Annotated in this window: 98 protein-coding genes and 1 pseudogene (2 of these 99 cut by a window edge); 66 read left to right on the top strand and 33 right to left on the bottom strand. The window is 38.7% G+C overall.

The features are described 5' to 3' along the window. The 6 genes from rplD to rpsL all read right to left on the bottom strand — a co-directional run. Window positions 1-629 carry the 5' portion of a 50S ribosomal protein L4 gene (rplD, locus tag ES711_RS11755; protein WP_146893504.1) on the bottom strand. The gene continues 1 nt to the left of window position 1, outside the view, so the window shows 629 of its 630 coding nt (coding positions 1-629); its start codon is at window positions 627-629; its stop codon straddles the left edge of the window (only 2 of its three bases are visible, at window positions 1-2). Continuing rightward, on the bottom strand, window positions 629-1,246 hold the full coding sequence (rplC, locus tag ES711_RS11750; RefSeq protein ID WP_146893503.1) for a 50S ribosomal protein L3: 618 nt from the start codon (window positions 1,244-1,246) through the stop codon (window positions 629-631). The genes rplD and rplC overlap by 1 nt, the downstream gene beginning before the upstream one ends. A gap of 339 nt (window positions 1,247-1,585) precedes the next feature. Then, complete coding sequence (rpsJ, locus tag ES711_RS11745; RefSeq protein WP_066436369.1) at window positions 1,586-1,891, bottom strand: 30S ribosomal protein S10; 306 nt, start codon at window positions 1,889-1,891, stop codon at window positions 1,586-1,588. Window positions 1,892-1,902: 11 nt separating this feature from the next. Continuing rightward, entirely contained in the window at window positions 1,903-4,029 is a 2,127-nt protein-coding gene (gene fusA, locus ES711_RS11740; protein WP_146893502.1) for an elongation factor G, read from the bottom strand. Window positions 4,030-4,032: 3 nt separating this feature from the next. Further along, window positions 4,033-4,509 (bottom strand): 30S ribosomal protein S7, encoded by a 477-nt coding sequence (gene rpsG / locus ES711_RS11735; protein WP_133758911.1) that lies wholly within the window; start codon window positions 4,507-4,509, stop codon window positions 4,033-4,035. 80 nt (window positions 4,510-4,589) lie between these two features. Then, complete coding sequence (gene rpsL / locus ES711_RS11730) at window positions 4,590-4,964, bottom strand: 30S ribosomal protein S12 (RefSeq protein WP_146893501.1); 375 nt, start codon at window positions 4,962-4,964, stop codon at window positions 4,590-4,592. Window positions 4,965-5,138: 174 nt separating this feature from the next. On the opposite strand from rpsL, the gene ES711_RS11725 reads away from it, so the two are divergent. From ES711_RS11725 to rlmB, 4 genes are all read left to right on the top strand, one after another. Continuing rightward, window positions 5,139-6,824: a POTRA domain-containing protein gene (locus tag ES711_RS11725; protein WP_246139188.1), complete on the top strand. Its 1,686-nt coding sequence runs from the start codon at window positions 5,139-5,141 to the stop codon at window positions 6,822-6,824. A 334-nt stretch (window positions 6,825-7,158) separates the two neighbouring features. Next, window positions 7,159-10,398 (top strand): SusC/RagA family TonB-linked outer membrane protein, encoded by a 3,240-nt coding sequence (locus ES711_RS11720; protein WP_146893500.1) that lies wholly within the window; start codon window positions 7,159-7,161, stop codon window positions 10,396-10,398. A gap of 12 nt (window positions 10,399-10,410) precedes the next feature. Beyond that, a complete protein-coding gene (locus ES711_RS11715) occupies window positions 10,411-11,847 on the top strand; it encodes a SusD/RagB family nutrient-binding outer membrane lipoprotein (protein ID WP_146893499.1) in 1,437 nt (478 codons plus the stop codon). Between the two features lie 150 nt (window positions 11,848-11,997). Beyond that, complete coding sequence (rlmB, locus tag ES711_RS11710; protein ID WP_146893498.1) at window positions 11,998-12,732, top strand: 23S rRNA (guanosine(2251)-2'-O)-methyltransferase RlmB; 735 nt, start codon at window positions 11,998-12,000, stop codon at window positions 12,730-12,732. A 470-nt stretch (window positions 12,733-13,202) separates the two neighbouring features. Here rlmB and ES711_RS11705 read toward each other — a convergent pair whose 3' ends face one another. Beyond that, complete coding sequence (locus ES711_RS11705) at window positions 13,203-14,081, bottom strand: rhomboid family intramembrane serine protease (protein ID WP_146893497.1); 879 nt, start codon at window positions 14,079-14,081, stop codon at window positions 13,203-13,205. Between the two features lie 228 nt (window positions 14,082-14,309). Here ES711_RS11705 and ES711_RS11700 point away from each other — a divergent pair, with 228 nt between their 5' ends. Then, complete coding sequence (locus tag ES711_RS11700; RefSeq protein WP_146893496.1) at window positions 14,310-15,590, top strand: replication-associated recombination protein A; 1,281 nt, start codon at window positions 14,310-14,312, stop codon at window positions 15,588-15,590. A 1-nt stretch (window position 15,591) separates the two neighbouring features. Here ES711_RS11700 and ES711_RS11695 read toward each other — a convergent pair whose 3' ends face one another. The 4 genes from ES711_RS11695 to radC all read right to left on the bottom strand — a co-directional run bounded on the left by ES711_RS11695 (window position 15,592) and on the right by radC (window position 19,408). Continuing rightward, window positions 15,592-16,479 carry a hypothetical protein gene (locus ES711_RS11695; protein WP_146893495.1) on the bottom strand — a complete coding sequence of 296 codons (888 nt, stop codon included), beginning with the start codon at window positions 16,477-16,479 and terminating at the stop codon, window positions 15,592-15,594. A 91-nt stretch (window positions 16,480-16,570) separates the two neighbouring features. After that, window positions 16,571-17,260 (bottom strand): YjjG family noncanonical pyrimidine nucleotidase, encoded by a 690-nt coding sequence (locus ES711_RS11690; protein WP_146893494.1) that lies wholly within the window; start codon window positions 17,258-17,260, stop codon window positions 16,571-16,573. Beyond that, window positions 17,250-18,551, bottom strand: a complete 1,302-nt coding sequence (locus ES711_RS11685; RefSeq protein ID WP_146893493.1) for a polysaccharide deacetylase family protein — start codon at window positions 18,549-18,551, stop codon at window positions 17,250-17,252. Before ES711_RS11685 ends, ES711_RS11690 begins: the two co-directional genes overlap by 11 nt. A 158-nt stretch (window positions 18,552-18,709) precedes the next feature. Beyond that, window positions 18,710-19,408, bottom strand: a complete 699-nt coding sequence (gene radC, locus ES711_RS11680; RefSeq protein ID WP_146893492.1) for a RadC family protein — start codon at window positions 19,406-19,408, stop codon at window positions 18,710-18,712. A 145-nt stretch (window positions 19,409-19,553) separates the two neighbouring features. On the opposite strand from radC, the gene ES711_RS11675 reads away from it, so the two are divergent. From ES711_RS11675 to ES711_RS11665, 3 genes are all read left to right on the top strand, one after another. After that, the gene (locus ES711_RS11675) at window positions 19,554-20,006 is read left to right on the top strand and encodes a DUF1569 domain-containing protein (protein WP_146893491.1); all 453 of its coding nucleotides are present in this window, start codon (window positions 19,554-19,556) and stop codon (window positions 20,004-20,006) included. A gap of 99 nt (window positions 20,007-20,105) precedes the next feature. Continuing rightward, window positions 20,106-20,699, top strand: a complete 594-nt coding sequence (locus ES711_RS11670) for an FMN-binding negative transcriptional regulator (protein WP_146893490.1) — start codon at window positions 20,106-20,108, stop codon at window positions 20,697-20,699. A 448-nt stretch (window positions 20,700-21,147) separates the two neighbouring features. Next, on the top strand, window positions 21,148-21,822 hold the full coding sequence (locus tag ES711_RS11665; protein WP_146893489.1) for an RluA family pseudouridine synthase: 675 nt from the start codon (window positions 21,148-21,150) through the stop codon (window positions 21,820-21,822). Between the two features lie 6 nt (window positions 21,823-21,828). Here the strand turns inward: ES711_RS11665 and ES711_RS11660 are convergent, their stop codons facing one another. After that, complete coding sequence (locus ES711_RS11660) at window positions 21,829-23,706, bottom strand: B12-binding domain-containing radical SAM protein (RefSeq protein WP_146893488.1); 1,878 nt, start codon at window positions 23,704-23,706, stop codon at window positions 21,829-21,831. 240 nt (window positions 23,707-23,946) lie between these two features. Here ES711_RS11660 and ES711_RS11655 point away from each other — a divergent pair, with 240 nt between their 5' ends. From ES711_RS11655 to ES711_RS11645, 3 genes are all read left to right on the top strand, one after another. Continuing rightward, on the top strand, window positions 23,947-24,312 hold the full coding sequence (locus ES711_RS11655) for a DUF2200 domain-containing protein (RefSeq protein ID WP_146893487.1): 366 nt from the start codon (window positions 23,947-23,949) through the stop codon (window positions 24,310-24,312). A gap of 55 nt (window positions 24,313-24,367) precedes the next feature. Next, a complete protein-coding gene (locus ES711_RS11650; RefSeq protein ID WP_146893486.1) occupies window positions 24,368-25,366 on the top strand; it encodes an alpha/beta fold hydrolase in 999 nt (332 codons plus the stop codon). A 166-nt stretch (window positions 25,367-25,532) separates the two neighbouring features. Further along, window positions 25,533-25,940 (top strand): putative quinol monooxygenase, encoded by a 408-nt coding sequence (locus ES711_RS11645; protein WP_146893485.1) that lies wholly within the window; start codon window positions 25,533-25,535, stop codon window positions 25,938-25,940. A gap of 29 nt (window positions 25,941-25,969) precedes the next feature. Here the strand turns inward: ES711_RS11645 and ES711_RS11640 are convergent, their stop codons facing one another. Then, the gene (locus ES711_RS11640) at window positions 25,970-26,893 is read right to left on the bottom strand and encodes a mechanosensitive ion channel family protein (RefSeq protein WP_146893484.1); all 924 of its coding nucleotides are present in this window, start codon (window positions 26,891-26,893) and stop codon (window positions 25,970-25,972) included. A gap of 226 nt (window positions 26,894-27,119) precedes the next feature. On the opposite strand from ES711_RS11640, the gene ES711_RS11635 reads away from it, so the two are divergent. The 10 genes from ES711_RS11635 to ES711_RS11590 all read left to right on the top strand — a co-directional run bounded on the left by ES711_RS11635 (window position 27,120) and on the right by ES711_RS11590 (window position 35,845). Next, on the top strand, window positions 27,120-28,169 hold the full coding sequence (locus ES711_RS11635) for a flavin monoamine oxidase family protein (RefSeq protein ID WP_146893483.1): 1,050 nt from the start codon (window positions 27,120-27,122) through the stop codon (window positions 28,167-28,169). Between the two features lie 108 nt (window positions 28,170-28,277). After that, window positions 28,278-29,837, top strand: coding sequence for a sulfatase (locus tag ES711_RS11630; RefSeq protein WP_146893482.1), 1,560 nt, complete (start codon window positions 28,278-28,280; stop codon window positions 29,835-29,837). A gap of 19 nt (window positions 29,838-29,856) precedes the next feature. After that, window positions 29,857-30,417 carry a GNAT family N-acetyltransferase gene (locus ES711_RS11625; RefSeq protein WP_146893481.1) on the top strand — a complete coding sequence of 187 codons (561 nt, stop codon included), beginning with the start codon at window positions 29,857-29,859 and terminating at the stop codon, window positions 30,415-30,417. Between the two features lie 114 nt (window positions 30,418-30,531). Continuing rightward, the gene (locus tag ES711_RS11620; protein ID WP_146893480.1) at window positions 30,532-31,095 is read left to right on the top strand and encodes a GNAT family acetyltransferase; all 564 of its coding nucleotides are present in this window, start codon (window positions 30,532-30,534) and stop codon (window positions 31,093-31,095) included. Window positions 31,096-31,191: 96 nt separating this feature from the next. Beyond that, entirely contained in the window at window positions 31,192-31,983 is a 792-nt protein-coding gene (locus tag ES711_RS11615; RefSeq protein ID WP_146893479.1) for a YoaK family protein, read from the top strand. Between the two features lie 137 nt (window positions 31,984-32,120). Continuing rightward, on the top strand, window positions 32,121-32,453 hold the full coding sequence (locus ES711_RS11610; protein ID WP_146893478.1) for an ArsR/SmtB family transcription factor: 333 nt from the start codon (window positions 32,121-32,123) through the stop codon (window positions 32,451-32,453). Window positions 32,454-32,490: 37 nt separating this feature from the next. Further along, entirely contained in the window at window positions 32,491-33,378 is an 888-nt protein-coding gene (locus ES711_RS11605) for an arsenite methyltransferase (RefSeq protein ID WP_146893477.1), read from the top strand. A 101-nt stretch (window positions 33,379-33,479) separates the two neighbouring features. After that, window positions 33,480-34,259 carry a HipA family kinase gene (locus ES711_RS11600; RefSeq protein ID WP_146893476.1) on the top strand — a complete coding sequence of 260 codons (780 nt, stop codon included), beginning with the start codon at window positions 33,480-33,482 and terminating at the stop codon, window positions 34,257-34,259. Beyond that, on the top strand, window positions 34,249-34,632 hold the full coding sequence (locus ES711_RS11595; protein WP_146893475.1) for a DUF3037 domain-containing protein: 384 nt from the start codon (window positions 34,249-34,251) through the stop codon (window positions 34,630-34,632). Before ES711_RS11600 ends, ES711_RS11595 begins: the two co-directional genes overlap by 11 nt. 103 nt (window positions 34,633-34,735) lie before the next feature. After that, on the top strand, window positions 34,736-35,845 hold the full coding sequence (locus ES711_RS11590) for a formylglycine-generating enzyme family protein (RefSeq protein ID WP_146893474.1): 1,110 nt from the start codon (window positions 34,736-34,738) through the stop codon (window positions 35,843-35,845). Window positions 35,846-35,929: 84 nt separating this feature from the next. On the opposite strand, the gene ES711_RS11585 is transcribed toward ES711_RS11590, so the two are convergent. From ES711_RS11585 to ES711_RS11565, 5 genes are all read right to left on the bottom strand, one after another. Then, window positions 35,930-37,405 carry a glycosyltransferase gene (locus ES711_RS11585; RefSeq protein ID WP_146893473.1) on the bottom strand — a complete coding sequence of 492 codons (1,476 nt, stop codon included), beginning with the start codon at window positions 37,403-37,405 and terminating at the stop codon, window positions 35,930-35,932. Window positions 37,406-37,717: 312 nt separating this feature from the next. Beyond that, window positions 37,718-39,661 carry an OmpA family protein gene (locus ES711_RS11580; RefSeq protein ID WP_146893472.1) on the bottom strand — a complete coding sequence of 648 codons (1,944 nt, stop codon included), beginning with the start codon at window positions 39,659-39,661 and terminating at the stop codon, window positions 37,718-37,720. Window positions 39,662-39,680: 19 nt separating this feature from the next. Continuing rightward, window positions 39,681-40,625 carry a PorP/SprF family type IX secretion system membrane protein gene (locus tag ES711_RS11575; protein WP_146893471.1) on the bottom strand — a complete coding sequence of 315 codons (945 nt, stop codon included), beginning with the start codon at window positions 40,623-40,625 and terminating at the stop codon, window positions 39,681-39,683. A 1-nt stretch (window position 40,626) separates the two neighbouring features. Further along, window positions 40,627-41,871: a gliding motility-associated C-terminal domain-containing protein gene (locus ES711_RS11570; RefSeq protein ID WP_146893470.1), complete on the bottom strand. Its 1,245-nt coding sequence runs from the start codon at window positions 41,869-41,871 to the stop codon at window positions 40,627-40,629. A 194-nt stretch (window positions 41,872-42,065) separates the two neighbouring features. Continuing rightward, entirely contained in the window at window positions 42,066-44,024 is a 1,959-nt protein-coding gene (locus tag ES711_RS11565) for a hypothetical protein (RefSeq protein ID WP_146893469.1), read from the bottom strand. A gap of 465 nt (window positions 44,025-44,489) precedes the next feature. Here ES711_RS11565 and ES711_RS11560 point away from each other — a divergent pair, with 465 nt between their 5' ends. Beyond that, the gene (locus ES711_RS11560; protein WP_146893468.1) at window positions 44,490-46,346 is read left to right on the top strand and encodes a cation:proton antiporter domain-containing protein; all 1,857 of its coding nucleotides are present in this window, start codon (window positions 44,490-44,492) and stop codon (window positions 46,344-46,346) included. Window positions 46,347-46,455: 109 nt separating this feature from the next. Here the strand turns inward: ES711_RS11560 and ES711_RS11555 are convergent, their stop codons facing one another. Both ES711_RS11555 and ES711_RS11550 read right to left on the bottom strand, forming a co-directional pair. Then, the gene (locus ES711_RS11555; RefSeq protein WP_246139187.1) at window positions 46,456-47,892 is read right to left on the bottom strand and encodes a Gfo/Idh/MocA family oxidoreductase; all 1,437 of its coding nucleotides are present in this window, start codon (window positions 47,890-47,892) and stop codon (window positions 46,456-46,458) included. Between the two features lie 727 nt (window positions 47,893-48,619). Next, window positions 48,620-50,548: a M1 family metallopeptidase gene (locus ES711_RS11550; protein WP_146893467.1), complete on the bottom strand. Its 1,929-nt coding sequence runs from the start codon at window positions 50,546-50,548 to the stop codon at window positions 48,620-48,622. Between the two features lie 291 nt (window positions 50,549-50,839). On the opposite strand from ES711_RS11550, the gene ES711_RS11545 reads away from it, so the two are divergent. From ES711_RS11545 to ES711_RS11495, 11 genes are all read left to right on the top strand, one after another. Continuing rightward, complete coding sequence (locus ES711_RS11545) at window positions 50,840-51,259, top strand: HYC_CC_PP family protein (RefSeq protein WP_146893466.1); 420 nt, start codon at window positions 50,840-50,842, stop codon at window positions 51,257-51,259. A gap of 131 nt (window positions 51,260-51,390) precedes the next feature. Continuing rightward, window positions 51,391-55,185 (top strand): efflux RND transporter permease subunit, encoded by a 3,795-nt coding sequence (locus tag ES711_RS11540; RefSeq protein WP_146893465.1) that lies wholly within the window; start codon window positions 51,391-51,393, stop codon window positions 55,183-55,185. Beyond that, window positions 55,185-56,414, top strand: a complete 1,230-nt coding sequence (locus tag ES711_RS11535; RefSeq protein ID WP_146893464.1) for a TolC family protein — start codon at window positions 55,185-55,187, stop codon at window positions 56,412-56,414. The genes ES711_RS11540 and ES711_RS11535 overlap by 1 nt, the downstream gene beginning before the upstream one ends. A 2-nt stretch (window positions 56,415-56,416) precedes the next feature. Beyond that, complete coding sequence (locus ES711_RS11530; RefSeq protein WP_146893463.1) at window positions 56,417-56,983, top strand: helix-turn-helix domain-containing protein; 567 nt, start codon at window positions 56,417-56,419, stop codon at window positions 56,981-56,983. 64 nt (window positions 56,984-57,047) lie between these two features. Then, complete coding sequence (locus ES711_RS11525; protein WP_146893462.1) at window positions 57,048-59,444, top strand: multicopper oxidase domain-containing protein; 2,397 nt, start codon at window positions 57,048-57,050, stop codon at window positions 59,442-59,444. A 41-nt stretch (window positions 59,445-59,485) separates the two neighbouring features. Continuing rightward, window positions 59,486-59,872 (top strand): DUF302 domain-containing protein, encoded by a 387-nt coding sequence (locus ES711_RS11520; protein WP_146893461.1) that lies wholly within the window; start codon window positions 59,486-59,488, stop codon window positions 59,870-59,872. 54 nt (window positions 59,873-59,926) lie between these two features. Beyond that, window positions 59,927-60,514 carry a DUF3347 domain-containing protein gene (locus ES711_RS11515; protein WP_146893460.1) on the top strand — a complete coding sequence of 196 codons (588 nt, stop codon included), beginning with the start codon at window positions 59,927-59,929 and terminating at the stop codon, window positions 60,512-60,514. Next, window positions 60,515-60,970, top strand: coding sequence for a heme-binding domain-containing protein (locus ES711_RS11510; protein ID WP_146893459.1), 456 nt, complete (start codon window positions 60,515-60,517; stop codon window positions 60,968-60,970). Between the two features lie 196 nt (window positions 60,971-61,166). Further along, window positions 61,167-64,124 (top strand): heavy metal translocating P-type ATPase, encoded by a 2,958-nt coding sequence (locus ES711_RS11505; protein WP_146893458.1) that lies wholly within the window; start codon window positions 61,167-61,169, stop codon window positions 64,122-64,124. A 19-nt stretch (window positions 64,125-64,143) separates the two neighbouring features. Continuing rightward, window positions 64,144-64,635: a DUF305 domain-containing protein gene (locus tag ES711_RS11500; RefSeq protein ID WP_146893457.1), complete on the top strand. Its 492-nt coding sequence runs from the start codon at window positions 64,144-64,146 to the stop codon at window positions 64,633-64,635. A 118-nt stretch (window positions 64,636-64,753) separates the two neighbouring features. Continuing rightward, complete coding sequence (locus ES711_RS11495; RefSeq protein ID WP_146893456.1) at window positions 64,754-66,487, top strand: efflux RND transporter periplasmic adaptor subunit; 1,734 nt, start codon at window positions 64,754-64,756, stop codon at window positions 66,485-66,487. Window positions 66,488-66,621: 134 nt separating this feature from the next. Here the strand turns inward: ES711_RS11495 and ES711_RS11490 are convergent, their stop codons facing one another. Further along, a complete protein-coding gene (locus tag ES711_RS11490; protein ID WP_146893455.1) occupies window positions 66,622-68,721 on the bottom strand; it encodes an amino acid carrier protein in 2,100 nt (699 codons plus the stop codon). Window positions 68,722-69,105: 384 nt separating this feature from the next. On the opposite strand from ES711_RS11490, the gene ES711_RS11485 reads away from it, so the two are divergent. Together ES711_RS11485 and ES711_RS11480 are read left to right on the top strand one after the other, a co-directional pair. Then, window positions 69,106-69,414, top strand: a complete 309-nt coding sequence (locus ES711_RS11485; RefSeq protein ID WP_146893454.1) for a hypothetical protein — start codon at window positions 69,106-69,108, stop codon at window positions 69,412-69,414. Between the two features lie 38 nt (window positions 69,415-69,452). Beyond that, window positions 69,453-69,815: a nuclear transport factor 2 family protein gene (locus ES711_RS11480; protein WP_146893453.1), complete on the top strand. Its 363-nt coding sequence runs from the start codon at window positions 69,453-69,455 to the stop codon at window positions 69,813-69,815. Between the two features lie 126 nt (window positions 69,816-69,941). Here ES711_RS11480 and ES711_RS11475 read toward each other — a convergent pair whose 3' ends face one another. Together ES711_RS11475 and ES711_RS11470 are read right to left on the bottom strand one after the other, a co-directional pair. Next, window positions 69,942-70,796, bottom strand: coding sequence for a hypothetical protein (locus ES711_RS11475; RefSeq protein ID WP_146893452.1), 855 nt, complete (start codon window positions 70,794-70,796; stop codon window positions 69,942-69,944). Between the two features lie 288 nt (window positions 70,797-71,084). Continuing rightward, window positions 71,085-71,534: a lipocalin family protein gene (locus tag ES711_RS11470; RefSeq protein WP_146893451.1), complete on the bottom strand. Its 450-nt coding sequence runs from the start codon at window positions 71,532-71,534 to the stop codon at window positions 71,085-71,087. A 430-nt stretch (window positions 71,535-71,964) separates the two neighbouring features. Between ES711_RS11470 and ES711_RS11465 the strand changes: the two genes are divergently transcribed. From ES711_RS11465 to ES711_RS11425, 9 genes are all read left to right on the top strand, one after another. Next, on the top strand, window positions 71,965-72,789 hold the full coding sequence (locus ES711_RS11465) for an alpha/beta hydrolase (RefSeq protein WP_146893450.1): 825 nt from the start codon (window positions 71,965-71,967) through the stop codon (window positions 72,787-72,789). A 193-nt stretch (window positions 72,790-72,982) separates the two neighbouring features. Further along, the gene (locus ES711_RS11460; RefSeq protein WP_146893449.1) at window positions 72,983-73,459 is read left to right on the top strand and encodes an SGNH/GDSL hydrolase family protein; all 477 of its coding nucleotides are present in this window, start codon (window positions 72,983-72,985) and stop codon (window positions 73,457-73,459) included. Between the two features lie 314 nt (window positions 73,460-73,773). Continuing rightward, window positions 73,774-74,223, top strand: a complete 450-nt coding sequence (locus ES711_RS11455) for a hypothetical protein (protein ID WP_146893448.1) — start codon at window positions 73,774-73,776, stop codon at window positions 74,221-74,223. A gap of 308 nt (window positions 74,224-74,531) precedes the next feature. Then, window positions 74,532-74,744: a hypothetical protein gene (locus tag ES711_RS11450; protein WP_146893447.1), complete on the top strand. Its 213-nt coding sequence runs from the start codon at window positions 74,532-74,534 to the stop codon at window positions 74,742-74,744. A gap of 10 nt (window positions 74,745-74,754) precedes the next feature. Next, window positions 74,755-75,282, top strand: a complete 528-nt coding sequence (locus ES711_RS11445; RefSeq protein WP_146893446.1) for a hypothetical protein — start codon at window positions 74,755-74,757, stop codon at window positions 75,280-75,282. A 352-nt stretch (window positions 75,283-75,634) separates the two neighbouring features. Then, window positions 75,635-77,095, top strand: a complete 1,461-nt coding sequence (locus tag ES711_RS11440) for an FAD-dependent oxidoreductase (protein ID WP_146893445.1) — start codon at window positions 75,635-75,637, stop codon at window positions 77,093-77,095. Window positions 77,096-77,222: 127 nt separating this feature from the next. Then, window positions 77,223-78,974, top strand: a complete 1,752-nt coding sequence (locus ES711_RS11435; RefSeq protein WP_146893444.1) for an N-acyl-D-amino-acid deacylase family protein — start codon at window positions 77,223-77,225, stop codon at window positions 78,972-78,974. A gap of 165 nt (window positions 78,975-79,139) precedes the next feature. Continuing rightward, window positions 79,140-80,207, top strand: a complete 1,068-nt coding sequence (locus ES711_RS11430; RefSeq protein ID WP_146893443.1) for a glycosyltransferase family 9 protein — start codon at window positions 79,140-79,142, stop codon at window positions 80,205-80,207. 127 nt (window positions 80,208-80,334) lie between these two features. Then, on the top strand, window positions 80,335-81,288 hold the full coding sequence (locus ES711_RS11425) for a tRNA dihydrouridine synthase (protein ID WP_146893442.1): 954 nt from the start codon (window positions 80,335-80,337) through the stop codon (window positions 81,286-81,288). Between the two features lie 13 nt (window positions 81,289-81,301). Here the strand turns inward: ES711_RS11425 and ES711_RS11420 are convergent, their stop codons facing one another. Both ES711_RS11420 and ES711_RS11415 read right to left on the bottom strand, forming a co-directional pair. Then, entirely contained in the window at window positions 81,302-82,225 is a 924-nt protein-coding gene (locus tag ES711_RS11420) for a DUF302 domain-containing protein (RefSeq protein ID WP_146893441.1), read from the bottom strand. A gap of 281 nt (window positions 82,226-82,506) precedes the next feature. Beyond that, on the bottom strand, window positions 82,507-82,941 hold the full coding sequence (locus tag ES711_RS11415) for a DsrE family protein (RefSeq protein WP_146893440.1): 435 nt from the start codon (window positions 82,939-82,941) through the stop codon (window positions 82,507-82,509). A gap of 313 nt (window positions 82,942-83,254) precedes the next feature. Between ES711_RS11415 and ES711_RS11410 the strand changes: the two genes are divergently transcribed. The 5 genes from ES711_RS11410 to ES711_RS11390 all read left to right on the top strand — a co-directional run bounded on the left by ES711_RS11410 (window position 83,255) and on the right by ES711_RS11390 (window position 86,978). Then, entirely contained in the window at window positions 83,255-84,049 is a 795-nt protein-coding gene (locus ES711_RS11410; protein WP_146893439.1) for an endonuclease/exonuclease/phosphatase family protein, read from the top strand. Between the two features lie 185 nt (window positions 84,050-84,234). Then, window positions 84,235-84,948, top strand: a complete 714-nt coding sequence (locus ES711_RS11405; RefSeq protein ID WP_146893438.1) for an AAA family ATPase — start codon at window positions 84,235-84,237, stop codon at window positions 84,946-84,948. Between the two features lie 66 nt (window positions 84,949-85,014). Next, a complete protein-coding gene (locus tag ES711_RS11400) occupies window positions 85,015-85,452 on the top strand; it encodes a GNAT family N-acetyltransferase (RefSeq protein ID WP_146893437.1) in 438 nt (145 codons plus the stop codon). Between the two features lie 176 nt (window positions 85,453-85,628). Then, complete coding sequence (locus ES711_RS11395) at window positions 85,629-86,123, top strand: hypothetical protein (protein ID WP_146893436.1); 495 nt, start codon at window positions 85,629-85,631, stop codon at window positions 86,121-86,123. A gap of 42 nt (window positions 86,124-86,165) precedes the next feature. Further along, window positions 86,166-86,978, top strand: a complete 813-nt coding sequence (locus ES711_RS11390; protein ID WP_146893435.1) for an SDR family oxidoreductase — start codon at window positions 86,166-86,168, stop codon at window positions 86,976-86,978. A 236-nt stretch (window positions 86,979-87,214) separates the two neighbouring features. Here ES711_RS11390 and ES711_RS11385 read toward each other — a convergent pair whose 3' ends face one another. Further along, window positions 87,215-88,882 carry a formate--tetrahydrofolate ligase gene (locus ES711_RS11385; RefSeq protein WP_146893434.1) on the bottom strand — a complete coding sequence of 556 codons (1,668 nt, stop codon included), beginning with the start codon at window positions 88,880-88,882 and terminating at the stop codon, window positions 87,215-87,217. A gap of 207 nt (window positions 88,883-89,089) precedes the next feature. Between ES711_RS11385 and ES711_RS11380 the strand changes: the two genes are divergently transcribed. The 12 genes and pseudogenes from ES711_RS11380 to ES711_RS11325 all read left to right on the top strand — a co-directional run bounded on the left by ES711_RS11380 (window position 89,090) and on the right by ES711_RS11325 (window position 100,621). Further along, entirely contained in the window at window positions 89,090-89,683 is a 594-nt protein-coding gene (locus tag ES711_RS11380) for a Crp/Fnr family transcriptional regulator (protein WP_146893433.1), read from the top strand. A 214-nt stretch (window positions 89,684-89,897) separates the two neighbouring features. After that, complete coding sequence (locus ES711_RS11375; protein WP_146893432.1) at window positions 89,898-90,410, top strand: YceI family protein; 513 nt, start codon at window positions 89,898-89,900, stop codon at window positions 90,408-90,410. Window positions 90,411-90,520: 110 nt separating this feature from the next. Beyond that, window positions 90,521-91,399, top strand: a complete 879-nt coding sequence (locus tag ES711_RS11370) for a pirin family protein (protein ID WP_146893431.1) — start codon at window positions 90,521-90,523, stop codon at window positions 91,397-91,399. A 386-nt stretch (window positions 91,400-91,785) separates the two neighbouring features. Next, entirely contained in the window at window positions 91,786-92,703 is a 918-nt protein-coding gene (locus ES711_RS11365) for a DUF5996 family protein (RefSeq protein ID WP_146893430.1), read from the top strand. 53 nt (window positions 92,704-92,756) lie between these two features. After that, on the top strand, window positions 92,757-93,041 hold the full coding sequence (locus tag ES711_RS11360) for a GNAT family N-acetyltransferase (RefSeq protein ID WP_146893429.1): 285 nt from the start codon (window positions 92,757-92,759) through the stop codon (window positions 93,039-93,041). 27 nt (window positions 93,042-93,068) lie between these two features. Further along, window positions 93,069-93,962, top strand: a pseudogene (locus tag ES711_RS11355) (pirin family protein). Next, entirely contained in the window at window positions 93,959-94,534 is a 576-nt protein-coding gene (locus ES711_RS11350; protein ID WP_146893428.1) for a TMEM175 family protein, read from the top strand. Before ES711_RS11355 ends, ES711_RS11350 begins: the two are co-directional and overlap by 4 nt. Window positions 94,535-94,748: 214 nt before the next feature. After that, window positions 94,749-95,465, top strand: coding sequence for a pirin family protein (locus ES711_RS11345; protein WP_146893427.1), 717 nt, complete (start codon window positions 94,749-94,751; stop codon window positions 95,463-95,465). A 644-nt stretch (window positions 95,466-96,109) separates the two neighbouring features. Then, window positions 96,110-97,120, top strand: a complete 1,011-nt coding sequence (locus ES711_RS11340; protein WP_146893426.1) for an NAD-dependent epimerase/dehydratase family protein — start codon at window positions 96,110-96,112, stop codon at window positions 97,118-97,120. A gap of 100 nt (window positions 97,121-97,220) precedes the next feature. Then, window positions 97,221-98,030 carry an MliC family protein gene (locus tag ES711_RS11335; RefSeq protein ID WP_146893425.1) on the top strand — a complete coding sequence of 270 codons (810 nt, stop codon included), beginning with the start codon at window positions 97,221-97,223 and terminating at the stop codon, window positions 98,028-98,030. 526 nt (window positions 98,031-98,556) lie between these two features. Continuing rightward, window positions 98,557-99,039, top strand: a complete 483-nt coding sequence (locus tag ES711_RS11330) for a BLUF domain-containing protein (RefSeq protein ID WP_146893424.1) — start codon at window positions 98,557-98,559, stop codon at window positions 99,037-99,039. Between the two features lie 25 nt (window positions 99,040-99,064). Then, window positions 99,065-100,621 carry a sulfatase family protein gene (locus ES711_RS11325; RefSeq protein WP_146893423.1) on the top strand — a complete coding sequence of 519 codons (1,557 nt, stop codon included), beginning with the start codon at window positions 99,065-99,067 and terminating at the stop codon, window positions 100,619-100,621. A gap of 176 nt (window positions 100,622-100,797) precedes the next feature. On the opposite strand, the gene ES711_RS11320 is transcribed toward ES711_RS11325, so the two are convergent. From ES711_RS11320 to ES711_RS11300, 5 genes are all read right to left on the bottom strand, one after another. Further along, window positions 100,798-101,802 carry an ABC transporter ATP-binding protein gene (locus tag ES711_RS11320; RefSeq protein ID WP_146893422.1) on the bottom strand — a complete coding sequence of 335 codons (1,005 nt, stop codon included), beginning with the start codon at window positions 101,800-101,802 and terminating at the stop codon, window positions 100,798-100,800. A 2-nt stretch (window positions 101,803-101,804) separates the two neighbouring features. Then, complete coding sequence (locus ES711_RS11315) at window positions 101,805-103,352, bottom strand: ABC transporter permease (RefSeq protein WP_317129870.1); 1,548 nt, start codon at window positions 103,350-103,352, stop codon at window positions 101,805-101,807. A gap of 97 nt (window positions 103,353-103,449) precedes the next feature. Continuing rightward, entirely contained in the window at window positions 103,450-104,505 is a 1,056-nt protein-coding gene (locus ES711_RS11310; RefSeq protein ID WP_146893421.1) for a Fe(3+) ABC transporter substrate-binding protein, read from the bottom strand. A 119-nt stretch (window positions 104,506-104,624) separates the two neighbouring features. Further along, window positions 104,625-105,017, bottom strand: a complete 393-nt coding sequence (locus ES711_RS11305) for a hypothetical protein (protein ID WP_146893420.1) — start codon at window positions 105,015-105,017, stop codon at window positions 104,625-104,627. A 103-nt stretch (window positions 105,018-105,120) separates the two neighbouring features. Then, complete coding sequence (locus ES711_RS11300; protein WP_146893419.1) at window positions 105,121-105,789, bottom strand: class I SAM-dependent methyltransferase; 669 nt, start codon at window positions 105,787-105,789, stop codon at window positions 105,121-105,123. Between the two features lie 210 nt (window positions 105,790-105,999). Here ES711_RS11300 and ES711_RS11295 point away from each other — a divergent pair, with 210 nt between their 5' ends. From ES711_RS11295 to ES711_RS11280, 4 genes are all read left to right on the top strand, one after another. Beyond that, the gene (locus tag ES711_RS11295) at window positions 106,000-108,480 is read left to right on the top strand and encodes an LTA synthase family protein (protein WP_146893418.1); all 2,481 of its coding nucleotides are present in this window, start codon (window positions 106,000-106,002) and stop codon (window positions 108,478-108,480) included. A gap of 66 nt (window positions 108,481-108,546) precedes the next feature. Next, a complete protein-coding gene (locus ES711_RS11290) occupies window positions 108,547-110,256 on the top strand; it encodes a glycoside hydrolase family 26 protein (RefSeq protein ID WP_146893417.1) in 1,710 nt (569 codons plus the stop codon). Window positions 110,257-110,507: 251 nt separating this feature from the next. Then, a complete protein-coding gene (locus tag ES711_RS11285; RefSeq protein WP_170245268.1) occupies window positions 110,508-112,613 on the top strand; it encodes a beta-N-acetylhexosaminidase in 2,106 nt (701 codons plus the stop codon). A gap of 255 nt (window positions 112,614-112,868) precedes the next feature. Further along, on the top strand, window positions 112,869-113,642 hold the full coding sequence (locus tag ES711_RS11280; protein WP_146893415.1) for an SDR family oxidoreductase: 774 nt from the start codon (window positions 112,869-112,871) through the stop codon (window positions 113,640-113,642). 96 nt (window positions 113,643-113,738) lie between these two features. On the opposite strand, the gene ES711_RS16620 is transcribed toward ES711_RS11280, so the two are convergent. Then, on the bottom strand, window positions 113,739-114,002 hold the full coding sequence (locus ES711_RS16620; RefSeq protein WP_394344889.1) for an aldehyde dehydrogenase family protein: 264 nt from the start codon (window positions 114,000-114,002) through the stop codon (window positions 113,739-113,741). Further along, the gene (locus ES711_RS16375; protein ID WP_211363073.1) at window positions 113,954-114,385 is read right to left on the bottom strand and encodes an aldehyde dehydrogenase family protein; all 432 of its coding nucleotides are present in this window, start codon (window positions 114,383-114,385) and stop codon (window positions 113,954-113,956) included. The genes ES711_RS16620 and ES711_RS16375 overlap by 49 nt, the downstream gene beginning before the upstream one ends. 617 nt (window positions 114,386-115,002) lie before the next feature. On the opposite strand from ES711_RS16375, the gene ES711_RS11270 reads away from it, so the two are divergent. Continuing rightward, window positions 115,003-115,343, top strand: the beginning of a protein-coding gene (locus ES711_RS11270) for a glycosyltransferase (RefSeq protein WP_146893414.1). It continues 1,984 nt past the right edge of the window; 341 of the gene's 2,325 nt are visible here — the first part of the coding sequence; the start codon lies at window positions 115,003-115,005; the stop codon falls past the right edge of the window.

Here is a 115,343-nt window from a genome sequence, read left to right as displayed (position 1 = left end):
TATTTACTTAAATTCGTTTCAATTCCTTCTAAAGCACTCTCTAGAAGAACTAGTTTATTTGCATTTAAAATTTTGTAAGTGCTTAATTCTGAGTTCATTACAACATCAGAGCCTTTTAAATTACGTGACGACAAATATACATTATTATTTGAGGCACCCAACACAAACAAAGATTTTTTATTCTCAACACCCAACGCTTTCAATAGGTTAGTGAAGTTTTTGGTCTTTGGAGAATCAAAAGTGATATCTTCTAAAACCACAATCGCATCGTCATTAGCTTTCATTGATAAGGCTGATTTACGCGCTAAACGCTTAAGACCTTTGTTCAATTTGAAGCTATAGTTTCTTGGTCTAGGACCAAACATACGTCCACCACCTTTAAATACACCAGACTTGATAGAACCTGCACGTGCTGTACCGGTACCTTTTTGTTTCTTGATCTTACGTGTACTTCCAGAGATTTCTGCTCTTTCTTTAGCCTTATGCGTTCCTTGACGTTGGTTAGCAAGATATTGCTTAACGTCTAAGTATACTGCATGATTATTAGGCTCAATAGCAAACACATCTGCAGAAAGTTCAACCTCTCTACCTGTGCTTTTTCCGTTTATATCTACAACTGCTACTTTCATTATTTCTGAATAATTACATAAGAATTTTTATGACCAGGAACACATCCTTTTACCACCAATAAGTTCTTTTCAGGAACTATTTTGTAAATTCTTAAATTTTCAACATTAACTCTTTCGCCACCCATTCTTCCGGCCATCTTCATTCCTTTAAATACTCTTGCAGGATATGAAGCCGCACCAATAGAACCAGGAGCTCTTAAACGGTTATGCTGACCATGCGTAGCTTGACCAACTCCACCAAAACCATGACGTTTTACAACCCCTTGGAATCCTTTTCCTTTAGATGTACCAGCAATATCAACAAATTCACCTTCAATGAAATGTTCTACTGTAATAGCATCACCCAATTTGTAATCTTCTCCAAACCCTTGGAATTCAACGACTTTTCTTTTAACAGAAGTACCGGCTTTCTTAGCATGACCTGCTTCAGCTTTAGTGGCGCTTTTCTCTGTCTTGTCATCGAAACCAAGTTGAAGAGCACTATACCCGTCAACCTCTTCGGTTCTGACTTGGGTAACGATACATGGACCTGCTTCAATAACGGTACACGGAATATTTTTTCCGTTCTCGTCGTAGATACTGGTCATACCGATTTTTTTTCCAATTAACCCAGACATAAATATTAATTTGTTTGTTATGGACACTTCACGACGTTGTCCGCTTTGTTTTTTAGATAGATAATCCGTGAGTTACCTATATTTTTTAAAATATTCAGGGCCGAAAATACTTCAGCCCTGAATGTATTTTTACCGTTTTTCCCTCGCACGCAGCTCGGGACATGTTGAGACACATAATTATGTGTTTCTGATTGTTTGTACAGACGTAAAATTTTGCGTCTATGCGATTTGTGGAGACGCAAAATTTTGCATCAATGCCATTTGTGGAGACGCAAAATTTTGCATCAATGCCATTTGTGGAGACGCATGATTATGCGTCTCTACCACATATCTTTTGATCTATACCTTGATTTCTACTTCTACACCACTTGGCAACTCCAATTTCATTAGAGCATCAATTGTTTTTGATGAAGAACTATAGATGTCCAAAAGTCTTTTGTAAGAACTTAATTGGAACTGCTCTCTAGCTTTCTTGTTAACGTGTGGAGAACGTAAAACCGTAAAGATTTTCTTATTTGTTGGCAAAGGAATTGGACCAGTTACAACTGCACCCGTACTTTTTACCGTTTTAACAATCTTATCAGCAGACTTGTCCACCAACATGTGATCGTAAGATTTTAGTTTTATTCTGATTTTTTGACTCATTTTCTTAAAATTTAAGCTTCGATGCCTTTTGCTGCTTTAATCACTTCTTCAGATATGTTTGAAGGCGTTTCAGCATAATGTGAAAATTCCATTGTTGATGTCGCACGACCTGAAGATAATGTTCTTAATGTGGTTACATATCCAAACATTTCAGATAATGGTACAGTTGCTTTTACAGTTTTTGCACCAGCTCTATCACCCATATCAGTCATTTGACCTCTTCTTCGGTTCAAATCGCCAACAATATCACCCATGTTTTCTTCAGGTGTAATCACCTCAATCTTCATGATTGGTTCCATGATAACGGCTTTTGCAGCTTTCGCAGCATTTTTGAATCCAATTTTTGCAGCCAACTCAAACGATAATTGATCAGAATCCACATCGTGGTAAGATCCATCCGTTAAAGTTACTTTCATTGCATCTACTTCGTAACCTGCCAAAGGACCATTGACCATAGCCATTTTGAATCCTTTTTCAATTGAAGGGATAAATTCTTTAGGAACGTTACCACCTTTAATAGCAGAAACAAACTCTAAACCTGTTTTACCTTCTTCAGCTGGCTCCAATGTAAATTGGATATCCGCAAATTTACCACGACCACCAGATTGTTTTTTGTAAACTTCTCTGTGTTGTGCCGCTCTAGTAATTGCTTCTTTGTATTCTACTTGTGGTGCACCTTGATTCACTTCCACTTTAAATTCGCGACGTAAACGGTCTACGATAATATCTAAGTGAAGCTCACCCATTCCAGAAATAATAGTCTGTCCTGAATTTTCATCTGTACGTGCTGTAAAAGTAGGATCTTCTTCAGCTAATTTTGAAAGCGCCATACCTAATTTGTCAACATCAGCTTTCGTTTTAGGTTCTACCGCGATACCAATTACTGGATCAGGGAAGTTCATTGATTCTAAAACAATTGGATGTTTCTCATCAGACATGGTATCACCAGTCTTAATATCTTTAAATCCAACTGCCGCTCCAATATCTCCTGCTTCAATAAAATCTAAAGCAATTTGTTTGTTAGCGTGCATTTGGTAAATACGAGAAATACGCTCCTTCTTACCTGAACGGTTGTTCAAGATATAAGAACCTGCATCTAAACGACCAGAATAAGCTCTAAAAAATGCTAAACGACCAACAAAAGGATCCGTAGCAATTTTAAATGCTAAAGCAGAAAATGGTTCGTGAACACTTGGTTTACGTCTTTCTTCTTTATCAGTATCAGGATTCACCCCAATCACACTTTCTCTATCCATTGGAGAAGGTAAGTAGCGACAAACGGCATCCAATAAGAATTGAACTCCTTTATTTTTAAATGAAGAACCACATACCATAGGAATGATAGCCATATCCATTACAGCAGCTCTAAGTGCAGCGTGCACTTCTTCTTCTGTAATTGACTCTTCATCTTCCATGAATTTCTCTAGAAGATTTTCGTCATAACTAGCAACCTCTTCAATTAATGCAGCTCTGTATTCACGAACTTCGTCTTTCATGTCTTCTGGTATTGCTACAATATCATAAGTAGCACCAAAATTATCATCATGCCAAACTACGGCTCTATTTCTAACTAAATCAACAATACCTTTAAAGTCTGCCTCGTCTCCGATTGGCAATACAATTGGCACCGCATTAGAACCTAGCATTTCCTTAACTTGTTTGTTAACTTCTAAAAAGTTAGCACCTTGACGGTCCATTTTGTTAACAAAACCAATTCTAGGAACTTTATAATTATCAGCAAGTCTCCAGTTAGTTTCAGATTGTGGCTCAACACCATCAACTGCACTAAACAAGAATACTAAACCATCTAAAACACGTAATGAACGGTTTACCTCTACCGTAAAGTCAACGTGACCTGGAGTATCGATAATATTGAAATGGTAAGATTGTGCATCTTCAGTAGGCTCACCATTTTCTTTTGGAAACGTCCAATCACAAGTAGTTGCTGCAGAAGTAATAGTAATACCTCTTTCAGCTTCTTGCTCCATCCAGTCCATAGTTGATGCGCCTTCGTGAGTCTCACCAATTTTATGGTTTACACCAGTATAAAATAAGATACGTTCTGTAGTTGTTGTTTTCCCAGCATCAATATGTGCTGCAATTCCTATATTTCTTGTAAGTAATAAATCTCTTGCCATATATTAGAATCTAAAGTGTGAGAATGCTTTATTAGCTTCTGCCATTTTATGAGTATCTAAACGCTTTTTAACTGCTGCACCTTCTTCTTTGGCCGCAGCTAAAATTTCAGCAGCAAGTTTTGCTGGCATAGATTTCTCATTTCTTTTACGTGAGTAGCTAATCAACCATTTCATAGCTGTAGATACTTTACGGTCTGGACGAATTTGCATTGGGATTTGAAATGTTGCACCACCTACACGACGACTACGTACTTCTACGTGAGGCATTACGTTAGATAAAGCATCTTTCCATGTTTCCAAGGCTGTTTTTTCTTCGTCAGTTTTTTTTGCTTCTACAATGTCAATAGCATCATAAAATACTTTAAAAGCTACGGACTTCTTACCATCCCACATCATCATATTAACGAAACGAGTTACTAACTGGTCGTTAAAACGTGGATCTGGCAAAAGCGGTCTCTTTTTTGCTGCTCTTTTTCTCATGTCTTCTTTGTTAATTTTAAATCATTAAAATTAATGTCGCACTAATTTGCGTCACTAATCAGATGTAACATGTTACATCTCTACTTTTTAGGGCGTTTTGTTCCGTATTTAGATCTACGTTGCGTTCTACCTGTAACACCTGCGGTATCTAAGGCACCACGTACAATGTGATATCTAACTCCTGGCAAATCTTTTACCCTTCCACCTCTAACCAATACTATCGAGTGTTCCTGTAGATTGTGACCTTCACCTCCGATGTATGCGTTAACTTCGTTTCCGTTTGTTAAACGAACCCTTGCTACCTTACGCATTGCTGAGTTAGGTTTCTTAGGTGTCGTCGTATAAACACGAGTACACACACCACGTCTTTGTGGACACGAATCAAGGGCAACCGATTTACTCTTCTTGGCTATTTTGGTTCTTCCTTTTCGTACTAATTGTGAAATTGTTGGCATATATTTCTATATAAATTTGTTTTACTCCTCGCTTTTGAGGGCTGCAAAGGTAGAAAATAAATTCGCTTATTCAAAAGTAAAATGATTAATTTTCAAATCTTTGCTGAATTATTTAACATTGTACACGTATTCAGTTCTCATTTTCCTTTAACTTTGAATTCCTTAAAGTTCTACATGTCTTTAAAACTATTCTTCCTTTTGTTTGTTTGCGGATGGGTCTCATCTCCAATCCTATTGGCCCAAACCGTGTACTTAAAAGCGGAAGGCACCTCGACAGCAGAAACAAAAATTATTGCCAATCTTAATTATCAATCTTCTTTTAAAAATTATAAAGAGCTCCAAAATGAGTTACAAAACCTTCAAAAAACATTGCACACCATTGGGTATCTAGAAAGCGCTATTGTAGCCATCCAGAAACATCCAGAGAATAATTTTTTGGCATCTTATAATTTAGGCAGGTTATACACAACCGCCCGTATTAATTTTGATGCAGATTTTAACACGTCACATTTAAAATTAGTCAGTACTGCAATTACTAAAACGTATTTTGAGGTGGATGTTTCTACACTCGAATCAACTTTACAACGACTCAATTCTGAAATTATAGCACAAGGCGCCCCATTCTCTACGCTTCACCTTACCAATATCAAAACGGAAGATGGGATGCTTACTGCACAATTGCAAGTTGACCGAAATAAAACTAGAAAAATTGATGCTATTATAGTGAAGGGTTATGAAAAATTCCCCAAATCTTTTATCAAACAGTATTTGAAATTAAAACCAAAGCAGGTTTTTAATTTAAAGGCCATTACTTTAAAAACGGAAGCGTTAGAAAACCTAAGGTTTGCTACACAAATAAAAGCTCCTGAAGTTTTGTTTACAAAAGACTCTACCCTACTCTATATATATGTTGACAAACAAAAGAGCAACACGTTTGACGGTTTTATAGGTTTCGGAACTAACGCTGAAACAAACAAACTTGAATTTGATGGGTATTTAAATCTAAAACTGATCAATACGTTACATTATGGGGAATCTTTTAGAGTGCTCTACAAAAGCGATGAAAATGATCAGAAAACTTTCGATGTCACAGCAAAGCTCCCCTTTTTGTTTGGGTCGCCTATAGGCACGCAATTTGGATTGCATATTTTCAAAAAGGACTCTTCATATATTAGCACATCACAATTTGCGAAAATTGACTACTACATAAATCCTAGAAACGCTGTGACCGTAGGCATCAATGCTGTAAACTCTGCAACACTTTTAGAGGTTCCCATTGTAAACACCACTGATTTTAGATCTCATTTTTATAACCTCAGCTATGTCCATAGCAGGCCACGATTGCAAGACAACCTATTCCCAATACAATTTCTGTTTGAAATATCTGGTGGATTAGGTCAAAGAACCCTTGAAAATTCTGAAACCACACAAACCAAAATCGAACTTACAACTTTTAATATATTTACATTGAATGCGCGCAATAGCGTCTATGCCCATCTGAATGGAGCGCTCTTAAATTCAGAGCAATTTTTAAACAACGAATTGTTTAGGTTTGGCGGCATCAATTCCATCAGAGGTTTTGAAGAGCAAAGTTTGATGGCCAATTTATATACTGTCTTAAATACCGAATACCGGTATAATGTATCCAACACCCTATATGTACATTCCATCATTGATGTTGCTTACTACGAGAATCAAAACAATGTAACCAAAGATAATCTCTTAGGGTTAGGGTTTGGATTTGGCATGCTTACCCAAGCAGGACTTTTTAAACTAAATTACAGCAACGGAAGCTCAAGACAACAGTCCATAAAATTATCTGATTCAAAAGTGCATCTGAGTATATCAGCCTCATTTTAAATAGCACAATTAAAGATCATATTTTGATAAGAAATTCTGTAAAACTAAAAACTGATAGTTATCATGTGCAATAGATTTTAAGACGATTTAACGTTTTATTCACGGAAACTCATAAAATAACCCAACAAAACTAAAAAAGAAATATTCAGGATTTCCTTGACTGTTTTTAGAATAATCAACTGTATTACAAACATTTATATTGTACATATAAATAAATTACGTCACTGTTGCTAGTGGCATTTTGCATGACACGGACAAAATCCACATTGATTTAATTGCTTATTTAACTTATTATTAGCATTTTTACGGTAGGCTAATTCAAATTAATTTAAATATGAAAACAAAGTTTAGTGGAATTCTAACGCTATTACTAGCGTTATTTGTGCAGATATCGTTTGCACAAGAAAAATCAATTTCAGGGATGGTATCAGATAAATCTGGTCTGCCACTTCCTGGGGTTAATATCATTGTAAAAGGCACTGCCACTGGCACGCAAACGGATTTTGATGGTAATTATACCATCACCGCTAAGTCAGGAGATGTGTTATCATTTACATATGTAGGGTTGAAAGCCCAAGAAGTTACCGTGGGTGCTTCTAATACTATTAATGTAACAATGCAAGAAGACGCGTCTGTATTAGACGAAGTTGTTGTGACAGCGCTAGGTATTAAAAGAGAGAAGAAAAGTTTAGGTTATGCTACCCAAGAAGTTAAAGGGGAGGCTGTATCTAACGTGAAAAGTTCAAACTTCGTTAACTCGTTATCCGGTAAGGTTGCTGGTCTAGATATTAAAACATCTGGTACTTTAGGTGGTTCTACCAACGTGGTTATTAGAGGTAACAACTCTATTGCTGGTAACAACCAGGCTTTATTTGTTATTGATGGTGTACCTGTTGATAACAGCAACTCTAACTCTTCTGGTCAAAAATCAGGTAGAGGTGGGTATGATTACGGGAATGCTGCATCAGACATTAACCCTGATGACATTGAGTCTATCAACGTTTTGAAAGGTGCCGCTGCTACAGCGCTTTACGGTTCTCGTGCTTCTAACGGTGTGGTCATGATCACAACTAAAAAAGGTACTTCTAAAAAAGGTGTGGGTGTAACAATCAGCTCTAGTTTAACGATGGGTACTGCTGATTCTTCAACGCTACCAACTTACCAAAAGAAATACGGTGCAGGTTACGGACCATATTATTCTTCTGAGGATGGATATTTTGAATTATTTGATGTTGACGGTGATGGTGTTGATGATCTTATCACTCCATTTACGGAAGATGCATCTTACGGTGGGGCATTTGACCCAAGTTTGATGGTTTACCAATGGAACTCAATCTATCCACAATTGGAAAACACATACCAACAAGCTTCTCCATGGTTAGCAGGTAAAAATGATCCTAACTCGATCTACAAAGCATCTATTACAGCTGTAAACTCTGTATCATTGGATGGTGGAAATGAGACTAGCTCTTTTAGATTAGGTTTCACCAACTTATTACAAGAAGGTAACTTACCGAATAGTAAAATTAAGAGAAACACAATCAACTTCTCTGGATCTCACGATTTAAGTGATAAATTGACTGCGTCAACTACTTTTAACTTCATCAAAACTGATGGTAAAGGTCGTTACGGAACTGGATATAGTTCAAAAAACGTGATGCAACAGTTTAGACAATGGTTCCAAACTAACGTCGATTTCAAAGAACAAGGAGATGCCTATTTTGCGACTGGGGATAACATTACATGGAATCCAAACGGTCCAGATAACTTGAGTCCTATTTATTCAGACAACCCATACTGGACATTTTATGAAAACTATGAGACTGATACCCGTTCTAGATACTTTGGTAACTTTGCCTTAGACTATGAAATAACGGATTGGTTAAGTGTTATGACAAGATTTTCTTATGATAGCTACAGTGAGTTACAAGAAGAAAGAACTAACGTAGGTAGTGCTGATGTATCTGAATATACACGATACAACAATAACGTTGCTGAGTATAACTACGATTTAATGTTCACGTTCAACAAAGATTTATCTGATAAATTAAACTTAGAAGGTAACATAGGAGCTAACATTAGACAAAACAAACAAAATAGTATTTTTGCTGCAACCAACGGTGGTTTAAACTTGGCAGGGCTTTATGCATTGTCTAACAGTGTAAGTCCTATCAACGCTCCTGCTGAATACGATGCAACTAGCATGGTAGACGGTCAATTTGTTCGTGCAAGTTTAGGTTATGACAATTTCGCATATTTAGAAGGATCTTTTAGATCTGATCGATCTTCAACTCTTCCAAAAGACAACAACAGATATGAGTATTTCTCAGTTTCTGGAAGTTTAGTATTCTCTCAATTAATTGATGCTAGATGGTTATCGTTTGGTAAAGTAAGAGCTAATTACGCTGAAGTAGGTAATGACACTAACCCATACAGAGTATTTAATACTTTTGGTATTGGAACCCCTTTTAACGGTAATGGAATCGCTTCTAATCCAGGCGCTCAAGCTAACTTGAACTTATTACCAGAAAGACAAAACAGTTATGAGTTTGGTTTAGAAATGCAATTTGCTGATAGACGTGTTGGGTTTGATGTTTCTTACTATAATACTGAAAACATTAACCAAATTACAGCCATTCCATTATCTACGGCTACTGGTTATACCTCAGCAGTATTAAATGCAGGTACAATTGAAAATAAGGGTGTAGAGGTTCAATTGAACTTAACGCCAATTAAAAGTGAAGATTTCCAGTGGGATATCACAGCTAACTGGTCGAAAAACGAAAGTTTAGTGGTTGAATTGTTGAACGGGATCGACAACTTACAATTAGCTGCCCTACAAGGTGGTATTTCCATCAACGCAACTCCAGGTGAACCTTACGGAACTATCAGAGGAACTGACTTTGTATATACCAACGGTGAAAGAACAGTTAGAACTAACGGCTATTACCAAGCAACTGGCACTAACAATAATGTTATTGGAGATGTCAATCCTGATTGGAAAGGTGGTGTATTTAACAACTTTAAATACAAAAACTTCAACTTCAATTTCTTAATTGACATCCAAAAAGGTGGTGATGTATTCTCATTAGACACATGGTATGGGTATGCTACAGGTCTTTATGACTTTACTGCTGCTAATAACGATCTTGGAAACCCAGTAAGAAACCCAGTAGTTGGTACTCCTGGAAATTATGATGCTACAAGTGGTGGTGTTGTTTTAGCTGGTGTACAAGCTGACGGATCAACAAACAATGTGAGAGCTAGCGCAACTACTTACGGAAATCCTTGGGGTTACGTGAGAACACCAAATGCTGCACACGTTTATGATGCAGGTTATGTAAAGTTACGTGAGGCAAGTTTATCTTACAACCTTAGCCCTAAAGTATTAGAGCAAATGGCATTTACAGGAGTTTCCATCTCACTTATAGGAAGAAACTTATGGATCATTGATAAAAACACACCTTATGCTGATCCTGAAGCAGGTTTAAGTTCTGGTAACGTTCAAGGTTACCAATCAGGTTCTTACCCTTCTATTAGAGAAATAGGTGCAAGTCTTAAACTACAGTTTTAAATAAAAAAAATTATGAAAAAAATAATATTAACCGTTTTTACCTTCGTAGCACTAGTTTCTTGTCAGACAGATGAGGCTTACGAAGATTTAAATAGAGATCCTAAAAATCCTACTCAAGTAGAAGCAGCCTTTTTATTTACCGCTGCTACCAAAAGTTTGTATGATCAGATGACGAGCACCAATGTGAATACTAACGTTTTCAGAATGTTAGGGCAACACTGGACTGAAACTACGTATACCGATGAAGCGAATTTTGACTTGAACGGACGAAATATCACTCAAAACCATTGGTCAGAGTTGTACAGAGATGTTCTTTTAGATTTAACAACTGCGCGTGAAAACACCAATAACGACGCTGTATTAACTCAAGTTGAAAAGGATACAAGAAATGCGCAAATAGAAATACTTATGGTATACACTTGGGCACACTTAGTAGAGACTTACGGAGATATTCCTTATACTCAAGCCTTAAGCCCAAATGAGTTTGTATTACCCGCTTATGATGACGCTGCAACAATATACACTGACTTGCTAGCGCGTTTAACTGCAGCCATTCCTAACATTACTGATTCAGGTTTTGGTGCAGCAGATCCTATTTACGGTGGTGATTCGGCGAAATGGCAAAAATTTGGAAACTCATTACTTTTAAGAATGGGAATCAGAATTGCTGACGCTCCAGGATTTTCAACTCTATCTCAAGCAGCTGTAACTACTGCTGTAAGTGGTGGCGTATTTACTTCTAATGACGATAATGCATCTTTAGTGTATTCAGGTACAACACCAAATACAAATCCAGTGTGGGTTGATTTAGTGCAATCTGGTCGTTCTGATTTTATTGCTGCTAATACTTTAGTTGACATCATGAATGCCTTAGAAGATCCAAGAAGACCTTTTTACTTTGATCAGAATTTAGGTGCTGGTATATACAAAGGCGGACCTTATGGAGACAACAACAGTTACAGTCTTTACACTCATCTTGGTGATAGAATGTTAGACCCAACAAACCCTGCATCCATACTTGATTATTCTGAAGTATCTTTCTATCTGGCTGATGCTGCGGAACGATCCTTATCTGGAACTCCAGCAATGGCTGCAGAATTTTACAACGAAGGAATCAGAGCATCATTTAATGAATGGGGCGCTCCTGGTGTTGAAGCTTACTTAGCTAAACCGGCAGTAAAATACACTACTGCTCCTGGTACTTGGAAAGAAAAAATTGGAAAACAATTCTGGTTAGCAATGTATAACAGAGGTTATGAGGCATGGACTGCATGGAGAACTTATGATGTACCTACGCTTAATTTACCAGCAGAATCTGGACTTCCCGTTCCAACCCGCTACACATACCCTGTTAATGAGCAAAATCTTAATGAGGTTAATTGGTCAGCGGCATCAGCAGCAATTGGTGGTGACGAACAAACTACCAAGTTGTTCTGGGATGTTAACTAATTAAATAGTTTTTAAAATTCTAAAACCTCTTAAGTCTAATACTTAAGAGGTTTTTTTATGCAATCAATTCAAAAATTTCTGTACGAAATATCCACATCAATTTTTATAAACCTTCTCAAAATACGAACGTTTATTTTATACCTTTGCGGCATGGAACACGAAACTACAATTTTTGGAATCAGAGCAGTGATTGAAGCAATCAAATCTGGCGAAAACATCGATAAGATATTTTTGCAAAAAGGTCTTCGCGGGGAACTTTTTACAGAACTTGAACAATTGCTACATAAAGAGCGTTTGAATTCTTCTTACGTGCCAGTTGAAAAACTGAATCGTCTAACCAATAAGAACCATCAAGGCGTTGTGGCGCAAATTGCCCCCATTAGTTTCTACCCTATTGAAGAATTGGTAGCCAATGTCCTCGAATCTGGCAAAACACCCCTATTCCTGCTCCTAGACCAATTGAGTGATGTGCGTAATTTTGGCGCAATTATAAGAACTGCAGAATGTACTGGAGTTTCTGGAATTATTATTCAGAAAAAGGGTGGTGCCCCAGTTAATGGTGATACCATTAAAACGAGCGCCGGTGCCATTTTTAAAATTCCAATATGTAAAGTAGACCATATTAAGGATGCGGTATTTTACATGCAGGCTTCTGGAATAAAAGTTATTGCTGCTACAGAGAAAACTGACAAAAACCTTTATGATGTTTCCTTTATTGAACCTTGTGCCATCATTATGGGCTCAGAAGGAAAAGGCATCAATCCCTCCATCCTAAAAGTTGTAGATGAAAAGGCAAAACTTCCAATCTTAGGAGATATTGAATCGTTAAATGTTTCAGTAGCATGTGGTGCGTTCCTATACGAAGTAGTGCGACAACGACTTTAGATTGGAGACCCGCCCGAACGTACCTTTTCGGTACGGGCGGGTTGAAGATTGGAGATTGTGGATTGAAGATTGTTGACCCGCCCGAACGTGTCTTTTCGGTACGGGCAAGTTGAAGATTGGAGATTGCGGATTGCGGATTGCGGATTGTTGATTGTTGATTGTTGATTGTTGACCCACCCATACATCACTTCTCGATACGGGAGGATTCGAGATTCTAAAAATGAAATTGTGAATTGACGAATGTAGATTGATGACTGCAGACTGCCAGCTGAAAACTGAGGACTGAGGACTGTCAGCTGAAAACTGAAGACTGCCAACTGAAGCCTGAAAACTGAAGACTGCCAACTGAAGACTGTAGATTGCCAACATTCAGACTGCCAACTGAAGACTGCACACTGCTAACTAGAACCTAGCCCCTCACCTATTTGATTTTAAAAAGCACTTCGACTGCGCTCAGTGTGACAAAATCATCATGACTTAGGAGTTTCCTTATTAATATAGTGGATCTTCGATGGATTTAAGTTCGACCGATTTGCAATTGGGGTTTCAGTGGTATCTTTCGCCTTTATTTCATTTTCATCTACAATTTCACTTTCATCTTCAATTTCACTTTCAAATTCAATTTCACTTTCACTTTCAACTTCAACTTCATTTTCAAGTTCAAATTCAAGTTCAATTTCCGGTTCTAAATTTTCTATAAAATTCCCGTTTTCATCAAAATGTCTCAAAAACGGATCATCATCTTCGTTGTATGCTTGTTCCTGCCACACGTAACGATCAGGTTTGGCAATGGCCTTTCTAAAAATTACGGCAAAGACAAACCCAGTAATAAGTCCCCCTAAATGCCCTTCCCACGACACCCCATCCTTGATCGGGAACACATACCAAATCATACTTCCGTAAAGAAAAATAATCAATAGCGAAAGAGCTACTAACCGAAAATGTTTGGCAAATATGCCCTTAAAAAAAATAAAACTGACTAGGACATAAATAAGGCCACTAGCGCCAATATGATTGGAAGGTCTCCCGATAAACCACGTGATCATTCCGGAAAGTAATATACCATAAACCAACACTTTCCAAGCAATGGGCCTGTAGAAATAAAACAAGGCCATTGATAGGACTACTAACGGAATACTATTGTGATAAATATGCTCAATGTTGGCGTGAATGAACGGACTTAAAACCACCCCCCGTAATCCTACTAAAGTTTCTGGTACTATTCCCCAGGTTTTGATGACGGGGAAAAATCGGACCTGCAACCAGAAGACGACCCAGATTAACATCAAAAAAAAGATGGGGTAGCCCACAACGCCTGTTGAATATCTGAAATGCTGCGGATTACTCATGGTTAAATTTAAAGGTTTCTCATCAAATTACTAGCCAATTGTTGAAGATATGAACTATTGTCACGTAGGTGCATGAGTGATGGAGCGGTTTGTGTGAAATCCTTTTTGTTTTTTCAACAAAAAGATTGAGCCGCGAGAGCACGACATTTTTGTTCTTCACAAAAATGGCATGCCCAAAATTGTAGATGGAGTTTCCGCTTTGTAAAGGATTTGATGTAATTTTGCATAATGAACGCACCATTAGCAGAACGATTACGGCCAAAGTACTTGAAGGATTATTTAAGTCAATCCCACTTAATTGGAGATCAAGGGGTTTTGACGCAGCACATTAAACAAGGGGTAATTCCGTCAATGATATTTTGGGGACCTCCTGGCACAGGAAAAACAACCTTGGCCAATATCATTGCCAACGAATCTAACCGGCCGTTTTACAAGCTGAGTGCCATCAATTCTGGTGTCAAAGATATCCGAGAAGTCATTGATAAAGCCAAACATAGTGGCGGCCTGTTTACGGCTAAAAATCCGTTATTGTTTATTGATGAGATTCATCGTTTTAGCAAATCGCAACAAGATTCTTTATTGGAAGCTGTAGAAAAAGGTTGGGTAACCTTAATTGGCGCCACTACTGAAAACCCCAGTTTTGAAGTCATTCCTGCCCTACTCTCCCGTGCACAAGTATATGTTTTAAAATCATTTGATAAGAAAGATTTGGAAGCCTTATTACAACGGGCAATTACCGAAGATGACTTGTTATCTCAACGGGACATCACCCTTAAAGAGACTGAAGCCTTATTGCGACTTTCAGGAGGTGACGCCCGCAAGCTTTTAAATATTTTTGAACTGATTATTTCTTCCTACGACGAATCTGAGAAGATTGTAATTACCAATGAAGCGGTGCTGAAGAAAGTGCAAAGCAATACGGCACGCTACGACAAAACGGGCGAGCAACATTATGATATCATCTCCGCATTTATAAAATCGATTCGTGGGAGTGATCCTAATGGGGCTGTATATTGGCTAGCGCGTATGATTGAAGGTGGTGAAGATGTTAAATTTATTGCCCGACGTATGTTAATCTCAGCCAGTGAGGATATTGGCAACGCCAACCCAACAGCCTTAGTAATAGCGAATACTACTTTTCAGGCAGTCTCCGTAATTGGACATCCTGAATCTCGTATTATCTTAAGCCAATGCGCCACGTATTTAGCGACATCGGCCAAAAGTAATTCGGCATATGAAGCTATAGGGAGAGCGCAGCAATTGGTCAGGGAAACCGGCGATTTATCAGTGCCGCTATCTGTAAGAAATGCGCCCACCAAATTAATGAAGGAATTAGGCTATGGCGACAACTATCAGTACGCCCATAACTATGAAAACAACTTTGCACCTCAAGAGTTTCTGCCCGACGAAATTAAAAACACCAAACTTTATAACCCCGGCAATAACGCCAGAGAACAGTCGCAACGTGAGTTTTTAAAACAGCGCTGGAAATCGAAATACGGGTATTGATTTAATTAAATGTCACGTTAAGTGTTTTCATTGAGACACCTGCATCAGTCGCCGTGGCAATAATCCACGTAGTGTTCATTTTATAGAGAATAGCGTCCTGGCCTTTTACAATATAGACATCTTCTTTACCTGAAAACACCAAATGATACAACACTTTAGAAGAGGCATCGGTAATGGTGTATCCGTTTTCCACCGGATTGGCAAATAAACCTTGGATTTTTTCGACCGATCCCGCATCAGCAATAATCACTTTTTTAACTTGTGCCTTTACTTCTGGTTGTACGTCTTGAAGTTGTTTAGATTTTGCCGCTTCTCTCAAGTCCCGTTCCTCATTGGTCCGGCTCACTTTTAACGCCTCCACTTCTCTTTGCAAACGCAAAATTTCTTCTTGTGCTTCTGAAGTATCTGCCACCTTTGCCGGCGCCTGCAACGGAGCTGAAACTACTTTCTCACTGGGCTGATACGTGTAATTTAGCGATTGAAAACTGTTGAATGCATCACGTAAAGCAAGATGATAGACCTTATCGTAATCTTTTTCTCTTGATTCTCCTACTGCCGAAGAATAGACCACCTTATTATTGCAATCCTTTAAATGCACTTGCAATTTTGTATTAAAAAATGCGCTCAATTTTTCTACATCAGCAAAAAGACCCAAACAGCGATTGTTGGTTAGATCATTTGGGTAATCATCATCAGCCATAAGCGTTGTAAAACCATATTTTTCAAATAAAAACTTAGTTAGAGAGTTGACTTTATATTGGTCAGGCCCATTTAAAAAACCATAAGAATTTGGGACAACAACATATTTGTAAGCATTTAAATTTTCTTGAGCGAAGCCTTTACTGCTGAACAACATGATAAAGGCCAATATAGTAACGATAGATTTCATAAACTTTTTTGAATAAATTAATTTTTTAAAGATACGACAAAGTACGAAAACAGCATTAGAATCGGTCATATTGATGCCCAAATTGGCCGCATTAAATAAAAGTTTTTAGCTGTGACAAATGATTGATTTGTTTGACATGAGGTTCAGATGGGTCATTTCTATAATTGAAAAAGATGGCATCGTATCCTACATTTAAGGCCCCTAAGACATCCGCTTCGTAATTATCGCCAATCATAATGCTTTCATGAGGTTGGGCCTTGGCGAGGTTAAGGGCATATTCAAAAATGATCGGGTTCGGTTTCTTTACTCCAGCTATTTCAGCATTTGTAATGGTTTTGAAATAAGGCGTTATGGCGGACGAATTCATCTTTCGTAATTGCGCTTCCTCAAAACCGTTGGTTATAATATGCAATTGATATTTAGGTTGCAAATAATTTAAGACGTCCATTGTCCCTTCAAAAAGATGGCTGAAACTGGATAAATGTTCAATATAGGCGTGGGAGAGTTGTTCAATCAATCTGTCTTCAATGGTGAAATTGACGGCATCAAACGTGTCCCGTAATCGGCCGTAGCGCAATTCTAATTTATCAATTTCATCATCGCGATACCGTTTCCAGTACTGCAAATTGACCGGTTCATACACGTCTAAAAACGTTTCTAAACGAAGCTCAACTTGGTGCTGTTTAAAAATTTTATCGAATGTCAATGCGGAATTTTTATCAAAATCCCAAAGGGTATGATCTAAATCGAAAAAAACGTGTTTTATGTCTCTACTTTTCATCTACGGACTCTAATACTATACGGAATAAATCTCTAAACCCTTTCCAACGGTCCAAATTACTAAATGCGTAATTATGGAACACTGGAGTAAACGTGCCATTGACGCTTTTTACAGTGTCCATTAAGCGCAGTAAATCTTCTTTTTTATCTAAATAGGACTGCCGCTTTAATAACGCATAATCAACACAATGAAACGGATTGATTTGCAGTGGGGTTTGTACTTCATAATCTAAATCATAAAATTGAAAAGGTGTACAGGTACCCGCCCTAAAGCCCATATGGTTGATATAACCCATGGTAAAATCCTGTTTAATTTCTAATTCTATGAGGTTACGGTACGTTTCAGGCAGGTTCAATTTTGAAAATGAATGCCTAGACGCTTCTAAAGGATTATTGGTGGTGGACTCCATCTTTAATTTTTCCTTTTTCAACATGGCAAAATCATCCAAAGCCAAAAACGATACTTTCAAACCAATTTTGCAATAATCCCCAACATATTTTATAAGCGATACAAATCGTTTTTTATTAATGTTGATGTTCTTATCAAAGGTGGAATATTCGCCAATCAGAAAAAATACGATAAATTTGACTTTAGTCTTTTTTTGCTTGGTAACAATCCACTTAAACGTGTCGTACGGATCTCTCTTAAATCCCATTAAAGATTGGTAACGCTGGTAAAGTTGTTTGAATTTTAAGCTGGCAATATCACTTACGGTGCCCCCTAAAGTACGCAACAATCCTTTGTCTTTAAAATAGTAAGCTACCGGCACATCAATTATTGGCTGAATATTGTAAGTTCTTTCCGGAAAATCGAAGTCAGGAAATTGGGCCTGCAACATGTCTTTAAATTTATAGGCCCAAATATCGACGACGGGCTGATGCAAAAATCCCTTATTAAAAGCCAAACTCTCTGTGGCCAAAAATCGGCCATAGTCATCTTTTACGTGGGGGAGATATTCTTCATATCTGCTTAACAAATAAAAGGTCGCGGCAAAAATATCGAACGGCAGACTACTTTTATCAGAGGTTGAAAAAAAACATTTGGTATTGCCCCAATCTTGCACATTGATATCTAAATCAGAAATGCCTTGTTCAAACAATAGTTCATGACTGCGTACAAACAACTCACTGCTCAAGGGCTGCTTAGCGTAGGAGATTTTCATGCTGTCATGGGCAATAAACTCCTCCACAGTGGTGGTAAAACTCACAGGAACATTAAGAATACGCAAACTGATATGCTTAAAAGCATAGGTTAAACGCGGTGTAATTTTAGGAGTATAAACTAGTAGCATTCGATTTTGTAAAGTCCAAAGTTAAAAATTTTAAATTCCTAGGTTTGATATTCTTTGGAATATAATCGAAGAATCATGTGACCCGTAAGTTTTCATTCAGGTTTTGATCATATCGGGTCAAAGTAACTGCTATTAGGTTTAAATTTTTGAAGTTCAGATTACAGGATGCCCTCGTCTGCAAAGCTATAAAAAGCATTTTCAGTAATGATGAGATGATCTAAAATTTTTATATCCAGACTTTGTGCCGCGGTTTTCAATTTCTGGGTAATCTGTTTATCCGCTTCACTGGGCTTAAGCGTCCCCGAAGGATGATTATGCGCCAATATTATGCCTACTGCACCAACCTCAATAGCTGTTTTGAGCACCAAACGCACATCGACCAACGTGCCGGTAATACCCCCTTTGCTCAATTGTATTTTTTGAATGACCTTATTGGAATTATTCAAATAGATGATCCAAAACTCTTCGTGCGGCAATTCGCCAATTAGAGGTTGCATGAGTTCAAAAACAGATTGGCTCGATTCAATTTTATAATGCTGAAGGGCTTCTTCACCTCTACGACGTCTTCCCAGTTCTAATGCAGCCACAATCGTTAACGCCTTGGCTTCTCCAATACCTTTAAAATGCATAAGCTGTTTAAGGGATAACTTTCCTAAAGCGCTTAAATTGTTGTCAGTGCTGGCCAAAATACGTTTACTAAGTTCTACAGCGCTTTCATTTCTGCTTCCTGAGCCTAACAAAATGGCCATTAATTCGGCGTCACTTAATGCGGCCTTGCCTTTGTCTCTTAGTTTTTCTCGAGGTTGGTCGTGTTGTGACCAGTTTTTAATGGAAAAAGAAGGGTTTTTTTCTGACATAGCCACCATAGTGAAATTTAAGTACTTATAAAGTTAATGATAATTGCATATATTGGTCATTTTTCAATCAGAAAAAGATGTACTATTCACCAAATAAAAAGATAAAAATTGTAAATTTCAGAACCCATTACATACTGGAAACGCCATGCAGACTTTATTTGACCAAAAAGCACATCAGGAGATATTGAGACGTTTAGAACAACTCACAGAAGATGCTACCCCAAAATGGGGAAAAATGAACGTATCACAAATGGTCAAACATTGTCAGATGCCATTATTGGTAGCTACAGGAAAAATGGAGTTAACCGAAAATGTGGGTGTGTTAAAAAAACTGGTGCTTAAACTTTATAAACCTATTATGTACAATGATAAACCATGGCCGGAAAGCGTGACCACCTCCAAGGATTTTTTGGTAATTGGCACTTTCGATTTTGAAAATGAAAGAGCCCAACTGATCGCCACCGTAAATGATTTTCACAATAAAGCGTACAATATACATTGGCCTCATCATCCCTATTTTGGTAAATTCAGCACCGACCAATGGGGCAAGATGCAATTTAAGCACTTAGATCATCATTTAAGGCAGTTTGGAGTATAGAAGTTTAATGCCAGAACACCTCATCTGTCAACGCATTTTTTATTATTATTTTCATTTCTATATTTTATAATCCATTTCGTTTTTGCGTGCAATAAAACCATGACAGTCTACCCACCACAACACCATCAAGATAACGATCACGACCATATGATTGCGGTCATAAAAGCTTACCCTTTAGCCACAGTTATTTCTGTAGACGAAAACAAGCCTCTAATTTCACATTTGCCACTGATATATGCTGAAGGAAAGTTAATCGGGCATTTGGACAAAAACAATCCTCAGGCAGAACTGCTAAGGAACAATCAGGAAGTTACCGTGCTGTTTTCTGGGCCGCAAGGTTATATTTCTCCAAGCATTTATACGACCACACAACTACCTACATGGAATTATATTATGGTTCATACCACAGGAAATGTCAAAGAAATTACAGATCCTGAAATCATTATGCAATCCATGATTGCTATGACCTCTTTTTTGGAAGCCCCCGATCACCGGTATACCTTAGAATCTGACAACCCTCGAATGCACCAGTTTATTAATTATGTACAGGGTTTTGAAATTGACATTGCAACTTGGGAAGGGAAATTCAAACTGTCACAGGATAAAACACCAAAAGATATTGAACGGGCTAAAAATGAACTGATCCGCGCCAATCAGGAAAGTATTAAAGCACTTTTAGAGCGTGTTTTTTAATTCTTTTACTTTAATTATTAAATAAGTTCCGAGGAAATACAGTCTCTGCATAAACGCGTATCATTGCCATCTTTGAAAAATAACTTGGTTAACCTCATTACGTAAAAAGGATAAAAATTAGGCAATTTGCTCGTCTCGATTTTAATTCTTGCCATTGTGACGCGCGACGCATCGGAAATTCGTGGAATCCTATTTGCATTTGGATCGATTACAGGGATGGAACACTCAAGAGGTCAAACAGTAGCTGTCTTCATCATCACATGTCCCAAAACACTTGATACCATCTAAATTTGAAAGCAAAATCGTTTGTCTGATTATAGCTACCACTCGGATAAAAAGTAATATTTTTGCCCACTCCATTTTTCAGACTCAAACGCTAACGGAAGCAACCTTCCTGAAAAATCATGGAACAGAACTGCCAATTAAAAAGCCCTTAAAAATATATTAAATGCAAAATCTGAACATAGTACATGAAAACAATGATTATATAGTTGTGAATAAAGCCGCGGGACTCATAAGCGAAAAAAGCTCATATGAAGAATGCACTGTTGAAACTCAGGTACTTAGTCACTTATTAAAGACGAAACCAAAACCTTATATTGGGGTTATTCATCGTTTGGACCGTGTGACCAGTGGCGTTTTAATTTTCGCGAAAAAGAAAAGTATACTTGTGGCGTTTAATAATTTATTCAGTGACCGTCAAATTCAGAAAACCTATTTAGCAATTGTCAAAAATAAACCTGCACAAGCTAAGGCAACGCTAAATCATTTTCTGGTTAAGAACAGGCTTGAAAAGCGTGCTGATATCGTAGAAACAAAATCCAAGGAAGCTCAAGAGTGTAGTCTGACTTATGAAGTGATTGGCGAAAATGAATTTGGCTATTTACTGGAAGTGCAGCCAAAAACGGGCAGATTTCATCAAATTAGAGCCCAATTGGCCTATATTGGATGTCCAATTATTGGTGACGAAAAATATGGGTCAGATGAAGCATATTTACCATTATCTGTGGGTTTACACTCGTATACCATCAGCTTTCAACTTCCCGATTCGAATAATCTTCAACAAGCCTTTGAAGCTCCAATGCCAGATAATAAATTTTGGAGATTTAAAGTTTCCAACTAGAAAGCATCATTCGCTAAGTATCGGTTTAGGAACTAAAAAACTTTCAATTAAATTCCTGGGATGGGTGGGAGCTGGAACTGGAAAATCGAACCAATACTGCAACTCTTTATCATACCCTGCGTTATTTAAATAATTATGCAAAGCGGTATTTAAACCTGTCGTATATTTTGGATGATCAGCGCCTGAAGGATCGATATGGTATAAATCATTTTGAGCAAATCCTTCAAATTCTGGACCGGTAATCTCAATTCCGAAATCTTCCGGATTCTGCCCTATCGGACTGTGAATGGTGGTGGTGAATTGATGCCAATAAGCGGATTGAATGCAGTTCTTTTCAAAAAGCTGCTTCACCACTTCTAAGGAGTCAATAGTTTCTTGCTCGTTTTGAGTTGGAAATCCATACATTAAATAGGCATGCACCATAATTTTCGCTTCTGAAAAATTGTGAGTCACCCTAGTCACTTGGGCAATATCCACCCCTTTTTTCATTTTCCCTAACAAGCGATCAGAAGCCACCTCTAATCCGCCAGTTACCGCAATACATCCCGATGTTGCCATCAACTGACACAGAGCTGCATCAAATGTTTTTTCAAACCGAATGTTGGTCCACCAGGTTATAGTTAGATTTCTTGCAATTAATTCGTTAGACAAAGCTCTGAGCATTTTTGGAGGCGCGGCTTCGTCAACAAAATGAAAACCTGTAATGCCCGTATCTGCCATTATTTTCTCAATTTTATTGACCAAATCTACTGCCGTAGTGTTTTGGTAATTGCTGATATAATCGAGATTCACATCGCAAAACGAACACTGTTTCCAATAACAGCCATGAGAAATGGTCATCTTATTCCAGCGGGCATCGGTCCACATCCTATGCATGGGGTTGACCACATCCAAGAAGGACACAAATTTATCATATGGCAAACCAGAATAATTGGGCGCCGGGAGATTTCTGTGATGGTAAATGGTATTTGGCAGTTTGTTTTTATATACAACTTGATCCGCTTCCAACACATAGGTCCGTTCCAATTGATCTAGCCCTACCTTGCCTTCCAAATAGCGTACGATGTTCAACAAAGGACCTTCGCCATCATCCAAAGAAATAAAATCGACAAATTCGAAAATTCTTGGATCTTTAAGTGAACGCAATTCAGTATTGCAATAGCCACCTCCAAAGGCTACCGAAAGGTCAGGAAAGAGTTGTTTTACAAATTGCGAACAGCGCAAGGCTGCAAAAAGATTTCCCGGAAACGGAATGGTGAAACACACCAAATGAGGTTCCTGTTCTTCAATACGTTGCACTAAAATATCCAACATACGTTCTTCTATGATCGTGGGCTGGTAACTCAAAAAATCATCGAGTTGATCAAAACTACTGGCCGAAGTTGCAATTTGTTCTGCATATTTTGTGAACGCAAAAAACTCATCGACATTTGCTTGAATAAAATCGCCTATTTCTTCAACAAAAAGTGTGGCATAATGCTTGGCTTTATCAATAATTCCCAAGTCGCCCTCTGCCCAAACTATGTCTGTATTAACCTTTTTTAACCGATGACCTATTGGCAAAAACCCAGTCTCCAAAATTTGATGTGCGGCTTGAAGATTCTCTTTCTGTAGAAAACCAATGACCACATCAACTCTAGAGATGTACAAGGTTTTCATCTTACTCACCTCGGGATAATGTAAATTCTTTAATGCCTTTGCTTCTGCAAAAATGACACGCAAAAAATCGCTGGTAAAAATGGAGGTAAACAGCTCAATACTTAAATCGCACTGTGCCACTGCAATCTGATGTTCTTCCAAAAACCCTTTGAGATAAGCAGATGCCGGATAAGCAGTGTTTAACTGCGTAAATGGAGGGGTAATAAAAAGAATTTTTGAATGCATGCTGCAAAGATATGCATTGTAAGATTATGCTTTTATAAATAGCAACTCCTAATTAGAAGATTAAAGTTATTTTCCAGAACTATAACTCTAAAAAGTAAGGTTTAGACTTCGATAACAGGGCGATTTTTTACCAAAACATCCAAATAATTCTTCAAAAACGTCTAAAAAGTTATCTTTGTTTAGGTCTGATTCCTAAAAAACAGATTTACTTTTTAAGTTTGAACAGCCAACTCCAAAATTATGACCACCACACCTGAACATGACGAGCGCATAGCGAAAATGACCTTTGCTTCTGTATATTCTCAATATGTGGCAAAAGTTGAAAAGAAAGGTGGCACCAAAGAAGAGTTACACGAAGTAATTTCCTGGCTAACTGGTTTTAATGAATTGAAGCTGCAGCAGTTTATTGAGGAAAAAGCAACGTTTAAGAGCTTTTTTCAACAAGCAACCCTACATCCGAATGCGCACCTCATTAAGGGCGTCATTTGTGGATATCGGATAGAAGCTATTGAAACGCCGTTAACCCAACAAGTGCGATACTTAGATAAATTAGTGGACGAATTAGCAAAAAGACGTAAAATGGAAACTATTTTACGCATTAAATAGCTTTAAAGTTCGCATGGATGGACAAAGAAACTATAATTAATCTCGATACAACATCATGAAAAACATTTTCACTATACTAACAGTTTTATTTACCGTTTGCAACTCAATTGCTCAAGATGGTAATTTACAATGGCTTGATCTTGAATTGGCGAATTACCAATACCCCTATAAAGTGTCAACTTTAAATTTGAAGAATCAAAATCAAGAATTAATAATGGCGTATATGGACGTCAAACCAGAACATTATAATGGAAAAAATATTGTGCTTTTACACGGTAAAAACTTTAACGGTGCCTATTGGAAAACAACTATTGAAGCATTAGCTAAAGAAGGATTTCGTGTTATCGCGCCAGATCAAATAGGATTTGGTAAGTCTTCAAAACCAGACCATTTTCACTATACATTTCAGCAACTTGCTCAAAACACTAAAATGCTTTTGGATACTTTAAACATTTCTAAAACGGCCGTATTAGGACATTCAATGGGCGGTATGTTAGCAACACGGTTTGCCTTAATGTATCCTAACACCACTGAAAAACTCATCTTAGAAAACCCTATAGGATTGGAAGACTGGAAACTAAAGGTGCCGTACAAACCTGTGGAATGGTGGTATGAAAATGAACTAAAATCAAGTTATGAAGGCATTAAAAAATATCAACTCGTCAACTATTATGACAATAAATGGAAGTCTGAATATGACCAATGGGTCAATTTATTGGCCGGATGGACCTTAAATTCTGATTATAAAACCATCGCTTGGAACGCTGCGCTCACCTATGATATGATATTTACGCAACCTGTTTTTTATGAATTTAAAAACATCACAACACCAACTTTATTAATTATTGGCACGCGAGACAGAACAGCACTGGGAAAACCATTAGTAACTGATGACGTTAGTAAAACCATGGGGCTCTATGATAAATTAGGAAAAGAAACGCAAAAAAGCATATCTGGCTCTCAATTAGTGGAATTAAAAGACGTGGGACATTTACCGCATATTGAAGTGTTTGATCAATTTATAAAGCCTCTTGTGATGTTCTTGAAGGAGTAATTGAGCAACCGTTATATTATTTATAAGGAAAGTTTTCGCATTTAATAATCTAAAATTCTATCGAACGATCTAACTCATAAAATAATCAACTTTCACTTAAGATTTTAACACTTAGAGCATCAAAGAAATCACTAAATTTAATAGGTCTCTATTAAATTTGATTTTTATGAAGGCACGATTCGTATTATCCGTTAAATTAATGCTCCTAAGCTCTGTTGTTTTGCTCATGGGATGCAATGCAAACACTAAGCCGACAGATTCGGGAAACGAAGATCATATGGTCGTTTTAGTATCCTATAAATCACAGCCAAATAAGGAAGCTCAGACTTATAACGAGTTAACCAAATTAGTCGAACGTGTAAAAAACGAACCCCATTTTATCTCTATAAGACTTCATGTCAATGCAAAAGACTCTGCAAACATTCTCCTGTATGAAGAATGGGACGATGCAAACTATTACCAGACGGAACATATGCAGACAGATCATTTGCAACAATTCATTGCCGATTCTAGGAACTTCTTAAATGGTCCACCTGAAATTTCATTCTGGAAATTGGAGAAAAACTTTAAATAGTTAAATGGCTACTCTTGTACTTTGTAAAGCTAACGTCTGACACCTTCAGGAAACTGCACTTTCTCAGGGTCTGCATTGAGCATAGGCAATGCCAATCTTAAAATCCGATTGCGCCTTTCTGTAGTATCTTTTGGTTCTACAGGATATGAAATCACAGCTTCCATCCAGGCATATTGATTGTTTCTGAAATATACGGCAGGATGCCAATGCTCATAATTATGTTCTGCAATTTGAGGATAACGCTTGTTGAAGTCTTCTTTTGCGGCTTTCAACAGACAGGTTTCCAAATAATGTAAATTAGAAGTATAAGCAACCTGTATGGCGGTTTCATTCCATATAAAAGGAATTTGAGGCCCTGAATAATTAATCACTTCTTCCCTCAAAATCATACTGTTCGGAAATCGGATCACGCGGCCGCTCATCCTATCATTGCCCAAATAATCGCCACTACACTCTAAAATGGAGGTGTCTAAATAACTAATTTCAACGACATCACCCCTAAAATCCTTTATTTGAATCCGATCGCCTACCAAATACGAACGTCTCAAGATCAAATAAATCCAAGCAATAAATGAGGCAATGGGTGCCTGTAACGCGAAACCTATTACCAAAGAAATCAAACCAAAACTCACCGCTGCCGCGAGTAAGTTTTGAAACACAAATGAGGTGACTACAATTAAACTGAAGACAATAGAAAGAAACCTGATAATCCGTAGCAGGTTATAGCGGTCGCCTTCGAGATAATCATGATTACTCACAAATTTAGCAATGATGCGGCTAATTAAAAATATTAAAGCGATTAGGAACAGGCTCAAACTCAATTTTTTCACTATCGGCACATAGGCCTCCCATCGGTCAAAAAAAGCTAAATCTATGACATAATGAAGCGTTACCAACAAGGCAACGATTATTCCGTAAATGATGATCCAACGATTGTTCTTTTGGCGTTTCATATAAAACAATTACTTTAACTTGTGAAATTAATACATCTTGTGAACATAATGAAACCTTATAATCATTAAGATAATAACGTTCATATCAACTAAAAAATAAAACATGATGGAATAATTCAGACTATTTCTAACAGACAGATTACCTTTGATTCTTTATAATTTAATAGTTTATTAACCTACAGAAGTGCCATTGTTTTTACAGTGAAGCTTCCTTTTTCATAAGAAGATGATCATCATAATTGGAGCAGGACTTTCAGGACTTTTAACCGCATACCGCTTAAAATCTGCGGGAATACCGTTTAAAGTATTGGAAGCGCGAGCGCGTATTGGGGGCCGAATACACACTGTGGAAAGCGCGCAAAACACGCCGGTTGAAATGGGTGCCACTTGGTTTGGTGATTCCCACACTAACCTCATGGTCTTACTAAAGGAATTAGATCTGAACTATTACGAGCAATACATGCAAGGCACGGTTTTTTATCAACCTCTAGCCAACGCTCCTGCGCAAGAAATACAACTGCCAAGTCAGCCTCCAAGCTACAGAATTTCTGGTGGCACGTCGCACTTGATAACTATTTTATCCCAAAAATTGGATCCTGCGGACGTCTTGTGCAATCAGGAAGTAACAAACATTAGTTATCAAAACAACACCCTCAAAGTTCAAGCTGCTGAGGTTTTTACGGCCAGCCGAGTCGTATTAGCATTGCCGCCCAAATTATGGTCTAAAAAAATAATTTTTAGTCCGCCCCTACCCAAGCCACTTACCTGCATCGCTGAGGAAACCCATACTTGGATGGAAGATGCGATAAAAGTAGCACTCACCTACCCCAAACCCTTTTGGCGACACCAAGACTTTGCTGGAGCATTATTCAGTAATGCTGGGCCTATCACGGAGTTTTATGACCATTGCAATCAGGATGTATCTGAGTTTGCGCTTTGTGGATTCATCAATCCAGCCTATAAAAATTTAAGTGTTGAGGATCGGAAATCGCAAATTGTGGCGCAATTAAAAGCCGTTTTTGGAACTCAAGCAGCTCAATTTTTGGATTATAAGGAATGTATTTGGAGTAACGAAGTGCATACTTTTGAAACTTCAGACCCGCCTCTGCTTCCCCATCAACACAATGGTCATGAGATCTTTAGACCACCCTATTACGATGAGCGTCTATTCATATCCAGTGCTGAAGTAGCGTCTAAATTCCCAGGTTATATGGATGGCGCAGTACATGTAGGAAATGCCACGGCGCAAAAAATTATTAATCTTCATTACCTTTAAAGGGCGTAAGTATTTAAATGCAGTATGAACAGTCGCTTTCCTTAAATTGGCTATTTTTATAATTGTTATTTAAGTAGGTCCTAGGCTTAAAACTATATTCAATTCATTATGACATTAAAATCTTTAGATACATTATCAAAATTTAAAAATACACTTAAAATTTTAATTTCAGCATTTCTTATTATCGCTAATATAAGTAGTGTAGGTGCTCAGACAATTGACCATAAACCGCCCAACATCATTGTCTTTTTAGTGGACGATATGGGAATAATGGACTCATCCGTTCCATTTTTGACGGATTCTGATGGTTCATTAATAAAATATCCATTAAATGAGTATTACCGAACGCCGCATATGGAAAAATTGGCAGCACAGGGCATGCGCTTCACTAATTTTTATGCGCATTCCGTGTGCTCACCTTCCCGAACTTCAATACTCACGGGACAAAATTCTGCACGACATGGCGTCACTAACTGGGTACATCCAGAAAGTAATAATAAGACACCTCTAGGGCCGCCCGGCTGGAATTGGAAAGGGCTCGATAAATCATCAGTTACCTTCCCACGTTTATTACAGGCTCAAGGCTATACCACCATACATGTTGGCAAAGCACATTTTGGTCCTTTAAACAGTGATGGTGAAGATCCTTCCAACATCGGATTTGATGTTAATATTGGTGGCAGCGCCATTGGCCAACCTGGAAGTTATTTGGGCACGGAGGCTTACGGCCTTACAGGAGGAGATAAACACCGGGCAGTACCCGGTTTGGAAAACTATCACGGTAAAGATGTATTCTTAACTGAAGCTTTAACCTTAGAAGCCAATAAGGCCATTTCTCAGGCAAAAGAAGCAGGTAAACCATTTTATCTGAATATGTGGCATTATGCTGTACATGCACCATTTTATTCTGACGCCCGATTCAAAGAGCACTATAGTCACTCAGGAAAATCCGAAAACGCTCAAGCTTACGCTACCTTAGTGGAAGGTATAGACAAATCATTAGGTGATATTGTGCAACATGTTAAAAATTTAGGTTTAGGCAATAACACTTTAATTTTATTTTTGGGAGATAATGGTTCTGACGCGCCATTGCAAATCATTGACAATTATAGCAGCGCTTCTCCATTAAAAGGAAAGAAAGGCAACCATTGGGAAGGTGGTATGCGCGTACCCTTTATTGCCTCTTGGGTCTCCCCAGACCAGCATCAATTGGCACAACAATCGTTGCCTATCAACCAGAATGCAGTGCAAACGCAACTTGGTTCTATTCTAGATATCTTCCCCACCCTAATTAGACTCAGTGGCGCTAAAACTCCTGAAAATCACCCTATAGATGGCTTTCAACTTCATCAACAACTTACGGGCAGCCAAAATTTGGAACGCGATGAGATGTTTCTAAATCATTTTCCGCATGAGCATCGCAGCAGCTATTTTACAAGCTTGGTAAATTCTGATTGGAAAATCATATATCATTATCAATCGGATGGCACTCCCAAATATGAACTTTTCAATTTAAATAGTGATCCCTTTGAAACCACAAATGTTGCCAATACCCACCCCGAACAACTCAAGATGATGATGGCTTTGTTGTCAAAGGAATTAGAAGATAAAAAAGCACTCTATCCTGAAAAGAATCAACAGCCTCTAAGACCTATTTTGCCAAAATAAGGAAGAAATACTATCAGTTATGATCATCAGAAAAGCCGTAGCATCAGACGCTAGCGCCATAACCAACTATTTACAATTGGCCATGGAGGATATACTCTTTGAATTTATCGGAGAACATAATCCTAAAAGTGCTCAAGCATTTTTGTTGCATTTTGTTCAAAATATAAACAACCAATATTCTTATCAAAACTGTTTTGTAGCGGAAGAAGACCTCCAGGTGATCGCAGCGCTCAATATTTATGATGGGGCCCATCTGGAACAGCTACGAGCTCCCATTGCAAATTATATTAAAACGGAACTTAAACAACCATTTAATCCTGAAGATGAAACACAGGCTGGCGAATATTATATCGATTCCTTTGGGGTCAGTCCTGAACATCAAGGCCAAGGGATTGGAACCAAACTGCTTCAATACGTTATAGACACCTATGTGCACCAACAGAAACAAACTGTGGGACTTTTAGTAGATGCCGATAATCCCAACGCAAAACGCCTGTATTTGAAACTCGGATTCAAACCTATTGGAGAAAAGCTTTTGGTCGGAAAAAGGATGATACACCTTCAAATAAAGCCCGACTAGTCACCACCAGATTTTACATTCAGAACTGCAATCTACACTGATCAAAAAAGTATTAAATTAGGGGTGCTAAATACTTTCAATAAATTCTTTATGACTTCCTAAACGCATTCGCCAATGATCACTACCAGAAGTGGAACCGACAAGGATATTCCAGGCGTACTTGCTTTACAGGAGCGCTATTTATTCAGAAATTTGAATGAAGTGCAGCGGCAAAAAGGATTTGTCACCACCCCTTTCACTTCCAATCAAATTGAGGACATTCTCAAACAAAATGGTCTTCTTATAGCTGAGAATGAAAAGAAAGTCATTATTGGCTACGCTTTTGCTGGGAGTTGGACCTACTTTAAACAGTGGGAAATCTTTAATGTGATGATCTCTCGTTTCCCTCAACTGAACTTTAGAGCCAAAACTATTACAACCTATAATAGTTTTCAATACGGTCCCATTTGTATTGAAGAATCTTATCGGGGAACAGGTCTGTTGCAAAGACTTTTTGAGGTGATGCGCATTGAATTCTCAAAAAATTATCCCCTATCCATTACGTTTATAAATGCCGTAAATGTTGTTTCTGAACGCGCACATACTCAAAAATTAGGTTGGGAGGTTATCGATACTTTTGAGTTTAATCAAAATAACTACGTCGCTTTGGCCTTTAAAATGAAACATTCCGTTCTATAATCTGACCTCATAAAAACAAATATAAAACTGGAGATTACAACATTTAATCGAAAATAAAAACTTAAGTTATCAGCTGATTCTTAATCACATTATAACATGTTCAAACATCAAGGAAAAAGCAGGACCCTAAAACACAATTTGCGCATTGCTACCATCCTGTCCTTCGTTGCGGGCATTGTAAATGTCACAGGATTTCTGGCCTACCAAGAATTGACCACACATGTTACTGGCCACTTTGCGTTATTTATTAGAGATGTTGCCGACTTTAAATGGTGGCAGGGCACCATCTATTTTCTCTATATTTTTGCATTCCTTTTTGGATCCTTTGTTTCAAGTGTGCTGATAGAGAACTATAAAGAAAATAGGAAATTGAACGTTTTTGTACTGCCAACTCTCTTGGAATCCGCCATACTTATTGGGATTGCTGTGTTTAGCAATTTCAATCACACCGTCACCCCGCACCTCACCGTATGTTTATTGTTATTCGCAATGGGATTACAGAATTCGCTCGTTACAAAAATCTCCGATGCTGTTGTAAGAACAACGCATTTAACCGGCTTGTTCACCGATTTAGGCATCGAATTATCACAACTTTTCTTTCCCAAATCCCATCCCAACAGAAAACATTTAAAGGCTAATATTAAACTCCGCCTTTTCATCATTTGCTTCTTTTTTATGGGTGGTATTATTGGAGGATTGCTGTATACCTCGTTTAATTTGAAAATGAATACGCTTTTACTAGGGGCTTTCATACTGATCATCAGCCTATTCTTTGATGACTTTCGGCTAAAATTAATCACTATAAAAAGACGATATCGCCGACAAACCAAAACGTCCATTCTCTCCAAAAAGAAGGTCAAACCTCGGTTTTACAAGAAAGATTCTTAAGTACGCTAATAAAATCGGTTCATTTGGAATTCGAAAAGTCTTCACATATAATGCAAGCGTACAAAAAAATAATCCCAAGATAATTTTGCTGTTTTTCATATTCATCGTAATATTGCAATGAAGCAATCAAACAACTTATGGGACTTTCTAAAACCGAAATCTTTACAGACCAACAGAACGAAATTTCGGTATTCGCCAAAGTTTTTGGTCACCCCGCCAGAGTGGCGATTTTACAACATTTGTTCAAAATTGACACCTGTGTTTGTGGAGATTTGGTGAACGAAATTGGGTTAGCACAACCTACTATTAGCCAACATTTAAAGGAACTAAAGCATTTGGGATTGATTAAAGGAACTATTGAAGGCACCCGTGTGTGTTATTGTATAGATCATAACAATTGGAGTAAAATGAAACAACTATTGTTGGAGTTCTTAAATCAAGACGTTGCGATTAGCACCGAATGCTGTTAATTAAAAAGATTGCTTAATCCTTAAAAAACATATTAAAATGAATAAATCACAGGAATTAAAAGACATCGTCAAACAACGTTACGCTAAAATTGCGGAGCAAGGTAAGGCTGAAAATGCAGCATCCTGTTGTGGAGCTACAACGCCGTCCAATAAAATTTATAACATCATGATGGATGATTATTCTGAAACCCAAGGCTATAATGAAGCTGCAGACTTGGGATTGGGATGCGGACTTCCAACACAATTTGCAAAAATAAAAAAAGGAGACACCGTGATCGACTTAGGTTCAGGCGCCGGAAATGATTGCTTTGTAGCACGTCATGAAACAGGTGTAGAAGGGAAAGTGATTGGTATCGATTTTACGCCCATTATGATTGAAAAAGCGCGAAACAACGCTGAAAAACTGGGCTACAATAATGTGGAATTCAGAGAAGGTGATATTGACGCGATGCCCGTGAATGATGCGGTTGCTGACGTTATTGTTAGTAATTGCGTCTTGAACCTTGTGCCGGACAAGGAACAGGTAATTAAAGAAATATACCGCGTTCTAAAACCAGGAGGACACTTTAGTATTTCAGATATCGTTTTGGTCGGAGATCTTCCTGAGGCCTTAAAAAATGATGCTGAAATGTATGCAGGTTGTGTAGCTGGCGCGATTCAAAAATCAGAGTACCTGCAAATGATTACAGATCAGGGGTTTCAAAACGTCACCATCCAAAAGGAAAAACCTATCACCATTCCAGATGATATCTTAATTAAATATCTTTCTGAAGCAGAGGTCAACACCTTTAATACTGCAGCTACCGGTATTTTTAGCATTACGGTTTATGCGGAAAAACAAGGCTCCACAGCCGACAAACCTAAATTGAATTTTTCTGAACTTTCAACAGGCTCATCTTGCGAACCTTATACGGGCTGTTGCTAAGACCCCTATAAGATGATTGCTTTGGGCACGGAAAAACTACTGATCTTAATATTGTCCCTTTCGGTGCCTGAGCAATTTCCTTTTTTAGTACCTTCGTCCTTATGAATGCACTTGATATTCGCACCGTAGATGTTGTGCAATATGTGACGCCATTGCGTGAAGGCGGCTCCATGCCCGCCATTGTGAAAGCCAACGATGGCTTTTTATATGTCTTAAAATTTAGAGGTGCCGGACAAGGCAAAAAAGCATTAATTGCCGAATTTATCGGTGGCGAATTGGCACGTGCCATAGGCTTAAAAGTTCCGGAAGTGGTGTTTATGAATCTGGACGATTCCTTTAGCAAAACGGAACCGGATGAAGAAATTCAGGATTTATTAAAATTTAGTGTGGGTCTTAATCTGGGACTGCACTTTCTTTCAGGAGCGATAACCATCGATCCGTTGGTCACAAAAATTGACGGCCTTATTGCCTCCAAAGTGGTATTATTGGACAGTCTGATCAGCAACATCGACCGCACCCCAAAAAATCCGAACTTACTTTTTTGGAATAAGGAATTGTGGATCATTGATAATGGTGCTAGTTTTTACTTTCACCACAATTGGCCCACCTGGGAAAACCATTTGATCAGGACCTTCCCATTAATCAAAGATCATGTGTTATTAGCCCAAGCCACGCAATTACCTGCGGCGGCTAAAAGTATTGAGTTGACCTTGGACGACGCCATCATCAATTCCATTATTGAAAGCATTCCGGAAGATTGGTTGCTAAGCGACGTGGACACAATGTCTCCTGACGCTATCAGAATTGCTTACAAGCGTTTTTTAACCACTAAGCTCTCTATGATTGAAGTATTAGCAAAAGAAGCTCAAGATGCAAGATAAAGTTACTTATGAATATGCCATCATTAGGGTGGTTCCTAAAGTTGAACGGGAAGAATTCTTTAACGTCGGGGTGTTGCTATTTTCCAAACGCAAAAATTATTTAGGGGTTAAATTTAAAATTGACAAAAAAAAGTTGGAAGCTTTTTCCGACGAGATAGATCTGCAAATGCTAAAAGACCATTTAGCAGCGTGGCAAAATATATGTGAAGGTGCTGAAGATAGTGGTGCTATTGGTCAATTTGAAGTCTCGGACCGATTCAGATGGTTAGCGGCCTGTAGGAGCACCATTATTCAAAGTTCAAAAACGCACTCTGGTTTATGTATGGATCCCGAGGCAGAATTGGAACATCTCTTTAAAACATTTGTTTTATAACGACACCCAGACTTTTCTACTTCATTAGGCTAGTTATTACAAGCACGTAAAATTGATTATTATTTGAGTAAATTTAGCCTTCTAAATTTACCAAATCCCTGCTATGCGCTACGCCCTTCTAAAACACACCTTATTTTTCACCCTCACTTCGCTGATTTTTGTCAGCTGTAAAAATCCATCCCCTAAATCAGAAGACGTCGCCAAAACTACTCCTTCTCACGTATTATTAAAAGAAAAACCCTATGACATTCAAACTCCAGAGGGCATGGTTTGGGTAGAGGGCAAAACGTTTACTCAAGGTGCAAAACCAGGCGATGCTTACGTAATGCCCAGAGAGCAACCAGCACATGAAGTGACCGTAGATGGATTTTTTATAGACGTTACAGAAGTCACGAACGCACAGTTTAAAAAATTTATAGACGCCACAGGCTATGTCACCATTGCTGAACGTCCCATTGATTGGGAGGTCATGAAAAATGATCTTCCGGAAGGCACTCCAAAACCGGCGGATAGCATCTTACAACCGGGGAGTTTAATATTTAATAAAGATGTAAATGCTGTGGCTAATATGCACAACTATCAACAATGGTGGACCTGGAAAATTGGGGCCAACTGGAAACATCCAATGGGTCCGGGAAGCACAATTGAAGGCAAGGATAATTTTCCTGTGGTGCATATTGCCTATGATGACGCACTCGCGTATTGTGAATGGGCCAATAGACGATTACCTACAGAGGCTGAATGGGAATCCGCAGCACAAGGCACAAATGACAACAGTATTTATACGTGGGGTAGTGATCCGGAGCAATTAAACGCCTCAGCAAACACTTGGCAAGGAACTTTTCCTGTAGAAAACCAAAGTGTGGATGGGTTTAAATTAGTGTCACCCGTAAAATCTTTCCCGCCGAATAGTATCGGAATTTACGATATGCTCGGAAATGTTTGGGAATTGACTCAAGATTGGTATAATGAAAGCTATTACAAGCAAATTGACAGCTCTAAACCACTCATTAATCCTACAGGCGCCGAAACTGCACACTCTCCCAATAACCCTTATCAAAAGGAACACGTCATTAAAGGCGGTTCGTTTTTGTGTCACGAGTCGTATTGCGCCAGTTATAGAATATCTGCACGAATGAGTACCAGCATAGACTCTGCCTCTGACCATGTGGGCTTTAGAACTATGACAACCGTCGCAATGCTCAAAGATTAAAAGGAGGTATAAAAAAAAGGGATCACGACTTCATCTGAAGCCGCAATCCCTTAAATTTTAAATACTCATTCTTAAGAACAGACTTTATTTTTTCTCCGTTATCTCTCTGGTTAACCATCCTCTTCTACTTGCAGTTGCAATAGCGTAAGGGGTTATCCAAAACAACCCGAATGTATATAGGATACTGTATGAATACGCCCAAAAGGATTCTGATAATTTATAGTTTTTCGCGTAAAACAATACGGGAAAACTCGATAAAATCAAAATACTAAAAATGGTAGAGCTGATAAACAAGATAGGATGCATCACGATGAAAAATAACATGAACACCAAAAATGGATAACTCATAATAATTTTAGACGACTGGCTGATAAATAACAATCGCGTTCCTAATTTAGAACCTTCTCTAAAGTCTGTAAATACATATTTTGACATTTGAATATTCTCACGAACATTACTTCTGCCCCATCTGATAAACATTTTGTACAATCCTTTGTATTGCTCAGGAACATTCGTGTAACAGTATGCGTTTTTCTGGAACAATACATGTTTACCTTGCTTCAAGATCATGTTGGTCATGGCGCGATCTTCACCAATATCTGAAGGTTGCCCCATAAAGGTTTGATTGATCCAATCTTCCAAACATGCAAATACTGCTGTTCTACGGTAAGCGGCTAGAGCACCTGGCGTACACAATACAGAGTTTAAAGCACTCTCAGCGGAACGTACAAACTCAAAACTCAATACGAAACTTACGTTTAACATTTTAGGCAACAACGCTTTTTCATTATTCAACACGCGAATATTCCCAGCGACAGCGCCACAATTCTCGTTAGTTACGAAGGGGCTCACTAAATTTCTTAAGGTATCACTTTTTACTACAGAATCACTATCTACAGTGACGAACACATCACCCATACCCAAGTTAAAACCACGGTATAATGCATGACGTTTCCCTTTATTTTTAGGTTGCTTATAAATAGATAATCGGTCGCCCAATCTCTTTTTAGCCTCTTGCATCCAGTACCAAGTATCATCCTTACTACCATCATCAATGGCTAAAAGCTCTAGTTTACCCTCAGGGTAATCACTATCCGCTAAACTCATCAGCGTGTCCCAAACCTGTTTCCCTTCGTTATAAGCCGGCACAATCACTGTACAGGTTGGCAATTCACTATCAGAAACTGAAGCGACAGCTTTGTATTTGTAATAAAGAAAAAGGTTGTAGATAAAAAATCCAGCTTTAAAAATAAAAAGTCCAGTGGCCACAACTAAAAAGATAAGTCCAAAAGTCGAATTGATCCGTTCCGCTCTAAAGTCTTGGAAATCGTTCTGAAGATCGAACACTAAAAATGCCGAGCCAATCATCAGTAAAAAGGTGCTGAGCAAGACCACTACACCCCAAGGGTTAATGGCGTTTTTGGTAGCGATGCTATTAAAAAACGAGCCTTTATGAGGTTCTTTATGTTGATCCACAGAGTTAAGATTTGTATTTATGTTAGTATTAGTAGACGTTTTCAAGTCTTTGGAAGCTGTTGATGTAAGTGTTTCAGTAGTCATAGAATTTTTGCAAGTTACGTTGCGATGCGTTTATTAATGAATTATGATGTTACCTCTAATAAGCAACACTTATGCCAATGTCCCAACAGTAGGTTAATGCCCTAAAAGGATCCAAAACAGAAAAAAACTGTATAGTATTTACACACATTCACTGGGGCGTATACACACATTTACACAGTTCACATAAGGCATACAGGATTATACGCCTCAACCCAAGCGAGCCCATTTGCACTACCTATAAAACACAAAAAAGCCGAAGATGAATCTTCGGCTTCCCATACTATTTAAAAGTTGTTACTAAAGCAAAACTCTCTAGTCTTTTATTATAAATTCAGAACGTCTGTTTTTCTGATGTTCATCTCTAGAACAACTTACACCGTTAGTACACTTATTAACCGGGTTGGTCTCTCCCATCCCAATGGCACTTAAACGTGTTTCAGACACACCATTATCTACCAAATATTTTAAAGTGGCCGTAGCACGACGTTGAGATAATGCTTGGTTATAGGCATCATTTCCTCTACTGTCTGTATGTGCACGGATTTCTAAATTTAATTGTGGATATTGGTTTAATGCTGCCAATACTTTTTCTAATTCAACTTTAGCATCTTGTCTAATGGTTGCCTTGTCAAAATCGAAATAAATCATTGGGATGTTCAGCACTTTAGATAAGTCTATTCCCGTTTCTAGAGCAACTTCATTAGGTTGTAATTGAAAATCAATTGTCTGATGTTCTAGATTTGGTTTTGACATGACTTCATCAGCATCATAGGTATCTTTAGTCACTCTTACCAAATACGAATCGAATTTATTTGTTTCAGCCAAATAATGACCAACACTATCCGTAGTAACTTTTCTAAATAACATATTATTAGAATCAGTTAAAGTAACCTCAGCGCCTGACAATGGTAAACCGGACTGTTTATCTGTCACGGTACCTTCAATTTGTCCTGCATAAACATCTACAATAGGAGCGGTTTCAAGAAACGAATAAATGTTATCATGAACAAATTCTCCTACGTTCTCCGAGCGATTAGAACTGATAAATCCTCTTTTGGAATGAAAATCAATCCCGAATGAAAAATCGTCCGCATATGAATTTACAGGTTTCCCTACGTTAATTAAATTCCCATAGCCATAATCGTAAATTTTTACATAAAAGACATCTAATCCTCCTAAACCAAAATGGCCATCTGAAGAAAAATATAATTCGTTGTCTGTAGATACAAAAGGAAAAGTTTCCTTTCCTCGTGTGTTTATTCTGTGACCTAAATTTACTGGTGTCCCTAAGCTACCATCAGCATTAATATCTGACACATAAAGATCAGATTCTCCAAATCCTCCAGGACGATCTGATGAGAAGTATAACTTTGTCCCATCTGCGCTTAATGCGGGATGCGCCGATGAAAAATAATCATCATTAATAGCTAACTCTTCGCCATCTTGCCAGACTCCGTCTTTTTTAACAGCCTTATAGATTTTTAATTTGCGATCATCTTTTTCAGTTCGGTTTGTAGTATTACTTCTGGTAAAGTAAATAGTATTACCGTCAGCAGTCATAACTGGAGAAGACTCATGGTATTTACTGTCCAAATTAGTAGTTAATCTCTTAGGACCATTGGTGGCTTTATTTAAAGAATCTAAAGTAATGGTGTACAAGGATAAAAAGCTAAGACCATCCCAAGCACTTCTACGGTTATAAAAGGTATTGGTATCATCCGTAGATGCAAAATACAGGGTATTGCCAAGTTTATACTGACCGAAAGTGATTTTACCTTCATCATAAAGACGTTCAAGAGTTTCCATTTGGTAACGTCCTGAATTTGCTTCAATCAATTTTAAATAATCGGCCGAATTGCGCAAGTACATTTTAGAACCGTTTTTTACAATGTAGGTATCGTAATAAGTACCTGCTTTATCTACTTGTCCAGTCGCTTTTAAGGACTGAGAGTAGCGTAAATAAATTATATCCTCTTCTGGAGTTGCGTTTAACTTAAATAAACGCTCATACCATTTTACCGCTTGGTCATATTGGGCATTAAAGTAATAGCTGTTGGCCAACTTAGTAAAAAGCTCTTCAGACTCATAGCCTTTTGCAGCTACATCCAAATATATTTTTTGAGCATTGACATAATTCAATTGCTCATAACTTTCTGCCGCTTTTTCCATCTTGCGTTCTTGCCCATGGAGCAATGCAATATTGGAAAAACAAAATAAAAGCAAAAAGAAACTATAGGTAGTAATTTTATTTTTCATCAAATCTTTTTTAAGATAGTTAAAAGAATCTCGGATTAACTTTTGCTCTTAATCGTGTTCCCAATTCAAAGCGCAAAAATATTTCATGAGAACCGTTGTTGTAGTTACCAAATTCAGTGGTATCATAATCATAGGCATACCCCATCATAATTTGTTCTGAAATTTGGAATCCTGCCATTGCACTCACAGCGGCATCCACTCTATATCCTAACCCAAAGGTTACGGTATCGTACATTAAGGCATTAGCAGAAACATCAATAGCTAACGGCGCACCAACCACCGCTTTTGCCATAAAAGCAGGTTTCAGTTTTAGGTTAGGATTGATATCAAAAACGTACCCACCCATTAAATAAATATGGGTCTTTTCAGTTGCAGTAGATACTTGAACGTCATCATAATGCTCCGTTTGTAAAATATTAGGAGAAGAAAGACCTACGTACCATTTTTGAGTATACAGATACATTCCAGTGCCTATTACAGGAGACGTGTTGTTTTCCCGACGCAGATTATAATCGTTAGGATTAAAGATATTCAACTTGTCAGGATTGAGATTCCAGATGGATACACCACCTTTTAAACCAAAAGAAAGTTTGACATCTTGCGCCAAATTAAGCGTGTACGAAAAATCGGCAGTTACCATGCTTTCATCAGAAGGTCCGATTTTGTCACTGACAAACCCGAGTCCCAATCCGACACCTCTAACCCCAATAGGAGAATGCAGTGTAAAATTAAGCGTTTCTGGAGCACCGTCTAAACCAGCCCATTGGTTTCTGTAAATACCCATCATACTAAGCGAGCCTCTCGAGCCAGCATAAGCGGGGTTAACAGATACCGTATTGTACATGTATTGCGTGTATTGCGAGTCTTGCTGCGCTTGGGTGGTAAAGCCACTAAAGAACAAACTCACAAAGAGTGCAAGTAATAATAAATTTGTAGTTTTATAAGTCATTAGAAGTCGATTCATTTTAGTTGGCACTTAAATATAAATATCCAGCTTGTTTGTGAAAATTATTCTCTGCATCAGGTCCATATTGATATTCAATAATATAGAAGTAAGTTCCAGATGGTAAATATTCAGAATCCTTTAGCGTTAAACGTCCTGAAGAATAACCACTGAAGACATTTCCATTCATACCATAATCATTGGTTTCAAAAACCTTAACCCCCCATCTATTGAAAACTTGCACTTTAATATTCTTAGCACAGTTATCATTATTGGATTGATCAATTAAGAAGAAGTCGTTAAGACCATCACCATTAGGAGTGACAGAATTATAGATCACAAGACCACATGGCAATATTAAGTCAGATTCCACACGGCCTAATGTTACTACACCAAAGCCATTTACAGCAGTAGTTACCGTATTGTTGTTAAGATCTATAGCGCCTCCTTCATCTACCCACATGTTGTTTGCTTCATCCCAACGCACAATTGTAAGTGCTTTTTCAGCTGCAGCATCCAAAAGCGATTGGGGCGTAGTAGCCGCATTCCATGACAGGGTAATCATCATATCCTCATCAGCTGCAGATTGCTTAGTGATGGTCCAATATTCTTGGTTATCAATTTCTAAGATCACCCCAGCTTTTAAATCGTGGGAAAATAGGTTATTGCTGTTTTCAAAATAGTACTTACTTTCAAAAATAGCCGAAGCATTTGCCGGTGCTGAAATACCGCTTAACCGATAAAATCCGCCATCTCCAATAGGAAATGTGAAAGCTGTATTGCCTACTTTATTAACGGCACCATCTACGTGGCTGTCGTTAGAAGTATTGATATGCGTACCGTTGGTATTGAAAGTGATTTCTCCTCCAAAATTATCATTGTCGAGGATTCCAGAAAATAAATTGGCTTGTCCACTAATATCTAAATTACCGGAAATATTAAAAGGAACACGGTTACTTCTGTTGTCAAAAAATGCATTGTAAAGAAAACTGGTTTTAGATCCACTGATTTCTTGACTGGCAGTTCCGATAAAACGGGTAAGACCCGAATTTTTGTAAAAATCTACAGTACCATCATTTTGAAAGTGGCTATAGATCAATACATCTCCGTCATTATAAAATGTACCGGATGTGAGGTTATTAAAACGTTCCAATGTAGATAATTGGGTGCCTTCACTTACGTAAAGCATCCCTGCATTGGTGGTCTGTGCCATCATACCCCCGGTAAACAGTAAAAAGGCACTTAATTGGAGTAAAGATTTTTTCATTAAGCTATAATATTTTTATTAGCATGGTGTTTACTTGTAACCTCTGAATGGAAATCCATTAAAACTTTCCCATTTAAAACTTCATAAGAATTTGCTCTAAGGTTTTTAAGAACCCTCGCTTCGTTAGGTAATTTGGAAATATGACGCTTGTATCATGTTGACGACGCAAGCGTCAAATTCCCAGTAAATAAATACTATTTTTTAGCAACGACTACAGTCATATAAGACGATAGATTACCTCCATTACCAATAACAGTATAGGTTAAAATACCACTATTGCTAATACTAACGTTTGAAAATTTAGCTGTATCATACCATGTAATGAAATAATCTAATTGGTTGCTCGGAACTACAGGAATTGTAGTAGTAGAACCCGGATTTTTAACCATTGGAGCACCTTGCTTTTGGTAGATAGCGTAAACATCTACAGAACCAAGCGTTTGCCCTGATGGCACCTGGCTTTGATCAGTATACACAGTAACTGGTGGCAAATATAAATATGCTGGAGCAGAAAACCCTGTATCTCCCTTGTCACCTTTATCTCCTTTAGGACCTGCTGGACCTACTGGACCTTGTGGACCTGCAACGCCTGTATCACCTTTTACACCTTGAGGTCCCACGGGACCTATTGGACCTGGTACACCTTGATCACCTTTTACACCCTGAGGTCCCACTGGACCTATTGGACCTGGTACACCTTGATCACCTTTTGGACCTTGAGGTCCCACTGAACCTATTGGACCTTGTTTACCTGGTTGACCAACTGCACCAGCTGGACCTGTTAAACCTGTATCACCTTTAGCACCTTCATCACCTTTTAAACCACGTTCACCTTTTTCACCTCTTGCTCCATCCGGACCTGTTGGACCAATTGGACCTGTCGCACCTTGTGGACCCTGACGACCTTCAATACCTTCAGGACCGGTTAAACCGGTATCACCTTTTGGACCCGCTGGACCGGCTGGACCTACTGCACCCGCAACACCTGGAACTCCTTCTAAACCTTGTTCTCCTGTTGGCCCTTGAATACCAGATGGACCTACTGGACCTAAAGCCCCTATATCTCCTTTTGGACCTTGAATACCAGATGGACCTTCTGGACCTATAGCACCTATATCTCCTTTTGGACCTTGAATACCAGAAGGACCTGCTGGGCCTGCAACACCTGGATCTCCCTTGTCTCCTTTAGGACCGGCAATTCCAGTGCTAGAGCCATCTGCGCCTTTAGGACCTACAGGACCCATTGGACCGACAGGACCTTGGACTCCAGCTGGACCTGTAGCACCTGCTGGACCTGCAACACCTGGATCTCCCTTGTCACCTTTAGGACCGGCAATACCAGTACTAGCACCGTCAGCTCCTTTAGGACCTACTGGACCTTGAATACCCTGAGGACCTACAGGACCTACTGGACCTGCAACACCTTGGTCACCTTTATCTCCTTTTGGACCTGAAGTTCCCGTAGCTCCAATTGGACCTAATGGACCTACTGGACCTGCAACACCTTGGTCACCTTTATCTCCTTTTGGACCTGCAACGCCTGGAATACCTTGGGGTCCTTGTAAACCTTTAGGTAAATCGATAGTTACCGTCTCCTTATTCTCATTAGTAAATGTAACAGTCCCATCGGTATTAGCGACAAGCGACGTGATACTTTGGAAATTCTGAACAACAGCTTTTAAATCTATTTTTGATAGATTTTCATCTTCATCAGAATACTCTAAAGTAAACCCGTCGGCATTAAGACGTAAGAATGTCAGTGTTTGAAGATTTGGATCTCCAATGATGATAACATCTCCATCTTGATCAATACGTGTAAATTGATTATTTACAACATCATAATACACAATGTTATCTGGCACATCAATACCAGTTGATAATTTTTTCCAGCTGTCTTGACTCCAATAATAATAACCTGGAGTCATTCCGTTAGTGCTAGTCGTGTTATACAACAGTAAACTTTCGACGTTACCTGCTGTAATAGTCTCTTGATCTGTAGTCCCTTTTAATGCTATTTGTGGTATCAAAACCCCTCTGTTAGAAGATTTAATTTCTAATTGTGAGGAAGCATTGGGTACATCCGTACCAATACCGACTTGCGCGAAAATAAAGTTACCTGTTAGAAAAGTAAGTAGTAGTAATAGTTTTTTCATAGTGAGAAATGTTCTTATTATAATTTTTATTGAATGCACTAAATTTGAGTAAACCCCAAGTCAAAATCCAATAGGATCATCTTCAAAGATTACGTATCAAAAATATACTGAATTTTATATCTATACAAGCTTTATGTTAAATAAAACATAAAGAACGCCAGTTTCATAATAATTTTTAGAACTAACAATCTATATGTGAAGACGTTAAGATAATTATCAAAAAAAAAATTGTCAGTTTTTTCGACGAAATGCACGAAATTTCGTCCCTATTTCCGTTAAAATGCATTCTTTTTTCGATGAAAATGACAATTATGCATCGGGAAAAGGGAATTTTAGCACGTTCAACGTCCACTACTTGCTATCAAATTAGGGTCTCTAAAAAAATTCAATTAGGAGATTTTAGTCAAAAAGCAGAGCGTTCGTTCCCTATCTTTTTTAAAAGTTTAATTTTACAAAAAATTTCAGATGAGTGGAAATATTCTTTTAGAAGCTATTGTTTTTCTTGCCGGTGGTGTGATATGTGTTTCCATTGCCAAAAAAATAGGGTTGAGCTCCGTTATTGGCTACTTATTGGCTGGGATGGTTATTGGGCCATTTATCCTGGGATTTATGAGACACGAAGGTGAGGACATTTTGGCCTTTGCAGATTTTGGAGTGGTTATGATGCTGTTTTTAATTGGACTCGAAATCGATCCTAAAAGTTTTTGGAAAATGCGCAAGTCCATTTTAGGCCTTGGTGCGCTTCAGGTGTTTGCGACCATGGCACTCACTTTTATCATCTGTTACTTTATAGGATTGGAATGGAAAATGGCGTTGACCGCAGCGATGGCCGTGTCTTTATCTTCAACCGCCATCACCCTCCAGACCAATAAGGAAAAAGGTTTGATGAAAACCACTTACGGCGCGTCCTCCTTTTCCATCTTATTATTCCAAGATATTATTGTCATTTTCATGATTGCTGCGCTTCCATTACTTTCCGTAGTCCCTGAAGCAACAAAAACTGAAGAAGGCGTGGCGGCATCTTCCGCAAATCTTTTGGATAGTCTTCCCATCGCACTCCATGCCTTGGCTATTTTTGTTCCAATTGTTCTCATTATCGTCTCGGGTCGTTACCTAATTGTACCCATGCTGCGATTGGTGTCTCGAACTGGCGTGAGGGAACTATTAGTGGCGTCCGCCCTGCTAATCGTGTTTTCCATATCCTTTTTAATGGAATTAGCTGGCTTGAGTCCGGCCTTAGGAGCTTTCTTAGGCGGTGTGGTTTTGGCAACGAGTGAATTTAAGCATGAACTTGAAAGTTCACTGGATCCTTTTAAAGGACTATTGTTAGGCTTGTTCTTTATGGCCGTGGGCGCCTCTATCAATTTCTTAGTCATCGCAGAGCAGCCTTTTTTAATTGCGGGTCTGGTTTTTGGGGTGATTGTCGTTAAAGCCCTAGTCCTTTTTATGGTGGGTTGGATTTTCAAATTAAAAATAGACCAACGTTTGTTACTCGTTGTTGGTCTGGCACAAATTGGTGAATTTGCTTTTGTCCTTTTATCTTTTGCATTTCAGTTGAATATCTTTTCGCAAGAAGAACACGATATTCTCTTAGTTGTTACAGCACTGACCATGACCCTCACTCCTATTTTATGGATCATGAATGAACGCTTGGTTTTACCACGGATTGGAACTAAGGAAATTGATAAATCCATGGACCACATTGAAAAACACCATAAGATCATTCTTCTAGGTTTTGGGCATTTTGGCAGCACCATTGGCCGATTTTTACGTGCCCACGGCATTGAGTCTACGGTAATCGATTCTAATTCTAATCGGGTGGATTACCTTAGGGAAATGGGCTTTGACGTGTTTTACGGTGATGTTTCCAGGATTGATTTGTTGGAATCTGCGGGCATAGCCGATGCTGATTTTTTGATCTCGGCCATAGATGATCCGGATGTCAGTATGAGTTTAATGAAAAAATTGAAAACCAAATACCCTAATTTACAATTGATGGTCAGGGCAAAAAACCGATTTGACGCCTATGAATTTTATAATATGGGCGTAAAGCATATTTATAGAGAATCTTTTGAAACATCCGTTAAACTGGCCAGTGATTTGCTTTACAATATGGGTTTCGACAAAAAAGCCACTGAAGAGCAAGCGCAAAAGTTTATTAAATTGGATATGGAAAGTTTTGAACGCCTGGCCAAGACCTCATCCAATAGAAAAGAATACATCTTTCAAGCCCGCGAAGAAATGGCCATGCAGGAAAAGGTGTTGGAAGGTGATCTTAATATTAGCAGTAGCGCCATTGATAGTCATAAAACAGAAGAATAAGAACTTCAGCTTTTTAGAAGACTATTTATTTCAGTAGATAAATAAAGCATCCCTCCCCAATAGTATTATGGAGAAGGATGCTTTATATCAAGTGTAAGCTTATTAAAACCTAGTCCGCTAGAAGAACATTAGTTGTCCCTCCACCCGTTAAACTGATATCTACAGGCGCATTCGTTTTCCAATGCCCGCGTGTAAAGTCAGGCACATCTATAGAATTAGAACGGTTGGCCACAGATTGTTCGCTTAAAGGTGTTACTGCACTCCAAAGCGCCGCGTCGTACACGTCTTGATCTAACGGCAGTCCGTTGCGCAAACAGTCAATTAATCGCCAGTCCATAATAAAGTCCATGCCGCCATGGCCTCCAACACGTTTAGCGAGATCGCCTACTTTTTTCACAATTTCTGGGGTATACTTTTCTTCTACAGCTCTATAGTCTTGCTCGTTTAACCACGAGTGTCCTTTTGAAATTTTTCCTGGTTCTGGATATTTTTGCGCAAAACCTTCAGAACCACTTACCATATGAATTCGTGAATAAGGTCTTGGCGAACTCACGTCATGCTGGATCATCATACTTCTACCATTCTTAGTTTTAATCATGGTCGTGTTCATATTGCCTCTAAATTTTTTGTTTTTAAATTCGTTGAAAAACGGATCTTCCCCAGCCAATTTGGTTGCTCGTTTATGCATCGAAAAATCTGCACTAGAAAGTGAAGACAGATAATCCATTTGATCCCCTCTGTTCACATTCATAATCTGACAGATAGGCCCTAATCCGTGCGTGGCATACAGATTCCCGTCACGACCAATGTTTTCTTTTAAACGCCACATATTTTCGTAAGCGTTTTTATCAAAATTTAAATCCACCAAATCATGGATATAGGCACCTTCACCATGTACAATGTCGCCAAAATAGCCTTGGCGCGCCATATTAAGCGTTAATAATTCGAAAAAGTCATAACAACAATTTTCAAGCATCATACAGTGCATCTTGGTACGTTCCGAAGTTTCTACCAATTCCCAGCATTCATCAATTGTTTTTGCTGCGGGCACCTCAACCGCTACATGGCGCCCTGCATTCATCCCATATACAGCCATCGGCACGTGCAAATCCCACGGCGTAGCAATATAAATCAAGTCAAGATCTTCAGTGTCTATCATTTGCTTCCAAGCGTCTTCACTGCCACTATACACTTTTGGGTTATGCTTTGTACCGTCCAATAGTTTTTTGGAACTTTCCGCTTGTTTAGTTCTAGAATCACACAAAGCCTTTATTTCAACACCGTCTATATAACTCATTCTTTTAACCGCCGATGGACCTCGCATTCCCAATCCGATGAAGCCAATCTTTACGGTTTCAATTTTCGGCGCTGCGTAGCCTGACATGTTAAAACGAGAAGTCCCCATATTTGGTGGCGCTATAATTCCTGAAGTAGAACTGCAACTTACAAATCCGCCGGTTGCGACACCAAGTCCTGCTAATCCAGTTAGTTTTAAAAAATTTCTTCTGTTGTTTGAATTACTCATCGTATAGGTATTAGTTTTCATTTATGATTTTTTATCAGATCTAAGACCGCTGCGCTTATAGAACAAAGAACATAGACTTGCTGAGAACTGATTAAGAAACACTTGTCATTAATATTAAAATCCATTATAGATTCACATGCTATGGTAAAGCAAAGAATCAATTCACGATTCCATACCAAATCAACAGCCAATAAAATTGGGAATTATATCCTTGTTTTCACCTAACATTCCTAAAAATTTTTTATAATTTCTTACAACACAAGGAGGTCATAAAGCCAGCTAACATTGACTTAACTTATAAAGATATTCTGTTTATTGAACATGGCAAAAGTTATTTAGAATTAAATCTCAGTTGCATCCCTAAATTGCAGGTTTTAAAAAATGAAATTACAAGTTTCACATGGATACTTCAATCACCTAAAAATTTAAAAACAAAAAAACACCTCTACGTTCAAAAGATCATAGAGACATTTTATTATTAATAATCATTTAGTGTCCAGTAAAAACAAATGATAATGTAACAAACCCATTTAAAGAAAAAGACATTTTAACACTTTCTGAATCTGACTTTGCTTTTTAGAAAATATTTCTTACCAAATTGATTGGGTGATTGCAATTTAAATTATCGTTGTTTGTCAGTTAGATGCAAGCATATCTTTATTCTTAATTCTAGAAGCGCAGCGCCTGCCTGCCGGCGAGGCAGGGTCTTAATTCTTTATCGGACAACAAATGATTTAAGAATTAAACCTTACAATTTATTCCAAGTGTCATTTAACATATTGACATCTGCCACCATTTTGTTTGGATCTAGAACGACGCGTTGAACTTGTTTAGTCGTTTTCAATAGATGACTCCAAGTATTTCCACGCTGCCAGATTTCAACAGGTAGTCTCACGTTTTCGGTAGTATTATCTGTATAAACCACTTGCATCTCAACAGGCATCGGGATTTCTCCATGATTTTCAACGGTAATCAAGTAGTTGCCTTGATATTCCTTCACGGAAGCAATGCCCATATCAATATTGCCATTCCCATAAAACCATCCTTTCCAGAAATAGGACAAGTTCTCTCCGGCTACATTTTCCATATGGTTAAAGAAATCATTAGGCTGTGGGTGTTTATAGGCCCAATGTTGGATATAGCTCTTAAAAGCATTGTCAAAACGCTCAGGTCCTAGAATATATTCGCGAAGCATAAACAAGCCCGATGCCGGTTTGTAATAAGCAGTATAAGCCAAGTTTCTAGCATTGGCAACATCTGGAGCGGTATCAATTCCTTCACGTTTTTCGAAAGTTAAATAATTCACCAAATTACGTGGCTTATCTATTGACGTAGAAAATTCGCCTTTGTTGAATGCTGCGGTGCTGTAATGGTTGATAAAGGTGTTAAAACCTTCATCCATCCAAGGGTAAAGACGCTCGTTACTTCCCACAATCATCGGGAACCAATTGTGTCCAAACTCATGATCTGTAACGCCCCATAAATCTGAGCCGACACTTTGATAATGACAAAAACTAACTCCAGGATATTCCATTCCACCCACACTTGCCGCTACGTTAATGGCATTGTAATATGGATAAGGAAAGTAAGTTGTTGAATAAAATTCTACCGACGCTTTTGTAAATTCTGTTGAGCGCGTCCAAGCTGCTTTACCTGCACTTTCTTTAGGATATACAGATTGCGCCATCCCTGTTTTGCCGTTACCAAGATTCATACGTGCTGCATCCCAAATGAATGCTTTTGATGACGCCCATGCCACATCACGTGTGTTTTCCATTTTATAATGCCAGGTCAGCGTGCCGTTTGGTTTTGCTTGCGACGCAGGTTTGCCTACCTCATCAGGCTTGATAATATATACGGTTTCATCACTTTTCTCAGCTTTTGCAAAACGATCTTGTTGAGTTTTTGTAAGCACCTCTTTCGGATTTTGTAAAATCCCTGAGCACACTACCGTATGATTTGCCGGAGCCGTAATTTTCACATTAAAAGTTCCATATTCGCAATAAAACTCACCTGCTCCTAAATATGGTTCTGTATTCCAGCCCGTAACATCATCAAAAACAGCTACACGTGGATACCATTGTGCCAATGCATAAATGGTTCCAGCTTCAGTTTCTAATCGGCCCATACGGTCCATGCCTTCTACAGGAACTTTAAATTTAAAATCCATACCTATGGTCACTTTGCCGCCATTAGCAGCCAACGGTTTGTCAAGAAAAAGTTGCATGCGGGTATCGGTCACCAAATATTTTGAAGAAACTCCTGATTCTGTTTTTGCGGTTACATTGTTCAATTCAAATCCGCCTTCAACATCACCAGCATAACGGCTTCCTAAAACCGAAGTCGTTAAGGTGCCTCGAGAAGTTTCTGTAAAGCGGTTTTGCTCCAAATACAACCAAATAAACTCTAAGGTTTCTGGGCTGTTATTGGTATAATCAATGGTAACAGTACCTGAAACGGTATGATTTTTATCGTCTAAGGCCACTTCCAAATTATAATCGGCTGAATTTTGCCAATATTCCGGACCAGGTTTGCCTGATGCCGTACGATAGGTACTGCCTTGACGATAAGACACATTGTCAAATAAATGCTGATTATTAGTCACTGCTTCTTGAGCAACTACAGACAAGGAAAAAGCGAATAACATGAGGAACATGCTATTTTTTAAATACTTCATAATTAAAAATTTAATGATAGGAATGCGAATATACTAATTAGAACGAAAGAAAACAGGCGCTATCCTCCATTCAGGATGAGTTTATAGATTATTTAACATCCTGATTTCAACTGTCAACAATGGTTAAAGTTAGAGCATATTTAAAATTCCTTAAGTTGGTAATAAACCATTACAATTATCTAACACGAAACATGTTTACAAATTAAAATCTGCCACCTATTCATTTGTAAAACTTTAACAATTCGTTAAAAAATCACGAGTGTGTTCAAAAATTCAGTAATTTTGCAACGTATGAAACAATTTTTACATAAATCAATGGCTTTTTTTATGGCATCTGTCGTCCTCATGACGACGTCGTCATTTGCTGTTGATGTGCATTATTGTGGAGACACCTTGGTCGATTTTTCATTTATGCAGCAAGTCGAAACTTGTGGCATGGAAAAAGCACCAGTAAGTACAAGTTGTGAAAATCCAGATCTTGCTGTAAAATCATGCTGTACAGACAAACAAATTGTTAAGGAAGGTCAAGATGATCTCAAAGTATCTTTCGACACCTTAACCCTCGAGCAATACCTTTTTGTTGCGTCATTTACTTATTCTTATATTAATCTGTTTGAAGGAACTGAATCTAACAGTATTCCTTTTGTAGATTATGCGCCCCCTTTTATTGAACGGGATGTGCAAGTGCTGCACCAGACCTATTTAATTTGATTTATTAGTCAGTCCTGATAATCATCAGGAGAACAAGCCCGACGTTATTACGTTTTGGGCACGTTTTGTTAGTTCTATATCTATAGAGCTTAACCCAAACGCTTTGTTTAACTGTCTAATACATACCACCCATGCTCAATAAAAGCATCAAATTTCTTATAGAAAATAAATTAGTCGCTGTACTCCTTTTAACGTTATTCGTTGGTTGGGGATTAGTAAACGCGCCTTTCGATATAAATACTGGTTTCTTACCATCTGACCCAGTTTCCGTTGATGCCATTCCCGATATTGGAGAAAACCAACAAATTGTCTTTACAAAATGGGACGGGCGATCTCCACAAGATATTGAAGACCAAATTACCTACCCTTTGACAACCTCGTTGTTAGGAATTTCAGGCGTAAAAACCATTCGTAGTTCTTCAATGTTCGGTTTTTCGAGCATTTATATCATTTTTGAAGAAGATGTTGAATTTTATTGGTCCCGCAGCCGAATCCTTGAAAAGTTAAATTCGCTCTCTGCCAATCTTTTACCTGATGATGTGAATCCTGCGTTAGGACCGGATGCAACAGGCTTAGGTCAGGTATTTTGGTATACTTTAGAAGGTCGTGATAAAGAGGGCTACGTTACCGGCGGTTGGGATCTTCATGAGCTGCGCAGTATTCAAGATTACTACGTGAAATACGGTTTATCTTCTGCAAGTGGAGTTTCTGAAGTAGCTTCTATTGGTGGGTATGTTCAGGAATATCAAATTGATGTGGATCCTGAAAAGATGCGTCAGTATAATATCGGCTTGAGCGCTATCGTAAAAGCGGTCAAGGAAAGCAATCAAGATATTGGAGCGCAGACCTTGGAAATTAATCAAGCAGAATATCTAGTGCGTGGTCTGGGTTACGTAAAATCTGTGGCAGATATTGAAAATGCGGTGGTAACTTCCGAGAATTTCACCTCTATCAGAATCAAGGACATTGCCAATGTCAACCTCGGGCCACAAGCCAGACGCGGCATTCTAGACAAAGAAGGCGCTGAAGTTGTAGGTGGCGTTGTGGTTGCGCGTTACGGTGCGAATCCATTGGAAGTCATTAATAATGTAAAAGATCAGATTGCGGAATTATCTTCCGGACTACCTAGTAAAACGTTATCGGATGGACGCACTTCACAAATAACTATTGTTCCATTCTACGATCGTTCTGAACTGATTCAGGAAACCCTATACACGCTTAACGAAGCACTTATTCTCGAAATCCTGATCACCATTTTGGTGATTATCGTTATGGTCTTCAACTTACGGGCTTCGATTCTTATTTCGGGATTATTACCCGTGGCCGTTTTGATGGTATTCATTACGATGAAACTGTTTAACGTGGATGCCAACATTGTAGCCCTTTCAGGTATTGCGATTGCCATTGGAACTATGGTAGATGTTGGGGTGATTCTCGCCGAAAACATGATCCGGCACATGGAAAGTGAAAAATTACGCCTCCGCGAAGATGGTACCGAATACACCACCAACGAAATCATTTACAATGCCACCACTGAAGTTTCTGGAGCTATATTAACTGCGGTTTTAACCACAATTATCAGTTTTGTTCCTGTGTTTACAATGATCGGTGCTGAAGGTAAGTTGTTCCGCCCGTTAGCATTTACCAAAACGATGGCGATATCCGCGTCCTTAGTTGTGGCTCTGTTTTTAATTCCGCCATTTGCAGCATTTTTATTCAGAAAGAGCAACATCATGGAGCGCTCCAAATACATTATGAATAGCATTCTTATCATACTCGGGATAGCTGCTATGGTATATGGTTTCTGGCTAGGCATCATTTTGATAGGCTTTGGAACAGTAGGGATTTTAAATACACGCCATGTCGTTACTGACAAACGTGCCAATCTGATTAAAATCATCATCTCCGTAATCACAATTGTCGTTTTACTAGCAGAATATTGGCGACCACTCGGATTTGATCGCAGCATCATCATGAACTTGATTTTCGTTAGTATTATTTGCTTCGGATTGCTTGGTGTGTTCTCTCTTTTCCAGAGATATTACCACGCCATTTTAAGCTGGGCACTTCAAAATCGTTTATTGTTTTTAATTATTCCAACAACAGTTTTGGTTTTAGGTGTCGTGATTATGCGCAATACCGGAAAGGAATTTATGCCAGCACTTAATGAAGGGTCGTTTTTATTAATGCCTACCTCCCTACCTCACGCTGGTGTGGAAGAAAATAAGCGTGTTTTACAACAGCTCGATATGGCCGTGGCGAGCATCCCAGAAATTGAAACTGTGGTCGGAAAGGCGGGAAGAACAGAATCCGCACTTGATCCTGCACCACTTTCCATGTACGAAAATGTGATCAATTACAAGTCAGAGTACATGCGAAATGCTGATGGCGACAGACAGCGCTATCAAGTTAATGACGACGGATTATATGTATTGAAAAACAAAAGCTTATTTCACAATACCAATAGCGATGTGAGTGATGTAGCTCTGGAAAATGCTCGTAACAAAGGCATACTTTCCACAGCAATAACGGTAGCAGATAAAGATCTTATACAGGATGAAGATGGCGAGTATTTTAGAAATTGGCGACCAGAAATCAATAGTCCGAATGATATTTGGAACGAAATTGTAAACGTGACCAAAATTCCTGGTGTGACCTCGGCGCCGAAGTTACAGCCGATTGAAACCCGATTGGTGATGTTACAAACGGGAATGCGTGCACCAATGGGCATCAAAGTAAAAGGTCAGAATTTAGAACAAATTGAAGCCTTTGGACTAGAATTGGAAAGCATTTTGAAACAAGCCGAAGGCGTTAAGGAACAAGCTGTCTTTGCTGACCGTATTGTTGGAAAACCGTATTTGCTTATCGATATCAAAAGGGAGCAATTGGCACGTTATGGCATCACCATTATGGAGGTTCAGGAAATACTACAGATTGCGGTGGGCGGCATGCCGCTTACACAAACGGTAGAAGGTCGTGAGCGCTACGGCGTACGTGTGCGTTATCCTCGTGAATTGCGTTCTAATCCGGAGGACATTAAAAACATCCATGTTCCTGTTGAAAAAGGAAGCCCAGTACCATTAGGCGAGTTGGTAGATATCAGATATGAAAAAGGTCCTATGGTGATTAAAAGTGAAGACACGTTCTTAATCGGGTACGTACTATTTGACAAATTGGACGGATTTGCAGAAGTTGATGTGGTAGAAAATGCACAAGCCCTCATTCAAAAACACATTGATAATGGCGACTTGGTAGTGCCGCATGGTATCACTTACCGATTTACGGGAACTTATGAAAACCAACTTCGCGCCGAAAAGACATTATCCGTGGTCGTCCCCTTAGCGTTATTAATTATTTTTGTAATTCTCTATTTCCAATTCCGCTCAGTGACTACGTCGCTAATGGTGTTTACCGGAATTACGGTAGCTTTTGCTGGCGGATTTATTATGATCTGGTTGTATGGTCAGGATTGGTTCTTCAATTTCAGCATTTTTGGAGAAAACATGCGCGATCTATTCAATATGAAAACCATCAACCTGAGTGTCGCCGTGTGGGTCGGATTTATTGCGCTATTTGGTATTGCTACCGATGATGGTGTGGTCATGGCCACGTATCTCACCCAAACGTTTGAAAGAGAGCAACCAACCGATAAAAAAGGCATTAGACGTGCCACTTTAGAAGCGGCAGGTAATAGAATTCGTCCGTGTTTAATGACCACAGTGACCACGGTACTGGCTTTATTACCGGTATTAACCTCAACAGGAAAAGGAAGCGATATCATGATCCCGATGGCCATTCCTATTTTTGGCGGGATGTTGATAGACACGACGTCTTACTTCTTGGTTCCTGTACTCTACAGTTGGAAAAAAGAACGTGAAGCAAAAAGACAACTTAAAAGGGAATCAAAAACACTAATTACTGAATAATGAGCAACAAGAATAGTTATATCGTCCTCTTTATCTGCTTTGCATTTGGCCTTTCGTCATTCAACAGTCATGGCCAAGATTTGCAATCGTACATTGAAGAAGCAATTGCCAATAACCCTGAAATTCAAAAAGTGGATTTGCAATACAAAATTGCTACTGAAAAAATCAAGGAAGTCAATAGTTTACCTAACACCGAGTTAAATTTTGGTGTGATGGCCATAGCGCCAGAAGTAGAGATGCCCATGGAACGTTTTAGAGTTTCTGTGATGCAAATGTTGCCTTGGTTTGGCACCATTACCTCAAGAGAAAATTATGCAACAGCAATGGCAGATGCACAATATGTGGAGGTCACCATCGCGAAACGGAAATTGGCACTTTCAGTTTCCCAACTGTACTATACGCTTTATGAAATTAGAGCAAAACAAGCCGTGCTTCAGAAAAACATTGCGCTATTAGAAACGTATGAGCGACTTGCCTTGACCTCTTTGGAAGTCAATAAAGCATCTGCCGTTGATGTATTGAAATTACAAATTAGACAAAACGAATTACAACAGGAAATTGACGTTTTAGATCAGCAGAACAAAGGCATACAGGCTGCAATGAACAGCGTATTGAATAAGTCTTATGATGCAACAGTTGAGGTGTCAGAAGCATTGGAAATTCCAGAAAACGATAGCATTTTTAGTTATGATAGTTTGGCGGTTAACCCTGAATTACTCAAATATGATAAACTGTACCAATCTGTTGAACAGTCAGAATTGATGAACCAAAAGGAAAGTGTTCCAATGATCGGACTTGGTGTAGAATATATCAATCAGGAAAAGAGCCCGATGAGCATGAGTTCTTACCAAGATATGGTTATGCCAATGGTGTCGTTATCCATCCCAATTTTTAATAACACCTATAAATCCAGAACGCGACAGAATGCGCTTCAACAGCAAGAAATACAATCGCAAAAAGATGAGCGTTTAAACATGTTGACGGCCGATTTATCCAAGGCCATTTCGCAGCGTAATCAATCTCGTATAAAATTCAACAGTCAGCAAAAAAACTTAAAGCAGGCTGAAGATGCAGAAGGCATCCTCATCAAGAATTACGAAACAGGCACTATCGATTTTAATGATGTTTTAGACATTCAGGAATTGCAATTAAAATTTCAAATGAATCAAATTGAAGCGATCAACATATATTATGTACAATCGGCCCTCATCAACTATTTAGTTCACTAATTATGATAAAAGACTTTTACATCAAAAACATGGTTTGCGATCGCTGCATTAAGGTCTTACGAGATGAACTGAATGCTCACAATATCGAACTCCTTAACATTGAATTAGGGCGAATCACCTTGAATGTAAAAGACTCAGACCCTACAGAAATTTTGGGGTCCATATTAGATAAAAATGGATTTTCATTAATTAACAATCCTGAACTACATCTTGTGGAGCAAATAAAAATTGAACTCATACAATTGTTGAAACATTTACCATTACAAATCGAGCAAAAGCTATCCACTTATTTAGAATTAAAGCTCCACAAGGATTATTTTAAAATGAGTAAGCTTTTCTCTACTAACGAAAGTGTTACCATAGAAAAATATTTTATCAAATTAAAAATAGAAAAAGTTAAAGAGCTGATTCAAAATCAAGCATTGAATTTTACAGAAATCAGCCAACTGCTCAATTATAGCAACATCAATCATCTGAGCAGACAATTTAAGAGAGAAACAGGCATGAGTTTATCAGAGTATAAATCGTCACAAAAAAACGACAGAACATCGTTAGACCAAATTGTATAACAATCAACCAAGATTATAACACAAAATATTGAGTATCAATAGTAATTTTGAAAAAATTAATCTTATGAGAACATTAAATCTAGTATTTATTCTCACGCTTTTGGGGCTGAATAGCACAGTTGCGCAACAGCTTGAAGGTAATGTTGATAATTTGCCAGTACAAGAACACAGGCTGACCATTAGGGAAGCTATGGTTTCTAAAACTGGTAAAGTAGTTAAAGCAATGACGGTTAACGGAACTATTCCAGGGCCAACCCTTGAATTTACTGAAGGTGAATATGCAGTGATTTACGTAACAAATGAGATGAGTGTAGAAACGTCCATTCATTGGCACGGCTTACTGTTACCCAATTTTATGGACGGCGTGCCTTATTTAACCACGCCACCCATTAAGCCAGGAACCACCTTTAAATATGAGTTTCCATTGCGACAGTCCGGCACCTATTGGTACCATTCGCATACTATGTTACAGGAGCAAAGCGGTGTGTTCGGATCTCTATTAATTCATCCAAAGGAAAAAACATTAGACTATACTACTGATTTAGTCGTGATGCTTTCTGATTGGACTAATGAGCAACCTAAAGATGTGATGCGTAATTTAAAACGCGGCAATGAATGGTACCAAATGAAAAAAGGCACCGCTACACCCTTAAATCAGGTAATTGCTCGCGGTGCCTTTGGAGCGCAACTCAACTTTTGGAAACAGCGTATGGAAGGTGCTGATATAGCAGATGTGTATTACCCCGCATTTTTAATCAATGGTGAAACTTCTATGGAGTATCCAGATTTTAAGCCGGGAGAAAAGGTGCGTTTACGAATCATAAATGGCTCTGCCTCATCTCAATTTTGGATGACTTTTGGTGGCGAAGCGCCACTATTAGTGTCTGCGGATGGTTTGGATGTGGTTCCTGTGGCACGGTCTAAATCGTTCATTGCAACGGCAGAGACTTACGATTTTATCATCACCATTCCTGAAAATGGTAAGGTTGAATTTAAGGCCATGGCACAAGATGGTTCTGGCACAACAACAGCATATTTTGGAGCGGGCAAACTGCTTCCCGCGGAAACTTTGAGTCCACCAAATAAAATAAGAATGATGCAAGACATGGCAAAGATGGATATGAAGATGGGCGCCCATGCTATAAAATTCCAACCTAAAAAAGATGAGCGTCATGAAATGAAAGAAGAATACGGGATGACAATGGATCATGGCAGCATGGCAATGCCAAAAGTTGATAAAAAGACAGCACCAATGGACCATTCAAAAATGGCTCACGACACAATGATAAAGTCGAAGGACTCATCAAGCGCCAAAAAAATGGATCATTCTAAAATGAACCACGACAACATGGAGATGCCTAAAGATTCTGCCACCACCAAGAATATGGACCATGCCCAACCTAAAGAAAATCATTTCAGAATAGCTATGGACGGTATGGACAAGGCGCCTCAATACACTTACGACTATTTGAAATCGGCTGAAAAAACCACCTATGATGCCAACCTTCCCGTAAAAGAAATTTTGTTAAATCTGACCGGGAATATGCAACGCTATATTTGGAGTATGAACGGGGTCCCGTTAAGCGAGGCCGATAATATAAAGATAAATAGTAATGAGGTCACCCGCATCACTTTCAATAACCTGACCATGATGCATCATCCCATGCATCTTCACGGTCATTTTTTCAGGGTTATCAATAAAAATGGCGACTATTCACCTCTAAAGCATACGGTCAATGTGCCGCCAATGGAAGAAGTAACCATCGAATTTAGTGGCAATGATGGTGATGAAAACGGCGATTGGTTTTTTCACTGTCATATCCTTTACCATATGATGAGCGGTATGGCGCGTATTGTGAGTTATGATACATCTCGCGACCCAAGGATGGAACAACACCCAGTAACACATTTAATTAATGAGGCGGATCAATATTATACCTGGTCCCTTCTAGATGTGGCTACACATATGTCCGAATTAAATTTTGTGACTTCAAACCTCCGTAATCAATTTAACGTGTCAGCGGAATATGGTTGGAATGAAAATTTAGAAGCCGAAGTAACCTATGAGCGTTATTTACATGATTATTTCCGAGTTTTTGTTGGGGTCAATGTTGAAAATGAATTAGAGGACAGTTTGGAAGAAATCAATACCACGGCTATTGCAGGGATCCGATTTTTAACTCCATACTTATTCAACTTGGATGTGCGAATGGACAGCAAACTTAGACCACAAATCAGTTTGAGCCGAGAACTATTACTATTCCCAAGAACTGCCATTTTTGGAAATTATGAATATCAAGCAGATTTTGGTTGGGTAGACCAATTGCCAACAGGTGAAAATTTCGACAATGAAGTCACTTGGAATGCCGGCATAGAATATTACCTATCGCGAGATTTTTCACTTACTGCCAGTTATGATAACCGTTTTGGCGCTGGTGGTGGACTATCTATCAGGTTTTGATGAAAATTAAATAGAATTATTCACCATTAAATTTTAACCCTATGAATTATTATTTTAGTAAAACCGTCAAAGGAACTTTTGAAGAAGTTATCGACAAAGTCACAAAAGGCTTAAAGGAAGAAGGTTTTGGCATTCTCACGGAAATAGATATAAAGGAAACCCTCAAGAAAAAACTCGATGTAGATTTTAAAAACTATAAAATCTTAGGTGCATGCAACCCTCCATTTGCTCATAAAGCTTTGGTGGCAGAAGATAAGATTGGGACGATGTTACCGTGCAATGTCATTGTTCAAGAAATAGAGCCAGGTGTAATGGAGGTTGCGGCTGTAAATCCGATGGCCTCTATGCAAGCAGTAGAAAATGAAGAACTTCATGAAATTGCTTCCCAAATAACAGCACTGCTTGAAGCTATTATTGCTAAATTATAAGAATATCAACTAGTAATCAATTATAAATTAAAACAACCCTTAAACAATTAACAAATGAAAACAATTAAAAGAAGTATTGGATCCGTAGCTCTTGCCGCAACATTCATGTTAACCGTATCATGTAAAGATGCAAGCAAAACTGAAGCCACTACAACTAGTGAACCTACTACTGAAAACACCGTAGCATCACAAGAATCGGTAACAACGTCTGATAAACAAGATGCCAAAGCCGAGGTTATTTTAAAGGATTATTTTAACTTAAAGGATGCATTGGTAGGTGATGATGGTGAAAAAGCGAAAGAATTTGGAGCTACTTTGACAAATTCGTTAAAAGCTTTTGAGGTTTCAAATTATTCGGCTGACGAGCAATCTGAACTAAAAGACATTATTGAGGATGCCACTGAACACGCAGAACATATTGCAGAAAGTGATATTAAACACCAACGTGAGCATTTCAAAACCTTAAGCAAAGACATCACGGATATGGTGGCTATTACAGGTACAAAAATGACTTTATATGAGCAGTTTTGCCCTATGTACGATCGTGGGTCTGCATGGTTAAGCACTAAGGAAGAAATTAGAAATCCTTACCATGGGAGCGCAATGTTAAAATGTGGTTCAGTTCAGCGTACAATTAACTAAATGAAGGTTATTAAAATCATAGCAGGGATAGCTCTCTTTCTATTGGTAGCGATTCAATTTTTCCCTACAGATAGAAATGAGAGCTATACTGTACTTTCATCTGATTTTATGTTGGTGAATACCGTGCCAACTGACATTCAGAAGAAATTGAAAGCGTCCTGTTATGATTGTCATAGTAACCTTACAGCATACCCTTGGTACAATAAAGTTCAGCCCATTGCTTGGTTTTTGGAAGACCATGTTAAAGAAGGCAAGGCTGAACTTAATTTTAATGAATGGGACACCTATTCTGACAGAAGAAAAAAAAGTAAGCTACGCTCAATAATCAAACAAATTGAAAATGATGAAATGCCTTTAAAAAGCTACACGTATCTTCATAGGGATGCCATACTGTCTCAAGAGGATGCTAATATCATCATCAATTTCATGAATCATTTGAAGGATAGCTTACAATAAGCTTTTAATAGAGAGAAAGCGGCAACAAATAGCTTTTAATGCCCTTTCTCTCATTTAAGCAGACCTTTATTAGTGATTTAGAAATATTAGAAAAAAGGTCACCAATCAAACACTTTGGAGGTCGAGTATATTGATTACTAATAGAAACCCATTATGGTTTTTTGAAACGCTTAGTTCACAACTCTAATTAGAAAAAATGAAACACACATATCACATACAAGGAATGACCTGCAATGGCTGTAGAAGTCATGTTGAACAAACACTTTCTAAAGTGGATGGCGTTACGAATGCTGTAGTAGATTTAGATAAAGCGGAAGCTACCGTTGAAATGGTTTCTCACATTCCACTAGAAAAATTACAACAAGCGCTCGAAGATGATGGTGGTAATTACAGTATTCATATGCCAAAGCATAGTGAGAAAAATACAATGACCCATACCTACCAGATTCAAGGAATGACCTGCAATGGTTGTAGAAATCATGTTGAACAAACACTTTCCAAAGTAGACGGGGTTACGAAAGCTGCTGTAGATTTAGAAAAAGCAGAAGCTACTATTGATATGGCCTCGCATATTTCTCTAGAAACGTTTCAAAAGGCACTCCAAGACGATGGTGGTAATTATAGTATTCATATGCCAAAGGTTGATGATAAGGGAGATATGGTCACCACCTATCAAATTCAAGGCATGACCTGCAACGGATGCCGTAGCCATGTAGAGCAAATATTATCAAAAGTGGACGGGGTTTCCAATGCTGTTGTCGATTTAGAAAAAGCGGAAGCCACCATTACCATGACGGCTCATATCCCGTTAAAAACCTTTCAAAAAGCATTAAAGGATGATGGTGACAGTTATAGCATTCACCCTCTAGGCACAAAACCGACTGAAAAGTCTGCTACCAAAGCCCCAATAAATGGCAACGGCACCTTTTACTGTCCGATGCATTGTGAAGGTGATAAAACCTACGACAAACCTGGCGATTGCCCCGTATGTGGAATGGATTTAGTGGAAGAGCAAAATCTTACTGCAGTGACTACCCAACAATGGACTTGCCCAATGCACCCTGAAGTTATTAAGGATGAAGCTGGCGCCTGCCCTATTTGTGGTATGGATCTCGTGCCCATGGAACCCGATTTGTCTTCTGAAGAAAAGACCTATAAAAAATTATTGAAGAAGTTTTGGATAGCCGTGGCATTCACGCTACCCATTTTCTTTATCGCCATGAGCGAAATGATTCCAAACAATCCGCTGTATGAGGTGATGGATCAAAAAATGTGGAATTGGGTACAATTCGGATTATCGATTCCGGTGGTATTTTATGCTACATGGATGTTCTTTGAACGTGCCTATCGCAGTATCAAAACCTGGAACCTCAACATGTTTACCCTCATTGGCATTGGTGCCGGTGTGGCGTGGCTTTTTAGTGTGTTTGGAATGTTAGTTCCTGATTTCTTCCCTGAACAGTTTAAAACAGAATTTGGTGCGGTACACGTTTATTTTGAAGCCGCCACTGTGATTCTCACCTTGGTGTTAATGGGTCAAGTTTTGGAAGCTCGTGCGCATAGTAAAACAAATTCTGCGGTCAAGGAATTATTAAAACTCGCCCCAAATAAGGCAGTGCGTGTTGTTGATGGTGTTGAAGAAGAAGTCTCCATTGATCAGATTGAAAAAGGCGATATTTTACGCGTTAAACCCGGTGATAAAATCCCTGTAGATGGCGTGGTTACTGAAGGAGAAACTACGGTAGATGAATCGATGATTTCCGGCGAACCGATTCCGGTAAATAAAGCCATAGATGATAAGGTGAGTAGTGGCACCATAAATGGCAATCAGTCATTTTTAATGAAAGCCGAAAAAGTGGGGAGCGAGACCTTGCTTTCCCAAATAATACATATGGTTAACGATGCGAGTCGCAGTCGCGCACCAATTCAGAAATTAGCCGATACCGTTTCCGGATATTTTGTGCCGGTGGTTGTGATCATCTCTATTATTACGTTTTTTGTGTGGGTACTCTGGGGGCCAGAGCCAGCCTATGTGTACGGTTTGGTTAATGCCATAGCGGTATTAATTATTGCCTGCCCATGTGCTTTAGGATTGGCCACACCAATGTCCGTTATGGTAGGTGTTGGTAAAGGTGCGCAAAATGGTGTGCTGATAAAAAATGCCGAAGCTCTAGAAAAAATGGACAAGGTGGACACCTTAATCGTTGATAAAACCGGTACGATTACAGAAGGCAAACCTACCGTAGAAAAGATGGGCTCATTTGGTGCTGGACTGTCCGAAATGGATGTTGCGCATCGTATCGCATCCTTGAATAGCTCTAGCGAGCATCCGCTTGCGGAAGCTACCGTTAAATACGCTAAAGAACAAAAGGTAAGCATTTCAAAAACTGACAAGTTTAGCGCGGTCACCGGAAAAGGTGTAGAAGGCACAGTAAATGGTGAAAAATTAGATTTAGGAAATGCCAAAATGATGGCCCACGCCAATGCGACAATCGCTCCAAAAATGGAAGCAGAAGCACAAGCGTTCCAAAAACAAGGAAAAACCGTCTCGTACTTGGCGATAGACGGCAAGGTTTCTGGCTATGTAGTGATTAGCGATAAAATTAAACCAACCAGCGCGAAAGCCATTAAAGAACTACAAGACAAAGGCATTGCGGTAATTATGCTTACGGGCGATAACCATGACACGGCACAAGCGGTAGCAACGGAATTGAATCTCACCAATTTTATGGCAGGCATGCTACCAGAAGACAAGTTGAAGGAAGTTACCAAACTGCAGCAACAAGGCAAAGTAGTAGCCATGGCCGGCGACGGTATAAATGATGCGCCTGCCCTTGCAAAAAGCGATGTGGGTATTGCGATGGGCACAGGTACCGATGTGGCTATAGAAAGTGCGATGATTACCTTGGTTAAAGGTGATTTACACGGCATCGTTAAGGCACGGAATTTAAGTCACGCCGTGATGCGAAACATCAAGCAAAACCTGTTTTTTGCTTTGATTTACAATACCCTGGGGGTTCCAGTAGCCGCCGGCGTTTTATTCCCGTTTTTTGGAATACTATTATCGCCAATGATTGCGGCATTGGCTATGAGTTTTAGTTCTGTGTCCGTCATCGGAAACGCACTGAGACTACGCTCAAAATCAATTAATTAATCACTAAAACCTTAAGGAAATGGAAAATCAAAACAAAATGGAGGACCAAAACATGAAGAAAAATCAATACACCAAATTTGTAGGCATGCTAGTAGCCTCGTTTTTAGCGATGTACATCACGATGTATTTAAACACTTACGCTTTTGACCATGTTTATTTTAGCTTAACCCGTTTTTATATGTCGTGTTTGGGTATTTCTGCCATGGCTATCATTATGTTCGTTGCCATGCGAAATATGTATCAAAATAAGAAGAAGAATATGGCTATCATATTTGGGAGCATCGCCCTATTTATTGGCGCCTTAAGTTTGGTGCGCGCACAAGCACCAATTATTGGGGACGTGTTATGGATGAAAGCGATGATTCCGCATCATTCCATTGCCATTCTGACTAGTGAACGGGCTGACATTAAAGATCCTGAAGTCAAACAATTGGCTGAGGATATCATCAAAGCTCAGAGAAAAGAAATTGAAGAGATGAAACAAATGATAAAAAGATTAGAAACAAAATAATTTTAATTTGGGCGCTCAGGCGGGCTGTTCGCTACAATCTTTTTGCTCGTACCTCACAAAAAGGATTTCCACTACCATCCCTAGCGCAGGGTGTTAAATTTATTGACATTTAGAAATTATGAATAAAAATATCGCATATATACTACTCGCAGTAGCTGGAGGCATTTTAGTTGGCTGGCTCATTTTTGGCAATAACAACGCAGCATCCAAAAATGCCGCTGACCAACATGATCACGTTGGTGAAACTGCAGCTCAACTATGGACCTGCTCCATGCACCCGCAAATTATGCAGCCAGCACCTGGCGATTGCCCGTTATGTGGCATGGATCTTATACCTGCCGAATCTGGCGCTGATGGTCTTGCCCTGAACGAGATTAAAATGTCCGAAAATGCAATGGCCTTGGCAAATATTCAAACAACAGTTATCGGGAGTGCAGTTGCTGAAGATGCTACCGACGGCATGATTTCACTATCCGGAAAAATTGCGATTAACGAAGAAAACAAGTCCGTGCAATCTAGCTATTTTGATGGGCGTATTGAACGTTTGAATGTGAGTTATGAAGGGCAACAAATAAATAGAGGGCAATTACTAGCGACCATTTATGCACCTAACTTGGTTGCCGCACAACAGGAATTGATTACCACGGCGTCATTAAAAGCGTCACAACCTGCGTTATACAACGCTGTTCGGAATAAATTAAAAAATTGGAAATTGACCGAAAAACAAATCGACGCGATTGAAACATCTGGTAAAGTGTTGGAGAATTTTCCAATCTATGCCACTGTTTCTGGTACCGTTTCAGAAGTTATGGCTAGAGAAGGTGATTTTGTGAAGCAAGGACAGCCCATTCTTAAAGTGAGTAATTTAAACTCCGTGTGGGCACAATTTGATGCCTATGAAAGCCAGATTTCAAATTTAAAGGAAGGTCAAAAAATTAAGGTGGTTGCCAACGCGTATCCTAATAAAGAATTTGATGCTACCGTGTCTTTTATTGACCCTATGTTGAGTAATGCGACACGTACGGTTACGGTTAGAGCAACGCTCAAAAACTCGGACGACTTGTTTAAACCTGGAATGTTTGTTACAGGAAAAATTAAAGGTGCATCCACAATGAGCAGCGAGATGTTAACCATTCCTGCAAGTGCGGTCATGTGGACTGGTGAGCGCTCATTGGTCTATGTGAAGACCGACCCGAATGCACCGGTTTTTGAAATGCGTGAGGTGACTATTGGCACTCGAAATGGCACCCAATATACCATTACAAAAGGTTTGAACAACGGCGATGAAATTGTGACCAACGGAACGTTTACCGTAGATTCTGCAGCACAATTGCAAGGCAAAAATTCGATGATGAATAAAGGGAAGGAAAAACACGCTCAGGTGCCGCTTTCGGAGATGAAAATTGAGTTGTCAGAAAAATTCCAAAAAGAATTTATGAACATTATCAATCCCTATCTTCAAATGAAAGATGCTTTTGTAGCGAGTGATGCCAAACAGGTCTCAGCCCACGCTAAAACGACGTTGAAAGCGCTTAAAGCTTTAAATATAGAAGATTTAGGACAGATGGAAAAAGCCCATATGATTAAGAGTATTGAAATGGTTGAGGTCATTTCTAAGAATGAAAATTTGGATAATCAACGAGAACATTTCGTCATCTTGAATGAAAATTTAGTGCCCATAGCGATCAACGTCAAAATGTTGGACGCAGCACTTTATGTTCAAAAATGCCCAATGGCCAATAACGATAAAGGTGCCGTTTGGTTGAGCAAAGAAGAAGGGGTTAGAAATCCATATTATGGCGACCAAATGATGACCTGCGGAAGTGTGATTGAGACCGTAAGTAAGCGATAACATCATTAATATTATAATCTTTAAGGACGTTACGCAATCATCATAAATCAAATAAAAACCCGACAGAAACATCTCAAATGTTGGCGTCGGGTTTTTTAGTTATAATCAACCAGCACTATAATGAGCGTGGGTCATCAATCGTCTGTTTTGATAAATTTCGGATTGACATAAAGTTTTCCTTCTTTTAATTTTTTCCAGTATACCTTCATATCAGCGTTAATTTCAGGCGCCATAATATACAAGCCTATAATATTTGGAAAGGACATGGCGAGAATCATCATATCGGCAAAACTCAACACGGCACCCAAACTCACGGACGCCCCTAATACGACAAACAACAAATACAAAACTTTATACACCAATTCCAGTTTTTTACTTCTTCCAAAAAGGTAGCTCCAAGAACGCATCCCGTAATAGGACCAAGATACCATGGTAGAAAATGCAAATAAGAAAACGGCGACGGCCAATACGGAAGGGAACCAAGACACCACACTACCAAAAGCATCGGCCGTAAGCTCTACGCCTCCCAGACCGCTGCTGGTTTCGTGCATTCCGGTAAAAATAAGTACCAAAGCGGTCATGGTACACACCAACATGGTATCAATAAATGGTTCCACTAAAGAGGTAAATCCGTCAGCAACAGGATGATTTGTTTTGGCTGCACTGTGGGCAATAGCCGCTGAACCAACGCCCGCTTCACTAGAAAATGCCGCTCGCTGCAAGCCTATAATCAACACGCCAATAAAGCCTCCTTTTAAGGCTTCCGCAGAAAAAGCACCATCAACAATCGCCATAAAAGCACCACCAATAAACTCGAAGTGATACCCAATGACCACCAAACATCCCACCACATAAAAAATGGCCATTACGGGAACTACTTTGGCAGTTACTTTAGCAATACTTTTGATGCCGCCAATAATCACAGCGCCTACTAATAATGCAAATCCGACACCGAACCAAAATCCGTGGCCTTGTAAAAATGGAAGCTCTTCAGAAACAATTTTAAACGCCTGATTGGATTGTAGCATATTGCCGCCTCCAAACGATGCGCCTACACCAAGTACAGCAAAAAATATAGCTAAGAATTTTCCTAATTTCTTAAGATTTCTTTTTTCGAGACCATAGCGCAGATAGTTCATCGGTCCACCGAAAATCCTACCGTCCTCATCAATAATACGGTATTTCACACCTAAGGTACACTCGGCAAATTTTAGTGACATTCCGAAAAATCCAGCGAGAAACATCCAAAAGGTTGCTCCTGCACCACCTAGAGAAATCGCAACGGCAACACCTGCAATATTTCCTAAACCAACGGTAGCCGATACAGCAGTAGCCATAGCTTGAAAATGTGTTATGGTTCCTGGCGCGTTAGGATCGTCATACTTCCCTCGTGCCAAATCTAGCGAATGTTTAAAACCGCGGATATTGACAAATTTCAATCGCAGCGTAAAGAAGATACTTCCTAAAATAAGCCAGATGACAATAAAAGGAATGTTTTTCGTCTTCACAACGCCATTAGGATGTAATAAAGGTTGCGGCGTATCAAAATTAATTTTCGCAACAAGAGGCGATTTAAAAGAACCTGTTTCCGGTTTTCTAGATACCATATCTCCTTCGGTAGCGACATGCTCCAATGCACCATCTGCAGTGGCATAAATTGAAATTTCTTTGTTGGCCTGGCTTTCCAATATGGCAATTTTATCGCCTACCTTTACGCGACTTCCATCGGAAACCAACCATTTCTTAAAATTATATTTCTGATCAGAAGTGACGTCTTTGGCCAATAAGGGCAAATTACGATGTGAGGCATATACAACAGGATCATAGAGTCCGACCGTTGCAAAAACATCCCAAAAGAGTACAGCACCTAGAACATCTACGGCAGGCTGCACTTTACTATTAAATATTTCCGTGATGGATTCCGCGGGAATTTTAAAGGTTTTGGAGACTTTAGTTCCGTTAGCGTCACTGACTGTCACGGTATGTGCCATGCCTTCAATTAACCCAACAGATTCGGCATCATCTAAAGGCGTATTGATATTACTCCATTTGTATTGATAAGGTGCAACCCCACCGGTCACCGCAACTTTTGCTACCCCGTCATTAATTTCCGAGGACGGATTGTGCAACGCTATAGTAACCGACATGCCGTTGGACGACCCGTTTTGCGCACTAGAATTAGAAAAAGTAAAGAACAACAGTGCCACAAGGGCAAATAGCCTAGATTTTATCATCAAATAATTTAAAAGTTTTAGATATATATACGGATTATCACAATAGTAACAATAATTGGAGGCTCTCCCAAGCCAATCCGCGTGTTTTTTGAAATTCCACGAAGATTCCAAATGCAAACTTTAATACCTAAACACCTGATTTATTGACGATTCAACACTATCACCCCTAAAACTTATATAATATCTCCATAATTGGGTATCGACAGTTTTGATTTGGCAAAAATCGATTTGAATATTGCCCGTGCCCTAGTTGCTCTCCATTATGGACAATTACTCAAGATAAAAATATTACTAGGCACATCTAAATCATTGCATTTATGTTAAATTAGATGTCTTAATCAATCAACAGGCTTAACAACTAAGCTGAATTAAGCCATACTATTTATGAAGACTTGCCCTAATTGTAAATCAGACGTAGACGCTCATTTTGAACTGTGCTGGAACTGTAATTACAGTTTTATAGAACAACGTGTCATGACCACAGAAGAACTCACCAAAACCACCCTTACCCGAGATATTCAGTGTTTAAGATGCGAAACGCCTATGGAAGATTCAGGACGTTTCAAATTTCATGAAGGCGATCGCATAGGGTTTTATGGCAGCATCTTTGAGCTCTTTCAAAACAGAGAAGCCTTCGATGTGTACCATTGTAAAAATTGTGGCAAAGTGGAGTTCTTTCTGCCTATAGATTAACTCATTGAGCAACATATATTTAAATACGAACTATTCTTATGACAAAACAAGAAATCGCCAAATCCTTTCTAATGTTGGCCGGCACCGGGAAGGTTACTGAAGCGTTTGATAAGCATGTTGCCGTTGATTTTACTCATCATAATCAATATTTTGAAGGCACTAGGGACGCTTTACAAAACGCCATGACGGATGCACACCAAACGAGTCCTAATAAGTCCATCACCATTAAATACAGTTATAGAGATCAGGATACCGTCATTACACATGCGCTCGTCACCAAAGAGGACATGGAAATTGCGGTAGTCCATATCATCAGATTTAATGGAGACAAAATTGTAGAATTATGGGATTTAGGGCAGGTAATTGCTAAAGATTCCCCTAATCAATATGGATTGTTTTAATAAAACTGCGTTTTATTTCATTCGGTGCTATAGTTTTCTAAACCTTAATTTTACCTGACAGAAAATTAAAAAGGAAGCAGCGTATTTCTTAACGGTACTTCCTTTCATTGTTAGTGATAAATTCTCTTAACGTGTCACAAAATCGCTTAAAGTGATATAAATATTCCCTGTTTTTTCGTCGTGGAAAATGTTATATTTCGTTGGGTAATTATTTCCAGGTTCTTCGAATTTTTGCGGTTGTGAGTAAGCACCACTAAAGGAATCGCCTGACAATAAATATGCTACGGTCGCCATCGGTTCAATAAAATTATTCATTTGGGCATACGTGCCCAAAATCATAACATGGGTAAATGGACTATATCCAGTTCGCCAATCTGCAGGAACCCAATGTTTTCCCATCTTTCCATAAACACCTCCTTGTCCAGGGAATTTAAAATAATCAGTAGGCATTTTATCCATATCAGGAAAATAATTGAATGCATCTACGATATCCTGATTGCTACCATCATAATCTGGTATAAGCAACCGTTGTTCATTTGTAATGGTGTAAAAATGAAAATCGAAATGTTCATCCCAAAATACGGGACCGTGACCTTCGGGTTGGAAGTTTAGTCCCAAATGTTCAAATGGCGTGAGTTCTTTCGCTTTTTTATGCAATGGTAATACGACGGTCATCTCATGACCTTCATGCAAAAGCGTTAAATCGTTAAAAACTTTAGAGGTGAGCTCAATTCCTATTTCCTCAGGAAAACCGGCACTGTTGACGCTAATCCATGAACGGGCTTTACCGCTTCCATACTGAACTTCTGGTCCTTTAAAGACATTAATAACATTAGAGCTCCTATTAGCGAGATAGTCGTTTGCTTTTTCATTTGCAACGACATCATTAGAAAGTGCATCTTCATTTTGGCTACATGCAAATACACCAAAGAGAAGTACAACTATTAAACACTTTCTGAATAGTTTGAAATGTGTTTTCATAATATTAAATTTTAAGAATTAATAAATTCGATTAAATGAATGACTAGAGTGCAAGCATTTTAATTTAATCGACTGATTTTGATTGGAGAAATATATCCTTGGGGAAGTATTCAATGTAGGAAAGCAGATATCTATTGTTTAAAACTTTAAATACTCATAAAATCGAAGAAGGACAGTTGCTTGTGCATAGAAAACTGCAATAAATAGATTTACATGACCAAAGCGGGCAAGTTTCAATCAGCTTCACTGGATAAAATGTCACTGTTGTTAAAATGAAGAAATTTTTAATTAATTAGAGTCTAGAACCCTTTCATAATAGTAAAACACTTGTGTTGGGCCGTAGAGTGAGTTTATAAAATCCCAATCGTATTTTAAAACTAATTCTGTTGCAGTTACATTTATGAGATAGATATTATCGTAAACATAGATTTTGAATCGATTTTCTTCAATCAATTCCCATTTAGCCATTTCTGAAAACAACGTACACTTGCCATCATATTTAAAATAACTATTCTCGAAAACAACACCGTCATTATTAAACTGTAAAAAGCTGAAGCCACAACTATTATGTTCGAAATCTTGATAATTATGATATTTTATTGTGCCATCATTTTTTGCATCTATGCCTAATTTTACGATTCTCCATCTACCAATTATTAAGTTTGAAGGAAAACTTTCTATTGACATATCAATATAAGTATCAGAATCAACATCACCGTCTAAAAATCCATAATACACATGTAATGTGTTACCGTCATTTTTTACACCTGGGATTACCGCCGGAAACTACAGGCGATTGGGGCAAATTGGGTGTATTAGTTGTACATGAAACCAATACTATAAACTTAGTACAGCTATTGGTAATTTAAGCAGATTTACCATGTTAAATACAATTTTAATTACCTGACTTAAAGGTAGTTAAAATAGCAATCCGCGAATTATTACTGCTCCTATATTTTTAAACTTTAACACAGAAACAGAATTAACTGACAACAATCCGGATGATTGAGAAACCACTACAAACCGAATGCTTCATACATACTGATTTCCTAATATAGGACCATTAATTACTGATTTATGAAAATTCTCGTAGATTTATCAAATGCGTTTGTAATTACTACATTTAGCATTTTTATCAAATCGTACTTATAATAACCCATCATAGCACATGAAACTAAAATTACTATTCCTTCTTTTTACACTTACCACGTTCATTGCTCAAGCGGCAAAAGTTGATACCGTAATGGTGGTGAGTACGTCCATGAATAAAATGATTCCCACTGTGGTTATAACCCCGGATGCTTATTCCTCCGAAAACAAAAGTTTCCCTGTAGTGTATGTACTGCATGGCGCTGGCGGCACGTATGCCAATTGGATAACAAGAGTTCCGGAGTTGAAAACATATGCGGACACCTATAACCTAATTATTGTGTGCCCAGACGGCGGAGGTACAAGTTGGTATTTTGATAGCCCGGTAGATGACAGCATGACGTATGAAACCTATATTTCTAAAGAACTAGTGCCTGCTGTAGACTCTACATACAGAACCATCGCAAACAAATCTGGAAGAGCCATTACGGGTTTAAGTATGGGCGGCCATGGTGCATTTTATTTAGCGTTTAAACATCAAGACATTTGGGGCGCTGCGGGCAGTATGAGTGGCGGGTTGGATCTCCGTCCGTTTCCGAATAACTGGGATCTCAATAAACGATTGGGAGATTATGCTGACCATAAGGAAAACTGGGAGGAGAATTCCGTGATTAATATGGTTTACAAATTGAAAATAGACAGTTTAAAACTCATTTTTGATTGCGGCATTAGTGATTTCTTTTACGATGCCAACAAGCGATTGCATGAAAAGTTATTGGAACGAAACATTCCTCATGACTATATTGAACGCCCAGGAAATCATAATTGGGACTATTGGGCGAATTCGATAAAATACCAACTGCTGTTTTTTAATGAGTATTTTAAATCTGTAGCAACGCCCTAAATTGATGATCAAAATTAACTCACCATACACTGTCGTTAATTCACGAAAATGAATACACTTTTCCTCATTTTATGCTTTTGTATTTTTTCAGCTTCAGAGACCTACAGTCAACACGATCAAGATCCTAAACCAACTAAGTATATTATTCGTTGGTAACAGTCTAACCTACACCAATAATTTGCCCAAACTGGTTATGAAATACGCCAAGCAGGAAGGTGTCAACCTTAGCTATCAAATGGTTACGTTTCCAAATTATGCGCTAGAAGACCATTGGAATGACGGCGAAATTCAAAAACTCATAGCACATACAACGTTCGATTTTATAATTTTACAGCAAGGCCCATCTTCTCAACCCGACGGACGCGAAATGCTTATTAATTATGGCAACAAGTTGGACAGTATCAGCCAAAGCAACCAGTCGAAACTTTGCTATTTTATGGTTTGGCCGTCCTTAAAGAACTACCACACCTTTGACGGGGTTATTAAAAATCACCAAGACGCTGCTGCCATTAACAATGCGATACTACTTCCTGTAGGTCAAGTTTGGAAGGCCCATTTTTACAGCACTAAAAATTTCCAATATTATGGTCCGGATGGGTTTCACCCCTCATTAGAAGGCAGTAAAACAGCGGCAAAAGTAATAGTTAATTCTTTACTTTTACACCACTAACCACCAACACATAGAATTTACTTGAATTATAAATAAACGCGTTAACATTTAATTATTCCCTCATAAATTCTGTATCTTTAAGTATCACAGAAAATCCAATCCAGTTATAATGGAATAGGACCTTTATTGTATCATTTCCTGATGCCATAATTGTAATTTACCAATCCAAAATACAGCACTTAAAAGCGTTTATTATTATTTTGGAATCTTTCTATTCACTAAGGTTCGTATAAATAGGATTTGTGTCCCTAGTGAAATTGTTCAGATTGTGGATTCACTTACACTAGCCATCCTTCCATCTTAAAACATACATCATGGCCAAAATTATATCAGTAGAATTACTCGAGATTCCAGATAAAATCACTGTTGGTTTGAACAATACAGATATCACTGTTCTGACTACAATTGATTTTCATGAAATGGATATCAAAGGAAATGTTGAATATTGCCTTCATCTCTTTGTGTATGATATTCATGGCAAAATTGATCCGCCGTTAATCATTTCAAATTGGGACGAGAGTTATGTCATTTCTATTCAATCCTCACTGGACAGAAGAGATGATTTTTTAGGGCAAACTAAAGTCATGTTTAAGGCTTGCGAACTTCAAATTGCCATTGTAACTCCCATGGTGTTGAAATTAGGCTCACTATCCCAAAAAGGTATTTACTTGACACGTCAATTAGAGATTTTTGCCACTGCAACACCAGCGGTTGGGCGTATTTCTAAATGGTCTATTCCTTATGAAACGCAAGTTTATCATTGAGTAAACGTCCTTCAGTTTAGTATTTATGCCGTTTTAGTTTATTTCATGACTGCGTTTACCTGTTTCGGTAGCATAAAAAGATTGCAATTGCTTTCTACACCCAATCACATAACATCATATCTTATTAGAAAACAAGTACATAAAAAGACTATTAAAAACCAACGAAGAAAATCGTAACTTAACATCACCTTAGTGCTCTACGGGTCAACACGCCGCAAATCGGCGATGGAAAAACGGTTTTGAGAATTGCTATGGCTTGGTGGAGACCAGAAACCACTTAAAAAACGGGTTTAATAAATTTTTATCACATGAAAAAAACACTTTATCTACTTCCCCTAATAGGCCTGCTGATGTCCTGTACAGGCGAAAAAAAGCAATCTAATGCCCCAGTTGAAGTCAATTATGAACAAACTGAGGCGTTAGAAGCATCTATAGATAATCTTGATGCCGCTATAGAGTCGTCAGAACTAGAAATAGAACAGACTCAAAAAGAAATAGATTCATTATTAGATAACCTATAATATTGTCGTCATGAAAAAAGCATTCTTAGTCGGCTTATCCTTATTTATTTTTAATACCTACAGTATTGCACAAGGACAAGGCAAAGGACATCAAAAGGAAAAATTTGAAAAGGTTCAGAATCAAGGAAAACACAAAGGTGAAAACGCAAAATCTAATGCGCATAAAAACTCAGAGCAATCTCATAATGGTGCTCAGGGTCATGCTTATGGTAAAAATAAAGAAGGTTTAGAAGGAAAAGAGTTTGGACAACAGCGTGCGTATGATGCAAAACGCACCGCCCAAGCACGAAAGATGTATGCCGACCAAATAATTAAAGGACATGTAGCTAAAATTCGCGATAATGAAGAACGCCTAAAAGTTGCTAAAGAAAGAGTTGAAAAGCAACGCAAAGACGGGCAGATCTCTGCTAAGATTGAAAAGGAAAAAATGGAGAAAATCAAGCAAGCAGAAGACAAAATTAAAAAGATGAAAGACCTTGTTGAGAAAAATAAAAAAGAAGTTAAAGACTTAGAGAAGCAACTCGATAAATTAGATTAGCTGCTTTAGCTCACATCGGATTGACATAAATGCTAGCACATATTATCTTCTTAGGTTGGATAAATATTTGCTAGCATTTTTTATTTTTAGTGCTCTTAATCTGAGTCCAGTTAATAAATCAGTTGTGCAATTACAACTGATACATCTATAAGACCATCTTTTTCAATCCTAGAGACATCACTGATATTTATTACACAAAACTGTTTGGTATGTTTTAAATTTGCTACCTAATCATGAGCATCGCACCCTAAACTTCAATTATCGGGCATATTGTTTAGTCCGATAAGACGATTTCAATAAGGTAAAATTCGTGTTATGAAAAACAACCATCATCAGATTTAAGACATAGATAATGAAAGAGAATAAAAATGAAAAGACAAGTTGGAAGTTATGTTCTGATTGCTATGGACAGGGCAAAAAGAGCAAAAGATTAAAAAAAGATGCCAAGCGTCGCTATCAAATAGCGCTCGATCATTATGAAAAGAACGGTAGCTCCGGCCCCGCACCAAAACGTCCGAAAGCTTCTCAAGTAAAGTGCACAACATGTGACGGCTCTGGCCTGATCGCTGCTGCTCTCCCTCCGCTTCCTGACCACAAAACCTACCCACACGTTGCCATTATTGGCGGTGGCATTGGTGGCGTTGCATTAGCAGTAGCCTGTTTACACCGCAGCATCCCCTTTACGCTCTTTGAGCGTGATGGCGGCTTTGACGCCCGATCTCAAGGTTACGGACTTACTTTACAACAAGCTAATAAAGCCATGAGCGGTTTGGGCATTTCGTCGCTAAATAAAGGTGTGATTTCCACAAGACATGTCGTCCATACAACGGATGGCACTATTGTAGGCGAATGGGGCATGCGTAAATGGACAGCGGCTGACACGAAGAAAGCACCAAAACACACCAATGTGCACATCGCCCGGCAAGAATTACGCTTAGCGCTGCTGGAGCAACTTGGTGGCTCTAATTTGGTGCGCTGGGGACATGATTTAGTCGCCTTGGAGAATAGCACTGGGAACGGTGTCCAGATGACCTTTCAAGTGGATGGGGACATCAAAACTACCAAAGCAGACCTTGTCGTGGGAGCTGATGGGATACGAAGTGCGGTACGGCGATTGTTGATTGGTAATGTTGATATGCCGTTGCGGTACCTAAACTGTATCGTCATCTTAGGAATATGCTCTCTGGAAACGCTCAACGGTTTTGAACACGATCTTCTGGATTCTGCAACAGTTTTTCAAACCGCCAATGGTCATGAACGTATTTACATGATGCCATACACCGCCAACACCGTAATGTGGCAATTGAGTTATCCCATGCATGAACAGGAGGCGAAAATATTAAGTGACACAGGTGTCAAGGCCCTCAAAGCTGAAGCCATAAAAAGAACCCACTGGCACGATCCGATTCCTCAAATTGTAGCGGCCACACCAGAATCTCATATTTCTGGTTATCCTGTATATGATCGCGAATTATTAAAGCCAGAACTATTGAAAAATAAAGGCTCCATAACACTTATTGGCGATGCCGCACACCCCATGAGTCCGTTTAAAGGCCAAGGTGCCAATCAGGCTTTATTAGACGCCTTGGCTTTAGCACGAAATATATCAAAAGAATGCAGGCCCTTTTCAGAATGGCAAACACAAGGCCTACGAAAAAGTATCATAACACAATTTGAGTCTGAAATGTTAGCACGTAGTGCTTCAAAAGTTAAAGATTCAGCCGCCGCCGCACAATTTTTGCATTCTGATATTGTCCTACATAAAGCAGATGAACCCAGAGGTCGCTGTTTAAAATATACTGCGGATTCGTGATTCCCAACGCAATTAGCATATGTTGGAGCTTCGCTGTAAAAATTTCAGATTAAGAATGATGGGGCGATCATAGAATAAAAAAAGTTGTGTATTTTTAACTCCATACACAATCCATTATCCTTTTTTTATGACTACCAAAAGACAAACTCTTATTAAAAATGGTTTATTTTTTTCAGGAGACAAAGATGAAAGCGCCATCATAACAGATATTTTAATTCTCGAAAATGGTCGGATAGGGAAAATTGGCAGCATTGAAGCCAATGCTGATGCTAAGATAATTGACGCAACAGGCAAATGGATTGTTCCTGGTTTTATTGATTCGCACACCCATTATGATGCTGAAGTCATTGCCTCTCCGGGACTCAAAGAATCGGCACGGCATGGTGTTACCTCCATAATTCTGGGCAGCTGTTCTGTGAGTGCTATTTATAATTCTCCCGAAGATGTTTCTGATTCATTTACACGGGTGGAGGCCATTCCGCGAGACATTATGCTCCCCTTGCTTGAACGTGTAAAAACTTGGAATACCGCTACAGAATGGAAAGCGTATATTAAAAGTTTACCGTTGGGCATCAATGTAGCGTCCTTTGTAGGCCATTCAGATTTACGCATGAAAGCTATGGGCATTGCACGTTCATTAAAAGATAATGAAATAGCCACTAAAAAAGAGCAGGAGGCCATGAACAAGATGCTGAATGAAGCTTTAGATGCCGGTTTTATCGGCTTATCGACCATGGACAATCCGTGGGATAAAATGGATGGTGACAGGTATTGGTCCCACAAAACTCCATCATTTTATTCATCATGGAAAGAACGTAAAGACCTCATAGAATTACTGCGGGAGAGGGATGCCATTTTACAAGGCGCACCAAATCTGGTTACCCGAGTGAATGCTCTTAATTATATGTTAGCGAGTTCAGGTGTATTTAGAAAGCCACTTAAAACTACCATGATTGCCATGATGGACCTTATTGGTGACCGTTATATTTTACCATTAATTTCTACTGCAAGTACCGCTATAAACAAAATTGCCAACGCCAATTTTAGAATGCAATCTCCTCCTGTGCCATTTACAGTATATTATGATGGCGTAGACTCAGTGATGTTTGAAGAATTTCCGAGTGGCGAAGCTATGAGACATTTGGCCAAAAAATTGGATGAGCGCAATGACATGATTAAGGATCCTGATTTCCGCATTTCTTTCAAAAAGGAAATCACTAATAAATTTGCCCCTAAAGTTTGGCATAAAGATTTGAGTAAAGCGATTATTTTAGAATCGCCAGACGAAAGCATGATAGGCAGAAATTTTTACGAGCTCGCCGAAGAGAAGAACGTACATCCGGTAGACTATTTCTTAGACGCCATTATTGATTATGACAAAAAAATTAGATGGACGACTACCATAGCCAATGACCGTGTAGAAAAATATGATCACATTTATAACCATCCCTACAATTTGATCAGTTTTTCAGATGCAGGAGCGCATTTAAATAATATGGCATTTTACAATTTTCCACTAAAAATGATAAAAGTTGTTCAAGAATCTATTGATAAAGGGCAGCCCATCATGAGCATGGAAAAATGCATTTGGCGATTGACCAAAGAGCAGACCGATTGGTTTGGCTTAGACTGCGGACATTTGACCGAAGGCAAAATTGCTGATTTGGTCATTATCGATCCCACTAAATTTGACGCCATTACGGAGACTGTAGAAATGGATCAGATTACAGAGTTTAATAATTACGAAAGATTGGTCAACAGAAATCCCGGCACTGTTTCTCGGGTGATGGTTGGCGGAAAAACCATTGTTGAAGCAGATCAATTTGTAACCGGTTATGCTACCACTACAACTTATGGACGGTTTTTAGAGAAAATTTAGAAACTTATGCCACAAAATGAATTATCATTTAAGCATTTTTTTTGAAATAAATTTTTGAGCGAATTATATTTTTTATTAATATTTGATTCTCCTAAAATTGATTACATTTAATTACCCCAAAACACCGTGAAATAAAATCCGACTATTGGAAAATTCTCCCATATCATGCCAGTATCTAAATACAATAATAAAAAAAGAAGCATCTTTAAATTCTTTACACGTTCTTTTAAAAACTCTAGCTATAGTGGACAATTGAACAAACTTCCTAAAGATGCGAAAATTAGGGTTTTAATCACCCGACCCAACCACCGGTTAGGCAATCAATTGCTCTTAACGCCTTTAATTCAGGAAATCAAGCAACAATTTCCCAATAGCACAATTGATTTGGTGCTCAACGGAACTCTATCTTCCGTACTTTTTTCCAACTTTACTTATGTGGAGACGGTATTTAATTTGCCAAAAAAACCTTTTAAACATGTTTCCGATTACCTGAAACAGTCGGCTAGATTACTTTTTAACCGTTACGATATTGCTATTGCGGGGTGCGAAGCCTCGAATTCCAGCAAAATTTATGTCAAATTATCGCGAGCACGGTTTAAAATTTATGATTCCAGCACACAGAGTTCAGACAAACCAACATACATCGCCAAATACCCAGTATACAATTTCAAAACATTTTTAAATCCAAGCCAAGATTTAAGCCGCTATGAGTATTCCAAGTTAGCGCTTAACCTGTCCAACGAAGAAATTGAAAATGGCCAGCAAATTCTTAAACGTCTATTTGCTAACGACAAAAAAACGATCTGCATATTTACCTTCGCTACTGGCGCCAAATGCCATTCAAAAGCGTGGTGGTCTGAATGTTACCAACTTTTAAAAACTGAATTTAAAGATTATAATATTCTAGAAATGTTGCCCATTGAAAATGTATCACAAATAGATTTTAAAAGCACGCATTTTTACAGCAAAGATCTCCGAGAGATTGCGGCCGTCATCGAAAATTCAGCAGTGTTTATAGGAGCCGATAGTGGGATGATGCATTTAGCGACGGCAACAAACACAACAACTCTCGGATTGTTTAATGTAACTAAGCAGGAGGTTTACGGACCTTATGGCGGCAGCAACCAAGCTATAGATACCAACAGGACGTCAGTTAAAGAACTCATTAAAATCGTCAGTGCTGCCCTACTTCAAACGTCACACCCTGATCCTGATGACCTAGCAGCTTCCTAATTCAGATAGCTATCAAATCCTTCGATGCTCATAACGTTCAATAACTCAAAATTTCCAGACGGAATTAAAAAACCCAGTTCAAAATCCATCGCGCATTTATTCTATCTTTGCGCAACTAAAATATACGATGGTTTTACTTTCATCACCTTTACAAGGATTTACAGATTTCAGATTTCGGAACGCATTTCAACAATACTTTGGCGGCATTGATACCTATTATGCGCCATACATTCGGCTGAATGGCAAGCTGAAAATTAAACAGTCTTACGAGAATGATTTATTACCGGAAAACAACAGCACACTTGAAGTAATTCCGCAAGTCATTACGAATGATGCCGAAGAATTTTTATTTGTTGCGAAATACGTGCAAAGTTTAGGGTATAAAGAATTGAATTGGAATCTTGGTTGCCCCTACCCGATGGTTACCAAATCGGGAATGGGCTCTGGATTGATTTGTAATCCTAACAAAATTGATGAGATATTACACAGGGCCCACAACGAAACTGATATTTTGGTCTCCATGAAAATGCGCATGGGCTATGAACATGCTGAAGAAATTCTCGATGCTTTTCCAATCCTAGATCGTTACCCACTTAAGAATATTGCCATTCATGCCAGAATTGGCAAACAACTTTACAAAGGTCCCGTAAACTTAGACGCTTTTGAAAAGTGCATCTCGAGCACTAAGCATAAGTTATATTATAATGGTGACATTACAAGTGTTGCCGCTTTTAAATCCATTGAAACCCGTTTTCCGAGCATTGATCATTATATGATTGGGCGTGGTTTAATTGCCGATCCGTTTTTACCCAATATGATTAAGAACAACACCACATCATATCCTCAAAACCGATGGGAAATTTTCTCAGAATTTCACGACACTATTTATCAACAATATGATGCCTATTTGTCTGGCCCTACGCCTATCAAAATGAAGATGTTAGGGTTTTGGGAATATTTTTCACAATCGACTTCTAATCCGCAAAAAACCTTAAAGGCCATTAAGAAAGCGGCAAATCCGGTAAAATACAGGAAAGCGGTAGCAGAAATTATAGCTACAGAATCAATTGCGCCTTATTAATTGCCACATCTTCTTAATTAGCATCGGCTGCGCCGTTTGAAAGTGTTTCTAATGCTTTGGTAATTTGTTCGAATTGTTCGGCATTGCCTTCTAATTGATATCTCGCTTTTAAAAACGCCGGATTATTATAGGAAATAAAAACCGTTCCGTCCGCACCTTGCCAAACCAACATCTTTTGAGGCAAATCTAAAGCAATCCCTCTAGAAGACTGCATTAGAGGCGTCCCCAATTTAGGATTTCCAAACATAATAACTTTAGTTGGCCGCAGTTTCATACTAACGCTTTGCGCGTTCTTTTGATGATCCAACTCAGCCATTATGCTTAAATTCCCATTCGCTTCAAGGCTCGATTTTAATTTAGTGTAGGTGGTTTCAAAATCATTGGAACTTTTAACACTGACCACCCCTTTGTGCAACCCGACATCCTGATCAGAGCTTTGTACTGGATGTGCATCCATTGCCGTGCCCACTAAATTCTGAAGAGCGTCAGAGATTTGAGAAAGACTTTCAACCTTGCCTATATCGTAACGTGACGCCAAGTATGGCGTACTATTATACAATGCAAAAACACTGCCCCGATCTTCGTAAAACAGTACTTTTAGCGGTAAATCTAATCCTGCTAATTGATTTTTCTGCATGAGGGGTGTGCCCAACTTAGGATTTCCAAATAAAATCACTTTAGTTGGTGGCAATTCCATTTGAACCGATACAGCATTTTTAGCATGATCAATTTCCTGGACAATCCCAATGTTTTCGTTCTTAGTAAGAGCCGCCTTTAAATTGGCGTAGGCCACATCTAATTTTGAGTCCGTTTTATAATAAACGACACCACTAACATTTGGTGGCTCAACAGCGTTCTCCTCATTTAGTTTAGGAGGGTCATCATTGCAAGAATTGAGTAATAGGGAAAAAGCAAAAAGCAAGGATAATCGTGTCATCGTTCTAGATTTTTTATTTAAGTTAAAGATCATTGGTAGCACTGAAACCATCCTTAACAGATGTTTAACGGAATTAAAGTTAATCTCATGCTGAGTAGTCCTCTTATTTAAGTACGGGGTCATAAGGAATTAGATAGCTACAATGGGGAACTTATATTGCTAAACAGGAAAGGCCAACTAGATGGTATAAAAAAGAAACCCAGAAATTAAAACTTTAAATTCCTGGGTGATGGGGTTCTTATTACTACGAACAATACTGCGTTCAAAAAGAATATTTTAGCTTATAAAGTAATAGTTTTATAGCCGCTCTCTTGCAATCCAAATATATAGATAAACCCATCCGGGGTAAATTCGATGGCACTATGATAATCGGATTTTTTCAATTGCATATGATTCATTGCTGCTTCACAAACCACCAATCGAATGCCTAATTTTTTACTCAGTTCTATAGTTTTAGTCAAACTTACATCAGTGACTATATCTTTGACGACTTGGCCCACTAAAACCACCTCAAAATCCATCTCAGGAGCATTGGCTTTAAGACTTTCCCCCGTTCTCACTGCAGCTTGAAAATAACGTGCATTAGACACCAATAAGGCATATTTTCCATCCTTTTTTACCGAATTTTCGCTTTCAATAACACTTGATGTTTGTGCATTTGTCGGTGTAAATACTGCGGATCCTACGACAACAAGGATCATTAAAAATAGTCTCATAGTTTTGTTTTAAAATTAAGTATTAATGTTCTATGTGCGCTGACTTAGGCATCTCCAAAGATAAGGCATTCACAACGCGCGATCAGTAACCTAAGTTACATTGGAAACGGTAGGGCTTTTAAAAATCTTTTTAGTTTAATAACATCCGATGATTAAACCTTTATGAACATGAGTGCATTTGGCTCTACGATGACAATAACTCCATAATGGTTGGACATTAATAAACCGTCCGGTTATAAAACGCTTTTTCTTGCATGACTGCGACGTTTCCTTTATTTTTAGACTTATAACAACCCCTAATAATCCTCTCACAATGAAGAGACTTCTATTACTCCTAATCTGCTTTAGTGCTCTTAGCTTCTATAAAGTCGAAGCGCAGCGCAAGATTGATCTGAAAATCATGTCTTATAATATTCGCCACGGAAAAGGCTTGGACACTATATTGGATTTGTCGCGAGCAGCAGCACTCATCAAAAATCAGGCGCCAGATTTATGTGGCTTGCAGGAAATTGATCAGTTGACCACACGTTCAGATAACGTTAACCAAACCCAATATTTAGCCGAACACACCCAAATGGAAGGTAAATTTGGGAAATTTATGTCCTTTCAGAATGGCGAATACGGTATGGCTACCCTGTCCGCTAAACCATTTACATCGACCAAAATCCTAAAATTACCGGATGGCTTACAGGAACCACGTGCCGCCATTGTTCATGAAGTTGATATTGCTAAAGACTGCAATATTGTATTTGCAAACGTACATTTTGATTGGATTGAAAGTAGCGAGGGCATAGGCAGCCGACTGCAGCAGGCCAAAACCCTAGTCGACTATATAGACAGCTTAGATAAAGCAGCCATTATAACTGGCGATTTCAATTGCACTCCAGATTCGCCCACCATGCAGTATTTTGCGGAGCAAGGATTTGTATTTGTAGAAAAAGGAGCTGATCATTTAAGCTTTCAAGGTGAGGGTGCCTCTGAAATTGATCATCTTTTATACAGAAATTCTGAGCAAGTAAAATTTAAATCAAAACAGATTCAGCTGTTGGAGGCACCAATAATATCAGATCATCGCCCCTTAGTAGTAACGTTGGAAGTGCACTATTAAAGGACTATTAATTCCTGACGAGTGTCCTAAGGTGCTCAATTATGATGTTCTGAGCCGGTTGCAATAGCATGTAATCTATTTGTTTAATCGCGAAAGGACCTTGATTCTCGCCTCAACCAAACAATTATTAGGAAAACCATTTGTAATGCTCTAAATATATATCTTTGTTTTTAGAAACTGCACCTATGGCTACGCATCACAGCACCTTATCTTCCAAAAATAAGATTTTATCATTAGATGAATTGCATCTGAGCTCGGAAATAAGGACAAAATTAAACCAGCTCATTGAGGAATTCTCATTTATTGAAGCCCTAAACAAACTGAACATCCCTGTTGACAATAAAATTCTGTTGCACGGCAAAACTGGTTGTGGAAAAACAGCAACAGCCCATGCCATTGGAAAAGCCTTAAAGAAAGAAGTGATCACACTTAATTTGGGTGGTTTTGTATCTTCAAGATTGGGTGAAACAGGAAAAAATATTGCTGAAATTTTCAAAAAAGCTTCCTTTGGGAATGCAGTCTTATTTATCGACGAATTCGATTTTATAGGAAAAATAAGAGATTACGATGCTAAAGATTCTGGAGAAATGCAGCGATTGGTGAATATTCTCATTCAGCAAATTGACAATCTGCCAGACACATCGTTACTAATTTGTGCCACCAACCATGTGGAAATTATCGATACCGCTTTATTGAGAAGATTTCAACTTAAATTGTATTACGAAGTACCAACTAAGGAGCAGTTGGACAGCTATTACGATCATATTTTGGCTCAATTTCCTAATGAGGTTAACAACGTTTCCAGAACTTACATCATTTCCTATGCGGAGGCAAAAGACATATGTTATCAGCAAATTAAAGCGAATGTTATCCAGTTGGAAAAACAGAAACAACAATAACTCGGTTTTAAAACAAATAATGGAACGCGCGCTTAGTATAAGTGTTTAAAATTGGACGCTCATAGTATGATTAGAAACTACAGCACTGAAGACAAATCAAAAATTATTGCTCTACTAATTCAGAATACGCCAGAATATTTTGATCCTGCTGAGGAACAGGATTTATCAGATTATTTGGACACCAAAGTGGAGGACTATTTTGTATATGAAGAACACTCCAAAATTCTTGGTGCGGGAGGCATCAATTACATTTTAGGAGACCATGAAGCCAGAATTTCTTGGGATATGGTCGCACCTGAAACGCAGGGTAAGGGTATCGGGAAAGCATTATTGCACCACCGAATCAAGCATATTAATCGCCAACCTAACATTCAACTGATTAGTGTCAGAACATCGCAACTTGCTTACAAGTTTTACGAGAAATTTGGGTTTGAATTGGTCTATGTTGAAAAGGAATATTGGGCAAAAAATTTCGACTTGTACCAATTGGAAATGATAAACTGAAGCCTTTAGTATTTCAAAATAGATTAAGAGCGATCTGTTTTAGCACTGTTATTAGTACAATATCGCATTCCGGTTTCAAAATTAGTTTTAATTTGTTAACTTCAGTGTTTTAGCACGTCTTGCCAAACTATGGATACGATATGCGTGCAAAAATTCGACAACTAAAAGATAGTACCATGAGACAGCTTTATTTAAGCCTATTACCCCTTCTGTTTTTTTCTTGCCATCAACAGAACACTAACACAAAAGCATTGCAAACCCGTATTGATAGTTTGGAAACTAAGCTTGCCGAAACCTACAAACCTGGTTTTGGTGATTTTATGGGCATCCTTCAAACGCATCACTCAAAACTATGGTTTGCCGGTCAATATGAAAACTGGAAACTGGCCGACTTTGAAGTGCACGAGCTGATGGAAACCATTCAAGACATTCAAAAATTTCAGAGTGATCGGACGGAAACTGCCTTGCTATCGATGATTATTCCGCCGTTGGATAGCATCAGCGCAGCGATTCAGCAAAAGAATGCCGCACTCTTTAAGACAAGTTACACTTCATTAACCCAAGCTTGCAATACATGTCACCAAGCCGTAGAAATGGAATTTAATGTGGTGACCATTCCGGAAATCTCGCCGTTTACGAATCAGGATTTTCAGGTCATCAATCAAAAATAAAACCTATTATGGAATTAAATCTATAATTTAAAATGAAACCTCATGAACACAACTAATAACATAATAGTAATCACAGGAGGCGCCGGGGGTATCGGTCAAGCTTGCGCTAGAACGTTTAAAGATCAACCTATAATAATCACAGATTATTCCCAGGATAGTGTTGACAAAACGGTTGCCACACTGGCAGAAGAAGGCTTTAATGTTTCAGGCATTGGCTGCGACATCACCAATAAAGAAGACATCAAGAAACTAACGGCTTTCGTGTCTAAAGCGGGCAGCCTAAAAGCGCTTGTTCACACTGCTGGAGTTAGTGGCAGCGCAAAGGACCTTCGTAAAGTATATACCATTGATCTTGTTGCCACTGAACTTTTAATCGATGCCTTTTATGAGCTGGCCACCAAAGGTTCCGTAGCCGTTCTCCTGTCGTCCATGATGGCCCATACGGTACCGGCAAACGAGGCCTATGATAATGCGCTTGCCAATCCTCAAGCGGCAGATTCTTTCGAGACCGTGAGTCATCAGGTCAATAACAATGCAGACACCATGTATAATTTTGTCAAAAGAGGTGTGCAGTTGCTCATGCATAAAAATGCAGAGAAATGGGGCGAAAAAGGTGCAAGAATTGTGACGGTTTCTCCTGGGGTTATTGAAACTCCCATGGCTTTAAAAGCTTCAGAAGAACATCCTGAACGCATGAAAATGATCAAACAAGCAACGCCCTTGCAACGAAATGGTCAGCCCGAAGAAGTTGCCGATGTCGTTCACTTTTTGGTGAGTGACGCAGCGCGATTTATCAACAGTACTGATATATTGGTAGATGGCGGCGTCCTGCAAAACATCAAAAAGATGATGTAAATGCCACTGCTTTTTCCCGTTTAAAATGTCATAAGGAATATGAGACAATAATAATCTGACTTCCTCATTATAATCAGCATATCAGTTTACATTTTTAGGTCAATTATTGACCTTTACCTTACGCTTAGGAGGCTAAAAGATGCTCCAAACAGAGTGTAATTTTCTGTTTGTAATAAAAAAATCCTATCAACCAGAAATAGATTCTGGTCATAGGATTTTAAAAGCCTAATTGAAGCTTAAAATAGACCTTCAATAACACCGTCTTTATCAATGGTAATTCTTTCAGCGGCTGGTGTGGCAGCCAATCCGGGCATTCGCAGCATGTTACCCGCAATTGGAATAATAAAGCCAGCACCCGCAGCAATTTCAAATTCCCTAATGTGAATATTAAAATGCTTTGGTCTTCCCAATCTTTTTTGATCATCGCTAAAGCTTTTTTCGGTTTTCGCCATACACACCGGCAAAAACCCGTAACCCATAGCTTCATACTTACGTAATTGGGCTTTAGCCAAATCACTCAAGACGACGGCATCGCCACCATAAATGATTTGACAAATCTTATTTAATTTAACACTTACCGTATCTTCTAAATTATAGGTAGGCAGGAATGATTCTGTACAGGATGCTGCTGCCACCATCACTTTTTGCGCCAAATCCACACAGCCTGCCCCTCCTTTTTCCCAGCCATAACTTAAAGCAACAGGAATGTTCAAAGCCTCGCAATGCTCTCTTATAATTTGAATTTCCGTATCCGTATCCGTATTAAATACGTTGATTGACATTACAATTGGAATTCCAAAACTTCTCAAGCTGGCAATATGGCCATCTAAATTAGGGAGACCTTGTATAAGTGCGTGCACATCTTCTTGGGTGATTTCCTTTAACGATTTACCACCGTGGTATTTTAGCGCCCGGATAGTAGCCACTACAACCACGGCTTTGGGCGAAATTCTCGCAGCGCGACATTTGATATTTAGAAATTTTTCCGCACCCAAATCCGATCCGAAACCGGCTTCCGTAACGGTATAATCGCTTAAGGACATGCCCATTTTTGTGGCGACAATAGAGTTAGTACCCTGAGCAATATTGGCAAATGGACCTCCGTGGATGATGGCAGGATTTCCTTCTAAGGTTTGAACTAAGTTGGGCTTCATGGCATCCTTCAACAATACGGCCATTGCCCCTTCCGCGTTGAGGTCTTTGGCAAATACAGGAGTCCCTTCCCAAGTGTCCCCTATATAAATGTTACTGCAACGCTGCTTCAAATCTTCTAAATCAGATGCCATGCATAATATGGCCATAATCTCCGAAGCTGCCGTAATATTAAAACCAGTTTCTCTAGGTACACCTCCAGCCTTACCGCCAAGTGCGGCAATGATGGTCCGTAAACCGCGGTCGTTCATATCCATACAGCGTTTCCAAATGACTGTCCTAGGGTCGATGCCTAAATTTCGCGTTTTACTTTGAATGTTATTTTCAATAAGGGCGGATAGCAGATTGTTGGCTTTTTCAATAGCGTGGAAATCGCCCGTAAAATGCAGATTGATGTCAACCATTGGAATGACCTGACTCCAGCCTCCTCCGGCTGCACCACCTTTAATTCCAAATACAGGTCCCAAGCTAGGCTCTCTAATGACTACCGTCGCTTTTTGATCCAGTAAATTCAGTGCATCCGCTAAACCAATGGAGGTGGTCGTTTTACCTTCTCCCGGAGGCGTCGGCGTGATGGCGGTAACTAAAATGAGTTTACTTAGTTTTATCTGCTGGTCATCTATAAGATCTAACGGAAGTTTTGCTTTGTCATTCCCGTAATATTCCAGTTTCTCCTCCGGAATCCTCAGTGTATCGGCAATTTCTCGGATATGTTTTGGGGTAACGCTCTGCGCAATCTGAATTTCTGTCATAGGAGTACTGATTTTTTATAGTGAAATAAAGATATAAGACTTCTTCTACATATCCTATGACCGTAGTCATCTCTAGGCGCATTAGACTTATGGTATTTAAAAAATAAAATTTCAAAACACATAAAATTTTTCGATAGGTATCCTTATTCGTGTATTTTTGGGTAATTGAATATTCAGCCTTTAATTTAACTAACCACTGCGAGCTTTATGAACAGTCCAAAACTAATCAAATACCTCAGTTCAAACCTTGGCATTGATGAGGCTGAACTTTTAGTGCTCATCGCTGAATATCCTATTAAAAAAGTGAAGCGGGACGAGTTCTTATTAAGAGCAAATGAATTCAGCAAGCACACCTTTTTTATAGAAAAAGGCCTGTTAAGGCAGTATTCTATAGACAGTAAAGGCAAAGAACACACCATTTCCTTTGCTCCGGAAAATTGGTTTGTCTCTGATCGGGAAAGTGTCTATTTCAATTCGTCATCTGCCTACTTTATTCAAGCCATAGAGGTCAGCGAGATCGTGATGATAGATCAAGCTTTTATCAACTTGCTGTCAGAGAAACTGCCAAGGTTTACGGAATTCAACAATAAACTGCTCCACAATCATATTCGGCATTTACAAAACCGCATCCATATGTTATTGAGCTCTAACGCAGAAGAACGCTATCTCGAATTTGTAAAAATGTATCCAGACATCCTTTTACGTGTCCCTCAAACCATGGTGGCTTCCTATTTAGGCATTACGCCAGAAAGCTTAAGCCGCGTCCGTAAGGAATTGGCCCAAAAGAATTTTAGAAAATAAACGTTTAAAATATCCTTTTAAATACGCTTTCTAACTTCGTCTAAATTTCTTGCTCCTGATCAGTGTTAGCACAAAATAAAGTGACAAAAATCTTAAATTCTATTTTCAACCTTCTGATCCTCAAATAAGTCATTTCTTATCATAGATCAATGCACAGGATCATGTTATGCCGTAAGTTTGTATCAAATTATAAAACACATAAAAACACATACACATGAAAACAACTTGGAAATTAGACCCGACACATTCTGAAATCGAATTTAAAGTAAAACACATGATGATTTCTACAGTAACTGGAAGCTTCAGTGATTTTGACGCTACTGTTGAAGCAGGAGATGATACTTTTAAAGATGCACAATTCGCTTTCAATGCAAAAATTGACTCTATCAGTACAAAAAATAACGATAGAGACACTCATTTAAAGTCGGACGATTTTTTCAACGCTGAGAAATATCCACAATTGACTTTTAAATCAAAATCTTTTGACGGAGAGAAAATGGTTGGCGATTTGACCATCAGAAATACCACAAAAGAAATTACTCTTGATGTTGATTTTAACGGTATTGCTGAAGATCCTTACGGCCAAACTAAATCAGGTTTTGAAGCTACAGGAACAATCAACCGTAAAGATTATAACCTTAGCTGGAGCGCTGTTACAGAAGCAGGTAACATTGTAGTAAGTGACAAGGTAAAATTGATTGCAAACCTTCAATTTATCAAACAATAATAAGCACATTTTAGTTCTTATAAAAGGTTGGTAGTGGCGTGCTTCAAACATCGAAAATTCGATCTGAAACCTACTGCCGACCTTTATTTTTTAATTTGAAACACATGATTATGACAACAAAAACAGTCGAATTAATTGCAAGCCCAAGAGCGCCACATTTTGTAGGCGATGGTTTTCGCGTCCATAATTTTATTCCTAGTGGGTTTCGCTTGGACATGCAACGGATGAGTCCTTTTTTGATGTTGGATTATAACTCCACCTACACATTCCCGCCTTCAGATAAACCAAAAGGCGTTGGTGTACACCCGCATAAAGGTTTTGAAACGGTAACCATAGCCTATAAAGGCCGGGTGGCTCACCACGACAGCAGTGGCGGCGGTGGCGTTATTGGCGAAGGTGACATTCAGTGGATGACTGCCGCAAAAGGAGTTTTGCATAAAGAGTATCACGAAGAAGAATGGAGTAAAACGGGAGGCGACTTTCAAATGGTGCAACTTTGGGTCAATTTACCTGCCAAAGACAAAAAGAGCGATCCCAAATATCAGGCCATTAAACATAAAGATGTTCCTGTATATCAACTGCCCGAAGGCGCCGGAAACATAGAGGTCATTGCTGGAAAATATAAGGACACCAAAGGTGCAGCATCTACATTTACCCCAGTACATATGTTTAACGCAAGGCTGACTAAAGGAGGCACAGCAGATTTTCAGTTTCCTAAAAATTACAATACTGTACTCCTCGTCTTAGAGGGATCAATTGTGGTGAACGAGAAAGAAAAAACCCTGACCAATCATTTAGCATTAATGGCCAATGATGGGGAGAATTTTAAGATTGAAGCTTCTGAAGATGCCTTGGTACTCGTTTTAAGCGGTGAACCAATTAACGAACCTATTGCAGCCCAAGGCCCTTTTGTGATGAATACAAGAGCTGAATTAATTGAAGCCTTTAACGATTATAACATCGGGAAGTTTGGATATTTAGAAGATTAAGAAGTTCAGCAATTGACGTCTTACTATTCGGTATTAGCAGCCTTTCGGAACAGAATCTTTCACAAGAAAATTTTTGTTGAAATGTTCCAACTTGCTAAGGATGGAAATTTGAATATTCAATAGGCAAAAGCGATATTAAAATCATTGAAACCTTATGGGAACAGAATCTATACTTTGGAAATCTCTTGGTCATAACAATTAACCAATAGTGATCATCATTTAAACGTTTGTAAAACATCAATTTAAAGTGCTACTTCAATATGTTGCGTATACCTCTACAAAGGTTAAAAGCTTTATGAAAAGTGATTATTTCAGCAGTAAATTGATTAACTTTTAGACTTATTATCACAATTCAACTTGAATAACACAATTTAAATCTATCAACTATGGAAGATACGACATGGCCAAAATTGTCTTTTGAAGCCTCAAAGGACACTTACGAAACGGTACATCTATGGACCCAAATTATCGGTAAAATCAAATTAGCCTTAAATCCGTGGATCAATCATTCATGGCACGCCACTTTAAAGGTAACCACTAACGGTTTGACCAGTGGTCCGATTTTCGCTGAGGACAAGCAACTCGAAATTGTACTTAACTTTTTAGAGCACCGTTTGGAAATCATTTCAAGCGACGATGAAAAGAAAACTTTCGATCTCGAGACCCTGAAAGTGTCCAGTTGTTACAAAAACGTATTAGCCTACCTGGAAGAAATTGGGATAGCCATAAAAATAAACGCCATTCCTAATGAAATTGAAGGCGCTATTCCGTTTCATGACAACCATGAAGGCACTTATGATACTGAGGCTGCCATTAAGTTTCACAAAGCCATGCTCAAAGTAAATAAGGTTTTCACCCAATACCGATCTGAATTTAGAGGAAAAAGTAGCGATGTGCAGTTTTTCTGGGGTAGTTTTGATTTGGCGATTTCGCGATTTTCAGGACGGAAAGCACCCTTACATCCTGGGGGCATTCCAAATTTGCCAGACTGGGTAACTCAAGAAGCCTACAGCCATGAAGTGATGAGCTGCGGCTTTTGGCCAGGTAATGAAGCCGTACCTTTTGCAGCATTTTATAGTTATATCTATCCTGCCCCCGATGGATTTAAGGCGGCGGCGGTTAAACCAAGCTCAGCTTATTTTCATGACGACCTTGGGGAATTTATTTTGACCTATGAAGATGTTCAAAAATCCGAAAACCCTTCTGAAACCTTATTAGAATTTTTACGCAACAGTTATGACCACGCGGCCAAACTTGCCGATTGGGATATCGAGAAATTTAAATTTAAGCTAGAGAAAATATAGCGGTTCACAGCTATTGTGAATCATTTTATAAACACACTAAATTACACATAACAATGACACGTATAGAACGAGAAGACAACGGTAAAAAAGGACGGTTCGTTATTTATGCTAATGATGAAGAAGCTGGCGAAATGACCTTTACTTGGGCCGGAACAGAGAAATTCATAATTGACCATACTGAAGTAAACGATAAGTTTGAAGGCAAAGGTTACGCCAGACAATTGGTCATGGCAGGGGTAGAATATGCGCGGGACAACGCTTCTAAAATCATTCCACTCTGTCCTTATGCCAAAGCAAGATTTGACAAAGATGAAAGCATTAGAGACGTCTTAGCTTAATCCTAACTTAAAACCATACTACAACACATGTCTAATACTGAAATAATTATAGAAGAACGCGCTGCCGATATCGGGAACTTTATGGTAGGCCGTTTATTACCATTCCGTCAAAAACGCGCGGTAGGGCCATTTACTTTTATCGACCATATGGGGCCTGCTAAAATGAGTAAAGATGAACATCTTGATGTCCCACCCCACCCACATATTGGACTTTCTACACTGACCTATCTTTTTGAAGGCTCCATTCAGCATAAAGATAGCTTGGGGTCTGATGTCGAAATTAAACCAGGCGCGGTCAATTGGATGACTGCCGGTAAGGGCGTGGTCCATTCTGAAAGAACTCCTGAATATTTACGGGATTCTGAAAAGACCTTGCACGGCCTCCAAATTTGGGTAGCATTGCCTAAACACTTAGAGCACTCTGAGCCCACTTTTTTTCACATTGAAGAACAAGAGATTCCGCAATGGACTGAGCAAGGCGCACAGTTTAAATTAATTGCCGGAAAAGCCTTCGACAAAACATCGCCAGTTCCGGTACACAGTGAATTGTATTTTATTGAAATAAAAAGTACAGACAAACAGCAGATAACCATTGGCGAAGATTTGTACGGCGAAAGTGCCCTATACATCCTAAATGGCAGCATAAATGCAGACGGTTATAACTACGGACCTAAACAAATTTTGGTCGCTAAAGATAGTACGCTGTGTTCTTTTGAAATGGAGCCGGATACGACGGTGTATATTTTTGGGGGCATTCCGTTTGATGAGGAGCGCTACATCCATTGGAACTTTGTCAATTCTGACAAGGCGGTTATAGAATAAGCTAAAAAAGATTGGGAGGCTCAAAATGAGGAGGCTTTTCCGAAAGTAGTGGGAGATGAACACGAATACGTGCCGTTGCCAAAACCACGTCGCTTATGAAAACTGGCAGACTCGAGGCCTTTAGCGATGGCGTTTTAGCCATTATCATAACTATTATGGTGTTGGGAATGAGTGCGCCAGAAGGCTATAACTTCGAGGCTTTAGAACCCATACTGCCAGTATTTCTTACCTATATCTTGAGTTTTATATATGTTGGAATTTATTGGAACAATCATCACCATTTATTTCAAGCGGTCAACAAAGTGAACGGAAGTATCTTGTGGGCGAACCTGAACTTATTGTTTTGGCTTTCTCTTTTTCCATTTGCCACAGATTGGTTAGGAAAGAATCATTTTGAAGACAACCCAACCGCCATTTATGGGATGGTTTTATTAATGGCCGCCATCGCATTTAAGATTTTAGTGCATTGTGTCATTCAGAATGAAGGTAAAGAATCTAACGTTGGAAAGGTGTACAGCACCGATAAACGCATGAATCTCTCCCTCCTATTCTATTTTTTAGGCGTGGTCATGTCGTTCTTTTTTCCAATAGTCAGTCAGGTTATTTATTTGGGAGTCGCTTTAATGTGGATCATTCCTGACAAGAGAATTGAAAAAACAATAAAGGATTAGTTTATGGAAAACTAAGTTAATTCCTATGGGCAAATTGCCATCTTGTGGAAAGCTGAAAATGCATCCCTTAGGGGATTTGCGCCCAGCCTTTACACAGAATTCGAAAGTGCAACCTTAGCCTTGAATGCTAAATTATTTTATGCTGAAACTATTAACAAAATCACATGTAGTCATTGGCCTTAAAAAGTAGGCCATCACAACAGAAACAACAATTATGAAAACAATACTTCACAAAGCAGACACTAGAGGAAATGCCAATCACGGTTGGCTAAAATCGAGACATACATTTAGTTTTGCAAATTACCATGATGCTGAGCGCATGAATTTTGGGGCATTAAGAGTCTTAAATGACGATATGGTATCAGAAAATCAAGGCTTCGGAACGCATCCACATAGAGATATGGAAATAATTTCCATTCCATTAGAGGGCGATCTTAAACACCAAGACAATATGGGTAATGAGACCGTAATCAAAGAGGGCGATATTCAAGTGATGAGCGCCGGAACTGGTGTCATGCATTCTGAATACAATAACAATCCTGACAAACCGGTCAAATTTTTACAAATTTGGGTCGTTCCAAACAAACAAAATGTAAAACCGCGCTACGATCAAATCACCTTGCAAAAATCTGATCGTAAGAACAAATTACAGCAAATATTATCGCCAAATGAAGATGATGCTGGTGTGTGGATCCATCAAAATGCTTGGTTCAACATGACCAATCTCGATACAGACCAATCAGTAAACTATACGGTTAACGACCCTCAAATAAATGGTGTGTACGCTTTCATTTTAAAAGGTGACGTTACCATAAACGGACAAGCACTTCATGAAAGAGACGGCCTGGGAATTTGGGATACGGAAACTTTAGACATTAAAGCGGACAGCGATACTGAAATCCTTTTGATGGAAGTACCTATGACCATGTAGTTTCAAGAATAATAAAAATAGAAAAAAGATTCCAAAAATTAGAATGGGTATGTTTGATAAAGGCGTTGATCTTTCTGGGACATAATTCCACAGCTTACCCTGCCAAGCACTAGTTGTGAATGCTATGTTCACTATATACTTAAAAAGCTCTTTACTAAACACGTAAGGAGCTTTTTTTTTAGTTCAGATGAAATCCTCAATAGGACACTCATCTTTCTCATTTATTACATCTCAATACCGCATAAAACTTCTAAAATGGCCGACTCTGTTCTTGCCCACATAAAAATTGCTGACCAGTATAAAATCCTAAGTTTAAGGGGGATTATCGTAGTTTCAATCAATAAGATATATATCGAAATTAATTTTAATAGGACATATCTTATAAGAACAGCAAGGCGGATAACGTTTAATTACACTATGATTTACGTAGAATCTTTTTAGTTCAATTAAAGACGTATTATCCTATTTTAAGGCTGACAAGAATTTCTGATTATAGAAGATTTGCTCAGAGGTTGGAGTTCTTAGGACAAAAGACACCAGTGTAAATATATTTTAAATTTCATAATCCTATAAACCAATCTGGTGCGGATTTTAATACAGTTTTGACCAAAAATGGTATACTCTTTGAAATGTACAATGCACGTATGAAAAACATCAGAATTTTATTAACGGGCGCTTCAGGAACCGTCGGTTATGAAACCCTAAAACAACTCGTTTTAAAAGATAAGTATCGCATCACGGTTTTTGATCTTGAAAGCGCATCCGCAACTAAAAAGTTTACGCCATTTAAAGACAAAATTACCATTATTTACGGTGATATTACCAACAAGGCGGATGTGCTTCGTGCAACTGCAAATCAAGATGTCGTCATACATCTGGCCGCAATAATCCCGCCATTGGCTGATGACAATCCTACCTTAGCACATAACGTGAATGTCACGGGTACACAACTCCTGATTACTTCACTGGAAATACAGTCGCCCAAGGCATTTTTTATTTACAGTTCCTCCATTTCAGTATATGGCGACCGACTTAAAAATCCCTATATAAATGTAGGTGATCCATTGGTTCCTAGCGAAGGTGACCGTTACGGACAAACTAAAATTGAAGCGGAGACCCTATTGCAAAATAGTAATTTAGATTGGACCATTCTTAGATTGGCGGCCATTATGGGCGATCATAAAATATCTAAATTGATGTTCCACCAACCTTTAGACACGTCTTTAGAAATTGCAACGCCAAGAGATACCGCGCGTGCTTTTGTGAATGCCATTGAAAACCAAACGCAACTGTCAAAACAAATTTTCAACTTGGGTGGTGGCGAAAATTGCCGTATGAGTTATAGCAATTTTTTACAGCGTTCATTTCAGGTTTTCGGACTAGGTAATCTCGATTTCCCCGCCCATAGTTTTGCGGATAAAAACTTTCATTGTGGCTATTATGCCGATGGTGATATCCTGGAAAACATCCTCCATTTCCGAAGGGATACGATCGAGGATTACTTTAAAATGGAAGCAAAAAAAGTGTCTCCATTAAAAAAAGCAGCGGCTTCAATTTTAAAAAAACACATCAAATGGTATCTCTTAAAGCAAAGTGAGCCATTTGCTGCTTATAAGGAAAAAGATCAGGCCTTAATGCAACATTATTTTAATTAAACGAGCCAAGATTTCCAATACTTTGCTTGCAAATTTGCAGTCTCGTTGCTTGCAGTCCACTGCATAATTATGCAAAACCAAAATATTTAATATAAAAAGAATGAAAAGAAATTTTTTAATTGTTGCAATGTTAGCAACACTTATGATCACCAGTTGTAAAGATAATGCCAAGCAAAACAACGTCGATGCAACTACTACAGAACCAACAACTATGGCTACTGATAGCCCTGTGACGATTTCAAAAACCGATAATGATGATAACACCTTGGAGATGACTTTTGACAATTCAAAAGACATCGCCACCATTACATTCAATGGTGAAACGGCAGAGCTGGCTGGTCAGAAACCAGCATCAGGAATTTGGTACAAGAATGACGTTTATGAATTAAGAGGCAAAGGGAACGACGTCACTTTAAGCAAAAACGGGAAAGTTGTTTTTGAACATGAAGATGTGATGATTGCTGTCGAATCTAAGAATGAAAATGGCGATGTTTTGAACCTCAGCTTTAATACAACAGCGGGTACGGTTAAGGCGTACTTAAATGGTGGAGAGCAAATTGATTTAACAGCAGAAAAAGCGGCATCCGGATTTTGGTACAAAAATGACCAGTATGAATTGCGAGGCAAAGGCAATGATCTGCAATTAACAAAAGATGGCAGCGTAATTTTTGAACATGAAGACCAAAAGGTTTTTATTGAAACAAAAAACACTCAAGGCGATGTTCTTAATATGACTTTTAACAATACGGAAGGAACTGTACAAGCCTATTTGAATGGTGGCGATCAAATTGATTTAACCCAAAAAAAGGCAGCTTCAGGCATTTGGTACAGCAATGAACACTTTGAACTGCGGGGCAAAGGTGACAGTTACTTATTAACTAAAGATGGTAAAACCGTTTTCAGTAATTAATAAAGACCTAAACAGTATTTGATCTCGTTCATAGTAATGGGAATGCGTCAGAGCTACCAAAGCGGATTGTTTTAAACAATTCGCTTTTTTTTATATATCAGTCGATAAAAAAATCATTGTTGTCCGATAAAGAATCAAGACCGCTGCGCTGTTAGAATAAAGAATAAAGACTTGTTTGCAACTAACTGACAAACAACGATCATTTAAATTAAAATCGCACATTCCCTCCCGGTAGAAACATTTTCTAAAATGCAAGGTCTCATTTCGGAAATCTTCTAATGTCTCTTGCTTTAAATGAGTTTGTTAGTTTATTATTTATTTTTATCGGACACTAATGTAAAAAAATACAAGATTAAAAGAAAACACAGATAGCGATGAATTAATACTGAGGCTCCTGTTTAATTTAAGTACTGACAAACTCAAAGCATTTAATTTCATTTTTTATCAAAATGCGGTATCATCACCTCTTCAGCGTGTTATAAAGTCTCCACTGATTTATGTCGGATGTTTTTATTATTTTAGTGCTATGAGAAATGTGAACTATCGTGCAAATGAGCGTCAGCACTCCATGACTAAAACCAATGATATGTACCAATTAAACTACAGATCTCAAGCCAGACCAGGATTACAATTAGAGGATTTAGACGCCATTCTCATCACTGCAGTTGCGGTTAATTTAGCCAAAGACGTTACCGGATGCCTCATTTACCACAAAGGGAGTTTTGTTCAGGTTCTCGAAGGTGAAAAAAATAATGTTCAGGCTATTTATGAAAAGATTAAGGTTGATGACCGCCACAATACGGTAACCTTGCTCTGGGAAAATAATGTTGACCAACGCTTTTTTCCGGAATGGAATATGGCTTACTTCCGCCCCGAAGAGAAAAATTTGCAACAATACATTGACAATTTAGTGCTACTTTCCGAACTTTCGGATAGGTCGTCAGGATCTTTATTAAGTTTCTGGGGCAGTGTTCGAAAAATGTTAAAGGAGGATAAAACCCGTGAGTAAAAGCTGTTTCTTAAACCATATTGAAATGTTTAGCACCAAATTTTTTTTTAGACAACAATCTTTTCAGTTATTTTTTATCGCCATTATTGTGGGTAATATTTTCACCTCATGCAAGGGTGGTCAACAACAGTTTCCAAAAGAAATTTCCCCGAAGCCCAACATCGTCTTTATCTATATGGACGACTTAGGTTACGGTGATGTCAGTGCCTACGGCGCCAAAAATATTCATACTCCAAATATGGACAAACTTGCCAACGGTGGTATAAAATTTACCGATGGACATTCCAGCTCGGCAACCTGCTCTCCTAGCAGATATGCCTTACTTACTGGAGTGTACCCATGGCGAAACAAAGACGCACAAATACTTTCGGGTACAGCGCCATTGCTCATTGATACTGCCCAAGTAACACTCCCAAAGATGCTCAAAGAACAGGGCTACCATACAGGAGTCGTTGGCAAATGGCACTTAGGATTAGGTTCAGGCCAAACCAATTGGAATGTTAAGATTACCCCGGGTCCAAATGAAGTAGGCTTCGACTATTCCTATATCATGGCAGCAACGCAAGACCGGGTTCCCACGGTTTATATTGAAAATGGACACGTGGTCAATTTAGACCCTAAAGACCCCATTAAAGTCGATTATCAGAACAATTTTAAAGGCGAGCCAACAGCGCTCGAAAATCCTGAATTAGTCACGATGATGTGGGATCACGGGCATAATAATAGTGTGGTTAACGGTATCCCAAGAATTGGTTTTATGAAAGGCGGCGCATCTGCCAAATGGAGCGATGTGGATATGGCTGACGAGTTTTTAGAAATGGCCAAAGCGTACGTGAAGCAACACAAACACCAACCCTTTTTTTTGTATTACGCCATGCAACAGCCTCATGTACCACGTACCCCACATCCTCGCTTTGTAGGTAAAACGCGATTAGGCCCAAGAGGTGATGTTATTGCGGAGGCCGATTGGTGCATTGGCGAATTTATGGCTACACTCGAGCAAGAAGGTTTGTTAGAGAATACGTTGATTATCTTTACCAGTGACAATGGCCCCGTGTTAAACGATGGCTATGCTGATGATGCTGTTGAAAAAAACGGATCTCACAATCCCAATGGCGGATTAAGAGGTGGTAAATACAGCTTATTTGAAGCAGGGACGAGAGTTCCATTTATTACCTATTGGAAAGGTAAAATTCGACCTCAGGTTTCTGATGCCCTTATTTCTCAAGTGGATGTATTGGCTTCTTTGGCAACACTAGTAGGCAGCACTAGTAAAGGTCAGGATAGTGAAGATTTACTCGATGTCCTAATGGGACAAGCCAAGCAAGGGCGCACCGATCTGATTCTGGAAGCTGCTACAAAAACTGCCTATAGAAAAGGAGATTGGCTGTTGATTCCACCCTATAATGGTCCTGCCATTAATGCTAACGTAAATATTGAATTGGGCAATAGTAAATACTACCAACTTTATAATTTAAAAAACGACCTCTCCCAAAGCCGCAATGTAGCACACGACAATCCTGAAAAACTGGCAGAACTGCTTAAGAGTTACACTGCTATAATAGAAAACGAGGCGAAGTAAACTCCTGATTAGGGGCGATTAGCAAAACGCAATACGCTTCAAAGAAATTTGAAGTTTGGGAATTGTCTTAAATAAACATGGAATCACAGAAAAGCAAGGATATTATTCATCCCTTTTTTTTAAACATCTTACATTACATAAAAATCAATTTTTAAAAATTTTATAGTGATATCAACTTACTCTTGTTCAAATTCCAAAATGTCTTTGGAATTGAAGCCAATATAAATAGTATCTGCAATATTTTTATCTTGAGTCATCACGGTAAGTTGCTCTCCAGACTCCAATTTCAACACGAGCTGTATAGAATCGCCTAGTTGAATTTTTTTAATGACTTGGGCGGTGGTCAAATATTCACAATCCGCTTCCGCAGACGACGGACTCACAATAATTTTGTCGTTCCTAATGGCATGGCAACAGGTTTCCTTTAACGGACAGCGGAAGGCATTCTGCAAATTCTTATTGATATGCACGGTACTGCCAAACAAAGACGCCACGTATAAGGTGTTCGGTTTCACATATAAATTTGTCGCCACATCTTTTTGAATGACTTTTCCGTTCTGTAAGATTAAAATCTCATCGGCCACAGAAAGGGCATCTTGGGTATCATGCGTTACAAACAAAACTGTGACCCCGGTTTTTTTAATAATATCAAACACTTCATTACGCAATTGCGTACGCAACATGGTATCTAAGTTGCTAAAAGGCTCGTCCAATATCAATAATGATGGTTCTGGCGCCAAAGCTCTAGCTAGGGCAACTCGTTGTTGTTGTCCTCCCGAAAGTTGGTGCGGATAGCGTTGTCCCATCTCGCTCAATCCTACCAAATCCAACATTTCCTGAGCTCTACTTTTTTTATCTTTCATTTTTGAAAGTCCGTACAGTACATTTTCAAAAATGGTCAAATGCGGAAATAAGGCATATTCTTGAAATACCAAACCAATTTTCCGTTTCTCAGGTTGGACAAACTTATCTAGTGATGCAATGATTTTATCACCCATGGCAATACTCCCGTGGTCAGGCCGTTCAAGACCTGCAATGAGGCGTACCAAGGTTGTTTTTCCACTCCCACTCTCTCCAACTATAGCGCATACTTGTCCTGCTTTCAAAGTGAAAGAGACATTTTCTATGGCATAATTTCTGCCTTTATCAAAACTTTTGGAAAGCGAGTTAATTGTTAACATGGTTATTTCTTAATCAATAATTTATTTAAAAATATCACAGGTATCATTGCGGTAAAGATAATGAAAAGCGAAGGGATAGACGCCTCCATCACCATCTCATCACTGGCATATTCAAAAGCTTTTACGGCTAAGGTGTCAATATGGTAAGGTTTTAGAATGAGTGTCAGTGGCAATTCTTTCATCACATCGATAAAGACCAAAATAACGGCGCTAAACACCCCAGTTTTAATCAACGGAAATTCAATTTTAAAGAAGGTCTTTAAATTCCCCACGCCTAACACCTTTGAGGAATCAGGAATAGAATTATCCACCTTTAAGGCCGTAGAATCTATAGGATTATAAGCCACCGCCAAAAAGCGCACGGCGTAAGCATATAAGAGCGCAAGTAACGTGCCGTTAATGATCAAGCCTGAATCGATACCGAATTTTCCTAACATGGTAATCAGCCACTTGTCCAAAGCCAGGGTGGGAATCATAATCCCAATAGCAATCACCGCCCCAGGTATGGCGTAACCTAACACCCCAATTCTGGAGATATTTTTGATACTACTTAACGTGCTCCATTTTGAAAAATAGATCAGTAATAAGGCAAAAAAGACGGTAATGAGGGATGAGGCGATGGCAATGGCGAAACTTTGAAGGGAAATAATGATAAATTCCATATCAAAAACGGTTGACGCCGTAATAACTGCCCAATACAATAGTTGCGCTACCGGCAGTAAAAAACCTAAGAGAATAGGTAAAAAGACTATAGAAAATATAAGCCATTGTAAACCACCTCTAGGTTCTTTTCTCTGAATTTGGGTGTTGTTTGTTTTTGAAGATGTGAATTTTATTTTCCGGACTTGCCATTTTTCGAACAGAATAAGTGCAAAAATAAAAATAATCAACAACGCTGATAAATACACCGCCGTTTGAGGTTCTTCAAGTGAAAACCACGATCTGAAGATTCCAGTGGTAAAGGTATTTACGCCATAATATTTAGCTGCACCGTAGTCATTCAATACTTCCATCAGCACTAAGACCAGGCCGGCAACAATGGCAGGACGCGCGAGAGGCAACATCAATTTAAAAAATGTCTTTAGCTCACTCACCCCCAACATTTTTGAGGCTTCTAATAAGTTGTTAGCTTGGTTGAGGAAAAAGGCACGAGCGCTCACATAGACATACGGAAAAAGTGAGATGCTCAGCACGAAGGCAAGTCCGGCCCTATTCATAATGTCAATACGAATAAACTCTAGGCCGAGTTGTCTAAAAATCAAAGCCATACTGCCACCGTAGTCAAAAATACCAGCATACGCATAGCCTACAATATAAGAAGGAATGGCTAAGGGTAAGATTAAAAGCCATTCCATTTGTTTTCGGAACATAAAATCAAAGCGCGATACAAACCACGCCGATGACACGCCAAAAACCAAGACAAGAATACTACAAAAGAAAACGAGATATAGCGAGTTTAATATATAATCTGGCAAAAGGTATTCAACAATATGACCCCATGTTTCACCAGGACCAGAAAACAATTCCACCCCAATGAATATGATAGGCAAAGCCAAGAAAAAAACAATGGCCAGTGTAAATACTGACCACTTGTTACTATCTCGTTTAAGCCTTTTGATTCTCGTTTTTAAGGAGAATGCATCGTTTCTATTTCCACCCTGCTGCATCAAAAATCAAAACTGCTTGCTTGTTATATTCTCCTAATTTATTTAAACCTAAAGTATCTTCTTTAAAAGCGCCCCAATCTTTAATATCCTTTACGGGTGCCACACTTTCTAAAACAGGATATTCATAATTGGCCTCAGTAAACACTTGCTGAGCTTCTTGGCTAATTAAAAACTCAATAAATAAAATGGCGTTTTCTTTATTTGGCGCGTATTTTGCTACCCCAGCACCACTCACGTTCATGTGGGTACCTCTCCCGTCTTGATTAGGAAAAAACAAGCCAATTTGCTGAGCCGTTTTCACTTCTTCAGCGTCTGGAGAATTCAACATTTTACCAATATAGTACGAATTTACAATCGCAATATCACCTTCGCCAGCCACTACAGCTTTTACTTGATCTCTATCAGATCCTTTCGGAGAACGTGCTAAATTGTTAACCACACCTTCAGCCCAAGTTTTAGCTGCAGCCTCACCGTTATTGGCGATAATTGAAGCGAGTAAGGATTGGTTGTAGATGTTTGAGGACGATCTGACCAAAATTTTACCTTTCCATTTTTTATTTACCAAGTCTTCATAAGACGATAGGTCTTCAGGTTTGACGCGGTCTTTGGCATAGGCAATAATCCGAGCTCTTTTCGTCAACCCAAACCATTGGTTGTCGACATCTTGTAAATGTGCAGGAATGGCGTTTTCCAAAATTTCAGAATCAATAGCTTGTAATAATCCTTCATCTTTTGCACGACTTAAGCGGCCTGCATCTACAGTGATCAAAACATCAGCAGGCGATTGCTTGCCTTCCATTTTCATTTTTTGAATCAGTTCGTCAGCACTGGCGTTGATAACCTTTACTTTGATGCCGGTTTTATCTTCAAACATTTTAAAGATGTTTTGGTCCGGCTCGTAATGACGATGGGTGTACACGTTGACAACTTGTTCTTTGGCTGCTTTTTGTTCAGAAGTGGAGTCCTTCTTATTAGTGTCGTTTCCACAAGCAACCACTAAGGAAAACGCTGTTAACGCTACTAGTATTTTTTTCATAATATCTTTTTCGAATTGCAAAGATAACAATTTAGAATAGATATAAATAACGATGCCTCCATAATATTGAAAGTCCGCAGCGCACGATATATCCTCAGACCGCAATTTAAAAAGGCAGTTTAGTCGAGGTCTGATTTCGCCCCAGTGACGTCCCGAAAGGTAGGGTTGTTTTCAGTAATGCGCCCGGCATCTTTTTTGTTTATTTTAAACATCACATCTTTGGATGTGGTAAAAAGCAGCACTGAATAAAACGGTGTTTTAAGATGCGATTTTACAATGGCGTAGAGCTCCTCTAAGTTAAGTTCCTGTAAGTCATCCTCCGTTTCTTTAGATCGGTAATGGGTTTTTATAAGAAGTTTAGTGCCTTCTTCTAGAGCTTGCGGTCGGACAAAAATGTTCTTCAGATTCTGTTTCCCGATGGTTTTTGCCATAGTCAGTTTAGCAAAATTTCCATCTTGGACACTTTCCTTTACTTGAATCCAGAACTGCTCAAAAACTTCTTGGTACGGCATATAACTATTATTTGGTGGAAGATTAATTTAGAGCTACAAAAATAAGATTATTAATTTAGATAGCACTTTAAAAGCAGTGACAAGTCCTCAAAAAGACATCAGGCTAAAAAACCGTATAAAGTGTGGTCACTACAATTCCTTTTCCATCTTTAGGAACCACTGACACTAAGGTTTGATGGTCCTTTACTTGAAAAGAGAATGGAGGTGCCAACACATTGACACCACTTTGCTTCTTGAGTCGGATGCCCTGGCCGGAAATTAGATCCTTATTTGGAATGAAGGATCCACTTGGAATATGCTCCGTGAGGATAACATATTTAAAGTCTGACAATTTTGCCAAAATCTGGGTAATTTCAACATTGGAGAGATGCTGAAGCACCTGTCTTAATATGACACAATCACCCGCCGGCAATTCATCCACCGCAATATCCAAACAGCCAAACTCCAGATGATCAGCGTTAAAGTGCTTTTTATTAAAGAGGATAAGATCTTCTACAATATCTATCGCTATATAAGACCCTGTGAACTTTACCAAGTCCTTGCCGATATTAAAATCGCCACACCCCAAATCGCACACCTTCAAAGGTGTCTCAAACGAGTTTAAAAATGAAGAGACAACCTCAACATAAGGCATCACCAACTCTGGGTCATGAGATCCTTCACCTGAGTAAAATTCAGATGTATTCCTACCCCAAAGACCCCTCTCATACACCTGTTGCATGACATCTTTGGTAGGCCATGGAATTTTTAGTCTGAGTTGTTGGTCCTTCATAAAATTATAAGTTGGATATGGTTGCAAAGTTACAATTGAAAATTGGAGTACATAGGTTCAAAACGTGTTGATAAAGTATACGAATGTGCTCTTGAAAACACTTCATAATTTTCTTTTTTGAATTAATTCCTTAAATTAGAAGCCTCAATGATGTAACCAATCTTATTTAGAACCGTTACTTTTTGTTCCTTAAGGTTTACGCTATAAGATATGATTTCAAAACACCAGCAATTATTTGTCACCTTTTTTTCGTGTTTTTTACTTCATTTTGTTGTGTTTAGTTCGGTTTCCAACACAAGAGAGAACGCCGTCAATGTCATGGCTCCCCAAGTTCCTAATCATTCTTTTCTGGCCAAAGAATTTTCCTATATTGCTCCGCTCTCCAGTGAGGTGTATCTCGTTTGGAGCACTGAAGATGCATCGCAAGAAGAACTTGTCAGCTTAAATGAACATACTGAATTTAGTAATGGGCTATTTTATACGCCAATGTCTGCCGTTGGAGACACGTTTAAACTCGCTTTAAATCTTCCAAAAAACTCCAATCTCAATTACAATTTCTGGATTACAAAAAACAAACAAGGACATTACAGTGATTATTGGGATTTGCAATCTGGAGGCACGGTCTTAATCTCTGATGAAAACCCTATACAAAAGACCGCAACCTATTCAATCTCCAAATCAAAAACAGAATCAAAATTACTATCAAAAGGCTGGGTCTTATTACTTCTACTGGCTATTATTTTAACCGGGTTTTTGCTAGCTAAAAGAGGCAAGAAAAGTCTCTTTAATACACCCGTCTCTTACGTCCATATTATCGTTTTTGTGGGCATCAGTGTAATACTTCTTCAAGCACTGGCGCGGATAGAGGTTTTGCAATTAAATTTTTCAAATTTGATTAAAAATCCTAAACTCATCCTTAAGGTTACCAGAGCAAGTTTTCAAGATTTAAACATTACTGCAATTATGACTATTGTATTCAGTTGTGGTGTATTTATAATCAAGAACATCACCTTTAAAAAAACGCTTACAGTACTATTTATAGTGTTTGCCTTGTTTTCAACAATTATCGCCTTCATAAATATTCAGACAGTGCTTTTGCTAGGAAAACCATTTACCTACCAATGGCTGTATTATTCTGATTTTTTGGGTAGTGAAGATGCAAAGACGGCTCTACAAGAAAACATGTCCAATACCATTCTTTTCAATTTAATGGCATATTCCGTTTCCTTACTTCTTTTAGCCTATATGTTATACAACGTTTATCAATATTTAAACGAGCGTAAAACGTTAAAGTATATGACCCTCGCTCTTTTGAGCATATCCCTATTCGTACTTTTCTATTTCTCCAATAGAACTGAAGTAACCTGGTCTAAAGGTCAATCGGAAAATGCCATCACTGCTTTTTTGCAATCTGCGATAATTGCCAATTCTAAATCGTCCTTTTTCGCTTATGATAATAATTCTGTTAAAGTCCCATTTGATCCTGCAAAAAGCTCACCATTGGAAAACCCCATTTTATTGCCAGAGGACCATCACGTGAAGAATGTTTTGGTCATAGTACTTGAATCGGCTGGGTCAACCTATTTTGACGCTTATGGTGGAAACTTTAATTTAAGCCCGAATTTGAACAAGTATGCTCAGCAATCGCTGATTTTTGATCAGATGTATGCGCACAGTCCTGCTACAAATTTTTCAATGGTTTCCATTCTCGCATCCATGTATCCTGACCTTTCCTTTAAAAGTATCACTCAAGAAAATCCAGATATTAATCATCCAACCATCTCTTCAGAACTCAAAACTAATGGCTACCGAACTTCATTTTTCACCTCATCTGACCTTCGGTTCCAAAATTGCGACACCTATTTAGCGCATCGAAACTTTGATTTGGTAGAGGATTTTTCAAAGATCACCTGCACTGATCAATTTCAACTGGCCGATGAAAATTATAAAGAAGGAAATGGCATTAATGATTTATGCTTAGCGGACCGGCTGTCAACGTGGTTGGATCAAGATCCGGAACAAAATTTCTTTTCAATGCTTTGGACTGTACAAGGACATTATCCTTACTTCTTTGAAGACAAAGAGCATGATTTTAATGTTTCAAATTTAAGTTTTAACAGATACCTCAATTGCTTAAAACGCAACGATGAACTGATAGGCTTAGTAATGCAGATGTTAGAAGATAGAAATTTAGCTTCTAGTACACTTGTGGTTGTGACTGGAGATCATGGTGAAGCCTTTGGACAGCATTCACAATATGGTCATGGTACTGGCATTTATGAAGAAAATTTAAAAGTACCTCTCTACTTAATTAATCCCGTATTATTTAATGGTCAACGTGTACCAGGTATTGCCAGTATGAAAGATTTGGCTACAACTATTCTTCCCATTATAAACGTGCAACCTCATAAGGTTTGGCAAGGTCAAAATTTATTAACTACGCGTTCAGATGAAGCCTATTACTTTGCACCGTGGTCAGATTATCTCTTTGGTTATCGCACTGGAGACATGAAGTATATTTTTAATGAATCAGAAAATACTGTAGAGGTATACAATTTAAGAACCGACCCTAAAGAGCTGATGGATCTTTATAACCCTCAAATGGAGGCAGAGCTTTTAAACGCCAGAACTAAAATTGCGGCATGGGTGCAGTATCAAGGTAAATACATAAAAGAGTCTCTTAAAAACTAAATGCATTAACCTGGTCAAGTATTCGCCATACTCAATTAAAAAAATCTAATATTGAAACACGCTGTAATGAAAAAAGCTTACCTCTATATAATTCTTATTGGCGTATTCCTCCTGTTTATTAGTTACATGGCATATCAATATAATGCCATTAATAAAATAGCCGCCACATTTAAGAGCAATTCGATAGAGATGAATGTGAACACGCCCGTATTAGGCCAAGTTTCATTTAGCTCATCTGCGCCGATTGAAAATTTTGATACATTTCCACACTTCACTTTAAAGCTTTTCGATAAAAACAACTGGGATATTGACAAGAAACTACTGGCCAACATTCCTAAAAACACTCCCGTACTGATTACGGTTGAAACATGGTCCCGAAGCTTCATGTCCTACAACAGCAAGCCGTTAAGGGATGTTGTTGATGGCGCATATGACGACATTTTTAAAAAAATGTGTACTGATTTTATTGGAGACCGTACCAATGTTTATCTGCGTTTTAATCCTGAAATGGAAGTGCCCGTCAAACTCTATCCTTGGCAATTAGCAGGCTGGTATATTGATGCTTTTCAACATTTCTCCAAATTGTGTAAACAGTATGCACCTAAGGCAAAAATTGTATGGGCACCAGCAGGATACCCAGGCGCCATGGAATATTTTCCTGGTGATTCTTATGTTGATGCTGCTTCAGTTACCCTAAAAAATGATTCAGAAAGCTTCTTAAATGTGTACCCCAAAAATTACGCAATCTCCTACGACTTAATGAGACGGATTCATCGTTTACGCTTTCAGGACAAGCCGATTATTGTGTTGGGATCTAAGCAAAACGCCAATGATTCTGTAGACCATCAGATGCTCAATAACTTATCTAAGCATATTGATGCGCATCGAGACATCATATATTCGAATGAAAATTTTAAAAGATTCAATTTCGAAACTGAATCTCGCGCACAAAGTCCTATTGAAATTGGTGTCTATGACCCTCAATCCCTATTGAATGATGAAAACGCAGTAACTGTAGAGCATCTGTTCGTGGATTTCAGCAACCTCAACAATGGTTCTTTTCAGAAGAGTTTTAAAGAAGTAGAACGTCGTGGACATGATGTCATCGTTTCATTTGAACCCTTCCGAAACGTTGATGAAAGCACTGACCTAAATGTACTTCAACATATAACTAATGGAAACTACGATAATGAAATCCGGCAGTTTTACAACATCCTTCTGAACTCATCCAGCAAAATTTATCTACGGTACGCTCATGAAATGGAAATCCCTATTTCGCGCTACCCATGGCAAAGTCAAAACCCGGTGGACTACATAAAATCTTTTCGTTATTTTATGACTTTTCAAAAGCCACTTCCGTCTCAGATTAAAAGAGTTTGGGGCCCGGCAGGAGACCGTGGTTCTATAGAATGGTGGCCTGGAAACGATGTGGTTGATTATATAAGTATTGCCATTTACGGTCTACCCGATAAAAACATTACGGACCCCAATAAACAAGAATCTTTTGCGACTATATACAATCGTAAAAAATGGCGCATGCGTTTTATTAACAAACCACTATTTATTACTGAATTTGGAGTCAAAGGCCCAGAGGATTTTCAAACAAAATGGCTGGAAGATGCCGCAAAAGTTATCCGTAAAGACAACCAAATTATCGGGGTGAATTATTTTAACATGTCAGATACGCCAAAAGCTTGGGGCGATATTAAACCACCAGATTGGAGTATTACTAAAAAAACGTTCCATCGCTTTATTGAACTATTGGAAAAAAAATGACTTTACTTTAATTGCATCATTAAACACATAGCTTATTGGCTCATAAAGATCCCAAATCTGAAATAAACCACTAGAATGCATAAATACACCTCCTTTTAAAAGAGAATTATGTCATAGTTTTAAAAACAATTTAAAGGACACCAGATTGGTTTATCAGCATTCTTTATAAACACCTTAATTAATACTTTGTTTCATTGAGGATGATGCCTAACAGAAGTATCAAACAAATCACTTTACAACCACCCCTTATCATGAAAAAACTAAATGACTTTATTAAAATCAGTTTATGCGTACTGTTCTTATCTGTTTCAACAACTCACATATATTCACAAGTAACCGCTTTAAAAGTGATTCCGGAAGTACAACAGTTCGACTCAAAAGATGGGACTTATACATTGCCAAATACTATTCTAATTAAAGTCAACACTACTCAAAATGACAGTTTGATGTCCATTGCCACACAGCTCAAGGAAGAATTGCAGAGTATGTTCCAAGTTAAGGCCAGCATCTCGGCGACCTCAAGCCATACAGCAACCTCATCGAATGAAATCCTCTTAACCTACAGCAATACTTCACTACAAAACAAAGAAGCGTATAATTTAGACTTAGACAGCAATGCAGGTATTACCATCTCTGGCGCGTCGAAACAAGGCGTCTTTTGGGCTACGCGCACGCTGTTACAACTCTCAGAAAACCACCACAAGACAATTCCTTCTGGCGTTATTACAGATCATCCTGATTATCCAAATAGAGGATTTATGCTCGATGTGGGACGAAAGTTTTTTACAATTGATTATTTGAGAGCCTACGTGAAAATTTTATCGTATTACAAAATGAACGAATTTCATGTGCATTTAAATGACAATGCCTTTAGTAGTCATTATAATAATGATTGGTCAAAAACCTATGCAGCTTTCCGACTGGAAAGTGACACTTACCCTGGATTGGCTGCTGAAGATGGCCATTATACCAAAGACGAATTCCGCGACTTGCAACGCTTAGGCATGCAGTATGGCGTAAACGTCATTCCTGAGATTGATATCCCTGCGCACTCCTTGGCTTTTACGCGCTACAATCCTGAATTGATGGCATCAGCACCTTATGCTGACGATCACTTAGCCATTCTTGAAGATGATAAACTTCCAATTATTTACGATTTTTTCGATAAGCTGTTTGATGAATACATTAAAGGCGACAACCCGGTATTCATTGGCCCTGATGTACATATAGGCACTGATGAATACATTAAGGAAGGTAAAGGCAGAGATGTAGATAATGCCCAAGCCAAGCGATTTAGGGAATTTACCAATCATTACTTAAATTATATTGCAGATTCGGGCAAAACGCCACGACTTTGGGGCGGTTTAGAGTGGTTGAAAGATGATCCTTTAACCGACGTAAAACCTGTGGGCAATGCAGTTATGAACGCTTGGAGTAAAGATTGGGTGAATGCCGAAAAAATGCTGGACGATGGGTTTGACATCATCTCTACCCCTGATACCTGGCTTTATATTGTGCCCGCCGCCGGTTATTACAGAGACTTTTTGGACATTTCTTGGCTCTATTCAAATTACCGACCTGAAAAAGTAAACACAGCGGTCACCTTGCCTGACTTCCAAAAGGGACTTTTGGGTGCTACCTTCGCCGTATGGAACGACGTATCCGGGAACGGAATTTCGCAAATGGATGTGCACTACCGCACCATCCCCGCTCTAAAAGTACTGGGCACCAAAAATTGGAAAGTGGCCCCAATCAAAACATTTGAAGACTACCAAACTCTGGCCAACCTCTCTTCTGACGGCCCAAATCTTAATATGAGTGGTAGGTATACGGAGGCCGAATTGAACGCCATGACATCAAAAGTGGGTGGAAAAGCCATCCGTTTTAAAGGCAAGAAAGCGCTCAATTTAGGCGGGACCAATTTTGGGTATAATTATGATGTGTCTTTTGATCTCAATTTGAGCACGAACAACCGAGCAAATGCTATTCTTTTTCAAAGTGCCTACGGAAAAATCACCTTAAACACCGAGGGTACAGGGAAATTAGGATTTTCGCGCGACGGCTATACCTATACGTTTAATTTTAGCCCCGAACATAAAAATTGGCAAACCATCAGATTAGTGGCCGACTATAAAGGTGTGATGCTGTTCGTGAATGGCAAAGAAATAGAACACCTGACAGCCTATAAAAAAACAGAAGGCTTGCCGAACGGTTTCAACTACCAACAAACGCTGATGTTCCCTCTAGAGCAGGTGGGCGATGCTAAAAACGGCTTTTCCGGTTCCATTAAAAATTTAAAACTAAAGCATCTTAGCACTGAAGAAGCAAACGACATCTTGTTAAAAGTGCAAGACTAAATAAAGGATACAAATTTACAAATAGCGGTTAAGAAGTGCTCTAAACAATCCTTAGGTTGATGAAATTTGCCTGTTGATATGTGTTTTTGAATCCCAAGGATAAAAACACTGGAGATTAAAATTAGGACCCCAAGAGTAAGTCCATATCACTCCTAGTTTTAATGGATGATCTAAACAAAAGCCACCTATAACATAATCATTTTAAATATTTTATACGTACCTTAAAAATGAAAATAGTACGACATAAAACTACTCATGGAAAGAGATAAACTTTTTGATTTAACTGGGAAAATTGCCATTGTTACGGGAGGTGCAAATGGTATTGGCAAAGCAACCGCGCTCTTATTAGCAAAACACGGGGCAACAATCGCTATAGGCGATTTCAATTTAGAGGATGCCCAAGCTACCGTAAAGAATATTGAAGCTTTAGGCGTGAAGGCCATAGCCGTGCGGTGTGATGTTTTAAAAGATGACGACTTGGTGAACTTAGTAGAAACCACTGTTTCAGAACTGGGAGGCATTCACATTCTCATCAACAACGCAGGCGGTGGTGGTGGCGGACGTGAACATCCGTTTAAAATTTCCGTCAAAGACATTAAGAGAGATTATGAGCTGAATGTTTTTAGCGGCTGGCGTTTATGTCAACTCGCCGTGCCGTATATGAAAAAAGCAGGCTATGGGTCGATTGTTTTCACTACCTCCATGTCTAGTATCAATAAAAGCCCGAATATAAGCGGTTACGGAGGATCGAAAGCCGCGGTAAACCATACGGTTGCAAACCTCGCGCACGATTTTGGTCCTGAAGTCCGCATTAATGCCGTGGGCCCCGGAGCAACACGTACCGCAGCGCTGGAAAGTGTTTTAACACCTGAAATTGAACGCAGCATGTTAAAACACACGCCAATTAAAAGATTGGGCACTGCCGAGGATATTGCTGGGGCCATGCTTTATTTTGCCGCACCAATTTCTGAATGGGTAAGCGGACAAACTCTTTTTGTCAACGGCGGTGGAGAGCAAACTTTAGAATAAGCGCCAATTCTGCATACAAAAAAGCCCTATCTTAAGGGCTCTTTCACTTTAACAATAAAACGAAATTTTGTACATGTCGTAATTATAGCCAGTCAGTTAAAACAGCAATGGACGCTCCCCTAATTGAACGGTCACCCATTTTAACTGGGTCATATCTTCAATAGAATATTGACCGTTTTCTTTTCCATGACCACTGCCTTTAAAGCCACCAAATGGTGCATTAGGATCATCATCAAAAGCATTATCATTGATATGTACAGATCCGGCTTCAACTCTTAAAGAGAAGTCAAATGCCTTCTGTGAATCATTGGTTATAATTGCGGACGACAGGCCGTAATAAGTATCATTGGATAAGGTAATCGCGACATCATAATCTTTAGCACAATAAATGGTCCAATCCCTACAACCACTCCTAAAGGCAGTCTGTAAGTCAACGAAATCCGATTTGCGTCTTCTACTGGCATGGTATCGCCTCCAATTTGTCGTGTTTGGCCCGCGGCAATTCTTAAGGCACTCACCAAATAATCAACTTCAAATATGGCTTTACCAAAAACATTCCCACCCTCATCAATCAATGCTTTGGCCAATTCCGGACGGCGTCTTTCTGCAATTTCTACTGCTTTTAGGAGAATAGCTTCCCGCTCCTTCGCTGTAGTGACTGTCCACTTATTTTGAGCTTTTTCTGCACTTTCCAAAGCAGTTTGAATGTTTGCCGGACTCGTCAAGCGTATTTCAGCTAACACCTCATTAGGATAAGGGTTAATGGATTTTTATAGTTTTTTGGTTATCAGTTTGTAAATAATCTCAATTGATATACGGAGCATAGACTTTTTTGTAGTCAAATTTCAATATCATATTCGTAGTTTTTAGCGTGACCCCACGACATACATATTATCTCTGGCAAAGAAAATCGTTTTTTATAAGGTTCTGTTAATTAACAATTACCTTAACATATATTGAGAATCATTGTTGTCCGATAAAGAATCAAGACCGCTGCGCTGTTAGAATAAAGAATTAAGACTTGTTTGCAACTAACTGACAAACAACGATCATTTAAATTAAAATCGCACATTCCCTCTCGGTAGAAACAGTTTCTAAAATGAAAGGTCTCATTACAGAAATCTTCTAATGTCCCTTGCTTTAATTGAGTTTGTTAATTTATTATTTATTTTTATCGGACACTAATGATTGAGAATAACTAAATATCGACTGAAAAAATAATTAGAACTCCGCAGCAATGTGCTGAATAGCATTTTAATGTGATACAATCCTTTTAAGGCTCGTAATGGAACTTTTAGAGCGCTTTTTGGGGCTGATTTAAGGGTAATTTTATAAAAATTAATACCTAAAAATCGAAATTATGCGCGATTTAACCCTCAAAAAATCGAGTTCTTTTCAGAGAAAGGCAGCACTTATGTCGCAACATAAACCATATGAACATTCAGACGTTTTAAAAAAGAACGGTTCGGTTTTAATGCTCACTACCTTTCCCCCACGCGAATGCGGGATTGCCACCTATTCACAAGATTTAAAAAAGAGTGTTGAAGGTGTTTTTGGCAGCAGCTGCGCGCTCGAGATTTGCGCACTTTACAATGAAAAACACCCTTTAAAAGGTGCTGATCACTTCAATTTCAGTTTAAATACTGACAATCCTGAGAGTTATCAGAGCTTAGCGGCACAAATCAATTCAGAATCCGCTAT

This window comes from Gelidibacter salicanalis (genome assembly GCF_007997285.1).
Taxonomy (GTDB): domain Bacteria; phylum Bacteroidota; class Bacteroidia; order Flavobacteriales; family Flavobacteriaceae; genus Gelidibacter; species Gelidibacter salicanalis.
This window is presented reverse-complemented; position numbering and strand designations above follow the sequence as displayed.

Bases quoted from the DNA above. Each gene is read 5' to 3' on its own strand.
- rplC (WP_146893503.1), bottom strand. From the start codon at position 1,246: ATGTCTGGGTTAATTGGAAAAAAAATCGGTATGACCAGTATCTACGAC.
- rpsJ (WP_066436369.1), bottom strand. From the start codon at position 1,891: ATGAGTCAAAAAATCAGAATAAAACTAAAATCTTACGATCACATGTTG.
- fusA (WP_146893502.1), bottom strand. From the start codon at position 4,029: ATGGCAAGAGATTTATTACTTACAAGAAATATAGGAATTGCAGCACAT.
- rpsG (WP_133758911.1), bottom strand. From the start codon at position 4,509: ATGAGAAAAAGAGCAGCAAAAAAGAGACCGCTTTTGCCAGATCCACGT.
- rpsL (WP_146893501.1), bottom strand. From the start codon at position 4,964: ATGCCAACAATTTCACAATTAGTACGAAAAGGAAGAACCAAAATAGCC.
- ES711_RS11725 (WP_246139188.1), top strand. From the start codon at position 5,139: ATGTCTTTAAAACTATTCTTCCTTTTGTTTGTTTGCGGATGGGTCTCA.
- ES711_RS11720 (WP_146893500.1), top strand. From the start codon at position 7,159: ATGAAAACAAAGTTTAGTGGAATTCTAACGCTATTACTAGCGTTATTT.
- ES711_RS11715 (WP_146893499.1), top strand. From the start codon at position 10,411: ATGAAAAAAATAATATTAACCGTTTTTACCTTCGTAGCACTAGTTTCT.
- rlmB (WP_146893498.1), top strand. From the start codon at position 11,998: ATGGAACACGAAACTACAATTTTTGGAATCAGAGCAGTGATTGAAGCA.
- ES711_RS11705 (WP_146893497.1), bottom strand. From the start codon at position 14,081: ATGAGTAATCCGCAGCATTTCAGATATTCAACAGGCGTTGTGGGCTAC.
- ES711_RS11700 (WP_146893496.1), top strand. From the start codon at position 14,310: ATGAACGCACCATTAGCAGAACGATTACGGCCAAAGTACTTGAAGGAT.
- ES711_RS11695 (WP_146893495.1), bottom strand. From the start codon at position 16,479: ATGAAATCTATCGTTACTATATTGGCCTTTATCATGTTGTTCAGCAGT.
- ES711_RS11690 (WP_146893494.1), bottom strand. From the start codon at position 17,260: ATGAAAAGTAGAGACATAAAACACGTTTTTTTCGATTTAGATCATACC.
- ES711_RS11685 (WP_146893493.1), bottom strand. From the start codon at position 18,551: ATGCTACTAGTTTATACTCCTAAAATTACACCGCGTTTAACCTATGCT.
- radC (WP_146893492.1), bottom strand. From the start codon at position 19,408: ATGTCAGAAAAAAACCCTTCTTTTTCCATTAAAAACTGGTCACAACAC.
- ES711_RS11675 (WP_146893491.1), top strand. From the start codon at position 19,554: ATGCAGACTTTATTTGACCAAAAAGCACATCAGGAGATATTGAGACGT.
- ES711_RS11670 (WP_146893490.1), top strand. From the start codon at position 20,106: ATGACAGTCTACCCACCACAACACCATCAAGATAACGATCACGACCAT.
- ES711_RS11665 (WP_146893489.1), top strand. From the start codon at position 21,148: ATGCAAAATCTGAACATAGTACATGAAAACAATGATTATATAGTTGTG.
- ES711_RS11660 (WP_146893488.1), bottom strand. From the start codon at position 23,706: ATGCATTCAAAAATTCTTTTTATTACCCCTCCATTTACGCAGTTAAAC.
- ES711_RS11655 (WP_146893487.1), top strand. From the start codon at position 23,947: ATGACCACCACACCTGAACATGACGAGCGCATAGCGAAAATGACCTTT.
- ES711_RS11650 (WP_146893486.1), top strand. From the start codon at position 24,368: ATGAAAAACATTTTCACTATACTAACAGTTTTATTTACCGTTTGCAAC.
- ES711_RS11645 (WP_146893485.1), top strand. From the start codon at position 25,533: ATGAAGGCACGATTCGTATTATCCGTTAAATTAATGCTCCTAAGCTCT.
- ES711_RS11640 (WP_146893484.1), bottom strand. From the start codon at position 26,893: ATGAAACGCCAAAAGAACAATCGTTGGATCATCATTTACGGAATAATC.
- ES711_RS11635 (WP_146893483.1), top strand. From the start codon at position 27,120: ATGATCATCATAATTGGAGCAGGACTTTCAGGACTTTTAACCGCATAC.
- ES711_RS11630 (WP_146893482.1), top strand. From the start codon at position 28,278: ATGACATTAAAATCTTTAGATACATTATCAAAATTTAAAAATACACTT.
- ES711_RS11625 (WP_146893481.1), top strand. From the start codon at position 29,857: ATGATCATCAGAAAAGCCGTAGCATCAGACGCTAGCGCCATAACCAAC.
- ES711_RS11620 (WP_146893480.1), top strand. From the start codon at position 30,532: ATGATCACTACCAGAAGTGGAACCGACAAGGATATTCCAGGCGTACTT.
- ES711_RS11615 (WP_146893479.1), top strand. From the start codon at position 31,192: ATGTTCAAACATCAAGGAAAAAGCAGGACCCTAAAACACAATTTGCGC.
- ES711_RS11610 (WP_146893478.1), top strand. From the start codon at position 32,121: ATGGGACTTTCTAAAACCGAAATCTTTACAGACCAACAGAACGAAATT.
- ES711_RS11605 (WP_146893477.1), top strand. From the start codon at position 32,491: ATGAATAAATCACAGGAATTAAAAGACATCGTCAAACAACGTTACGCT.
- ES711_RS11600 (WP_146893476.1), top strand. From the start codon at position 33,480: ATGAATGCACTTGATATTCGCACCGTAGATGTTGTGCAATATGTGACG.
- ES711_RS11595 (WP_146893475.1), top strand. From the start codon at position 34,249: ATGCAAGATAAAGTTACTTATGAATATGCCATCATTAGGGTGGTTCCT.
- ES711_RS11590 (WP_146893474.1), top strand. From the start codon at position 34,736: ATGCGCTACGCCCTTCTAAAACACACCTTATTTTTCACCCTCACTTCG.
- ES711_RS11585 (WP_146893473.1), bottom strand. From the start codon at position 37,405: ATGACTACTGAAACACTTACATCAACAGCTTCCAAAGACTTGAAAACG.
- ES711_RS11580 (WP_146893472.1), bottom strand. From the start codon at position 39,661: ATGAAAAATAAAATTACTACCTATAGTTTCTTTTTGCTTTTATTTTGT.
- ES711_RS11575 (WP_146893471.1), bottom strand. From the start codon at position 40,625: ATGAATCGACTTCTAATGACTTATAAAACTACAAATTTATTATTACTT.
- ES711_RS11570 (WP_146893470.1), bottom strand. From the start codon at position 41,871: ATGAAAAAATCTTTACTCCAATTAAGTGCCTTTTTACTGTTTACCGGG.
- ES711_RS11565 (WP_146893469.1), bottom strand. From the start codon at position 44,024: ATGAAAAAACTATTACTACTACTTACTTTTCTAACAGGTAACTTTATT.
- ES711_RS11560 (WP_146893468.1), top strand. From the start codon at position 44,490: ATGAGTGGAAATATTCTTTTAGAAGCTATTGTTTTTCTTGCCGGTGGT.
- ES711_RS11555 (WP_246139187.1), bottom strand. From the start codon at position 47,892: ATGAAAACTAATACCTATACGATGAGTAATTCAAACAACAGAAGAAAT.
- ES711_RS11550 (WP_146893467.1), bottom strand. From the start codon at position 50,548: ATGAAGTATTTAAAAAATAGCATGTTCCTCATGTTATTCGCTTTTTCC.
- ES711_RS11545 (WP_146893466.1), top strand. From the start codon at position 50,840: ATGAAACAATTTTTACATAAATCAATGGCTTTTTTTATGGCATCTGTC.
- ES711_RS11540 (WP_146893465.1), top strand. From the start codon at position 51,391: ATGCTCAATAAAAGCATCAAATTTCTTATAGAAAATAAATTAGTCGCT.
- ES711_RS11535 (WP_146893464.1), top strand. From the start codon at position 55,185: ATGAGCAACAAGAATAGTTATATCGTCCTCTTTATCTGCTTTGCATTT.
- ES711_RS11530 (WP_146893463.1), top strand. From the start codon at position 56,417: ATGATAAAAGACTTTTACATCAAAAACATGGTTTGCGATCGCTGCATT.
- ES711_RS11525 (WP_146893462.1), top strand. From the start codon at position 57,048: ATGAGAACATTAAATCTAGTATTTATTCTCACGCTTTTGGGGCTGAAT.
- ES711_RS11520 (WP_146893461.1), top strand. From the start codon at position 59,486: ATGAATTATTATTTTAGTAAAACCGTCAAAGGAACTTTTGAAGAAGTT.
- ES711_RS11515 (WP_146893460.1), top strand. From the start codon at position 59,927: ATGAAAACAATTAAAAGAAGTATTGGATCCGTAGCTCTTGCCGCAACA.
- ES711_RS11510 (WP_146893459.1), top strand. From the start codon at position 60,515: ATGAAGGTTATTAAAATCATAGCAGGGATAGCTCTCTTTCTATTGGTA.
- ES711_RS11505 (WP_146893458.1), top strand. From the start codon at position 61,167: ATGAAACACACATATCACATACAAGGAATGACCTGCAATGGCTGTAGA.
- ES711_RS11500 (WP_146893457.1), top strand. From the start codon at position 64,144: ATGGAAAATCAAAACAAAATGGAGGACCAAAACATGAAGAAAAATCAA.
- ES711_RS11495 (WP_146893456.1), top strand. From the start codon at position 64,754: ATGAATAAAAATATCGCATATATACTACTCGCAGTAGCTGGAGGCATT.
- ES711_RS11490 (WP_146893455.1), bottom strand. From the start codon at position 68,721: ATGATAAAATCTAGGCTATTTGCCCTTGTGGCACTGTTGTTCTTTACT.
- ES711_RS11485 (WP_146893454.1), top strand. From the start codon at position 69,106: ATGAAGACTTGCCCTAATTGTAAATCAGACGTAGACGCTCATTTTGAA.
- ES711_RS11480 (WP_146893453.1), top strand. From the start codon at position 69,453: ATGACAAAACAAGAAATCGCCAAATCCTTTCTAATGTTGGCCGGCACC.
- ES711_RS11475 (WP_146893452.1), bottom strand. From the start codon at position 70,796: ATGAAAACACATTTCAAACTATTCAGAAAGTGTTTAATAGTTGTACTT.
- ES711_RS11465 (WP_146893450.1), top strand. From the start codon at position 71,965: ATGAAACTAAAATTACTATTCCTTCTTTTTACACTTACCACGTTCATT.
- ES711_RS11460 (WP_146893449.1), top strand. From the start codon at position 72,983: ATGAAATACGCCAAGCAGGAAGGTGTCAACCTTAGCTATCAAATGGTT.
- ES711_RS11455 (WP_146893448.1), top strand. From the start codon at position 73,774: ATGGCCAAAATTATATCAGTAGAATTACTCGAGATTCCAGATAAAATC.
- ES711_RS11450 (WP_146893447.1), top strand. From the start codon at position 74,532: ATGAAAAAAACACTTTATCTACTTCCCCTAATAGGCCTGCTGATGTCC.
- ES711_RS11445 (WP_146893446.1), top strand. From the start codon at position 74,755: ATGAAAAAAGCATTCTTAGTCGGCTTATCCTTATTTATTTTTAATACC.
- ES711_RS11440 (WP_146893445.1), top strand. From the start codon at position 75,635: ATGAAAGAGAATAAAAATGAAAAGACAAGTTGGAAGTTATGTTCTGAT.
- ES711_RS11435 (WP_146893444.1), top strand. From the start codon at position 77,223: ATGACTACCAAAAGACAAACTCTTATTAAAAATGGTTTATTTTTTTCA.
- ES711_RS11430 (WP_146893443.1), top strand. From the start codon at position 79,140: ATGCCAGTATCTAAATACAATAATAAAAAAAGAAGCATCTTTAAATTC.
- ES711_RS11425 (WP_146893442.1), top strand. From the start codon at position 80,335: ATGGTTTTACTTTCATCACCTTTACAAGGATTTACAGATTTCAGATTT.
- ES711_RS11420 (WP_146893441.1), bottom strand. From the start codon at position 82,225: ATGACACGATTATCCTTGCTTTTTGCTTTTTCCCTATTACTCAATTCT.
- ES711_RS11415 (WP_146893440.1), bottom strand. From the start codon at position 82,941: ATGAGACTATTTTTAATGATCCTTGTTGTCGTAGGATCCGCAGTATTT.
- ES711_RS11410 (WP_146893439.1), top strand. From the start codon at position 83,255: ATGAAGAGACTTCTATTACTCCTAATCTGCTTTAGTGCTCTTAGCTTC.
- ES711_RS11405 (WP_146893438.1), top strand. From the start codon at position 84,235: ATGGCTACGCATCACAGCACCTTATCTTCCAAAAATAAGATTTTATCA.
- ES711_RS11400 (WP_146893437.1), top strand. From the start codon at position 85,015: ATGATTAGAAACTACAGCACTGAAGACAAATCAAAAATTATTGCTCTA.
- ES711_RS11395 (WP_146893436.1), top strand. From the start codon at position 85,629: ATGAGACAGCTTTATTTAAGCCTATTACCCCTTCTGTTTTTTTCTTGC.
- ES711_RS11390 (WP_146893435.1), top strand. From the start codon at position 86,166: ATGAACACAACTAATAACATAATAGTAATCACAGGAGGCGCCGGGGGT.
- ES711_RS11385 (WP_146893434.1), bottom strand. From the start codon at position 88,882: ATGACAGAAATTCAGATTGCGCAGAGCGTTACCCCAAAACATATCCGA.
- ES711_RS11380 (WP_146893433.1), top strand. From the start codon at position 89,090: ATGAACAGTCCAAAACTAATCAAATACCTCAGTTCAAACCTTGGCATT.
- ES711_RS11375 (WP_146893432.1), top strand. From the start codon at position 89,898: ATGAAAACAACTTGGAAATTAGACCCGACACATTCTGAAATCGAATTT.
- ES711_RS11370 (WP_146893431.1), top strand. From the start codon at position 90,521: ATGACAACAAAAACAGTCGAATTAATTGCAAGCCCAAGAGCGCCACAT.
- ES711_RS11365 (WP_146893430.1), top strand. From the start codon at position 91,786: ATGGAAGATACGACATGGCCAAAATTGTCTTTTGAAGCCTCAAAGGAC.
- ES711_RS11360 (WP_146893429.1), top strand. From the start codon at position 92,757: ATGACACGTATAGAACGAGAAGACAACGGTAAAAAAGGACGGTTCGTT.
- ES711_RS11350 (WP_146893428.1), top strand. From the start codon at position 93,959: ATGAAAACTGGCAGACTCGAGGCCTTTAGCGATGGCGTTTTAGCCATT.
- ES711_RS11345 (WP_146893427.1), top strand. From the start codon at position 94,749: ATGAAAACAATACTTCACAAAGCAGACACTAGAGGAAATGCCAATCAC.
- ES711_RS11340 (WP_146893426.1), top strand. From the start codon at position 96,110: ATGAAAAACATCAGAATTTTATTAACGGGCGCTTCAGGAACCGTCGGT.
- ES711_RS11335 (WP_146893425.1), top strand. From the start codon at position 97,221: ATGAAAAGAAATTTTTTAATTGTTGCAATGTTAGCAACACTTATGATC.
- ES711_RS11330 (WP_146893424.1), top strand. From the start codon at position 98,557: ATGAGAAATGTGAACTATCGTGCAAATGAGCGTCAGCACTCCATGACT.
- ES711_RS11325 (WP_146893423.1), top strand. From the start codon at position 99,065: ATGTTTAGCACCAAATTTTTTTTTAGACAACAATCTTTTCAGTTATTT.
- ES711_RS11320 (WP_146893422.1), bottom strand. From the start codon at position 101,802: ATGTTAACAATTAACTCGCTTTCCAAAAGTTTTGATAAAGGCAGAAAT.
- ES711_RS11310 (WP_146893421.1), bottom strand. From the start codon at position 104,505: ATGAAAAAAATACTAGTAGCGTTAACAGCGTTTTCCTTAGTGGTTGCT.
- ES711_RS11305 (WP_146893420.1), bottom strand. From the start codon at position 105,017: ATGCCGTACCAAGAAGTTTTTGAGCAGTTCTGGATTCAAGTAAAGGAA.
- ES711_RS11300 (WP_146893419.1), bottom strand. From the start codon at position 105,789: ATGAAGGACCAACAACTCAGACTAAAAATTCCATGGCCTACCAAAGAT.
- ES711_RS11295 (WP_146893418.1), top strand. From the start codon at position 106,000: ATGATTTCAAAACACCAGCAATTATTTGTCACCTTTTTTTCGTGTTTT.
- ES711_RS11290 (WP_146893417.1), top strand. From the start codon at position 108,547: ATGAAAAAAGCTTACCTCTATATAATTCTTATTGGCGTATTCCTCCTG.
- ES711_RS11285 (WP_170245268.1), top strand. From the start codon at position 110,508: ATGAAAAAACTAAATGACTTTATTAAAATCAGTTTATGCGTACTGTTC.
- ES711_RS11280 (WP_146893415.1), top strand. From the start codon at position 112,869: ATGGAAAGAGATAAACTTTTTGATTTAACTGGGAAAATTGCCATTGTT.